The following is a 115,343-nucleotide window of genomic DNA, read 5'->3' as shown; positions in this document are numbered from 1 at the left end:
GCGTAGCGGCGGATATTGGCCGCCGATGGCGTGTTGGCCGCCAGCATGCCCAGATAGGCCAAGCCGCCCACGTAGGCCAGTTCGTTGGCATTATCCAGCGATTCGGCCACGGTGATCACGTCGGCCGGGCGGTTATGTTCGATCAGCTTGGCAATGTGCTGCCAGATGCGCCGATGGTCATCGCGGTAGAAATCCTGCTCGAACAGCACGTCGGCAACACGGTCGAATGCGCTGTTTTCCAGCAGCAGGCCACCCAGCACCGACTGCTCGGCTTCAACCGAGTGCGGCGGCAGGCGCAGGGACGCAAGTTGCGCCATATCATCAGCGGCGATAGGATGCTCCGTCATTTTCCGAACTGGCTTTGTATCAGGGAAGGCGCTCATTCTAGCGGTTTTTCCCTGGCGAGGTCCCCTTGCCTATCCCATGCAGTCCATCCGCAAGACCGTGCTGGTCACCCATTCCGCCGAACGCATGATGACCTTGGTCGATCGTGTCGAGGACTATCCCAAGTTCCTGCCATGGTGTGGTGGCGTGGAGATTCACGAGCGCACTGCAGACACGCTGGAAGCCACCGTGCGCATCGATTTCCTCAAGGTGAAATCGTACTTCCGCACGCGCAATACCAACAGCGAGAACCGCATCGACATGCGGCTGGTTGCCGGCCCGTTCCAGCATTTCGAAGGCACATGGCGCTTCACGCCATTGATGGATGACGCGTGCAAGGTGGAGTTCGACCTCGATTACCAGTTCCAGAGCCGCGCATTCGAAGCATTGATCGGCCCGGTATTCGGCAAAATTACCAATACCTTTGTCGATTGTTTCATCAAGGAAGCGGACCGTCGTCATGGCTGATGCACTAACAGCCGGCATCCCGCCCGGAGTCATCCAGATCGAAGTGGTCTACGCCACGCCAGCCCGCCAGCAGCTGGTTGCATTGGTGCTGCCGGTACCTGCCACGGCAGGCGCCGCTATCGACGCCTCGGGCCTGCTGGCGCAATACCCGGATATCGATCTGCAACGCAACCGCATCGGCATTTTCGGCAAGGTTGCGCAGCCCGGCACCCCGCTGCGGGACGGGGACCGGGTGGAAATCTACCGGCCGCTGATCGCCGACCCCAAGGAAGTACGCCGAGCGAGGGTGGCCGAAGGCAAGACCATGGGCGCTGGCCGCGAAGCCGCTGCAGTGGATGCTGCCGGCAAGGATGCGGACAATAAAAAACCGGCCTGAGCCGGTTTTCCACGAGGGGCAAAACAGCGCTGGCGCTTATTCGCAATTGTCTTCAATGCGCTTCTGGGCGGCAGCGATTTCTTCCTTTTTCTTCTCGGCAGGCAGGAATTCGGTCACGCCCTTTTCGTTGGTCATGCGCATCTGTGTCGCCCCTTGCAGGAAGCGCAGGCGAATTTGAGCCTCCTGGCATGCTTGCGGGTTCACTTTTTTGGGTGCGGACGCTGTCTCGGCCGCAGCGCTGGATGCCGTCGCGGTGCTGACAGGGTTGACCTTGGTACCAGGCATTGCACTGACCGGCTGATCCTTGGTCTTGACGACCGTGGCCTTGCCCTTGACGGCGGCCGGCGGCGGCTGATCCGAGTACTGCCAGTTGCCGCTGGCATCCTTCCATTTGTAAATTTCGGCGCTTGCTGCTGCGGAAACCAGCAGCAAAGCAAGGACATAGATCCGTTTCATGACGACTTCCATTAGGGTTATGCCTGCCAATCTAGGCAATCACGCGGTTCACGGCAAGCATGGCACCGTTATCGACGGTAAAATGGCGGCATGACCGCCACACCCGCTGCACTCGCCTGCTTTCATTGCGGTGAGCCCGTACCCGGCGCTGCAGCCTTCCCCATCCGCTATCGGCAGCTCGAGCACGCCACCTGCTGTGCCGGCTGCCAGGCCGTGGCGCAAAGCATCATCGATGCCGGGCTGGATGCCTATTACCGGCAGCGGCAACAACCCGCCGACCGCGCCGAAGCCATGCCGGATGAATTGCAGCAACAACTGCAACTCTACGACGATCACCGGCTGCAGCAAAGCTTTGTCCACATGGATAGCCCCACCAGCCGTGAAGCAGCCTTGCTGATTGAAGGCATCAATTGCGCTGCCTGCGTGTGGCTGAACGAGCGGCAAATCAGCCGGCTGCCGGGTGTGCTGGGCGTATCGATCAACTACACCACGCACCGCGCCCGCGTGCGCTGGGATGAAACGCGCATCCAGTTGTCCGCCATCCTGGCCGCCATCGCCGCCATCGGTTACCGCGCACAGCCCTACGATCAGGCTCGCCAGGAGCTGGCGCAACAGCAGGCGCGCAAGTCGGCCATGCTGCGGCTGTGGGTGGCAGGCCTGTCGATGATGCAGGTGATGATGTTCGCAGTGCCGGTCTATCTGGCGCCGGCAGGCGAAATCGATGCACAGTGGCTGAGCCTGCTTGAATGGGCCAGCTTCATCATGACGCTGCCGGTGGCGGTGTATTGCAGCTGGCCATTCTACCGTTCAGCCTGGCAGGACCTGCGGCGGGGCCGCACCGGCATGGATTTGCCAGTCAGCATCGGTGTGCTGTCGGCTTTTTTTGCCAGCGTGTACACGCTGCTGACCGGACATGGCGCGATCTACTTCGATTCGGTATCGATGTTCGTGTTTTTGCTGCTGGGCGGCCGTTATCTGGAACAGGGGGCAAGGCAACGCGCCGGCGCCGCGCTGGAGCAACTGGTCAGGCTCACGCCTGCTTTTGCGCACAAGCTGGCAGGCTGGCCGGCCAGCCACACCAGCCAGGAAATTCCAGCCGGGCAATTGCAGGCGGGTGACGTATTGCTGGTGAAGGCTGGCGAAACCTTTGCAGCAGATGCACGTGTACTGGAAGGCATCAGTAGCGCCAACGAAGCACTGCTGACTGGTGAGAGCGCCGCAGTGAACAAGCAAAGCGGCGATATCGTCATCGGCGGCAGCGTGAACGGGCACTCGCCGCTGATCGTGCGTGTAGAGGCCAGCGGTGAATCCACCCGCCTTGCCAGCATCGTGCGCTTGCTCGACCGTGCATTGGCCGAAAAACCCCGACTGGCCGAGCAGGCTGACCGCATTGCCGGCGTGTTCGTAGCCGCATTGCTGCTGGTGGCTGCCGCAGCGTGGTTGTATTGGCACTTTCATGATCCCGCGCATGCGCTACCGATTGCAGTGGCGGTGCTGGTGATTTCCTGCCCGTGTGCGCTGTCTCTGGCTACGCCGGTGGCGTTGACTGCGGCGACTGGGCGCCTGGCGCAACTGGGCCTGCTGGTATCGCGCGGCCATGCGCTGGAGGCCATGGCCGGCCTCACCGATGTGGTGTTCGACAAGACCGGTACACTGACTACCGGCAAACCGCAGCTGGTACAGGTGATGTCGCTGGCGGGCAATGCCGATGACGCGGTCTTGCTGGCTGCTGCGCTCGAGCACGCATCCGAGCACCCGCTGGCGCAGGCGTTCAGGTGCGCCACACCTTACCAGGCCAGCGATATACATGCCCAGCCTGGTGGCGGCCTGAGCGGCAGCATCAACGGTATATGCCATGCCATCGGTCATGCGGATTTCGTTGCACTGCATTGCACCGCCCCCCGGCCGGTGGATGCCGACCCTGCGCTGCTGTACCTGGTGAACGGGCATGCGTGGCTGGCCGCGTTCCGGCTGGAAGACACGCTGCGCGATGACGCGGCCAGCACGGTACGTACACTGCAGCAGATGGGTTTGAACGTGCACCTGCTCAGCGGCGACCGGAATACCAGTGCGGCGGCAGCAGCGCTGCAGGCCGGCATCACCACGGTGCGGGCGCAGGCCACGCCGCAACACAAGCTGGATTATCTGCAGCAGTTGCAAGCCGGCGGTGCGCGCGTGCTGATGGTGGGCGATGGCGTCAACGACGCGCCGGTGCTGGCGGCAGCCGATGTATCCATTGCCATGGGCGGCGGCGTGGATGTCGCGCAGGCCAGTGGCGACGCGGTTTTGCTGGAAAACCGCCTGGCGCGCATTCCGCAGGTGCTGCAGATCGCGGCTTCCACCCGTCGGGTGATCCGCCAAAATCTGGCTTGGGCTCTAGGCTACAACATGATTGCCTTGCCGCTGGCCGTCGCCGGACTGGTTACGCCGTGGCTGGCCAGCCTGGGCATGGCAACGAGTTCGCTGCTGGTGGTGCTCAACGCCTTGCGTCTGGTCAAAGCGGAGGCACGCTAGATGGAAAGTCTGTATTTGCTGATTCCGCTTTCAGTGGTACTTGTGTTCGTGATCGGCATCATATTCTGGTGGTCGGTGCGGGGCGGTCAGTTCGATGACCTCGAAGGGCCGGCTTACCGCATCCTGCACGACGATGACGCACCGCAAAAGGAACGGGCAGATGGGGCCGATATACAAAAAACCCGAGACGCTGACGGCGACGAACGGTAAAATGTGCGCCGAATATCGGTATAGCTTGATTTTTATCAAATGCATGCTTAGCAAGCCGTCATAAATTGACGGCACCATCGGACACCAGCCCCGCAATGGGGCGTCGCAGGCAACAAGTGCGGCACAGGTTCACATTTTTCCGTTTTGGAGATCGATCGGAGTTTTTCTATGGATAACCAAGCCACATACAATTACAAGGTGGTGCGGCAATTTGCTCTCATGACAGTCGTCTGGGGCATTGTCGGCATGCTGCTAGGGGTGCTGATTGCCTCGCAACTGGTCTGGCCCGACCTCAACTTCGGTCCTTATTTCCACTTTGGCCGCCTGCGCGCGCTGCACACCAGCGGCGTGATTTTCGCCTTTGGCGGTTGCGGCCTGATCGCTACGTCCTACTACGTGGTGCAACGTACCTGTAACGTGCGGCTGATCAGCGACAAGCTGGCCGCCTTCACCTTCTGGGGCTATCAGGCTGTCATCGTCGCCTGCGTGATCACCTACCCGCTCGGTATTACCTTCAACAAGGAATACGCCGAGATGGAGTGGCCGATCAAGATCCTGCTCGCCATCGTCTGGGTTGCCTACGCCATCGTGTTCTTCGGCACCATCGCCAAGCGCAAGGTCAAGCACATCTACGTGGCCAACTGGTTCTACGGCGCCTTCATCCTGGCGGTGACGCTGCTGCACGTGGTCAACAGCGCCTTCATCCCGGTCACCATGTGGAAGTCCTATTCCGCCTACGCCGGCGCTGTCGATGCCATGGTGCAATGGTGGTACGGCCACAATGCGGTAGGCTTCTTCCTGACCGCAGGCTTCCTCGGCATGATGTATTACTTCGTGCCCAAGCAGGCGGGCCGCCCGATCTATTCGTACCGGCTGTCCGTGGTGCACTTCTGGGCATTAAGCTTCACCTATATGTGGGCTGGCCCGCACCATCTGCACTACACCGCGCTGCCGGACTGGACCCAGTCACTGGGCATGGTGTTCTCGGTGATCCTGCTGGCGCCAAGCTGGGGCGGCATGATCAACGGCATCATGACGCTGTCTGGCGCGTGGCACAAACTGCGTACCGACCCGATCCTGAAGTTCCTGATCACCGCGCTGTCGTTCTATGGCATGTCAACCTTCGAAGGCCCGATGATGGCCATCAAGACCGTGAACGCACTCAGCCACTACACCGACTGGACCGTGGGCCACGTGCATTCCGGCGCGCTGGGCTGGGTGGCGATGATCACCATCGGCTCGATGTACTACCTGATCCCGCGCCTGTTCAACCGTGACCAGATGCATTCGGTCAAGCTGATCGAAGTGCATTTCTGGATGGCAACGCTGGGTACCGTGCTGTACATCTCCTCGATGTGGATTGCCGGCGTGACGCAAGGCCTGATGTGGCGTGCGGTCAATCCGGACGGCACGCTGACCTATGCGTTCATCGATGCGGTGAAAGCAACGCACCCGTACTACTTCGTCCGCGCCCTCGGCGGCCTGTGCTTCCTCGGCGGCATGGTGCTGATGCTCTACAACGTGCTGCGCACCGTGACGGAAGGCAAGGCGGTCGACGCCCGCATTCCGGCTGTTGCTGCCCACGCCTGAGATCAAACGGAAGAAAACAGAAATGGATAAGCTTCAGAAACTCATCGAAGAGAACGTGGCATGGCTGATCGTGCTGACCGTGCTCACGCTCAGCGTGGCCATGATGGTCGAAATCCTGCCGCTGATGTTCTCGAAATCGACCACGCAGCCGATTGCCGGCGTCAAGCCTTACCCGGCGCTGCAATTGGCTGGCCGTGACATCTACATCCGTGAAGGCTGTTACAACTGCCACTCGCAGATGATCCGCCCGTTCCGCGCGGAAACCGAGCGCTACGGTCATTATTCGGTGGCCGGCGAATCGGTTTACGACCACCCCTTCCTGTGGGGCTCCAAGCGTACCGGGCCAGACCTGGCACGCGTAGGTGGCCGCTATTCGGATGAATGGCATCGTGCCCACCTGATCCGCCCGCAGGATGTAGTGCCGGAATCGGTGATGCCGTCGTTCCGCTGGCTGGCTGCCAATCCGGTGGATTCTGCTGTGATGCCGGCCAAGATGGCCGCGCTGCGCAAAGTTGGCGTGCCGTATACCGATGCCGACATTGCTGCTGCCGTGAAGGACACCGAAGGCAAAACCGAAATGGATGCGCTGATCGCCTACCTGCAAGGCCTGGGCCTTGCATTGAAGAACAAGAGGTAAACACATGGAGATTCAGGACATCGCCCGCATTGCGGCTACCGTGGCCGGTTTTGTGTGCTTCCTCACCATCTGCGTGTGGGCATACAGCAAGCGCAGCCGCGCAGGGTTCGAGGAGGCTGCCAACGCGCTCATCCTTGACGAGGACACCCCCAAGGTCGGGTCGCGGCGGGAAGAAACCCTGAACATCCATGCGGAGAACAAGAGATGACAGATTTTTACAGCGGTTTCTGGGGCGTTTACATCGCGGTCATTGTGATCGCCTCGTTGATCTGGCTGGCCTATCTGCTGAAAAGCCAGACAGTGCTCAAGCTCAAGAAAGGCGAGACAGCCGAAGTCCTGCACCACAAGTGGGATGAAGACCTGCAGGAATTCAACAACCCGCTGCCGGCGTGGTGGGTAGGCCTGTTCATCCTCACCATTGTCTTTGCCGTGGGCTACCTGATTTTCTACCCAGGCCTCGTGGTATTCGGCAACGTCTGGAACTGGACGTCGACCGGCCAATACCAGAAGGAAGTGGCCAAGGCGGACGACAAGTACGGCCCGCTCTACAACAAGTTCATCAATCTGCCGATACCGGAAGTGGCCAAAAGCGCCGAAGCACGCGATATGGGCAAGCGCCTGTTCGGCACGTATTGCATCCAGTGCCATGGCGTGGACGCACGTGGTGCCAAGGGCTTCCCCAACCTGACCGATGCGGACTGGCTGTACGGTGGCGAACCCGCCAAGATCGAGAAGACCATCGCCGCTGGTCGTCACGGCGCAATGCCTGCTTTCGGCGCGGCATTCGGTGAAGAGAAGATCAAGGACGTTGCCAACTTCGTGATCAAGCTGTCGGGCCGCCCGCACAACGAGCTGCGTGCAGCGCGTGGCGAGGCCACCTTCAAGCAGGTTTGCGCGGCCTGTCACACCCCGGCCGGTACCGGCAACCAGGATGTGGGCGCACCGAACCTGACCGACAAGATCTGGCTGTATGGCGGCTCGGAAGCCACCATCATCGAAACCGTCACCAACGGTCGCAACAACGTGATGCCGGCGTGGAAGGAATTCCTCGGCGACGGCAAGGTTCATGTACTGGCCGGCTATGTATACAGCCTGTCGCACAGTGAAACCAAGTAAGGTTCTTGCTGTCTGGTAAAAGGCGGGCGGGATGCAATATCCCGCCCGTTTTTCCTGATCAAGCTGCTTGATGAGAGTGATTCGCAGCCACCGGATCATTGCCATCAATCAGTTCTGAAGCGAGCGCTGCCATGAGCAAAAAACTGGCCGACATCCCCGTCAAGGTGATCCCTGCAGACGGGCCGGATGAATACGAGGAGATCTCCCTCTACGCCAAGCACAAGAAAGTCTATCCACGCTGGATCACCGGTTACTGGAACAACTGGCGCATCTTCTTCGTTTTTGCCACCCAGCTGTTTTTCTACGGCATGCCCTGGCTGCAGATCAATGGCCGGCAGGCACTGCTGTTCGATCTGAGCCAGCAGAAGTTTTACATCCTGGGTCTCGTCTTCCTGCCGCAGGACTTCATCTACCTGACCGCGCTGTTGCTGATGTGCGCGCTCGGCCTGTTCGTGTGGACGGCGATCGGCGGACGGCTATGGTGTGGCTATTCCTGTCCGCAAACGGTGTATACCGAGATTTTCCTGTGGATGGAAAAATGGGTGGAGGGTGACCGCCCTGCCCGGCTCAAGCTCGACAACGGCCCCACCGATGCGCGCAAGATCCGCCTCAAGGTCACCAAGCATGCACTGTGGATCACCTTCGCGCTGTGGACAGGCTTCACCTTCGTTGGCTACTTCGTACCGATCCGCACACTGTGGACCGATACGCTGACCTGGACCATCGGCCCCTGGGAGGGCTTCTGGGTGCTGTTCTACGGCTTTGCCACCTATGGCAATGCCGGCTGGCTGCGCGAACAGGTATGCAAGTACATGTGTCCGTACGCGCGCTTCCAGAGTGCAATGTTCGACAACGACACGCTGATCATCAGCTACGACGCCGAGCGCGGTGAAACGCGTGGCCGTCGGCAGAAAGGCAGCGACTACAAGGCGGAAGGGCTGGGCGACTGCATCGATTGCACCATGTGCGTGCAGGTCTGCCCGGTCGGTATCGATATCCGCGATGGCCTGCAGTACGAGTGCATCGGCTGCGCCGCGTGTATCGACGCCTGTGATTCGGTGATGGACAAGATGAGCTATCCGCGTGGCCTGATCCGCTATACGTCGGAAAATGCGCTCAAGCACCAGTATGTGGAGCAGGACCTGGTCAAGCGCATCGCCCGCCCGCGCGTGCTGATGTATGGCGTGGTGCTGCTGGTGGCGCTTGGTGCCACTACGGCAGCGCTGATGTTGCGACAGCCGGTGAAAGTCAACGTGGCACGCGACCGCGTATCGCTGGTGCGCGAAACCGACGAAGGCTGGCTGGAAAACAGCTACCGGCTGCAGATCGAAAATGCCGATGAAAAGGCGCATGTCTACCGGATCAGCGCGGACGGCCTGCCCGGGATGAAATGGATAGTCGATGGCGGTAACCGTGTCAGCGTGCCATCCACGGGCATTGCCGACGTGGGTATCCGCCTGCAGGCGGACCCAGCCAATGTGGGGCTCGGCAGTCATGAAATCCGCTTCCTTATCCAGGCCGAAGACGATGCCAGCGTGCAGACCAGCGAGAAATCGAGCTTCATTGGTCGTTGATCGCCGCAGGCCGAAGCCCCCGAAGTAAACCCAGGCGCCCACTCCCGGTGGGCGCACACTGAACGAGTTTTCACATGCAGATGACATCCAACCCGCCCAAGCCCTGGTACAAATCATTCTGGCCCTGGTTCTTGTTCACCTTGCCCGCCATTGCCGTGGTCGCCAGCATCTACACCTTCGTACTGGCCGTGCGCAGCGATGATGGCGTGGTCGATGACGACTATTACAAGCAAGGCCAGGCCATCAACCAGGATCTGGGCCGTGATCAGGCTGCAGTGAAACTGGGTATCTCCGCACAGTTCATGCTGGGCGCGGATGGCCGCACCGTGCGCGTCGTGCTCGCCCGGCCGCTGGCGGCGACGCCAACGCTGCAGCTCGATGTACTGCACCCCACCCAAGCCGGGCTGGATCAGCATGTCAAGCTGCACGCGGACGGCCCGCAGATGTATTCCGGCCAGTTGGCCAAGGCGCTGGTGCAACCTCGCTGGGACATCGAACTGGGCGACGAGACCAACCAGTGGCGCCTGCGCGGCCTGTGGAAAACCGGCTCGGGCGAACCGCTGCAATTGCCAGCCAGGTAATCCCTTATCATCATCCGTGCTGCGGATGTGCTTGAATGACACTGGGCTGCGGCTTCAACACCATTTGCGGCTAGAATCCTGCCCAGGCATCCAATCGATCCATGCACACGGGGGCATACATGCAGGCATACCGGGCCGTTCTTGCCGTATTCGGCTTTTTCATCGCACTGGTGCTGGGGGTGGCTGCGCATGCAGCAGAAGCAACGGCCAGCGCGCCCGTGGCGGCCCCGGCCGAACTGACCTATCTGAACCGCCCCATCGTCACTTTCCGCAGTGACCTGGCCGGTGCCAGCCCGCGTATCCGCGTGCAGCGCGCGGCAGACGTGCTGGAGCGCTTGCCCGAACGCGAGCTTGATCAGCCTATTGATCACATGCAGGTGATTTTCGGCAACGAGCACGTGACCGTGTTCCGGCTGGGCGACAGGTTGCTGTTCTCGCTGCTGCCCACCGACCTCGACCCGGCCGACCCGCGCAAGTTCGAACAGCTGGTGAAAGACACCGAATCCCGGCTGCGCAGCGTGCTGGACGCACATAAGCGGCAGATCCACTGGCCCAACCTGATACGCGGGGTGCTGTATGCGGTCGTTGCCACCGCGCTGTTGCTGGCACTGGGCTGGGGGCTGAACCGGCTACGCAGCAGGATGCTGAGCCTGGTGCAACGCACGATAGAACAACACCTGCTCACCCGTACCAATAAGGGGTTCGACTGGACAGGCTCTGCATTCCAGCTGGCGCGCCGCATTGTCGAACTGAGCGCCGTGTTCGCGTTCCTGGCCTTGCTTTACCTGTGGTTCGTCTACGTACTGGAACGCTTTCCGGTCACGCAACCCCTGGGCGAGCGGTTGGGCGATTTCCTGCTGACCTTGTTGGGCCGCATCGGCCAGGGCTTTCTGGATGCCATTCCCGGCCTCGTGACCGTGGTGGTGATCGTGCTGATCACCCGCGCGGTGCAGGATCTCGTTACCAACCTGTTCGAAGCCGTGCAGCAGGACCGGGTCTCCATACCCGGCCTGCATCCGGATACCGCAGGTGCCACCCGCCGCATGGTATCGGTGCTGATCTGGGCACTGGGGCTGACCTTTGCCTACCCGTACATCCCGGGCTCGCAAAGCGATGTGTTCAAGGGCTTGTCGGTACTGTTCGGCATGATGCTGACGCTGGGCTCTGCCGGCATCGTCAACCAGTTGATGAGCGGCATGGTGCTGATCTACTCGCGGGCGCTGCGCAAGGGAGACCTGGTGCGCGTGGGCGATACCGTTGGCGTGGTGACCGAGCTCAACACGCTGTCGATCAAGCTGACCAACCTGCGCAAGGAGGAGATCACCCTGCCGAATGCGGTGGTGGTCGGCAACACCATCCGCAACTACACGCGCCAGGCGGGCCCTGGCGGGGCGATGCTCTCCACGACGGTGACCATCGGCTACGACACGCCATGGCGCCAGGTGCACGCGATGCTGGTGAATGCCGCGCTGAAGACCGATGGCCTCGTGAAGGAGCCGCAGCCCTACGTGCTGCAGCGCGCATTGTCGGATTTCTATGTGGAATACGAGCTGTTCGCGCAGATCCCCAATCCACTGGAACGCGCACCGGTCCTGTCCGAGCTGCATGCCCATATCCAGGATGAATTCAACGATGCCGGCGTCCAGATCATGTCGCCGCATTTCGAAGATCAGCCCAAGGAGGCCGTGCTGGTACCGAAGGACAAGTGGTTCACGCCACCTGCAAAGCCTTGACACAACGGGCCGGTGCTACTCCAGGTAGCGCCGGCCACCATAACCGGTTACGCTCATCATGAAGCGCACCAGCGCAAAGCAGCCCCATACCAGCGCCCGCAATGCCCAGCCGGCGCGTGATACCCGCTCTGCCTCGATGCGGCGCGAATATTTGTCCATCTTGCGGCGCAGATCAGCGCGCAACTCATCGGCCAGTTCTCCGTCCCGCACGAACAGGTTGGCCTCGCGCGCCAGCAGCAGGCTGAACGGATCCAGGTTGCTCGAGCCCACCGTCGCCCATTCGCCGTCGATAACCGCCACCTTGGCATGCATGAAACCGGCGCTGTATTCGTAGATCTGGATACCGGCAGTGATGAAACGCCGGTAATACGCGCGCGTGGCCCAGTGCAGCAGGAAGTGATCCACCTGCCCCTGCAGCAGCAGAACCACGTTCACACCCCGCTCTGCTGCCGCCCGCAGCTCCTGCCGGAAGCGGTAGCCTGGCAGGAAATAGGCGTTGGCAATGATGATTTCGCGCTTCGCGTAGCGGATGGCGCGGCGGTATTCCTTTTCGATGTCATGCCGGTGATTGAGGTTATCGCGGATCACGAAATGGGCTGAAGTCGGCCCGTAGAACCGCCCCGGTACCACCAGCGGTTCGGACTTCTCCACCCAGTCCTGTTCCAGCTGCACCAATGCGGTTTGCCGCCACATGCGTTGCACCGCGTTGCGTATGCGTGCCACAGCGGGGCCTTCCACACGCACCGCATAGTCGTAGCGCGGCGCCAGATTGAGGTGTCCGGGTTCGATATCGGTCAGGATATTGATGCCCCCGACAAAGCCCACGCGCCCGTCGAACACTGCCAGCTTGCGGTGCAGGCGACGCAGGCGCGCGCGGTTCAGTGACAGCCGCTTGATCTCGGGGCGGAAGAACAGCAGGCCGGCACCAGCGTCGGCCAGTTCCTGTTGCCAGTGGGAGGGAAAATAGCGCGCGCCAAATCCATCCAGATGCAGCCTGACCCGCACACCACGCCGGGCGGCCGCTGCCAGTGCTGCCACCACGCGCCGGCCGATATCGTCAGCCTCGAACAGATAGCTTTCCAGATAGATTTCGTGCCGGGCGGCCGCGATCTCTTCCAGCAACAGCGGAAAGTAATCGGTACCGTTGTAAAGCAGGCGCACCCGGTGCCCCGGCTGGAAGGTATTGCGCTGAAAGAAATGGGTCCGCAAGCGCCTGGCTGAATCACGCCATACCTGCATCAATGCGCCTCGTGCCGCGTCATCACCGTATACAGCGGCGCATGGTCGGACAGGCCAGCCCATGGTGCCCCGGTCAACACATTGGCGGTTTCGATCTGCATGCCGCGCACGTAAACACGATCCAGCGTCAGCAAGGGAAGCCGGGCCGGGAAACTGCGCGCGGGTGCGCCGTGCAATGTTTCAAACGCTTCGTTCAGGCCCAGCTCCCTGGACAGGAAAGGCGTTGCTTCGCGCCGCCAGTCGTTGAAATCGCCGGCCAGCACCAGCGGTGCATGCATCGGCACCTCGGCCTGTATGTATTCGGACAGCAGTGCCAGCTGCTTGCGGCGATCTGGTGCGCGCAGGTTCAGGTGCACCGACAATGCGTGCAGCGGCCGATCCCAACCGTTGACGTCCAGCACCGCGTGCAACAGCCCGCGCTGTTCCAGTTTGTGCAGCGTCAGATCGTGGTTATCCCAGCGCCGCACCGGAAAGCGCGACAACAGCGCATTGCCATGATGGCCGTGGCGATAATTGGCATTACGCCCGTAGATGGCGGTGAGTTCTTCACCTGCCAGGTATTCATATTGCGGATCCTGTGGCCAGTGCGCAAAACGTTGCGCGTGTCCATGGTGGGCGCCTTGCACTTCTTGCAGCAACACCAGGTCTGGCTCGAGCGCGCGCATCGCCTGGCGCACGTCGTGCACCACCAGCCGACGGTTGAACGTCGAAAGTCCCTTGTGCAGGTTATAGCTTGCAACACGCAAGGTCAGGCTCATGTGGGCAGCGGGCTCGGCCAGTAATGATCAACTTTCAGCTTAGCATGATGCGGGGCCGTTTCCGCGGCAACGGGTTGTCATGGCAATAATTGCACGCCACCGCCCCGGTGCCAGGTATTAGGCCATGCATGACGGCGCGCAGCACCTTCAGCTCAGTGGCATATCCGTTCAGCCAGCATGCGGATCGCCTCGGCATTGGAGGGCGAAAACACCATTTCGGCTGCGGCCTGCCAGCTCACCCACCTGAAGCGGGTGTGCTCACCGGGCGCCAGCGTGACCGGTTGCGCCGTTGCCACTTCTAGGCTGAATACATGCTCGGTATTGATCATCACACCGGGCGCATAGCGGTGACGCCATACCTCGTAGATCTCGTAATCACTGCTGTGCTGCCAGTCACGGAATGCATTGCTGTCCAGCACGATGCCGGTTTCCTCGGTCACCTCGCGCCTTGCGGTTTCCAGCAGGGTTTCTTCGCCTTCGCGGCTGCCCGTGACGGATTGCCATGCTTCGGGAAAATCGGCACGTTCGATCAACAGCACCTGCAAGTCGGGTGTATGTATAACGACCAGTACAGAAATCGGTTGTTTGTAAGCCATCGGCGCATTATACAATCGACCTACGCAACCCATATCGCTCCCGCCATGTCGCTTAATCCACTTGTGCTGCGCGCCGATTTCCCGCTGTTCGATCACTACCCGGACCTTGTCTACCTGGACAATGCGGCTACCACGCAGAAGCCGCGGCAGGTGCTGGATGCGGAGCGGCATTTCTACGAAACCGCCAATGCCAACGTGCACCGGTCTTCGTACCGGCTCTCGGGCCTTGCCACCGATGCATTCGAGGGCGCGCGCAATACGGTGGCGCGTTTCCTCAATGCAGGCAGCGCGGATGAAATCATCTTCACCCGAGGCGCCACCGAGGCGATCAACCTGGTGGCAAACAGCTGGGGCAGCGCCAACCTCAAGCCCGGCGACGAAATCCTTGTTTCCGGCTACGAGCATCACGCCAACATCGTGCCATGGCAGCTGATTGCCGCACAGACCGGCGCCATCGTCCGGGCGATTCCGGTCTTCCCCGATGGCACGCTGGATCGCACCTCTTTCCTGTCGCAGTTGCAGCCACAAGTCAAACTGGTGGCCATCACGCATGCATCCAATGCCATCGGCACACACCTGCCGGTACTGGAACTCGCGGCGGCCGCACACGTAGCAGGCGCCAGGGTGCTGATCGACGGCGCACAGGCAGTCGCGCACGAGAACGTGGATGTACAGGCGCTGGGTGCGGATTTCTATGTATTTTCCGGCCACAAGGTGTACGGCCCGACCGGTATCGGGGTGCTGTATGGCAAGGCCGAGCTGCTGGCCGACATGCCGCCCTGGCAGGGTGGTGGCGACATGATCGACAAGGTGAGTTTTGCTGGCACCACGTTTGCAGCGCCACCGGGCCGCTTCGAAGCCGGCACACCGCCCATTGCACAAGCTGTAGGCCTCGCTGCTGCGCTGGACTGGCTGAGCAAACTCGACCGCGCCGCGCTTAAACAACACGAAGCACATCTGTGTGCATTGCTCGATGCCGGGCTACGCAAGATTCCTGGCGTGCGGGTGCTGGGCGCCACCACCGAGCGTGCGCCGCTGCGCTCGCTCATCTTCGACAACGCACACCCCTACGACGTTGCGCAGTTCCTTGACGGGCGCGATATCGCGGTGCGTGTGGGCAAGCACTGCGCGGAGCCATTGCTGGATGCGCTGGGCGTCAACGGCACCTTGCGCGTGTCGTTTGCCGCATACAACACCACGGCAGACGTGGAGCGTTTCCTGCAGGCACTGGCAGAAACACTGGAAGAACTGGCATGAGTGGCGCGGCACAGCACGAGATCGAGCAGGCATACGCGCATCCTTTCGGCGCGCAGATTGACCGCGCGGCATTGTCGCAACGGCTGGATGCCGCGGGGGGCTGGGAAGCCAAAAGCCGCCTGCTGGTACAACTTGCGCGCGAGCTGCCAGGCCTGCCAGAACAGGAGAAAAACGATACCAACCGGGTCAGCGGCTGTGAAAGCACCGTGTGGTTGATTACCCGCTGGCAAGATGGTCGGCTGCAGGTAGCAGCAGATAGCGATTCACGCGTCATCAAGGGCCTGCTCACGCTGCTGCTCACCGCGTACCACAACCGCAGCGCGGATGAGATCCAGCGCTTCGATATCGAAGCATGGCTGGCCAGCCTGGGCCTCGTGCGATTCCTGTCCGCATCACGCGGTAACGGCATCCGTGCCATTGCCACGCGCATCATCGAAGCCAGCAGACAGCCTGCCGGCTGAATCCGCTGATCGTGCTCAGGCGATAGGCTGGCGCGCCTCGATCTCCTGGCACAGCTGGTACTGCTGCGGCAATTTCTCGCCCAGGAAATCCAGGAAGGTGCGCACCGCCGGCAGCAGCCCGCGCCGGCTTGGAAACACCGCGTGCACCAGCCCGGCAGGCGGGTTCCACTCCGGCAACACGCGCACCAGCCGCCCGGCCCAGACATCGGTGTGCACCATGAAGGCCGGCAGCACCGCCGCGCCGATGCCGCCCAGAACCGCTTCACGCAATACCTGCAGATCATCGATCACGAAGCGTGGCTGGTGATTCACCTCGGCTTTCTCGCCATCCGGCCCCAGCAAGGTCCAGCTGGCGCGCCCATCGGTGGCGGACATCGCTACCGTATCCAGCCAGCCCAGTTCGTCCAGGTTCTTCGGCGTGCCCTGGCGTAGCAGTTGCGCCGGGCTGGCCACCAGGTAACCCCCATTTTCGCCCAGCGTCTTCACCACCAGCGTGGCGCTGTCCTGCGGTGTGGGACGCACACGCAGTGCAATGTCGATGCCCTCCTCGATCAGATCCACCGGCCGGTTGGTGACAATGATCTGCAGCCGCACTTGCGGGTGTGCAGCCAGGTATTCCGGCAGCAGCGGCCCCACATTGAATTGCGCCAGTGTAACCGGGCAGCTGACACGCACGATGCCGCGTGGCTCTGCCTGCAAGGCTTCGATATCCTCGCGTGCGGCATTGGCTTCGTCGCGCACCACCACGCAGTGCCGGTAGTAGCGCTCGCCCAGGTCAGTGAGCGCCAGCTTGCGCGTGGTCCGCTGCAGCAGGCGTACGCCCAGCGCGGCCTCCAGCTCGGCAATGCGCCGCGACAATCGCGACTTGGGTATGCCCAGCGCCCGCCCGGCGGCGGCAAAGCCGCCATGGTCGATCACTTCGGCAAAAAACAGCATATCGTTGACGTCCTGCATCGTACCTATCCTTGTTGCGCAAGCCATGTTGCTGGTCATTGTCCTGCTGATGGAACAATTTATCGCATTTTTGCCAGCTTATCAGCATGCCGCGCTGCGGGCAGAATTCATTCCAACGCCGCATCAACCGCGACGACACCCACAAAGGAGCTTGAAAATGAAACTGCTGCACATCGATTCCAGCGTCATGGCCGGCAACTCGGTCTCCCGCCAACTGACCGCCCGCATCGCTGCCGAATGGCAGAAAAGCCAGCCCGGCCTCGTGACTGACTACTTGGACCTGGCCGAATCGGCCCCCAGCCATCTGTCCAGCGATTCACTCGGTTTCCGCCTGGGTGCAGATGCCACCAGCGAAGTGCAGCGCACCGAGAACGCGCTGTCTGAAGCACTGGTTACACAGTTCCTGGCCGCCGACGTGATCGTGATCGGCGCGCCGATGTACAACTTCTCGGTACCCAGCCAGCTAAAGGCGTGGATCGACCGCATTGCACAGGCTGGCCGCACCTTCAAATACACCGAAACCGGCCCGGTTGGCCTTGCCGGCGGCAAGACCGTGATCATTGCTTCCACCCGTGGCGGCGTGTACTCCACCTCTGAAGCGATGCGCGCGCTGGATCATCAGGAAAGCTATCTGAAGACCGTATTGGGCTTCCTGGGTGTGACCGACGTGCGTTTCGTGCGTGCCGAAGGCGTGGCAATGGGCGATGCCAGGAAGGCAGAAGCACTGCAGTCGGCTGAGAAGGAAATTGCTGCACTGGCTGCCTGATCGGCAGCCTGCAAAAGGAAAAACCGGCTCACAAGGCCGGTTTTTCATGCCGGGCGTATCGCGCTACGATCAGCCCGGCGCTGATGCGGCAGCCTTTGCGCTACCGCGCCGGCAATGCTGCGCCACCGGCGAGCCCTGCAGCAGCAAGGTGCTATCAGCCAGGCTGCCCTGCCAGCGATAGCCGCTGCCCTGCCAATCGAAAGTGGCTTCGGTGCTGCCGCGATCATTGAGCACATATGGTTTGCCCAGCCAGCGCAGGTAGATGGCCTGCCCTTCCACATTGGTGGTGATGCGGAAGGTCTTGTCCTCGTCGCAATGGAAAGAGCCAGTCCAGCGCAACGGGTGCGCTGCCAGTGCACTGCCGTGTATTGCCAGCAGCAACACCAGCGAGATTGTGTTTCTGCCCATGGTGGTTCTGTTCATGATCATCGCTCCTCCTTGCCTGATATCCAGATCGAAAACACCAGCCACAAGCTATTGGCAAATGCCACCAGGAAGCCCAGGAAACCCAGAGCCGGCATGCCGAACAGTGTGGGGCCCGCCTTGACGGTCATCACGATGCTGGAACCGATGATCAGGCAACCGGTGACGATGCCCATGGTTAGCCGGTTGGCGCTGCGGGTGATCTGCGCGCCAAAGCTCTCCAGCCGTTTCAGATCCAGATCGATCTTGATGTTGCCACGCCGCGCCTGCTTGATCAGCTTGCCGATATCGCGCGGCAAACCGGCCAGTACATTGAAGCCCTCGATTACGCTGTCCTTGCCCTTCTTGAACAACGCTTGCGGTTTGAAGCGGTTGATGATGACTTCCCGCACGAATGGTGTGAGGTGCTGCACCATCTGGAAATCCGGATCGAGCTGGCGTCCCAAGCCCTCCAGCGTGATCAGTGCCTTGAACAGCAGCGTCAGGTCCGCCGGCAAGGTGATTTCATGTTCGCGCATGATGGCTGCCACGTCATTGAGCAACATGCCGAACGAAATATCCTTGAGTGGCAGATTCTCATAATTGAACATGAAGTCCGCAATATCCGCGCCCAGCTTGTCTTCATCGACCACGGTATCGCCAGTCCATTCCATCAGCACTTCAAGAATGTCATGTTCATCGCGCTTGGCCAACGCCGCCAGCAGATCGACGATCTGATCGCGCCGCGGGTGCGGCAAACGCCCCACCATGCCGAAATCCAGGAAACCGATACGGTTGCCAGGCAGGAATTTCACGTTGCCAGGGTGCGGATCGGCATGGAAATAGCCGTCGATCAGGACCATTTTCAGCACCGCATCCGCACCGCGCGCGGCCAGCAACTTGCGATCCAGCCCGGCGGCATCCAGCGCAGCCATATCGTTGCCGATCATGCCGCCCATCCAGCTCTGCACGTTCAGCCGTTCCGAGGTGTAATCCCAATACACCTTGGGAATATCCACCTCTGCGTGTTCGGCAAAATTTTGCGCAAAACGTTCCTGATTACGCGCTTCCGACGACAGGTTCAGCTCGCGCTTGAGCGATTTGCCGAACTCCTCGACGATTTTCACCGGCTGGTAGCGCCGGGTTTCCGGAAACTCGAACTCCATCAGGCTGGCGATGTGATGCAGGATGCGCAGATCGGCATCGATCTTGATCGTGATACCCGGTCGGCGCAGCTTGAGTACCACATCTTCCCCACTGACCAGTTTCGCATGATGTACTTGCGCAATCGATGCGGACCCCACCGGATCCGGGTCGATTTCACTGAATAGCATGTGCGGGTCCATGCCCAGGATATCCACCAGCTCGGCATTGATCATGCTGTATGGCATGGCCGGTACATTGTTCTGCAGTTTCTCGAATTCGGTGATCCATTCCGGGCCGAATACGTCCACCCGGGTAGCCAGTACCTGACCCAGCTTGATGAAGGTAGGCCCCAGTTCCTCCATCGCCTTGCGCACCCGTACGGGTGGATCAAGCTGCTCCACTTCATGATTGCCCGGCAGGTGCAGCAGGTCTCCAGCACGCTCTATGCCCTTGGCCAGGCCCAGCCTGTTCACCAGATTGCCCAAACCATGCCGCATCAATACGGCAATGATTTCGCGCACGCGCGGCAGATCGCGCATGACGGTGAAGGTTTCCTTGAGCATGAGGCCTCGCTGAGCGGATTCGGGGTTGGGTTGCCAGTGTAAATCTGTTGCGGATTTTAGGCTTTACAGGCCATTAACACACCGTTACATTCGACCCCCTATGAAAAGTTTTTTGCACGCAGCCATCGTCTGCTGCGGGCTGGTATTGGGCTTGAGCGCGCCAATCGCGCTCGCCGACGATCCCCCCGCACTATCCTCCTCCAGCGAAGTCTCTGCAGGCACCTGGGGCAAAAAAGCCCCCGTTCCCGCACCCCAGGAAGCCGCGCAGGCTGATGGGCCGACCGCGGCCCAGCAACTGCTTTTGCAGGCCATGGGCCTGATCGGCGTCCGTTATAAATGGGGGGGCAACAACCCGGAAGACGGCCTCGATTGCAGCGGTTTTGTCCGCTACGTGTTCCAGAACTCGCTCAATATCGCGCTGCCGCACAACGCAATGGCAATGAGCCGTATTGGCGAAAGCGTCGATCGCCCCGACCTCAAGCCCGGTGACCTGGTGTTCTTCAATACGCTGGGCCGCACTTTTTCACACGTGGGCATCTATATGGGCGACAACCGCTTCATCCATTCGCCGCGTGCCGGCAAGAGCGTGGAAACCGCCAACCTGGGTGAAAACTACTGGCAGAAACGCTGGAATGGCGCACGGCGTATAGCCGATTCCGGTGGTCAGGGCATCAACCTGGCAGGCCTGCTGGCCGTCGCCGGCAACCCGGAAGCCGTACAGATCGCGCCCGAGCGCTCGCGCTGCAAAACCGTGGTACAGGGCAAGGGCAAGAAAAAGAAGGCCGTTACCGTGTGCGACCGAAATGCGCGGGCCGAGCCAGCGGCGAAGCAGGGCCACAAATCAGCCAAGCCGGCAAAGACTGCCAAAAGCAGCAAGGCCACCGCCAAAACCGGCACCAAGGCCAAGCTGGCGACGTCTACCAAGAAAAAGGCCAAGCACTGATCCCCATCACGTGCCGGCAGTGCCAGGTAACGCAAAGGGCAGCCCCAAGCTGCCCTTTGCGTATCTGCTCCCGATTAAATGGCGCAGACCACCATGCAAGATCGTACCGGATCAATGCCGGCTGTAGCTGCGCGACGGCACGATGATCAGCCCGGCGCGCTGCCCCACCGCCACATCCGGATTGGGAAAGATGATGCGGGCCTGCTCTTCGGTAATCGTCCAGCGTTTTTCGCCATCCTCGGCCAGCAGCATACCCTGTGGTAGCGGCATGAAATTGTCTGTTTTGGCATCGATATGCAGTTTGAAGGCGGGGCTTTCCTTGACGATTTCGCGTGCGACCCGGAAAACCTGCGTGCTTTCCGGCACCAGATCCGGTTGCGGCACTTCGCCTTCGATCAGGCGGGAAAGATAGCTTTCCATGCCGGACAGGTCTACCCCCTGGTTGTGCCCGAACGGCATGGCACGCCCCAATTCCACGGTGAACGCGGTGGCATCGCAATGGCGACTGGAGAAGAATGAAAACGTGGTGGAGGTTGTCGATTGCAGCAGCACGGCCTCGATCCCCGCCTCGGCCAATCGGGCAATTTCTGTTGGCTCGAATGACTTGCCGATGGGGGGCAGCGGATAAATAGCAAATTTCTCGATCAGGCTACCGTGTATGGCGGTATGCAGGTCGTAATGCAGGCGGGGCTTGTCATCCTGCATTGCGCGGGCAAAGAAGCGCATCAGTTGCATTTCCAGCATGGTGGCGCGGCGCGCTTCCTGATCGTCGGATACATCGGGTATGCGGCAGAAAAGCCGGTTCATGTCCTGGGCCATGTAGCGCGTGCCGCTACGCAACGCATCTACATTGCCGAAAACGAACAGCACGCGCGCTCTGGGACGCAGCTCGCCCGCATACAGCGCGGCGATCAGCCGGTCCACCAGTTCCACCGGGCCGGTTTCATTGCCATGCACGCCGCAGGAGATCACCAGATCCAGCCGGCGTGTATCGCCATCGTTGGGCTCGAAGCGGATCACCCCTTCATCCATCACCTGCACGCGTACGCCGCCCGGCAAGCTGTAGGGCAAGCCCAGTGTGGTTTTGCCGTCCAGGGTCTGCTGCAGGAATGAGGGGTGCGACATGGTGTCCTTTCGCTTCAGTTCAGCTGGAATGGGTAAATGCTACCTAGACCCAGCAGCGCTGTCAGCTCATCCAGTGCTGTTTGTACTTCCCGCGGCAGTTGCGGGTCGGCCAGATCGGCCTCGGCCAGGCGGTCGCGGTAGTGTTTTTCCACCCATGTACCCAGCATGGCAAACAATCGCTCGTTCATCCATACGCCCGGCACCACCGCAGCCGCTTCTGCATCGGTGAGCGCAACGCGCAGCCGCAGGCAGGCAGGCCCGCCACCGTTCTGCATGCTTTGCTTCAGATCGAATACCAGCAATTCGGAAATTGCCGCGCCCGGCTGCACATGCGCCTGCAGCCAGCGCCACACTGCGGCATGGTTGCGGCACTCTTCAGGCACCACCAGCCGCATGCTGCCATCGCCGCGGTCGAGCAACTGGCTGTTGAACAGATAGCTTTTCACCGCATCGGCCACGCTGACCTCGGAGAGCGGCACCTCGACCACGCGCAAGCCGCCCAGGCTGGCATCCAGCGCCCGGTAGGTAGCGTGGCGGTCAAGGAATGCCTGCTCATGGCAGAACAGCACATCCAGGTTGCCCACGGCGATCACATCGTTGTGGAATACGCCCGCATCGATCACCGCCGGGTTCTGCTGCGCATACACAACGTGCGCATCGCTCAGCCCGTGCAGGCGGGCCACCGCCTGGCTGGCTTCCAGCGTCTGCCTTGCCGGATACTTCTGCGGCTCTGTCTGCCCACCCCAGTGCTGGCGGCCATACACGAAGAACGCCACGCCAGGTTCATCGTAGCGTTTGGCAAAACGGGTGTGATTGGCGGCACCTTCATCGCCAAACGCCGGATGCATGGGCAGCGCGTCGTGCACGGCGAAGCGTGCGTCATCACGGAATATCGCCCGCAGCGTGCGGGCGGTCTGCTCATGCTCGATGGCGCGGTGAAACTTGTTCTGCAAATTGGCCACAGTAAAGTGCACGCGCGCGTCGCCGGTATCTGCGGACGGGCTGACCGTGCCGGCGTTGGCGGTCCACATGCTGGATGCGGAATAAACGCTGGCCAGCAATTGCGGTGCGTTGCGGGCAGCGCTGGCGATCACCGTCTCATCGCTGCCGGCGAAGCCAAGCTTGCGCAGCTCCCACACCGCCGGGCGCTGCTGCGGCGGCAATACACCCTGCCGGTAGCCCAGATCCGCCAGCGCCTTCATCTTGGCCAGCCCTTGCAGCGCGGCAGCGCGCGGGTTGGCCGCCTGCCCGGCGTTGCCGGTGGATGCCACGTTGCCGAACGAATGCCCACCGTAATGATGCGTAGGGCCGACCAGGCCATCAAAATTGGCTTCGAATGCCATCAGCCCCTCCTCAAAGGGTCATGCCGGGCGGCAACTGCGTTGGCAATGCCAGCGTTTCTGCCTCCAGCGAGGCCACCGGATACGCACAATAATCCGCGGCGTAATACGCGCTTGGTCGGTGGTTGCCCGATGCGCCGATGCCACCGAATGGTGCCGCGCTCGACGCCCCGGTTAGTGGCTTGTTCCAGTTGACGATGCCTGCGCGCACCTCACGCCAGAACTGCTGGTAGCTTGCGGCTGAATCGGACAATAACCCCGCTGCCAGCCCATAGCGCGTGGCGTTGGCCAGCTGCAACGCCTGTGCAAATGTCGTGTAGCGCTGGATTTGCAACAAGGGGCCGAAATACTCCTCATCCGGCAACTCGGCGATCGCGGTGACATCGATGATGCCAGGCGTGAGCAACGCGGTTTGCGGCCTGGCACGACGCATTTCCAGCACGCTGACCGCGCCCCAAGCAAGTAATTGCTGCTGGACCGCCAGCAGCGCGTCGGCAGCGGCAAGCGAGATCACGCTGCCCATGAAAGGCGGCGGTTCTTCATCCCAGGCACCTACGCGCAATGCGGCGCTGGCAGCAACAAGCCGCGCGATGAAGCCGTCGCCCCATTCGCCATGCGGCACCAGCAAACGCCTTGAGCAGGTGCAACGCTGGCCGGCAGAAATGAATGCGGATTGCAGCACGTGATGGATGGCGGCGGGGATATCGGCAAGGGCTTCCACCAGCAACGGATTGTTGCCACCCATTTCCAGCGCCAGGATCTTGTCCGGGCTACCGGCAAACGCCTTGTGCAGGTGGTAGCCGGTGGCGGCGCTGCCGGTGAAATAAAGGCCATCGAGCTGCGGATGTGCAGCCAGTGCCTGGCCTGTTTCCCGCCCGCCCTGCAGCAGGCCCAGTACACCGGCAGGCAGGCCCGCGGCCTGCCATAGCTCCGTGGTCTTCTGCGCGGTGAGCGGGGTGAGTTCGGACGGTTTGAATATCACCGTGTTGCCTGCCAGCAATGCCGGCACGATATGCCCATTGGGCAGATGGCCGGGGAAGTTGTATGGACCGAACACCGCCACCACGCCATGCGGACGATGCCGCAGCACTGCCGTGGCATCACCCTGCGTGGCTTCCTTCTGCCCGGTGCGCTCTTCCAGCGCCCGCACCGAAATATCGATCTTGTTGATCATGGTGGTGACTTCGGTGGCAGCCTCCCAGCGCGGCTTGCCGGTTTCGCGGCCGATGATGGCAGCCAGATCGGCCTGATTGGTACGCAGCAGGTCGGCAAAGCAGCGCACCACGGCAATGCGTGCTTCTTTTTCCAGATCACGCCAGCCGCCAAATGCGGCGCGCGCCGCAGCAACCGCGGTATCGACCTGCGCGGCAGCCGCGGCCTGCCCCTGCCAGACCGCTTCCTGCGTTACCGGATTGCGCGATTCGAAAGGCGCAGCAGCGCCCTCCAGCCAGTTTCCATTGATCAACAACATCGCTTACTCCCTGGCGGACAGCAATACGGCACGCACGCTGTCGCCGTCTTCGATTTCCAGCCGGTCGAGCACTGCCTTGGTCAGCGGCAACGCATCTTCCAGTGGCCTTGTTACTGCCAGCGTCGCGCAAAAGCCCGCCAGCTTGCGGTTCGATACCAGCCACAGCGCCCCGCCGCGGGTTTCCGCATTGACTGCCAGCGCATTGAAGGTGGCGCTGGCCTTGACTGCGCGGATGTCGTCCAGCGAGCATTCCAGCGTGGGGCCGGCATCAAAAATGTCGATGTAACCCTGATATCGGAAGCCCTCTGTCTCGAGCAGGCCCCGCGCGGGTTTGGTTGCCGGGTGCACTTCGCCGATCACCGCCTGCGCCTCTTCAGACAGCAGCGCGGTATAGATCGGGTACTTGGGCATCAGCTCGGCGATGAATGACTTGCTGCCCACGTAGGACAGGAAATCGGCGCGGGCAAAATCCATCCGGAAAAAATGCCGGCCCAGGCTTTCCCAGAACGGCGATTGCCCGCTTTCGTCGGATACCCCGCGCATTTCGGCAATCACCCGCTGCGAAAAACGCGCCGGAAATTCCGCCATGAACAAAAAACGGCTTTTCGAGAGCAAGCTGCCATTGCTGTCGCGCCGCCACTGCGGATGCAGGAACAGCGAGCACAGCTCGGACGCGCCCGTCAGATCCGAGGTCAGAAACAGCGTGGGCAGTTGCTTGTAGATGCCCAGCTCACGCGATGCGTGCACCGACAGGCCCACGCGGTAGTTGTACCAGGTGTCGGCCAGGCCCACCGCGGCCTCGATGGCTGCGGTGCCCGCCAGCTCCCCCGTACTTTCATCCTCCAGCGTAAAGAAATAACCGGCCTCGGCCAGCTCTTTCTCGTTAGCAGCCGAAGCCTCGCTGCTGGCGATGCGCAGCGCCAGGCGTTCCTCATCAGGCTGCAGCGTGGTGACGCCAATACCGGCAGCCCCCGCCAGCGCGATGACGGCCTGCAGGTCCGCAGATTTCAGAAGTCGGATTCTCATTGGCAACACTTTGCAGATATACCCCGGAAGCTTAGTTAGCTGGCGCCTGAACGGCCATTCGGTAAAGCACCAATCAGGGAAAAGCTTTATTGGTCGATCTGTACCTATAAATAAACACCATCGCCTGCCAGACTGAGTGCATGTCGACCAAAGTCCTGATCATCGATCATTCGCCAATTGCCCGCCTTGCCATGAGTGATGCACTCAAGGCAGCACCGGGTTTCGAGGTGGTCGGGCTGGCGGGCGATCCGCATTCGGCACGCAGCCTGTTCAGAAGCATGCGCCCGGATGTGGTGGTAATCGATGTGGATATTCCCGGCACCGACAGCGTGGTGCTGCTGCGCGCGCTGCAGACCGAGCGCAAGGTGCCTGCGGTAGCCATTGCGTCCAGCACCGAACGCAGCAACAAACTGGCACTGCAGACCATGGAACATGGTGCGGTTGCGGTGGTCAGCCGCAGCTCGCTGATGATGCGGCAGATCCAGGATAGCTCTGCCAACCTGGTGCAGGCCGTACGCGCCGCCGGCATGAGCCGCGGGGCCCGCCAGCCACCGCCACGTATCGGCGCGATGCAGCCCGCCGCAGCGCCACCCCCGCGCCCGATCACCACGCGGGCGACGACCCCGCTGACTGCAGCGGCGCCATCCGCTTTCCGCACCGCACCCCCTTCCGCCCCCACGCCTACACAGCGGGCACCCGCGACGACCTCCTCTGCGGTATCGGTGATCAACGAGCGCATGTCCGGCCCGAAATTGTCGCCCGACATGCTGTTGCCTGCCCCCCGGGCCGGCGCGGTGCAACCCACTGCCCCGCTGATTGCCATCGGCGCATCGACAGGTGGCGTGCAGGCGCTGGAAGCGATCCTGCCGGGCCTGCCAGCCAATAGCCCGCCCATCGTCATCGTCCAGCACATGCCGGAGAACTTCACCGCCAACTTTGCCGCGCGGCTCAACAGCTTGTCCAAGATCGAAGTCCGCCAGGCAGTCAACGGCGACAAGCTGCGCACCGGGCTGGCGCTGATTGCACCGGGCGGCAAGCACATCATCGTCAAGCGCAATGGTCAGCAGTATTACGTGGATATCGTCGATGGGCCGCTGATCACCCGGCACCGCCCCTCCGTGGACGTACTGTTCCGCTCCACCGCCAGCGCCGCCGGCCAGAATGGCGTGGGCTTCCTGCTGACCGGCATGGGGGACGACGGCGCGCGCTGCCTGCGGGAAATGCGCGAATCGGGTGCCATGACCTACGCGCAGGACGAAAAAACCTGCACGGTATTCGGCATGCCGCGCGAGGCCATCCGCATGGGCGGCGCCGTGGAGATCGTGCCGCTGCAGCAGATCGCCGGGTTGATCGGGCGCTACGCCGGCCGCTAGGCTCGCCGGTTCCAGTACATCACGCATGAAAAAGCCCGGGGCTAGCCCGGGCTTTTTCACACTTTCAGCCGTGCTTCGGCTATTTAGCCGACAAAACGCCTCAGCGCCTTGGCAAACCGCGCCATGCCTTCGTCGATATCCGCATCGTCGATCACCAGCGATGGTGCGAAGCGGATCACGTTCGGGCCGGCCATCAGCACCATCAGGCCCTCTTCGGCAGCCAGGCCAAGAATGTCCTTGGCACGGCCTGCGTATTCGCTCTTGAGTTCCGCACCGATCAGCAGGCCCAAGCCGCGAACTTCGGCAAATACGCCGACTTCTCCGTTGATGCGGGCCAGTGCGGCCTCGTAACGCGTACGTTTGGTGTTCACGCCAGCCAGCACTTCGGGCGTGTTCACCACGCCGAATACCGCACCAGCCACCGCACACGCCAGCGGGTTGCCGCCATAGGTGGTGCCATGCGTGCCGACAGCCAGATGCTTGGCAACGTCACTGGTGGTCAACATGGCGCCGATCGGAAAACCGCCACCCAGGCTCTTGGCGGAAGACAGGATATCCGGCGTTACGCCATAGGCCTGGTATGCATACAGGTGGCCGGTACGGCCCATGCCGCTTTGTACTTCATCGAAAATCAGCAGTGCATTGTGCTTGGTGCACAGCGCCCGCACGCCTTCCAGGAATGCCTGTGTGGCCGGCGTCACGCCGCCTTCACCCTGGATGGGTTCGACGATCACGCAGGCGGTCTCGTCATCGATCAGCGCTTCCAGGCTGGCCAGGTTGTTGTATTCGAAATAGGCAATGCCCTCGGGCTTGGGACCGAAGCCATCCGAATACTTGGGCTGCCCACCCACGCACACGGTAAAGAAAGTGCGACCATGAAAGCTGTTCAGTGCAGACAGGACCTTGTGCTTTTTCTCGCCGAAACGCTCGATGGATGCACGGCGCGCCAGCTTGAGTGCCGCTTCGTTCGCTTCCGCGCCCGAATTGCAGAAAAACACCTTGTCGGCAAATGTGGCTTCTACCAGCTTTTCCGCCAGCGCCAGTGCCGGCTCATTGGTGAATACATTGGAAACATGCCACAGCTTGCTGCCCTGTTCGGTCAGCGCGGCAACCGCCGCCGGATGGCAATGGCCCAGCGCATTGACGGCAATACCGCCAGAAAAGTCGAGATATTCTTTCCCGGCCTGATCCCACACGCGGCTGCCGGCGCCACGCACGGGCACAAAGGCGGCGGGTGCATAGTTGGGCACCATGTATTGATCGAAATCGGGGCGGCTCGGTTGTGACATGGCTATTCCTCTTCAGTGCATATCCGGTTGATCGTCGGCAGCGGGAGCCCGGGCGGGGCATGCGCGCAGGGATGTTCTAGCCCGCAAGAATACCTGTAGCGGTTGCTGTCTGTCAGTTGCAATACGTGATGGAATGGCCGCTTCGCAAGTGCTTTCGCCCATGCCATCGTTGAATCGCAGCTTGTGTTGCACGCCGCTTATGCATCGCAATCCGGGCACCTGTGCTCATGAGTGCAGCAACAGCTCGGGATAGCAGTAGCCGGTCATCGGCAAGTAGTGGCCACGGAGATGGAAGCCGCCCGGTTACCGGAAGGCGCAGCAACGGGATCAACGCACCGGCTCATCCATCCCGGGGTACCCGCTTTACGCTGCGACATCACTGCTGCATCACCGGGTAAAGCAAGGCAGCTGTGCAGGCTCTGTGTGCGTGCACTGCACCCCGCCTTTCGGCTCAACCCGCTGTCTTTTTCCCCGCCTCTTCGGCCAGATAAAGCCAGGTTTCCACCACGGTATCCGGATTGAGCGAGATGGTTTCTATCCCCTGCCCGACCAGCCACTGCGCAAAATCGGGGTGATCCGACGGGCCCTGCCCGCAGATGCCCACATACTTGCCGAGCTTGCGGCAGGCAGCAATCGACATCGCCAGCATCGCCTTCACCGCATCGTTGCGCTCATCGAAGCTCAGCGATACCGGGCCGCCGGAATCGCGGTCTATGCCCAGCGTGAGCTGCGTCATGTCGTTGGAGCCGATCGAGAAGCCGTCGAAATACTGCAAGAACTGCTCAGCCAGCACCGCGTTGGCAGGGATCTCGCACATCATGATCACGCGTAGCGGCGCATTGCCGTCCGGGCCGCCTGCACCACGCTTGAGGCCATTGGCTTCCAGCAGCTCGATCACCTTGGCGGCTTCGGCCAAGGTCCGCACGAAGGGAATCATCACCTCCACATTGGTCAACCCCATCACGTCGCGCACCTTTTTCACCGCGCGGCATTCCAGCTCGAAGCAATCGCGAAAGCCCGGGTCCACATAGCGCGCTGCACCACGGAAACCGATCATCGGGTTTTCCTCGTGCGGCTCGTATTCCGGGCCGCCGATCAGGTTGGCGTACTCGTTGGATTTGAAGTCGGACAGCCGCACGATCACTTTCTTGGGCCAGAATGCCGCGCCCAGCGTGGCAATGCCCTCGGCAAGTTTATCCACGTAGAAATCCACCGCGGAACGGTAGCCGGCGATGCGCTCCTCCACCTTACCCTTGAGTTCAGGCGCCAGGTTCGGGTAGGCAAGCAGTGCCTTGGGGTGCACACCGATCATGCGGTTGATGATGAATTCCAGCCGCGCCAGGCCCACGCCCTCGTTCGGCAACTGGGCAAACTCGAATGCCAGCTCCGGATTGCCGACATTCATCATCAGCTTGACCGGCGACGGCGGCATGGTGGCCAGCGCGACTTCCATTTTCTCGAACTTGAGGATGCCAGCATAGATATTGCCGGTATCGCCCTCGGCACACGATACGGTGACGGCCATGCCGTCTTCCAGCACCCGGGTGGCATCGCCGGTGCCTACCACCGCAGGAATACCCAGTTCGCGCGCAATGATGGCCGCATGGCAGGTGCGCCCGCCACGGTTGGTGACGATGGCGGCGGCACGCTTCATCACCGGCTCCCAGTCCGGATCAGTCATGTCGGATACCAGCACGTCGCCTGGCTGTACCAGATCCATCTCGGATACATCGCGGATCACCCGCACCGTGCCGGCGCCGATTTTCTGGCCTACAGCCCGGCCCTCGCTCAGCAACTGACCTTTCTCCAGCATGCGGAATTTGCTGAGCTTGTCTGCGGCGGCTTCCTGCGACTTCACCGTTTCCGGGCGCGCCTGCAGGATGTAGAGCTTGCCGTCGACGCCATCGCGGCCCCATTCGATGTCCATCGCGCCCTCGTAGTGCTGTTCGATGATCAGTGCGTAGCGCGCCAGCTCTTCCACTTCGGCATCGCTGATCGAAAACTGTCGGCGCTCGGCATCGCCAACCGGCACGGTGCGGACCGATTTGCCTGCAGACGCTTGCAAATCGAACTCCATCCTGATGGCCTTGCTTCCCAGGTGCTTGCGCACCACCGCCGGGCGGCCAGCCTGCAGCGTAGGCTTGTGCACATAGAATTCATCCGGGTTAACCGCACCCTGCACCACGGTTTCGCCCAGGCCGTAGCTCGCAGTCACGAACACCACTTGGTCGAAACCCGTTTCGGTATCGATGCTGAACATCACACCGGCAGCGCCCAGATCGGAGCGCACCATGCGCTGCACGCCGGCCGATAACGCCACCAGCTTGTGATCGAAGCCCTTGTGCACGCGGTAGGAAATGGCGCGGTCGTTATACAGCGATGCAAATACATGCTTGATGGCTTCCAGCACGTTATCCGCGCCCACGATGTTCAGATAGGTTTCCTGCTGGCCGGCGAACGATGCATCCGGCAAATCCTCGGCCGTTGCCGACGAACGCACCGCCACGGTCACGTTCTCACCCAAGGCTGCGTAGTGGCTACGCACTTCGGCCTCCAGCGCGGCCGGGAATGGCGTGCCCAGTATCTGCTCGCGAATCAGCTTGCCGGCCTGCGCCAGCGCTTTCACGTCATCGACATCCAGCGTGGCCAGTACATCATCGATGCGCTGCGCCAGATTGTTGTGCGCCAGGAAAATGCGATAGGCATTGGCCGTAGTGGCATAGCCACCGGGTACGCGTACCCCTTTGGCGGCGAGCTGGGAAATCATTTCGCCCAGCGAAGCATTCTTGCCGCCAACGGATTCGACATCGCTCATGCGCAGTTCAACGAAGTCGATCACATTCCGGGCGGCGTTCACGGTGCTGTCGAGATGGGATGTGGGCATGGGCAGGAACCTTGCAAAGGAAGATGGGGCGGCACAGCCATGTTGCGCCGCGATAAGCCATTCTAGGCAAGCAAAGGCCACACGCTTAATCGGGACAATCGCGTAGCCGCTTTCCCGCATGATGCAACTTCAATCCGGCGTGGGCGCTGTTCAAGTCTGATCGCCGCGCTGCGCGCCACTCTTTGGGCTAAAACGAATGGATACTGGATTTCCCGCAGCGTGCTGGCCCCACAGGCTGGATATGCTGGGCAATTATTGCAAGCGCACAATCAGGAGGCCCCGTGCCGCGCACCGCCTTTTTCATTTCCGATCGTACCGGCATTACTGCCGAAATGCTCGGCCATAGCCTGATCACGCAGTTTGAGGACGTGAATTTCCGGCGCGTAACGCTGCCGTATGTCGATACGCCGGAAAAAGCCCTGAAGGTAGCCGAACAAATCCGTCGCCAGGCGGCGGAAGACCAATGCCAGCCGCTGGTTTTTTCCACCATCGTGGGTGAAGAACTGCGCAAGCTGATTGCGGTGGAAGAAGCGCTGACGCTGGATTTCTTCGAGATATTCATCGGCCCGCTGGAAAAGGCACTGGGGCGTGAATCCAGCCATACCGTGGGCAAATCGCATGGCATCGTTAATTTCGAGGAATACAAAACCCGTATCGATGCGGTAAATTTTGCATTGGCGCACGACGATGGCGTGATGCCGCGGGATCTGAACGACGCAGACATCATCCTGGTCGGTGTATCGCGCTCGGCCAAAACGCCGACCTGCCTGTACCTGGCGCTGCAGTACGGCATCAAGGCTGCCAACTATCCGCTCACGCCGGAAGACTTCGGCAACCACACCTTGCCCAAGCTGCTGCTGCCTTACCGCAACAAGCTGTTCGGCCTGACCATCGATCCGGTGCGCCTGAACCAGATCCGCGAGGAACGGAAACCGGGCAGTCGATACGCCGCGCTGGACAACTGCGAATACGAAGTGGCCGAGGCCGAGGTACTGATGCGCCAGGTGGGCGTGCCGCACTTGAGCTCGACTACCCGCTCCATCGAGGAGCTCGCCACCTCCATCATGCATACGGCCGGGCTGACCCGCCGTACCTATTAGGCCGGCCATGCCCCGCACCGCCTTTTTCGTTTCCGCCCGTACCGCCATCACCGCAGAGATGCTGGGCCACAGCCTGACTGTGCAGTTCGAGGGGGTGGATTTCCGCCGCATCACCCTGCCCTACATCGATACCCGTGAAAAAGCACATGCTGCCGTTGCGCAGATCCGCGAGCAAGCACGCATTGACGGCTGCCGGCCCATGGTGTTTTCCACACTGATCGACGAGGATCTGCGCAGCCTGTTCCAGATTGACGAAGCACTGGTGCTGGATTTCTTCGGTCATTTCATCGGCCCGATGGAACAGGAATTGGGGCTGGGTTCAACGCATCTGGCCGGCAAGGTGCATGGCATTGCCAGTTTCGAGGAATACAAGAACCGCATCGATGCCATCCAGTATGCGATGAGTCATGATGACGGCAGCATGGCAAAGAACCTGGCCGAGGCCGATATCATTCTGGTAGGCGTATCCCGCGCGGGTAAAACGCCCGCCTGCCTGTATCTGGCGCTGCAATACGGCATCAAGGCTGCCAATTACCCGTTGGCACCGGAGGACTTCGATCGTCACACCTTGCCCAAACCGCTGCATCCGCATCGCACCAAGCTGTTCGGACTGACCATCGAGCCTGAACGGCTGACCGTGATCCGCGAATCACGCAAGCCCGGCAGCCAGTACGCCACGCTGGCCGCGTGCCAGCACGAAGTGACGGAGGCGGAAAACCTGATGCGCCAGCTGGGCATTGTTTTTCTCAATACCACCAAATTGTCGATCGAAGAGCTGGCCACCAATATCCTGCTCAATGCCGGATTGAAGCGGCGCATCCACTGACAGTGCGTTTTGGCGCTGCTTTGCCGGCATGAATAAATCGGCTTTCACCCACAGGACCGACACGGTAAACTCGCGGGCAATAAATTGTTTCCGGCTACTATGTCCCAGCGTTTCCCCGATCCCGCTTCTGCTTTTGAATTCCGCAGCGTTGGCCTGAAGCTGCTGACCTTTGTTCCCGCCACGCTGGACCCGGTGAAGCTGGAAAGCGCGCTGCGCGAGCAATTGGGCAGTGGCGAGCACATGTTGTCCGGCGAGCAGCTTGCCATCGATTTCGATAGCCTGCCTGACCTGCCTGCCGCAGTGGAAGTGGCCGCACTGGTGCAGATGCTGCGCCAGTATCAGCTCAAACCCGTGGCAGCACGCGGCGGCAACCCGGATCAGCGTGCAGCCGCGCGCGAAGCCGGGTTGATCATCCTGCATGAAGACGGCGTGACGCCGCCCGCCCCCGTCAGCAAGGCTGCAGAAGTGCGGGTGCCCGCCATGGTGGTCACCCGACCGGTGCGTACCGGCCAGCAGGTGTACGCCAAGGGCGGCGATCTGGTGGTGCTGGCGCTGGTTTCGGCCGGCGCGGAAGTGATCGCGGACGGCAATATCCATGTTTATGCGCCACTACGCGGGCGAGCCCTGGCCGGCGCACGCGGCGATACCACCGCGCGTGTCTATACCACCTGCATGGAAGCCGAGCTCGTTTCGGTGGCGGGCATCTATCGCTCGCTGGACGAAACGCTGCCGGTGGCGATCCGCGAGCGCGCAGCGCAGGTTTACCTGGACCAAGACAAGCTGGTGATCGAGGCGCTCAGCGGCTAGGCCGCGCACCACCCCATATCAGCTGCCATGCCGGCGTGCTGCGCATGGTGGTGATTGCCGCACTGGCGTGCAATCGACACGAAAACTGAATAACGCTATTCGACGAAGGACATCAAACGTGGCAAAAATTATCGTCGTTACCTCCGGCAAGGGCGGTGTGGGCAAAACCACCACCAGCGCCAGTTTTGCATCCGGTCTGGCTTTGCGCGGCTTCAAGACCGCCGTCATCGATTTTGACGTGGGCCTGCGCAACCTGGATCTCATCATGGGCTGCGAGCGCCGCGTGGTATACGACCTGATCAACGTGATCCAGGGCGAAGCCAGCCTGCGCCAGGCACTGATCAAGGACAAGAACTGCGACAACCTGTTCATCGTGCCAGCATCGCAAACGCGCGACAAGGATGCGCTGACGCGCGAAGGCGTAGAAAAGGTGCTCAAGGAACTGGCTGACGATGGCTTTGACTACATCGTGTGCGACAGCCCGGCCGGCATCGAAAGTGGTGCACTGATGGCCGCTTATTTTGCCGAGGAAGCGCTGATCGTCACCAACCCGGAAGTGAGCTCGGTACGCGATTCCGACCGCATCATCGGCATCCTGGATGCCAAATCGCGCAAGGCCGAAGAAGGTCTGGCGGTGAAGACGCACCTGCTGATCACCCGCTACAGCCCCAAACGGGTGGATTCGGGTGAGATGCTGTCGCTGGATGACGTACAGCACCTGCTGCGCATCCCGCTGATCGGCGTGATACCGGAATCGGAAACCGTGCTGCAGGCGTCCAATGCGGGCACACCGGCCATCCACCTGGCCAGCACCGATGTATCCGAAGCCTACAAGGACGTCGTTGCCCGCTTTCTGGGTGAAGAAAAGCCGCTGCGCTTCATCGAAGCGGAGAAGGCCCCGTTCTGGAAACGGCTATTCGGAGCTTAAGCCATGTCGATACTGAGCTACTTCTTCGGCGAGAAGAAAAAAACCGCCAGCGTTGCCCGCGAGCGCCTGCAGATCATTCTGGCGCACGAACGCGCCGGCCGCGATGCGCCCGACTACCTGCCGCAACTCCAGCGTGAACTGATCGAAGTCATTTCCAAGTACGTGGCCATCAATCCGGACGACATCAAGGTACAGCTGGAAAAAAAGGACGACTTCGAGGTACTCGAAGTGAACATCGTGCTGCCCGAGGCTGCCAAGCGCTGAGCCTTCACGCAGTGCCCGGTATGCCAATGCATTTGACGATGGTAAAAAAAAGGTCGCTTGCGACCTTTTTTTGTTCATGCGATAGCATGCGAAGGTTCGTGATAAGCTTGATGTAATGAATTTCTTCTATGCTCGGAACCAGCGCTATTCAAACGCAAACCGCAAAACCAGATGAATTGCGGCAGCGTTGAACCATCCGTCATTCTGAAACTCGCACTTCAACCGCCGAGATATCCAATGAGAAACAGCAATGTATTTTGATAAGAATCCGCAGCGATTACATTGGGTTCTATTACTCGCCGTCACCATTTTCTCGCTGTACATGAACGCCACGGCAGTCGGTACTACATTGATCGATGGTTTGATACGGGGTGATGCACGGGACTATCTTGCCTACGCCTTCAATCTGAAAACGCATGGCGTTTACTCAAATGCGATGCCTTTAGCGCAAAGCGTGATACCTCACCCCGATGCATTGCGTGCGCCCGGCTACGCGTTTTTCATTGCGCCCTTCGTGGATGCCGGCCGCAATGATCTGGGGCTGACTGCGGTGCTTTATCTGCAGGCGCTACTTGGTGCGTTGACCACCCTCTTTTCCATGTTGATTTTCCGCAAAATCATGCCTTTCTGGGCAGCCATTGCCTGCGGCTTGCTGACGGCAATCAGTCCCCATCTGATCAACATTTCCGTTTACATCCTGACCGAATCGCTTTTTACTTTCCTGCTCATAACCCATGTATATACGCTTGTTCTTGCCAGAGAACGAGCCAATACATTGCTGTTCATTCTGAGTGGCCTGCTATTGGCAGCAAGCTGGCTAGTACGGCCTACTACCATGCTGCTGGTTGCTGTCTATATATTGGTATTTGCATGGGCTGTTTATAGAAAGCAGATAGGCTGGCGTGCACTTGCCTGCCTGATCCTGCCTTTTTTCATCGCGTTTTCCGGTTGGAGCATACGCAACGAACTAGCCATTGGCCGCATGAGCGATCCACAACTTTCGGTTAATTTCATTCATCACGGTTCCTATATCAACATGATGTATCAGGACAAGCCGGAAACCTATGGCTATCCTTACCGGTTTGAAACTAGGAAAATCAATTCTGTCGGGGATGCAATAACGCTTACCATCGATCACTTCAAAGCGGAGCCTGCACGGTATATGGGCTGGATCTTGTTTGGCAAGCCTGTCCAATTCCTGAGCTGGGATCTGACTGAAAGCATAGGTGATGCAGTCATTTACGCGCAACCAAAAACACCTTACGCTGATAACGGTCTTTTCATTCAGACGCACAGACTGGCCAAGCTAGCGCATCTGCCGATGATGTTGTTGGCAGCAGCTGCATGTATTTATTTCCTGTTCAAACGCGATACGGCCAATTTTGCATTGCAAATCACGGGTATCGTCGTGCTCTACTTCATTGCATTCCACGCGATTGGCTCGCCTTTTCCCCGCTACAGTATTCCAATCCGCCCTTTATGCTATGGATTGGCTTTCTGGCTACTCATCCAGTTATGTCCACTATTGCTGAAGAAACAACAAGACGGTGTGCAGACTGATGCAGATAACGGGAAAGCACCTGCAAACAGCGCTCCCGAAGGCGGCAAAAGCCAATGATCTTTGCAAATTGGCGTTCGTCACCTTGCCCGGCAGATGCGGACTTGATCAAAACCGGCAGCGCCGCTGGCTGAATACCCGTTACGGAAATATGCGTGATAGACCCGATACCAATCCTGTACTCATTCCGCCGCTGCCCCTACGCAATGCGCGCCAGGCTGGCCATCATGCACAGCGGTGTGCGGGTGGTGTTGCGCGAAGTGGTGTTGCGCAGCAAGCCAGCCGCTTTGCTGCAAGCGTCCCCCAAGGGTACGGTGCCGATATTGATCACCCCCGCGGGACAGGTACTGGAACAAAGCGCCGATATCATGCGCTGGGCGCTGCAACAGCATGACCCCGGCGACTGGCTGGCGGCAACGGATGCCCACTGCGCTGTGGATATCGAGGTGCTGCTTGCGCTGAACGATCAGGACTTCAAGCCACTGCTGGACCGCTACAAATACCCGGAGCGCCATGCGGAACAAAGCCAGGTGCAATACCGGCAGGCTGCAGAGCACATACTGGCCGGGCTGAATGCACGCATACAGCGCCACGGCGCATTGTGCCGGGATACGCTTTGCCTGGCGGATATCGCCATTGCACCCTTCATCCGCCAGTTTGCCCAAGTCGATGCAGCATGGTTTGCCGCCTCCCCCTATCCCGCATTGCGCGCGTGGCTGGCCGGCATCGTGAACGACCCGTGGTTCGAACCGGCCATGCAGAAATACCCGCAATGGCAGCCCGGCGATGCCCCGGTTGTTTTTCCTGACTGAGCACTGCGGAACCCGCAGCGCCGCCGGGACTCCTATCCCGATACGCATACCGCAACCATAAAACCCGGCAATGAAACGAATCCTGCTATTTGCAGCAGCACTGGGCCTCACCGCCTGCGATCAGGCGCTCGATAGTCGGGTCTGAACAATTCATATCCGACTGATTTATATGAAAAATCCAGCCACACCCCACTCATGAATTTGCAAGTTTTCATTAAAATGGCTGCGATTCCTTGCAAATTTCCGAGGCCAGCATGGGTCCCAAGCCACTGATACCCAAGTCCAACGATCTGTTTCGCCAGCGTCTGGATGAGCTGGTCAATCTTCGCCATCCGCTGGTCAAACTGGCGGAGCACATCGACTGGGCGGTGTTCGAGCGGGAGTGGGCGGGCCTGTTTCCTTCTCAGCGTGGCCGGCCAGCGCTACCCCCAAGGCTGATTGCTGGCCTGCTTTATCTGCAGCACACCTTTGACCTGTCGGATGAGGATGTGGTCTGGGGCTGGGTGGAGAATCCCTACTGGCAACTGTTCTGCGGCGAAACCTGGTTCCAGCACCAGCCGCCGATTGATCCCAGTTCGCTGACCCGCTGGCGCCAGCGGATTGGTGAAGAAGGCTTGGAATGGCTGCTCACACAAACGATCCGCGCCGCGGAATCCACCGGTATCGTCAAACGTCAGAGTTTCGACAAAGTGATTGTCGACAGCACCGTGCAGGAAAAAGCCATTGCGCATCCGACTGACAGCCGCCTGCTCAATTGCGGGCGCGAGCAGCTGGTGAAGCTGGCGACGGAAGCCGGATTGACGCTGCGACAGAATTACAACCGCGAAGCCCCGAAGCTGGCCGGCCAGATTGGTCGCTACGCGCACGCCAAACAGTACAAGCGGATGCGCAGCAGCCTGAAGAAGCTGAAAACCCTGGTCGGCCGAGTGTGGCGCGATGTCTCACGCCAGGTGGAGCGCATTCCTGCCGCACTGCATGACAAGAGTCGCGAACTGCTGCACAAGGTCGAGCGCTTGCTCACCCAGCAGAAGAAGGACAAGAACAAGCTGTACAGCCTGCATGCCCCCGAAGTGGAATGCATCAGCAAAGGCAAGGCCCGCCAGCCCTATGAATTTGGCGTCAAAGTCTCGGTGGCCACCACCCACAAGGAAGGACCGGTGGTCGGCATGCGCAGTCTGCCAGGCGATCCGTATGACGGTCATACGCTGCACGAAGCACTGGAGCAGCTGGAAATTCTGACCAGTCGCCGGCCGAAGGAAGTGTTTGTGGATCTGGGTTATCGCGGTCATTCGGCACCGAACGACATCAAGGTTTATCACCGGAATCTGAAGCGGGGCATCACCACCCGCTTGAAACGGGACATCAAGAGGCGCAGCGCCATCGAACCCGTCATCGGCCACATGAAAAACGACGGCAGGCTGCGGCGGAACTGGCTGAAAGGCGCGGAAGGCGATGCCTTCCACGCCCTGCTGTGCGGTTGCGGACACAACCTACGGTTGATTCTGAAGAAGCTGCGGCTTCTTTGCGCCCTGATCGGGTTGGCTTATTACCAGTTGCTGGATGATGCTCAGGCCCCTTACCGGCCTTCAGCCAACATGGTGGTGTGAAAAACGAATTATTCAGACCCGACTCGATAGCGTCAAGCAGCACACCGCATCAACCGTTGCGCAGGAGGCACGTGCTGCAGTGGATAGCCTCAAGCAGCAGGCCAGCGCCGCACTCGACAGCACCGGCCTCGATGCCAGCAAGGTACAACGCGAGCTTGCCGAGCACGGCAAGGCACTCAAGGAGAGCGCGGTGCGCCTGGCCGGCAACGACTGGCAAGTGCTGGAACAGCATGTGGGCCAGTACCCGGCCGATCTGGGCCTGTTTACCTATTTGAGCCCGATCGCACCCGAGCTGAAAAAACTGCTGGGCGACAAGATCGCGGTGCTGCGCGCCAATACCGCCACGCAAGGGCCGCTATCGCAGGATCGCGTGCTGTATGTAACCGGCAACAAGGCGCATCAGGGCGGCATGGAAGCCGGCTACGTATTGATCGATACGCAGAATCGCAAGCTGGAAGTGGGCTTGGTCGAGAAGGGCAAGCTCACCGTTTATGCCAGCCCCGGCGAGGTGCTTTACCGCCCCATGGAAGTGCAGGCATTCATCGGCAATATCGACGGCAAATAAGGCCGCAAATCCACATGGATTGGCATCAGGCAGGTACAACCGCCATTGCGCCATTGCAAAGCCGCGCACGCTACACCATCTATATGGCAAGAATATCGTGTTACTGACAGGCGCAAGGCGGTAAAATCAGCCTGACCCTAACAAATTGCATGGCAGCGCCAAGCTGGACGCATGCCATTCAGGAAAGCCCATGTCCATTATCATCAAGACAGCGGAAGACATTGCCGGCATGCGCATTGCCGGCCGTCTGGCCAGTGAAGTGCTCGATTACATCACCCCGTTCGTGCAGCCCGGTGTCACCACCGGCGAGCTTGATCGGCTGTGCCATGAATACATGACCAATGTGCAGGGCACCATCCCTGCACCGCTCAATTATTGCCCGCCCGGCTATACGCCCTACCCGAAAGCCATCTGCACCTCGGTCAACCAGGTGATCTGCCACGGCATTCCGGGCGAGAAACCGCTAAAAGACGGCGACATCGTCAACCTCGACATCACCGTGATCAAGGATGGCTACCACGGCGATACCAGCCGCAGCTTCTTGGTGGGCGAGCATGTGGCGCAGCACGCCAAGCGGCTGTCGCAAGTCACCTATGACTGCATGTGGCTGGGCATCGAAAAAGTGCGGGCCGGTGCACACCTGGGCGATATCGGCGAAGCGATCCAGAAATACGCGGAGAAAGCCGGCTATTCGGTAGTACGTGAATTCTGTGGTCACGGCATCGGCAAGGTCTTCCATGAAGACCCGCAGGTGCTGCATTACGGCCGCGCCGGTACCGGCGTCGAGCTCAAAGCCGGCATGATCTTCACCATTGAGCCAATGATCAACGCCGGCAAGCGCGAAATCAAATCGATGCCGGATGGGTGGACCATTGTCACCAAGGACCGCAGCCTGTCCGCACAGTGGGAACACACCATCCTGGTTACGGAAACAGGCTACGAAGTGCTGACCACTTCGGCCGGTGCCCCCACCAAGCCAGAACGTTACCTGCTCGCCTAAGGAGCCCCCATGCCGGATGCGCGCGTCATCGATCCACCTGCAGCGCCCGGCATGCTGGCCCCTCCACGACCTGTTACGGCCTTGCGACAAGACTACCTTGCCGGCAAGGCTGCACTGCAAGCGCGTTTTTCCACGCCTGCCGCCAGTGTCCCGCTATTGCGCAAGCTGGCCCGGCTGACCGACCGCACGCTGGCCGAACTGTGGAACCGCCACCGCTTCCCCGATGAAGCACTGTTGATCGCCGTGGGCGGCTATGGGCGCGGCGAGCTGTTTCCGCACTCCGATATCGACTTGCTGATCCTGCTGCCGGATCAGCCCGCGCCGGCCATGCTCGAAGAGCTGGAAATCTTCGTCGGCGAGCTGTGGGATGTGGGGCTGGAAGTCGGCCATGCGGTACGCACGCTGGCCGATTGCCTTAATGAAGCGGAAAAAGACATCACCGTGCAGACGGCACTGCTCGAGTGCCGGCGCCTGACCGGCGATGCCGCGCGCTTTGCGCTGTTCCGCGATACCGTGCACCGCTATATCGATCCGAAGGAATTCTTCGAAGCCAAGCTGCTGGAGCAACAAGCCCGCTACGGGCGCTTCCTCAATGCCACCTACAAGCTGGAACCCAATCTCAAGGAGGCGCCGGGTGGCCTGCGTGATCTGCACCTGGTGGGCTGGATTGCCGCCAGCCTGGGGCTGGGGCGCGACTGGCGTGCACTGGCGGCACTGGGCATGCTCACGCGCGAGGAAAGCCAGAAGCTGCGCCGCGCAGAGCGCACGCTACGCGTGATCCGCATCCAGCTGCACTGGTTGGCCAAACGCCGCGAAGACCGCATCCTGTTCGATTACCAGAATGCACTGGCGCGTGATTTCGGCTTTGAAGACGACCTCGTCAACCGTGGCAGCGAGCGCCTGATGGCGCACTACTACCGTGCGGCGCGCATCGTCAGCCAGCTCACGCCGTTGCTGGTGCATGCGCTGCGCGGGCGGATCTTCTCGCAGATCGGCATCAAGGTGGTACCACTGAATGCGCGCTTCCAGCTGCGCGGCAGCGTGCTGGAAATCACCGCGCCGGATATCTTCCAGCGCGAGCCGTCAGCCATCATCGAGCTATTCCTGCTGCACGAGCAGCAGCGCGAGATCACCGACATTTCCCCGGAAACACTGCGCGCGCTGTGGCATGCGCGCGGGCAGATCGACGAGCAGTTCCGCGCCAATCCGCTCAACAAGCTACTGTTCATCCAGTTGTTCCGCGAGCCACGCGGCCTTACCCGCGTATTGCGGCGCATGAACCAGTACGGCGTACTGGGCCGCTATATCCCCAAGTTTGGCGATCTGGTGGGCCGCATGCAGCACGACCTGTTCCACGTATACACGGTGGACGAACACACGCTGATGGTGTTGCGCAACATGCGCCGCTTTGCCGTGCCGGCGTTCACGCATGAATATCCGCTGTGCTCGCGCCTGATCGAAGAATTCGATCGGCCGGAAGTACTCTATCTTGCGGCGCTGTTCCACGATATCGGCAAGGGACGTGGCGGCGATCACTCGGTCATCGGCCGGGATATTGCCGCGGATTTCGTCAACAGCCATCCGCTACCCGATGAAGACCGCGCGCTGATCCCGTGGCTGGTAGAACACCACCTGACCATGTCCCACGTGGCGCAGAAGCAGGATGTCTACGACCCGGAAGTGGTGCAGGAATTCGCTACGCTGGTGGGCGACCAGCGCCGGCTGAACGCACTCTACCTGCTGACCGTTGCAGACATACGCGGCACCAGCCCCAAGGTGTGGAACGCGTGGAAAGCCAAGCTGCTGGAAGACCTGTTCAAGGCCACGCAGCGTTACCTTGCCCAGGATCAACTGCCACCGGCAAGCTGGCTGGAAGAGCGCCAGGAAGAAGCACTGCGACTGGTACGGCTGTACGGGCTGCGTGAAGATGCGCACCAGGCCTTCTGGGATGAGCTCGATACCGTGTACTTCCTGCGCCACGACGCACGGGAGATCGCTTGGCATACGCGCATGCTGTTCAACCGCATTGCCACCAAAGAACCCATCGTGCGGGCGCGGCTGTCCGAATCCGGCGAAGGCTTGCAGGTGCTGGTCTACACACCGGATACGCCGGATCTGTTTGCCCGTACCTGTGCTTTTTTCGAGCGCGCCGGCTACAGCATCTTCGATGCACAGGTGCATACCACGCGCAGCCGCTATGCGCTGGACAGTTTCTATGTGTTCATTCCCGAGCACCGCGGCGAGAACTACCGCGACCTGATCGGCTATGTGGAATACGAACTGGGCAAGCAGTTGCAGGAAGCGCAAGCGCTACCCGCGCCCCCCAAGGCGCGCATCTCGCGCCAGCAGAAGCACTTTCCGGTACAGCCACACGTGCTGATCCGCCCCGACGAACGCGGCAAATACAACGTGCTGGCCATCACCGCCGGTGACCGTACCGGTTTGCTTTCGACCATTGCGCGCGTACTGGCCACACACCGTATCGACATCCAGAGCGCCAAGATCATGACGCTGGGCGAGCGAGCGGAAGACCATTTCCTCATTTCCGGCCCCATCCTTGGCGATGAACTGGCGGTGCGCCGGCTGGAAGGCGAATTGCTGCAGGCAGTGCAGGTCAATTGAAGCCGCACATGAAGCAAGCATGAAAAGTGGCGTGGCGGATTGGCGGCAGGCCGGTTAGCCTGCAAGCTGTCCATTTCCATTGAGCATCATGCGCCCCTCCCAACCATTCATTGCCGGTACCCTGCTGATGTCCGGGCTTTGCCTGCCTGCTTTGGCTGCCGAAACCGTCTTTCTGCCTGCCGGAGAAGATGCCAGCGTGGTTGATGTGCTGTTCGTGAACCGCGGCCAGAAGGTGGAAGCCTTTACGCCACCGGCCAGCCTGGTCTGCCCCACTGACAAAGCCTGTGTAACCAGCAGCACCGGAACCCGGCAGATCCAGCCGGAATCGGCCAGCATGGTGCGCTATACCGTCGTGAAGCCGGCCGATGGCGATGCGACAACTGCCGCCGCGCAGCCAGCCAACACCACGGTGGCGCTGCAGGATCAGCAACTGCGCAATACCACGCTGTCCGGTTATGCCGCTTACCGGTTCTCCGGTTACGAGCCGATGTATTTCCTCATCAATCCCAATGGCAAGGACGCCCGCTTCCAATTCAGCTTCAAATACCAGTTTGTCGATCCGGAAAGTGACATTGCCGCGCGTTACCCGTGGCTGGCCGGCATGCGTTTTGCCTATACGCAAAGCTCGCTGTGGAATATCGGCGAGAAATCCAGCGCGTTTTACGATACCAGCTACCGGCCCGAGCTTTACTATGAATACGCCAATGTGGCGAAGCTGCCCGGCGTCAGCCGTTTTGATATCGCAACCGGCTACCGGCATGAATCCAACGGCAAGGAAGAAGGTGATTCGCGCAGCTTCAATCAATTGTTTGTGCGACCCACCTTCATCTGGGGCGATCCGCAGCGCTTGAATTTCGTGTTTTCGCCCTCAATCAATGCCTACATCGGCGATCTGAGCGATAACCCCGATATCAAGGACTACCGCGGCTATGTGGACTGGCGCTTCCGTGCCGGCGAGCAGCAAGGCTGGCAGGCAGGCCTGATGGCGCGCACCGGCAAGAGCGGCAAAGGTGCATTCCAGCTGGACCTGAGCTACCCGCTCAATACGCTGCTGGGGCTGGACTTGTATGGCTATCTGCAATACTGGAACGGCTATGGCGAAACGCTGCGCACCTATGATCGCCGGACCGAAAGTGTGCGTGTGGGCATTTCGCTGGTACGCTGAACCCCATCACTGGAGCAATTGAATGGCTGTCCGCACCGTACTGAAAATGGGTGAACCGCTGCTGCTGGAAACCGCCGCGCAGATCACCGCATTCGATACCCCCGAGCTGCATGCCCTCGTGGCCGATCTGTTTGAAACCATGCATGCATACAACGGCGTAGGCATTGCCGCACCGCAGATCGGTGTCAGCCAGCAGGTGGTGATATTCGGCTTCCAGCGCAACCCGCGCTACCCGGATGCAGAAGCGGTACCGGAAACCGTGCTGATCAACCCGGTGCTGACGCCACTGGCCGATGATGAAGAGCTGGGTTGGGAAGGTTGTTTGTCCGTTCCCGGCCTGCGCGGCGAGGTGCCGCGCTACACACAACTGCGCTACCAGGGCTTTGATCAGTTCGGCAATGCCATCGATCGCACGGTGGCCGGGTTTCATGCACGCGTGGTGCAGCATGAATGCGATCACCTCGCGGGTATACTCTACCCGCGCCGTATCCGTGATCTGACCCGGTTCGGCTTCAACGAAGTGCTGTTTCCCGATCTGCAGGATCGGGGCGACGACTGAAACCGGGCTGGCCTGCTGCCAATACAGCGGTCAGCAAGCAATCCGGCCAAGATCAGGCTGCGCGGCGCTCGGCAAAATGCTTGTCCAGCAGCACGCACTGGATGGCATTGCGCATCAGGTGAGATTGAAACAGCGAAAAGGCACCCGGGCGGCGGCTGATCAGGTCACACAGCCCCTGATCCAGCAACTCCAGATCAAGGCGGCTGAGTTCACGCAACCACGGGTAAGATGGTGCGCCAAACGAAGGTGGCTTCATGGCTGGCTCCTTGGTGGTCCCACGCAGGAACCTCCATGCTAGGACTTGATTGCCATATTGCCCGTCAAATATTACAGATATGTGCAAAATAGCGGGATGAACGGCATGCATGCCTCCGTCCATCCCCGAGGATCATGGTGTGGGGCTGATTGCCAGCAAAGTGCCGTTGCGGTCTTCCGTCACCCACAGCACGCCGTTGGCAGCGGCCTTGATATCGGTTGGCGCACCCATCGGTTGCTTGCCATCGATATTCTTCCAGCCGGCCACCAACTCCTTGAAATTGCCCGTGGGCTCACCCTTGGCATCGAACGGCTGGAATACCAGCCGGTAGCCGTTGCTGCGGTAGCCGTGGAATGCCACCATCAGGCCATTGCGCCACGCAGCAGGGGCCTCTTTGGCATCGTAGAACGTCATGCCCAGCGGTGCCGCATGGCCCGGCCATAACCGCACCGGCTTGGTCATGGCCTTGCAATCCGCAGCGGGGAATTCCGGTGCGGCCACATTGTTGTCGTAGCAATACGGCCAGCCATAACGCCCGCCCTGCACCAGCTTGTTCAGTTCTTCGTGGGGCAGGTTGTCGTCATTCTTCAGGCCGGGGATTTTCTTGTTGATATAGTCGCGGCTGTTTTCACCTTGCCACAGCACGCCGGTTTTCGGGTGCACGGCCAGCGCCATGCTGTTGCGCAGGCCGCTGGAAAACACCGCGAAGGTCCATTTGCCATCCTGCTGCACGTATTTGCGTACCACGCCGTGCTCGATATCACCCGTGACATCGCTGCACGATTGCATCACCGGTTTGTCGGCGTCGATATGCCCATCGCAATTGTCGGTGGGGCCGCCGACATTCACGTACAGCTCACCCTGCTTGCCGAATACGAAGCTGTTGAGCGGATGACGGCCTTCCGTTGGGTGATCGTCGATCACCACCTGCGGGCTCGGGTTTGCCGCCTTCGGGTCGATGCGGATGATACGGTCATCCTCACCGATGTACACCTGCCCGCCCGGCCCCAGCTGCAGCCCGTGCGGGCGGTTCAGATTGCTCAGCACCACGCTGCTGGCGTATTGCTTGCCATCGTGGGTGAGCTTGAGCAAACGCCCCTTGCCGCGCGCCCAGCCGCCCATGTCGATCACCAGCACGCTGCCATCGCCCAGCGGCAGCACGCCACGTGGCATGCCCAGCCCGGTGGCGGCCAAGCCCACGCAAAAGCCTTTGGCTACCTTGAGGTTCAGCCGCGGCAAGCCGGCACATTCGCCCGCAGGCTGATATGGATCAGCCGCCTGGGCAGAAACAGACATCAGGGACAGTGCCAGCCCGGTCAGGCCGACTGCACACAGACTGCGCATCGCATTCACTCCGGTACGTAAAAAGGCGAGTGTAATGCGCGGTGCCTGTGACGGCCAGCAGGCAGGCGCATATCGGTTATGCAGTGGCCATCCGCTATTGCCCGTGGCGTTTCTCCAGCCGGCATTCATAGCTGAGTATGGTCTTGCCACCTGCATCCACGCTTTCGAGCTTCACGGTAAAGCCCCACAGTCGTGCCACGTGCTTGAGCACCTCGTGCACGCTGTTGGCCAGCGGGCGCCGGTTGTGCTGGAAGTGCCGCAAGGTCAGCATGCGGTCCCCACGAGTATTCACGTCATACACCTGGATATTGGGCTCGCGCGAGGCCAGATCGTACTGTGCGGACAGCATATGGCGGATTTCGCGGTAGCCGGTATCGTTATGGATGGCAGAGATCTTCAGCCGCGACTGGTAGTCGTCATCCAGAATCGAGAAAAAGCGGAAATCGCGGATCAGCTTGGGCGACAGGTACTGATTGATAAAGCTCTCGTCCTTGAAATTGCGCATCGCAAAATCCAGCGATTTGCGCCAGTCCTGCCCCACCAGCTCGGGGAACCAGATTTCGTCTTCTCTGGTGGGCTCGGTGCAGATGCGCTGGATATCGCGATACATGGCAAACCCCAGCGCATACGGGTTGATGCCATTGTAATACGGGCTATCGATACCCGGCTGCGCCACCACATTGGTGTGGCTATGCAGGAACTCCATCACCGCCGCATCGGTGATCAGGCCTTCGTCGTACATCTGGTTCATCAGCGTGTAGTGCCAGAAGGTGGCCCAACCTTCGTTCATCACCTGCGTTTGCCGTTGCGGATAGAAGTATTGCGCCACCTTGCGGATGATGCGCACCACCTCGCGCTGCCATGGCTCCAGCAGCGGCGCGTATTTCTCGATGAAGTACAGCAGGTTCTCCTGCGGTTCGGCCGGAAAACGCTGCGCTTCGCTCAGTTGCTCGCGTTCGTCCATCAGCTTGGGGATGGTGCGCCACAGCGTGTTCACCTGCGATTGCAGATACGCCTCGCGCTCGGCCTGGCGCGCGTGCTCCTTGTCCAGCGACAGCCGTTGCGGGCGCTTGTAGCGGTCCACGCCGTAGTTCATCAGCGCATGGCAGGAATCGAGCAACTCTTCAACGCGCTCTTCACCATAGCGGGCTTCGCATTCGGCAATATAGCCGCGTGCGAACACCAGGTAATCGATGATGGCATCGGCCTCGGTCCAGCTGCGGAACAGATAATTGCCCTTGAAGAAACTGTTATGCCCGAACGCTGCATGCGCAATCACCAGCGCCTGCATCGTCATGGTGTTTTCTTCCATCAGGTAGCTGATGCAGGGATTGGAGTTGATGACGATCTCGTACGCCAGCCCCATCGCCCCACGCTGATAGTTTTTCTGCGTGGACAGGAAGTGCTTGCCGTAGCTCCAGTGGTGGTACATCACCGGCATGCCGACCGATGCATACGCATCCATCATCTGCTCGGCAGAGATGATCTCCAGCTGGTTCGGGTAGGTATCGAGGCCATTCTCGGCCGCGATGCGGGCGATTTCATCGTAATAGCGCTGGATCAGGTCGAACGTCCATTCCGATCCGGTGGACAGTGGCGTACGCAACGGTGCGCCCGCAGCCGCATCCTTGCGTGTTTTCTCTCTGGTCTTCATTCACGCCCCCGCTCGTTCTTTTTTGAACAGATCCCGGAAAATCGGCCAGATGCTGCCGGCTTCCTTGATGCGCCGCATCGCAAAATGCTTGTGTTGCGCCGCCACCGTTTCATACTCGTACCAGAGGTTTTGCGGATCGCCCTGGGTGATCTCCACATAGGCGTAGTACTGCAGCAAGGGCAGCAGCTCGTTGCTGAGCAGATCGCGGCAGATGGGGGAATCCGAATCCCAATTATCGCCATCGCTGGCCTGCGCCACGTAGATGTTCCAGTCGCTGCTGGCATAGCGCTCGGTAATCACCTGCTTCACCAGCTTGAGCGCGCTCGATACCACGGTGCCGCCGGTATCGCGGGCGTGGAAGAACTCATCCTCGTTCACCTCGAATGCCTGCGTATGGTGGCGGATGAACACCAATTCGATCTTGTCGTACGCGCGGGTCAGAAACAGATAGAGCAGGATGAAAAAGCGCTTGGCGATGTCCTTTTTCTCTTCATCCATCGAACCGCTGACATCCATCACGCAAAACATCACTGCCTGCGTGGTCGGCATGGGGATGCGCACGCGGTTGGTGTACTTGAGGTCGAACGGATCCAGAAACGGAATGCTGGCCAGCCTGGCTTTCAGGTGGCGAATTTCCGCCTGCAGTGTGGCGACCTCGGGTGAATGCTCGTCCCGGCTTTCCAGCAGCTCGTCGAGCTGATCCTGCAAGGTATTGAGTGCCTCCATCGGCTGCGCAGACAACGCGATGCGCCGTCCCAGCGCCGAGCGCAGACTGCGCACCACGTGGATATTGGTAGGCGTGCCATCGCTGGTATAACCCGCGCGCACCTGCTTCATCAGCACGGTTTGCTGCAACTGGGTCTTGATCAGGTGCGGCAGTTCCAGGTCGTCGAAGAAGAAGTTGAGGAATTCCTCGCGGGACAGCTCGAATGCGAAGTCGTCCTCGCCATCCCCCCCGTTGCCCGCGCCGCCGTTGCCGCCACCGCCGCCGCCATCGGGCCGGTCGATTTCGTCACCACGCAGGTACTCGCGGTTGCCAGGATAAACCCGTTCGCTCACGCCGCCCTGCGCATGGCCGAATGTCGGCTCGTTCACATCCTTGACCGGGATGGAAACCTTTTCGCCCTTTTCGATATCGGTGATCGATCTATCTTTCACCGCGCGCGCAACCGCTTCCTTGATCTGCCCCTTGAAGCGGCGCAGGAAGCGTTCACGGTTGACTGCGGATTTGTTCTTGCCGTTCAGACGCCGGTCTATCAAATGGAACATGTCGCCCCCGTGCGGTTGCAGACGCAAGCTGCCGGGCAGTCTGCACACTGCCCCGGCATTACTTGCCCCTCACGCATTACGATGACTTGCGTACCCGCAGATACCATTCGCACAACAAGCGGACCTGTTTGGCCGTATAGCCCTTGGTGACCATGCGGTTGACGAAGTCCTCGTGCTTTTTCAGCTCATCCGCGCTGGCCTTGGCGTTGAAGGAAATCACTGGCAGCAGCTCTTCGGTATTCGAGAACATCTTCTTCTCGATCACCATGCGCAGCTTTTCGTAACTGGTCCAGGCCGGGTTCTTGCCGCTGTTGCTGGCCCGCGCGCGCAACACGAAATTGACGATTTCGTTGCGGAAATCCTTGGGGTTGGAAATCCCCGCCGGTTTCTCGATTTTTTCCAGCTCGTTGTTGAGCGCATTGCGATCAAAACTCTCGCCGGTATCCGGATCGCGGTATTCCGAATCCTGTATCCAGTAATCGGCAAAGGTCACATAGCGATCAAAAATGTTCTGGCCATATTCGGAATAGCTTTCCAGGTAGGCCGTCTGGATTTCCTTGCCGATGAACTCCACATACTTGGGCGCCAGGTATTCTTTCAGGTACGCGATGTAGCGCTGCTCGGTTTCCGGCGGGAACTGTTCGCGCTCTACCTGCTGTTCCAGCACGTACAGCAAGTGCACCGGGTTGGCAGCCACTTCCTGATGATCGAAGTTGAACACCTTGGAGAGTATCTTGAACGCAAAGCGGGTCGACAGCCCGCTCATGCCCTCGTCCACGCCGGCAAAGTCGCGGTATTCCTGCATCGACTTGGCCTTGGGGTCCACGTCCTTGAGGTTTTCACCGTCGTACACCTGCATCTTCGAATACAGGCTGGAGTTTTCCGGGTCTTTCAGCCGCGATAGCGTCGCAAACTGCGCCATCATCTTCAGCGTGCCGGGTGCGCATGGCGCACTGTTCAGCGAAGAATTGCGCAGCAGCTTGTCGTAGATGCGGGTTTCCTCGGTTACGCGCAGGCAATACGGCACCTTCACGATATAGATACGGTCGAGGAAGGCTTCGTTGTTCTTGTTGTTGCGGAACTGCTTCCATTCCGATTCGTTGCTGTGGGCCAGGATGATGCCTTCGAACGGAATCGCCCCGAAGCCCTCGGTACCCTTGTAATTGCCTTCCTGCGTGGCAGTCAGCAACGGGTGCAGCACCTTGATCGGCGCCTTGAACATTTCCACGAATTCCAGCAAGCCCTGGTTGGCCAGGCACAACCCGCCGGAATAGCTGTATGCATCCGGGTCATCCTGTGCGTATTTCTCCAACTTGCGGATATCCACCTTGCCCACCAGAGAGCTGATGTCCTGGTTGTTTTCATCCCCCGGCTCGGTCTTGGCAATGGCGATCTGCCGTAAAACCGACGGATAGCGCTTCACCACGCGGAACTGGTTGATATCGCCGCCAAACTCATGCAACCGCTTCACAGCCCATGGGCTGGGGATGGATTTGAGGTAGCGGCGGGCAATGCCGTACTCCTCCTCAAGGATGGGGCCGTCTTCTTCTTCGTTGAAGAGACCCAGCGGCGATTCGTGCACCGGGCTGCCCTTGATGCAATAGAACGGCACCCGTTCCATCAGCTCCTTGAGCTTTTCGGCAATCGACGATTTGCCACCGCCCACCGGGCCCAGCAAATAGAGGATCTGCTTCTTTTCTTCCAGCCCCTGTGCAGCATGGCGGAAGTAGGAAACCACCTGCTCGATCACCTCCTCCATGCCGTAAAACTCGCGGAAGGCGGGATAGATGCGGATGATCTTGTTCTGGAAAATGCGTGAAGCGCGCGAATCGAGCCGGGTGTCGATCGACTCCGGCTCGCCGATCGCCGTCAACATCCGCTCGGAGGCAGTTGCGTACGCCCCCGGATCCTGTTTGCACAGCGCAAGGTATTCCTTGAGCGTGAGTTCCTCCTCCCGGGTACGTTCGTACCGTGAAGCGAAGTTATCGAAGATGTCCATGAACGGCCTCCCCAGAACGCTGCCTGTCGGTTAGGCAAAAGGAAACGGAAAAGTTCGATTGCCTGCTCTTGTTATAGCGCTATCTGGATGAGTCTCGCCGTGCCGATTGCAATCAGTAACACACCGCTTGCCCGCCGCACCCACAGCTGGCGCAGCCACCCCAACAGCCAGCCGGACGCAGCGCCGATCAGCAGCAGATTGGGTAAGGTCCCGATTCCAAACAATAAAAGGATGGCAGCCCCTTTCACGGGCGATGCACTAGCCAGTGCGGACAGGCTCGCGGTATAGACCAGGCCGCACGGCAGCCAACCCCAAAAAATACCGACCGCCACGCTTTGCGGCCAGTTGCGTATCGGCAACAACCTGCGCATCAGCGGCTGCACCCGTCGCCACACCGGCACGCCGATTTTCTCGATCCGGGCAAGCAGCCGCGACCAGCCGGCAACATACAAACCCATCACGATGAGCAGCAGCTGTGCCAGCACATACAGCACCATCTTCAATGACTGCAGCGACAGCAGCGTGGCCAGCGACCCCAGGCCACCCACGATGGCGCCCACCAGCATGTAGCCGAGCAGGCGGCCCAGGTTGAAGCCCAACAGGTAGCGCCAGCGGGGGCCGGGCGGCAGTTGCATGGAAAACGCCGTCACCACGCCGCCACACATGCCAAGGCAATGCCCGCCGCCCAGCAGGCCGGCCAGAAACAGTGCGGTCAGATCGAATTCAAACAAGGCAGGTCCGTTCAAAGCGCCAGAGGCGGATCAATGCAGGCGAATAAGCCGGAGAGGTTACCAGAAGGGTACTGCGCCGGCAGCCAGCCAGCGGTAACGTGCTATGGCTATGCCGCATTGTCGCACCGCGAAATGGGGGTAATGACAAATCGGCATTACCATGCCGCCACGGGTACGCTGAACAGCCGGCCCACCATGGCCCGTGGTGCAGTGTGCCGGGCATGGTTCACCGCGGGCATGCACGGCGTAAAGGCAATAAATCCGCTGTACGAGAACCCCGCCGCCGGAGCAGAGCTTGTATGATGGATCAATGATCGGATATCGGGCATGCGGCAACCGCCATGCACCGATTGTGCACATTGCAGTATGGCCCAGCCCTGAAACAGACGTGAATTGACATGCTCTCCCCCATTCCAGTCCATGACATCAGCCTTCCCCACCTGCGCCACGCGTGCTCCAACTGCAGCCTGCGCGAACTCTGCCTGCCGGCCGGGTTGACGGCAGAAGACATGCATGCGGTTGAAAAGCTGGTTACGCAAGGCCGGCCGGTAAAACGGGGCGAAGCGCTGTATCGCGCTGGCGAGCCCTTCAAGGCACTCTACGCGGTGCGGCTGGGCTTTCTCAAAACCAGCGTGATCTCGCCCGACGGGCGTGAACAGGTTACCGGCTTCCACATGAGTGGCGACTTGATGGGCATGGATGCCATCAGCGCCGATCTGCATGCCTGCGATGCCATTGCGCTGGAAGACAGCGAAGTATGCGAATTGCCGTTTACCGAAATGGAAACGCTGTCGCGGCAGATACCCGCTTTACAGCACCATTTCTACAAGGTGATGAGCCGCGAGATCGTGCGCGATCATGGCGTGATGCTGCTATTGGGCAACATGAAGGCGGAAGAACGCGTGGCGGCGTTTCTGCTCAGCCTGTCCACGCGCTTCCAACTGCGCGGCTACTCCAGCACCGGCTTCAACCTGCGCATGACGCGGGAGGAAATCGGCAGCTACTTGGGCCTGAAACTGGAAACCGTCAGCCGTACCCTGTCGAAATTCCAGGAGCAGGGTTTGATCAAGGTACATAACCGGCTCATCGAATTGCTGGACCTTGCTGCACTGCGGCAAATCATCAGCAACGAGCAGGGTGGCTGATGACGCCCCCGGCCATCGTCGTTGTTGCCCCTGCCGAGCTGGTGCCGGCGTTGCAGCACAGCCTGGCCAGGTTCCACGACTGGCCTCTGGTGTGGGAATCCGCGACCACCATACAGCCGGCCGACATCGACGATGCACTTTACCTGTGGATCAACCCCGGTCTGGATGATTTCTTTGCGCGCGATGCGCAAGGCCTGCAAGGCGTTGACCTGATGCTGGCGGGAGAGCCCGCGCTGGCATCGCAACTGGGCTGGATCATTGCCGCAGGCGGCACGCTGTCCAACCTCAACACCCTGGCACCGCTGATCGACGCGCTATCCCCGTCAGCGCCGTGGGCATGGCTGCACGCTGGCGGCCCGGGTGCGGGCGCATTTGCCGCCACGCTGTACCAGCGCTGGCAGCGGCAGCAACAGGCGGTGCTGGAATGGCTGGCCAGCGATGGCCAGCTGCCGCAGATGCCTCAGGCAATGCAGCACTTCAATCCCGCCAGTTGGCTGGCACTCGCGCAAACGCAGTTGATGGGCATACAGGCCGATGCACAAAGCTACGCCGATTGGGCAGATGCACGCGAGTTCACCAGCTACCACGCCAGCAAACCTGATTGGCCTGCGGTGTTTCCCGGCCTTGCCACACTGACCTCGCATGCAGAACCTGCATTGCAACTGGCCAGATTGTTGCTGGCACTGCCCCTGCTGCCGAACGCAGGCCAGACTGACCCGTTGTAGCCATCTGCAAGCATGTGGCGCGGCATGGATGCCGGACGAACTGCACCACGTAAAAACGGCCTCTTGCGAGGCCGTTTCTTCAAACTTCTTCAGCGCAGTGCTTCCAGCCGGGCGTTGCCCGGCCGGCACACTGGCAATCAGGCAGCAGTCTGGCTGCGCGATGCGGCCTTGGCGGTCTGCTCGACGGTGTTCACTGCAGCATCGGTGAAGTCGGTAACGATTTTCTTGGTCGACTTGCTGGCGGCATCGTAGGCATTGGTAGCCGATTCAACCGCATTGCGCAGCACGGTCACTGCAGCGCCGGCACCTGTCGGGGCCGAAGCAACAGCCTTGTCCAGAGCGGCAACCACGTTCTGGTTGAACGATAGCACCTGTTCTTCCACCAACTGGTTCAGCTCGTGCTGGGTGGCGCTGGCGGTATCGAATACATTGCGGGCAACAACCAGCGACTTTTCAACCGCTGGCTGGGCCAGTTGGCGTTGCAGTGCAACCAGACCGTTCACGTCCTTGACTTGCGACAACGCACGGGCGGTCTCTGCATTTTCGCTCAGCAGATCACGGGCAATACTCAGTTGCAGATTGACCAGACGTTCCACGCCGCCCAGCGCGATATTGGTCAGGCGGAGCGACTTTTCGAGATTAGCTTGCTGAATTTCGGCAAATTGGGCGAACTGATTCGTGAAAGACATGGGTGGTTCTCCTTTTGTGCATTGCACCAATAGAGCCATTTTCTGCATCACCCACTGTGCTGTCAAGGCATTTTTGTTGCGTCGCACAAAAACAACGCCTACCCTGCAACAACCCATCCGGCGGGCAACAAAAAAGGCGACCGAAGCCGCCTTTCAATGCGTGTTGCCAGCCAGGCGTTAATTACGCCTTCACATCCACATTCCTGCCCAGGTTGGCCGGATTGTTGTACTGCGGCTGTGGTACCGACTGCAACAGCGTGGCAGCAGTCTGCGCTTGCAGGTCAAGCGACTTGCGCAGCACGGCAGTGCTTGCGGTTGCCTGAACGCCTGTTGCGCTGCTGGCTGCGTTGACGAGCGAGGTAGTTGCATCCATAAGTAGCTCCTGAATTACACCTTGAGCTTACGCCCTCCGCACACGAAGAACAAGTGCAGAACCGACACGCGGCCCCTGCCCGCGCGCCGATGGTAAAATGACCGGATGAAACAGCCTGCCTTCGTACATCTCCGCCTGCATTCCGAATTCTCCGTGACCGATGGCATCGTCCGCCTTGACGATGCGGTCAAACACGCAAAAAAACTGGCCATGCCTGCCATTGCCACCACCGACCTGATGAACCTGTTCGGCATGGTCAAGCTCTACAAGGCTTGCCGCAGCAACGGCATCAAGCCCATCGTGGGCATCGATGCGTGGATAGAAAACGAGGAAGACCGCGACAAGCCCTTCCGCATCCTGTTGCTGGCGAAAAACCGCGGCGGCTACGGCCGGCTGTGCGAGCTGCTGACGCTGGCATTCCGCACCAACCAGTATCGTGACCGGGCCGAAATCAAGAAGGAATGGATCGCCAGCGGCGACAATAGCGGGCTGATCTGCCTGTCCGGCGCACATCTGGGTGAACCCGGCCTTGCCATACTCAACGGCAACTACGAGGCAGCGCTGGCTGCGGCCCGCTGGTGGTCCGATCAGTTTGCCGGCAATTTCTACCTGGAACTGCAACGCGCCGGCAAGCCCGAGCATGAAACATCGGTACAGGGGCACCTGGATCTCGCATCCGATCTGGACCTGCCGGCAGTGGCCACGCACCCGATCCAGTTCATGGCACCGGATGACTTCAAGGCGCACGAAGCGCGCGTCTGCATTGCCGAAGGCTACGTAGTCAGCGACAAGCGCCGGCCGCGCACGTTTACCGAAGAACAATACTTCAAGACGCCGGATGACATGGCGGCGTTGTTCCACGATCTGCCGCAGGCGCTGGAAAACAGCGTGCACATTGCCGAGCGCTGCAATCTCTCGGTGGTGCTGGGCAAGAACTACCTGCCGGATTTCCCCACGCCGGACGGCATGACGCTGGACGACTACCTGGTGCACCTGGCCAAGGAAGGGCTGGAACAGCGGCTGGCGCTGCTGTACCCGGATCAGGAACAGCGCGATGCCGAACGCCCGCGCTATCTGGACCGGCTCAAGTTCGAGACCGACACCATCATCCAGATGGGCTTTCCAGGTTACTTCCTGATCGTGGCGGACTTCATCGTCTGGGCCAAGCACAATGGCTGCCCGGTAGGGCCGGGCCGGGGTTCCGGCGCCGGCTCGCTGGTGGCATACAGCTTGGGCATTACCGATATCGACCCCACCGCGTATGCCTTGCTGTTCGAGCGTTTCCTGAACCCGGAACGGGTATCGATGCCCGACTTCGATATCGACTTCTGCCAGGACAACCGCTGGCGCGTGATCGAATACGTGCGCGAGAAGTATGGCGCGGAGGCGGTCAGCCAGATTGCCACCTTCGGTACCATGGCCGCCAAGGCGGTGGTACGGGACGTCGGCCGCGTGCTCGATCTGCCCTATATGTTCTGCGATGGCGTATCCAAGCTGATCCCGGCCGCACCGGGCAAGCAATACTCGCTCGACGATGCGGTGGAAATGGTACCGGAACTGGCCGAACGGCTGGAGCGGGAAGACGAATTGAAAGAGCTGTGGGAGCTGGCCCTCAAGCTGGAGGGCCTGACCCGCAACATCGGCATGCACGCGGGGGGCGTGTTGATCGCCCCTGGCCAGATTACCGACTTCTGCCCGGTGTACCAGGCCAGCGGCGCCGAGTCCAGCCCGGTATCCATGCTGGACAAGGATGACGTCGAGCAGATCGGCCTGGTGAAGTTCGACTTTCTGGGCCTGCGCAACCTGACCATCATCGAGCTGGCACTGCAGTACATCGAGAAGCAGACCGGCCAGAAGCTTGATCTGATGAGCCTGGGTTTCGAAGACCAGGCGGCGTACCAGGTATTCCGCGATGCCAACACGACTGCGGTATTCCAGGTTGAATCGGACGGCATGAAACGGCTGCTGGAAAAACTGCAGCCCGACCGTTTCGAAGACATCATTGCGGTGCTGGCGTTGTACCGCCCGGGGCCGCTGGGCTCGGGCATGGTGGATTCGTTCATCAACCGCAAAAAGGGTATCGAGCAGCCCGATTACTTCCACCCCGACCTGGAAGCCTGCCTGGAGCCGACCTACGGCGTGATCGTGTACCAGGAACAGGTGATGCAGATTTCGCAGATCATCGGCGGTTACACGCTGGGTGGTGCGGACATGCTGCGCCGTGCGATGGGCAAGAAAAAGGCCGAGGAAATGGCCGAGCACCGCGGCAAGATTGCCGAAGGTGCGGCCGCCAAGGGTTACGACCCCAAGCTGGCGGAAATGCTGTTCGACCTGATGGCCAAGTTTGCCGAGTACGGCTTCAACAAATCGCACACCGCTGCGTACGCGGTGGTGTCCTACCACACCGCATGGCTGAAGGCGCACTACCCGGCTGCGTTCATGGCCGCCACCATGTCGTCTGAACTGGACAACACCGACCAGCTCAAGGTGTTCTACGACGACTGCGTGGAAAAGAACAAACTCAAGATGCTGCCGCCGGACGTCAACGAAGGCTTCTACCGCTTCGTACCGGTGGGCACGCGGGAAATCCGCTATGCGCTGGGTGCGGTGAAAGGCGTGGGCGAAGGCGCGGTAGACATGATCGTACGCGAGCGCACCGAAAACGGCCCGTTCCGCGACATTTTCGATTTCTGCCGCCGCACCGACAAGAAGGAAGTGAACAAGCGCGTGATCGAAGCGCTGATCCGTGCCGGTGCGTTCGACAGCATCAGCGATCACCGCGCGCAACTGCTGGCCAACGTAGGCCAGGCGATGCAACTGGCGGAAACCGAAGCGGCCAATGCCGACCAGGGCTCGCTGTTCGACGTATTCGAAGCCACCGCGATGCCCAGCATTGCCGAAATTGCCGTGCCGCGCTGGGATGACAAGGTGAAACTGGCGGAAGAGAAAACCGCCGTCGGCTATTACCTGTCCGGCCACCCGTTCGACGCACACGCCAAGGGCATCCGCAATTTCATCAAGACACGGCTCGATCAGTTGCAGCCGAAGAAAGAACTGCAATACATCGCCGGCATCGTCGGCATGATGCGGGTGAAAAACGGCGAGCGGGGCCGCATGGCGTTCGTGCAGCTTGACGATGGTCGCGGCAAGCTCGAAGTCACCATGTACAGCGAAGTGTTCGAGGCCAACCGCGGCAAGCTCAAAGACGATGCGCTGCTGGTGATCGCCGGCAAGGTATCGGAAGACCGCTTCAATGGCGGCGTGCGCGTGATTGCCGATGCGGTGATGGACGTGGCAGAGGCACGCAGCCAGTTTGCCCGGGCGCTTACCCTGCAGATCAACGGCAATGCCGATGCCGACAAGCTAAGGCAACTACTGACGCCGCACAGTGGCGGCGTGTGTGCGGTGGAAATCGCTTACCAGCGCGACGGCGCCGCCTGCCAGCTGCAGTTGGGGCTGGACTGGCGGGTGACGCTGGACGAGGACATGGTCGCCGGCTTGCGTGGCTGGCTGGGTGACGAGGCAGTCAGCGTGCGTTTCTAGCCCTTCAGCAAGGCCGCCTCCGGGCGGCCTTGTGCATTTTTGCGGTGCAGCAACCTTCTTTCCACTATGGTATCCAATACGATGTTGCGCTTACAGCGCTTGAAACATCGCCTCTAGGCGTTTCTCTCATCGGGCAAATCCCTGACTTGCTTCCCCCCTGAGCCGGGTCCAGCATGAATCAGGCACCAGCGCAGCACGCACCGAATTCCATCCGCAATCAAGGCCCAAGCACCGCCATGGACGAAGAACTTAAAAAGAAAGCCCTCGACTACCACCGCTATCCACGCCCCGGCAAAATCCAGGTATCACCAACCAAAGGACTATCGAGCCAGCGCGAACTGGCGCTCGCCTATTCGCCGGGCGTTGCCTATGCATGCATGGCCATCGTTGAAGACCCGGCCGAAGCACGCAACATGACCGCACGCGGCAATCTGGTGGCAGTCATCACTAACGGCACCGCAGTGTTGGGCCTGGGTGATATCGGCCCGCTGGCCGGCAAGCCGGTGATGGAAGGCAAAGGCGTGCTGTTCAAGAAATTTGCCGGTATCGACGTTTTCGATATCGAACTGGAACAGAAAGATCCGGACAAGCTGGTGGAGGCCATCGCGGCGATGGAGCCGACTTTCGGCGGCATCAACCTGGAAGACATCAAGGCGCCCGAATGCTTCTACGTGGAAAAGAAGCTGCGCGAGCGGATGAAGATCCCGGTATTCCATGATGACCAGCATGGCACTGCAATCATCGTCGGTGCGGCAATCAAGAATGGTTTACGCCTGGTTCACAAAGACATCAAGCAGGTCAAGCTGGTAGCCAGCGGCGCGGGTGCTGCAGCCATTGCCTGCCTGGATCTGCTCGTGTCGCTCGGCGTGCAGCCCGAAAACATCATCGTCTGTGATTCCAAGGGCGTCATTCACAGCGAGCGCACCAATCTGGATGAAACCAAGCAACGTTATGCGCGCGACACGCCGCTGCGCAGCCTGAACGAAGCGCTATTGAACGCGGATGTGTTCCTGGGCTTGTCTGGCGCGGGGCTGGTATCACCCAAGATGGTGCAAAGCATGGCCAGCAAGCCGCTGATCCTGGCACTGGCCAACCCGGATCCGGAAATCACCCCGCCGGATGCCAAGGCGGCGCGGCCGGATGCCATCGTCTGTACCGGGCGTTCGGACTTTCCCAACCAGGTGAACAACGTGCTGTGTTTTCCGTTCATGTTCCGCGGCGCGCTGGATGTGGGTGCAACCACAATCACGGAAAGCATGAAGCATGCAGCCGTGGACGCCATTGCCGAGCTTGCCCACGCCGAGCAATCGGACGTGGTAGCCGATACCTATGTGGGCCAGGAGTTGACCTTTGGCCCCGACTACCTGATACCCAAGCCATTTGATCCGCGGCTGATCATCAAGATCGCCCCGGCCGTGGCGCGCGCAGCGATGGAAGCCGGTGTGGCCAGCCGCCCGATCGAGGACTTCGGAGCCTATATCGAGGACCTGACGCAGTTTGTTTACAAATCCAACCTGTTCATGCGCCCGGTGTTTTCCGCCGCGCGCAAAGCCAGGAAGCGCGTGGTGTTCTGCGAAGGCGAAGAATTCCGTGTACTGCACGCAGCGCAGGAGGTGGTCGACTTGGGGCTGTGCTTCCCCATCCTGATCGGCCGGCCCAAGGTGATCCAGAGCCGCATTGCCAAGCTGGGCCTGCGTATCAAGCCAGGCCAGGATTTCGAGGTCTGCAACCCGGAAAGTGATCCACGCTACCGCGAATACTGGATGCAGTACCACCAGTTGATGATGCGCCGCGGCGTCTCTGAGGAGCTGGCGCGTACCGAACTGCGTACCAAGATGACGCTGATCGGCGCCATCATGGTCAAGCGTGGTGAAGCAGACGCATTGATCTGCGGCACGCACGGCCAGTATCACCGCCATCACTGGTATATCCAGAACGTGCTGGGCGAGCCGGGCAAGACCACGGCAGCGATGAACGCGCTGCTGCTGCCCACCGGCAACATCTTCATTACCGATACCTATGTGAACCAGGATCCATGCCCGGAGCAACTGGCCGAGATCACGCTGATGGCGGCGGAAACCGTGCGCAAGTTCGGTATCCAGCCCAAGGTGGCGCTGCTTTCACACTCCAGTTTCGGCAGTGTGGACAGTCCGTCTGCACGCAAGATGCAGGCCACGCTGGCCATGGTGCGCAAGCTGGCACCGGATCTGGAAGTCGACGGTGAAATGCATGGTGACTCCGCACTTTCGGCTGAAATACGCCAGCAGGTGTTCCCGGAATCCACGCTCAAGGGTGAAGCCAACCTGCTGATCATGCCCAATCTGGATGCGGCCAACATTTCGTTCAACTTGCTGAAGATGACCTCCGGGGACGGGCTGACCATCGGCCCCATCCTGCTGGGTATTAGCGCACCCGCGCATATCCTCACACCCACCGCATCGGTAAGGCGGCTGGTGAACATGGCCGCATTGGCCGCAGTGGAAGCAGCCACGCAGCAGCGCTGACGCAACCTGCGCTTGCTTCGTGCACGTCAAGCGCAATACTGAAGACGGCCGGGCTTGCCCGGCTGTTTCATTTGCGCTGCTACAATCAGCCCAACTCACGGAGAACCATCATGGCCGATGCCCCCACCGATCCGTTCGCTTTTTTCGCCCAGTTCATGAAGCCGGGCAGCGGCACACCCAACCCGTTCATGCCGCCGCTGACCGCAGAAGAAATCGATCGCAAGATCGCCGAGCTGAGAACTGTCGAGCAATGGCTACAAATGCAGGTAGGCATGCTGCAGATGACGGTGCAGACGCTGGAACTGCAGAAGGCCGGGCTGGCTGCGTTCAAACAGGGGCTGGACCCCAAGCAAGGCGGTGGTGAATGAAGCGGCTTGTTGTTGCGGTAGCGGCACTGCTGGCATTAACAGCGTGTACCACCCCGCCAGCGCAGGTGGTGGGGAAGCCGGGTGAGCCCAAAACCGTGCCCCGCTATACGCAAACGGACTGGAATGCGCTACCCATGGTCAGCGATGCAGACTGGCTGGCCGGCTTCAACGCCTGGCTAAAAGGTTGCGGTGTGCTGGGCAAGCAGCCGCGCTGGGCCAGCGTGTGCACGGATGCAAAAAAACTGCCGCAAGATACCGCCAGCGCGCGCGCCTTCATGCAGCAGCGGCTGGTACCGCTAACGCTGCGCAACCCGGATGGTACCGATCAAGGCTTGATCACCGGTTATTACGAACCGGTCTATCCGGGCTCCCTCACCCGCACGGCCAGCGCCACGGTGCCGGTGTATGGCGTGCCGCCGGACCTGATTACCGTCGAGCTGGGCAGCCTCTACCCGGAGCTGCAGGGCAAGCGCGTGCGCGGCCGGCTGGAAGGGAAAAAACTGCTGCCCTACCCCAGCGCGGCAGAGATCGGCAACGCTGGCCTGAATGCACCGATGCTGGCCTGGCTGGAAAGCCCGATGGATCTGCAATTCCTGCAAATACAAGGTTCGGGCCGCGTCAAACTGGCGGACGGCAGCGAATTGCGGCTGGGTTACGCGGATCAGAACGGCCATCCATACAGTGCGATCGGCAAATGGCTGATCGCGCAGAACGAACTCAAGGCTGCCGAGGTGAGCATGCAAAGCATCCGTGCGTGGGCCGAGGCCCACCCGGCTCGCATGCCGGAGCTGCTGGCCAGCAACCCCAGCTACGTGTTTTTCCGCACCCTGCCGGCCAGCAATGATGGCCCGCCGGGCTCCATGGGCGTGCCGCTCACGCCCGGCTACAGCCTGGCGGTGGACTTGAAGCATGTGCCCGCCGGCAGCCCGGTATTGATCGGCACCACCACACCGGACGGCGCAACGCTCAACCGGCTGGCCGCAGCGCAGGATACCGGTGGCGCCATCACCGGCCAGGTGCGCGCCGACTTCTTCTTCGGCAAGGGCAATGCCGCCGGCGAACTTGCCGGCAAGATGAAGCAGCGCGGCAAGCTGTGGCTGTTGTGGCCCAAGGGCGAAGCACTGCCAGGTGCACAATAAGCATCAATTGACTGCCAAATTGGCGGGGCTGGTTGACCTGGCTTCGCCAATTCGGCAAAAATAGCCGTTACTTCCCCAATCAAAAGCGTTTTCTGACCATCATGGCGTTTCACTCCAAAGAAATCTGGCTCGAATGGCGATGGCGTCGCTGGTAACCCATACCGCAGCCTGACCTTTTCGCATTGACCACGTTTTTGGAGTCACCATGATCTCGCGCGACGAATTCGCCGCCCTGGCACAGCAGGGCTATAACCGCGTTCCGCTCATTCTCGAGCTGTTTGCGGACCTCGATACCCCCCTTTCCGTTTACCTGAAGCTGGCCAACCGCCCGTATTCCTATCTGCTGGAATCGGTCGTCGGTGGCGAGCGCTTCGGTCGCTACTCGTTCATCGGCCTGCCGGCCCGCACCCGTCTCAAGGTGGTTGGCCAGCACACCGAAGTGATCCACGACGATCAGGTGATCGAGCGCAGCGATGCCAACCCGCTCGACTTCATCGCCGCGTTCCAGGCCCGTTACAAGGCACCGCCCAATACCGGCCTGCCGCGCTTCCTGGGCGGTCTGGTCGGCTATTTCGGCTATGAAACCATCGGCTATATCGAGAAAAAGCTGGCTGGCAGCCACAAGCCGGACCCGATCGGCGCACCGGATATCCAGTTGCTGCTGTCCGAGGAAATCGTTGTCGTCGACAACCTGTCCGGCAAGCTTTACCTGGTGGTGTATGCCGACCCGACCGCAGACAATGCCTATGGCCAGGCGGAAGAGCGGCTGTTTGCATTGCGCATGAAGCTGCGCGAGCCGGCGGCGCTGCCGTTGCAGGGGCCAGCCGAAACGGTCGGCACGCCGACATCCGAATTTGGCGAGCAGGCATTCAAGGAAGCAGTGCTCAAATCCAAGGATTACATCCGCGATGGCGATGTGATGCAGGTGGTGCTGTCGCAACGCATGTCGGCACCGTTCACCGAATCGCCGTTGTCGTTGTACCGCGCGCTGCGCAGCATCAATCCGTCGCCGTACATGTTCTTCTATCATTTCGGCGATATGCATATCGTCGGCGCCTCGCCGGAAATCCTGGTGCGGCTGGAAGGCGAAACCGTGACGGTGCGGCCGATTGCCGGCACCCGCCCGCGCGGCAAGACGCGCGAGCTGGATGAAGCATTGGCAGTGGAATTGCTGGCCGATGAAAAAGAAATTGCCGAGCACGTGATGCTGATCGATCTGGGCCGCAATGATGCGGGCCGTGTGTCCACCACCGGCTCGGTCAAGCTGGTCGACCGCATGACCATCGAGCGCTATTCGCATGTGATGCACATCGTTTCCAGCGTGGAAGGGCAGTTGCGCCCGGGGCAAAGCGCCATCGACGTGCTGAAGGCCACCTTCCCGGCCGGAACGGTATCGGGCGCGCCCAAAGTGCGCGCGATGGAAATCATCGACGAGCTGGAGCCGACCAAGCGCGGCGTGTATTCCGGCGCGGTGGGCTACCTGGGCTTCAATGGCGACATGGACGTGGCCATTGCACTGCGCACCGCAGTGGTGAAGAACAACACTTTATATATGCAAGCAGGTGCCGGCATCGTTGCCGATTCGGTACCGGAAAGCGAATGGCAGGAAACCCTGAACAAAGCCCGCGCCGTGCTGCGCGCCGCCGAACTGGTTCAAGCCGGTCTGGATTGAGCGGCCACAGGCCCGCCCTTTCAGACAGACACAAGGAAAACTGCCATGCTTTTGATGATCGACAATTTCGACTCCTTTACTTATAACCTCGTCCAGTATTTCGGTGAGCTGGGCCAGGACGTGCACGTGTATCGCAACGACGAGATCACGCTGGAGCAGATCGGGGCACTCAAGCCCAAGTATCTGGTGGTGTCCCCCGGCCCGTGTTCGCCCAACGAAGCGGGTATTTCGGTTGCGGCCATCCAGCACTTTGCCGGCAAGCTGCCGATTCTTGGCGTTTGCCTTGGCCACCAGGCCATTGGCCAGGCATTCGGCGGCAAGATCGTGCATGCGCAGACGCTGATGCATGGCAAGGTATCGCCGATCGAGCATACCGGCGTGGGCGTATTCAAGGATCTGCCCTCCCCGTTCACGGTGACCCGCTATCACTCGCTGGCGATCGAGCGCGCCAGCAAGCCCGATGGCCTGGAAGTCACCGCGTGGACGGCGGATGGCGAGATCATGGGCGTGCGCCACAAGACGCTGCCGATCGAGGGCGTGCAATTCCACCCCGAATCGATCCTGACCGAGCACGGCCACCAGATGCTCGACAATTTCCTCAAAGAATTCGCCTGATTGCTGCAAAGCGCCGGTTCGCCCGGCGCTTTTGTTTGGAGCTAGCCCATGATTACCATCCAGACAGCCCTTAACCGGCTGATCGACAACAACGAATTGTTCTACGACGAAATGCTGCACCTGATGCGGCAGATCATGTCCGGCGAAATGACGCCGGTGCAGACCGCGGCACTGCTGATGGGCCTGCGCACCAAGGTGGAAAGCGTATCGGAAATTGCTGCATCGGCGACGGTGATGCGCGAGTTTTCCACCAAGGTGCATGTGCAGGATCGCAGCTATCTGGTGGACACCTGCGGTACCGGCGGCGATGGCGCGCATACCTTCAATATCTCCACCTGTTCAGCCTTCGTGGCGGCAGCGGCCGGCGTGAAGGTGGCCAAGCATGGCGGCCGCTCGGTATCGTCCAGCTCCGGCAGCGCGGATGTACTGGAAGCACTGGGCGTGAACCTCAACCTCAGCCCGGAGCAGGCTGGTGCATGCATCGATGAAATCGGCCTCGGCTTCATGTTTGCGGTGAATCACCACCCGGCAATGAAATACGTAGCCCCCATCCGCCGCGAACTGGGCGTGCGTACCATCTTCAATATCCTCGGCCCGCTGACCAACCCGGCCAGCGCGGAAAACCAGGTGATGGGCGTGTTCCACCCTGATCTGGTGGGCATCCAGGCCCGCGTGCTGCGCCAGTTGGGCAGCAAGCATGTGCTGATCGTGCACGGCAAGGATGGCCTGGATGAAATCAGCCTGATGGACAAAACCCTGGTGGCCGAGCTCAAGGACGGCGAGATCAACGAATACGAGATCGACCCGCGCGATCTGGGCTTCGAGTTCTGCGATATCAAGGCATTGCATGCCGGCAGTGCCGCAGAATCGAAAGCCATCATCGAAGCCGTGCTGGCGGGCGCCGCCGGCCCGTGCCGCGATATCGTGCTGCTCAATGCCGGTGCGGCCATCTATGCCGCCAACAAGGCCGTGAGCCTGGAAGACGGCATCAATGCCGCGCACGAAGCGCTGGCCAGCGGTGCCGCGCGCGCCAAGCTGGATGCGCTGGTCCGATTCACCCAACAGTTTGCGAAATGACCATGTCCGACATCCTCAAGAAAATCTGGGCCACCAAGCGTGAAGAAGTAGCAGTAGCGAAAAAGGCACTGCCGCTGGCCGAAGTACGCGCCCAGGCAGAAGCCAATAGCGATCTGCGTGATTTTGTTGGCGCCATCCGCGCCAGGCACGCAGCACAGCAAGCAGGCGTGATTGCCGAGATCAAGAAAGCCAGCCCCTCCAAGGGCGTGATCCGCGCGGATTTCAACCCGGCCGAGCATGCAGCTGACTATGCGGCGCATGGCGCAGCCTGCCTCTCCGTCCTGACCGATGTACAGTATTTCCAGGGCCACGAGGCCTACCTGAAAGCCGCCCGCGCAGCGTGCGCGCTGCCGGTACTGCGCAAGGACTTCATGGTTGATGAGTACCAGCTGTTTGAAGCACGCGCCTGGGGGGCAGATTGCATCTTGCTGATCGCCGCCGAATTGGGCGTGGCGGAGATGAAGGATTTCGAAGCCATTGCACACGGTCTTGGCATGGCGGTGCTGGTGGAAGTGCACAACGGCGAAGAACTGGATGCGGCGTTGCAACTGACCACGCCGCTGGTCGGCATCAACAACCGCAACCTGCGGACCTTCGAAGTAACGCTCGATACCACGCTGGCATTGCTGCCAAGCATCCCCGCCGATCGCATTACAGTCACCGAAAGCGGCATCCTCGCCGCTAGCGATGTTGCGTTAATGCAACAAAGTAATGTGCATACCTATCTGGTTGGCGAGGCATTCATGCGCCAAAAAGCACCGGGAGAGGCACTTTCTGCACTATTTTCAACAATTTACCCAAAGTAAAATAACCAAAGACGTTATTTAGATAATTTAATATTCCTAGCGGAGATTAGCCCGGAATCTGTAATATTTCCGTCACCACAGCTGCTTACACTACCGTTCGTGATGTAGATGAATGGTTGCCACATTTCAGTACGTGCGCAGCTCAGCTGTTTTGCCAATCCGGTCACCCTGGATGGTAAGGCTGTTGGTAGGAAACCATCAGCAGATTAAATCAGGTGGTTACATCCCCTGAAATTCCGACGCTTAGGAGAATTAAATGAAGAAGTTGATCGCCGCTGCCGTGGCAGCCGCTTTTGTAGCGCCAGTGGCACTGGCCGATGTCACGATCACCGGTAGCATCCGTACCGCGCTCGACTACATCGATATCACTGATGCAACTGCAAAAGCAGATGCCAGCAAGAACGTCGACAAGTTCCGTATCGCCGACCAATCGTCGCGTATCACCTTCAAGGGTGAAGACAAGCTGGATGACGGTGGCACCCTGGTGTGGCAGATCGAAAACGGCTTCAACATCGGCGTTGGTGGCAGCACCGGCCTGTGGGGCACTCGCAACACCTTCATCGGCTACAAGTCCGATTCGCTGGGCCTGCTGCGCTTCGGCAAGAACGACAACGCCTACAAGCTGGCTTCGGCTGACTACATCCAGGCGCTGGACGGCGAGCTGAACGACGACTCCGGTTACCTTGGTGGCAAACGCATCATCCGTCGCCTGGGTGATCGTCAAGACCAGATCATTTCGTACGACAGCCCGAACTGGGGCGGTTTCCGCGTTCGCGCCAGCTATGACCTGGATTCCGGCAAGGATGATTCGGTCAATGCAACCACCGGCGCAATCACTGCGTCGTACAGCAATGACACATTCAGCGTTGGTGGTGCTTACGCCAACGCCAGCGATCGCAAGATCAGCTTCGGTTCGGTCTCGCTGAGCAAGGACCACGCTTCGGCAACCGCTACAGGCACCACCACCCAGGGTACACAACTGGGCGGTACCGTGAAGTTCTCGGGCGTGACCCTGTCCGCAGCGTGGGAACACGTTGAATGGGATACCGGCAAGCTGAGCCGCGACCAGGACAGCTTCGCGCTGGGCGCACTGTACAAGGTTGGCAAGTTCACCGTGCACGGCGCTTACCTGAACGCAGGTGACGTGGATGGCCTGAGCGACACCGGCGCTTCGCAATACGTGATCGGCGGCCAGTACAGCCTGAGCAAGCAATCGCGTATCTACCTGACCTATGCACAGCTGGAAAACGACAAGAACGCCAAGTTCACCACCGAAGGCCCGGAGCTTTCGCTGGTTAACGGCCAGGATCTGAAGATTCTGTCCCTAGGCGTACGTAGCGACTTCTAAGCTTACCGCTTGGTAGTGCTGCAACAGGAAACCCCGGCGCAAGCCGGGGTTTTTCTGTTTGCTGCGAAGTGATCTGCGCCCGGTGCGCGAAGGCTCCATCACAACGCATCACACATGAGGCGAGCCCTTCATCCATGAAAGCAGGCATTTGATTCATCATTGAATGCCATTCAACGAGCGCTACAAGCATGCCTTCCGTTGCTGTAGAAATTCCGCACTTTGTTGACCCGCATCAGCCGGGGTTCGTCGCATGCGTGCTGATTGACGCGACGGGACGACGCGACGGGACAACAGCATGTTTTCGTCGAAAAGATACCTGTCGTCACCGGAATCCATCTCTGGTCAGATAGCCACTACCCCCAGCCGGGCGCCATTGCTTGCGAAATCGAGTCAGAATGGCTGACTGAGGATGGTCGTGCATTGGTGCGCATCAGCACTGATCGTCCCTTTGGTATCGAATCAAACACCGGCCACGCGCGCTCTATCGTACTAAGATCGCAGCTGCAGCCATAAGGACGTCACCAAGACGGCCTTGCCTGGCACTTTGATAGGAGAACCGAAACCCACGTAGCAGTGGTTTCTGGTTGAATCCGGAACCCGCAAATGGATCAACCGCTGTATTACATGCCGGCAATCCGGGCGACGGTCTGACGCTCTGATCCAAGTTCCGAAATCCGGATTTGCAAAAATGCGTCCTGTTCAGGCGTCGAATGGCCCGGGCATTGTGCGAACAATGCACTGGGCCCGCTTCGGGCAGCTGATTCAAATCGGACTTCTGCTGATTTGCCCATTTCGGCTGTCATCCGCATCAATCAGCTACAAGGGGGCTGAGCGCCGGAAAAACCGGTGCGCACAGCACGATGTGTGAGCCGAATCAGCGCAGCAGCGGCTACCTGCGGCAACAACACTACGCATTTTTTACTGCGACTCTGCCTTGCCACCAATCTTGCTTTCTTTCCCTGCAAACAGCCCACGGATATTCTGGTGGTGGCGTGCAATCAGCAAGACCGCAATGATAATCACCACATACAAGTAAACCGGCTGCGGCAGCAGATACCAGGTCAGGATCGGTGCGGCCAGCGCAGCCAGCAATGCGGCCAGCGAGGATATCTTGAAGCCCTTGGCCAGCACCAGCCAGATGGCCAGCAAGCCAAGGCCCAGCCGCCAATCCAGCGCCAGCAGGATCCCTGCGGCGGTGGCGACGCCCTTGCCGCCCTTGAAACCGAAAAACACCGGCCACATGTGGCCCAGCGTGACAGCCAGTGCGGCACCGGCGATCACCTCATGCCCCAACCCGAGCTGCCGCGCAATGCATTGCGCCAGGAACACCGCCAGCCAGCCCTTGATGGCATCGCCAGCCAGCGTCAGCGCCGCAGCCTTGCGGTTGCCGGTGCGCAGCACGTTGGTGGCGCCCGGGTTGCCCGAACCATAGCCACGTGGATCCTCCATGCCCATCCAGCGCGATACGATTACGGCGAACGATAATGACCCAAGCAGGTATGCCCCGATGAAAACCATTACGCCAGCGCTTGTAAACAGCATGGGTGTATCCCGTAAAATGATCAGCCTAGCATTCTAAGGCAAAGCGCCCGCGCATGGAGCGATCCACCGGCGCATCCCACTATGGACCTCATCTATCTGCACGGCGTTCGCGCCAAAACCCTGATCGGCTGGTATGACTGGGAGCGCCTTGCGCCACAGGTGGTCGAGCTCGATCTGGAAATCGGCTTGCCCTCCAACCGTGCCGGCGTATCGGACAACCTCACCGATACCATCGACTACGACCGCGTGGTCAATACGCTGCGCGCCAGCATGGCCGAACAGCACTTCCTGCTGCTGGAAGCACTGGCGGAGCATATCGCGCACATCATCATCGATGACTTCGCTGCGCCGTGGGCCAAGGTCTCCGTCACCAAGCTGGGTATCCTGCACGAGGTGGGCCGCGTTGGCGTCACCATCGAGCGCGGCGTACGCAGCTGAGTTTTATGCCGTTGCGTTGAACTTCTGCACGGTTGCCACCACTAATACCGTGTACCCGATCCACCGCTGCGCTTTTGCGCGTGGGGGAAGCGGGCTTGCATGGCCGGACTGATGTCCGGCTCATTACATCAAAGGAAGATCACGAATGTCCGTCCGCATGGCTGCCACCGGCAACCGCTTGCTTGCCGTCCTGATTACCACCACGCTGATCCTCAGCCCGCTGGCAGAAGCCAAACGGCTGGGCGGCGGCCGTTCCACCGGCTCGCAGCGCTCAATGCCCCGCAACGCAGCACCGGCACAACAACAAGCCGCGCCCGCACCGCAGCAGGCACCCGCCCAGCAGCCACAAAAAAGTGGCGTGGGTACCGCATTGGCCGGCGCAGCTGCCGGTGCTGCCGTGGGCGGTGTTGCCGGATACATGATGGGCAAATCGGCCAACGCATCCGGCGCCGCACAAGGTGAATCGAGCTTCCCGTGGGGCTGGATGCTGCTGCTGGGCGCGCTGACCATTGGCGGTGTGATGTGGATGCGCCGCCGCAACGCACAACAGCCGCAGGCTGGTGGCTATGCACATGCGGTCCCTGCTGGCGCTGCCAACTGGCAAAGCAACCAGCCGCCGCAAGCCAACCGGGTGTTCCGCATGGGCGAAGGCGCCACCAGCGCTGCAGCCCCGGTGGCAGTGAGCAATGGCCGCCTGCCGGATGGTACCGAATCGGCCGCCTTCCTGCGCCAGGCCCGTGCCAGCTTCCTGCACATGCAGGCCATGAACAGCCCGGAGCAACTGGAGGAGCTGCGCAAGTACCTGACCCCGGCACTGTTCGAAGAACTGAAGGCGGATATCGGCGGCAACCAGGATCTGGCCGAATTCCCCGAGCTGAATGTGGAGCTGGCTGATACAGGCACCGATAACGGCCAGCTGTATGCCAGCGCACGCTTCCGCGGCCGCGTGAGCGAATCGCTGAATGCGCCGGCAGTACCGTTTGAAGAAGTGTGGCACTTCGTCAAACCACGTGCCGATGACCCGCGCTGGTTGCTGGCAGGCATCCAGCAATCCTGATCATACTGTTTGAAACAATACGGCCCGTACGCAATACGCGACGGGCCGTTTTTTCGCTTACAATCCAAACACTGACAATTTACATTGACGCCAAGGCCATGCAGAAAGCACCAGCACTTTTATTCCGCTGTATTGCCCCCATATTGGCTGTGTTCGTACTCAGTGGCTGTGATCAGGTCATGGAGATCATGAACAAGCAGAAAGCCAATGGCAAAGCCATCGGCGCTGCCTGCCGCCATAGCGGCCGCGCGCTGGAAGATTGCTATCGGCGCAACCCGCGCATAGCCAAGGCGGATATTTTTGCTGGCTGGAAGGAAATGAACGAATACATGCTGCAGAAAAAGATCGATGTGGTGCCGCCACCCGCAGATCAGCCTGCAGATGCAAGCAATAACAAACAACCGGCTGCCAATATTGCCTCGGCGGCGGACAACGCCGACGAAGGCACGGACGATGCATCCACGGCGCCGGAAAAAACAGACAAGCCCGCGCACGGCACGGAATAACAACATCTAAAGGACACATGCTGCATGGAAGCACAAGCAACCAAAACCTTCCTTACCGGCCTGCCGGTATTCGAAGACTTCTCTTCCGAAGACTTGGACGTCATCCTTGAAGCGGCCATCCGCCGCCAGTTGCCCAAGGGCTCTTTCCTGTTTCGCGAAAGCGATCCGGGCGAAGCCATGTACCTGTTGCTGGAAGGACGCACACGCTCTTTCGCCAGTGACAACCAGGGCAAGGAATTCGTTTTCCTGATCGGCGAGCCGGGTGATGTATTCGGCGAACTGTCGCTGATCGACGATGAGCCACGTGGCTGGTCGGTGCAGGTGGACGAAGACTCTACCTTCCTGATGTTCAACAAGGCTGATTTCCACACTGCGATGAACGCCTACCCTGCCCTCAAGGACAAGGTCATCCTCAACCTGGCGCGCATGGTGCGGCAATTGTCGCTGACAGTGAAAAACCTGGCGCTGCTGGATGTATACGGCCGCGTGCGTGCGTTGTTCGAGAGCATCTGCGTGGAGCATGAAGATCACTGGATCATCAGCGAATCGCTCACCCAGCAAGCCATTGCCGACCGCGTGGGTTCCTCGCGCGAGATGATTGCCCGCATCCTGAAGGAACTGGTATTCGGCGGCTATGTAAAGCTGGAAAACAAGCAGATCATCATCCTGCAGAAGCTGCCTGAACGTTTCTGATTTCAGGCAAGCGGCACGACCATTCCCGCCCCGGCCTGTCAGCCTGGGCGGGATTTTCACACCTGGATCACCTCAAGATCACGACGCAATGGCGGCTATACCGCCCATTTCGTAAGTTAGTCATTCCAGCACTGGCCGCCCGCGCGCTATACTCCTGTTTTACCAGCAATATTTCTTTACAATGCCCGCGCCCCTAGACCAAGCACTCGCCCTGCTCACCGCCGGCGAGCTTGTCGGCATCCCCACCGAAACCGTTTACGGCCTGGCCGCAGATGCCAGCAACCCTGCGGCAGTGGCGAAAATTTTCGCCCTGAAAGGCCGGCCCGCTGACCACCCGGTGATCGTGCACATTGCCGGCAGCGCCCAGCTCAGCGCATGGGCCATGGATATCCCCGCTGCCGCGTGGCAATTGGCCGAAGCGTTCTGGCCTGGCCCGCTCACGCTGATCCTGAAACGCCTGCCACACGTACCGGATGCCGTAACCGGCGGGCAGAATACCGTGGGCTTGCGCGCGCCGGCACATCCGCTCACCCAAGAACTGCTGCAACGTTTTGGCGGCGGCCTGGCCGCACCATCAGCCAACCGCTTTGGCCATGTCAGCCCCACTACGGCGCAACATGTGATCGACGAATTCGGTGACGGCCTGGCGCTGGTGCTGGACGGCGGGCCATGCGATGTGGGTGTCGAATCCACCATCGTCAGCCTGATCGATGGCACCCCCAAGCTGCTGCGGCCGGGCGGCATAGCGCGCGAAGAGATCGAAGCGCTGTTGGGTATCAAGCTGGAGCATCACAGCAAGGCCAGCACTGCGGGTGTAAGGGCATCCGGTTTACTGGATAGCCATTACTCCCCACGTACGCCGCTGATTACCGGAAAACTGCCGGATTTGCTGACAGCCATGCTGGAAAAACAGCAGAACGGTAAGAAAGTGGTATTACTGTTTCACGGCATCTGGCCCGATCATTACCCGGATCTGCCACGCCAACAACTGCCTGATGACCCGGTTGACTACGCCCGACAGCTGTACGCTACCTTGCGTCGGTTTGACCGCCTGGGTTTTGATGAATTGTTGCTGGAAGCCGCACCGCAGGCTGCGGAGTGGCTGGCGATCCAGGACCGCGTAACGCGCGCCGCGCATGGAAAAATTGCAGACTAGCCGGTATGCAACACCGGCTTACCGGCTGTCCGGCGGTTTCTACCGTTCCTCGAAACCCGGCTAACTGGTATTGCCCAACCCCGCCAAGCCCCCTACCATCAGCCCGTCCAGAGAGGTTACAGCATGTATAAGCATTCACTGAATAACAAGAAAGTGGCCGGGTTTACGTTGATTGAGCTGCTGATCACGGTGGCAATCGTGGGAATTCTGGCAGCCATCGCTATTCCGGCCTACCAGAGCTATGTGAAGAAAAGCAGGCGGAGTGACGCGTTTGTCTTGCTGAACCAGATCCAGCAAGCGCAAGAAAAACTTCGTGCCAATGCAACCAGCTATACCGCTACGGTTGCCGACTTGGGTCTCACCGGAAATTGCAACAGCAATGCGGGGGTAAAATCTTCCAATGGCTATTATTGTGTGACGCTGTCTGGGCAGACAGCGACTGCATACGTGGCAACCGCGGTAGCGCTTGACTCCCAAGACAAAGATGTTAGTGCATGCCGGACATTACGTCTGGTTGTCAGCAACGCAAATAGCAATATCTATGACGATGCGTCTGGCACGAACAAAACATGCGTGAGCAAATGATGGAATACAAGAATAATCTTGCGGGTTTCACGCTTGTGGAACTCATGATTACGGTTGCAATAATTTCGATTGCGATCGCAATTGCAGCGCCAAACCTGTTGAGCTTTGTTTCCGCCACTCGTACAAAAGGCGTTGCAGAAAACCTCGCTCAAGACTTGATTCTGGCACGCAACGAGGCTATCCGCCTAAACCAAACAGTCAGACTCGATGTACGTAGCAGTTGCTATGGATTCTCGAACAAGGCAACCAGTTGTAATTGCACCGTAACAGATACAAGTGCAAGTAATTATTGCGATTTAAAACGGGTCGGCGATTGGCCAGGAATCACTTTATTGGCAGACACCGGTCAATTCAACGCCATCATGTTTGATGCCTCACGCGGGTTGCCGCTTAATACGTCGGGCACGCTGACGTCAGCGCAGAATCTGAGCATTAGTAATGCAAACAATAAAGCCATTTTGAAAATGAATATCATTGGCAATGTATGCATTAGCTCACCTGCCGGCAGCACAAAAATGCGAGGCTATCCGGATGCTTGCTAAAATATCACGACCCCGATCAGGTCCAATTCGCCAAGCAGGCGTTTCTCTGATAGAAATAATGATCGCCCTGGCCTTGGGCTTGCTTATTATCGGAGCAGCTTTTTCGTATTTTCTAAGCACACTGACAACCAGCAAATCCATGCTCGCGCAAAGCAAGTTGCAACAGGATATCAGAAGCACCGCGGTATTGATCCAGCGCGATTTGCGCCGGGCGGGATATGCGCCCCCTGGAAACTCCAATCAAGCGGTGGTGAGTACGCTATGGATAGGCAAAGCAACTGCCTCAGCAACCAATAATAACTGCGTAATTTATCGCTACGTCAATGAACAAGGCAATTTGCGAAACAGCGGATTTATCTTGAACGCCGATGGAAAGCTGTATATGAAAACAGCCGGGGCAGACAATACATGTCAGGTTAGTGCCAATTGGACTGAAGTTACATCGGCAACGAATGTGCAAGTGACCAATTTTTCAGTTGTAGAAACAACGGGGAACAGACCCAGTCTATCAATCAGCATAACGGGGCAACTCAAAAATGACCCCACTGTTTCGCTCCCCTTGAACTTACGTATTGTGTTGCAAAACGCGCCAATCGTAAGCGCTGCCACCACCGGGACATGAGTATGGCTAAAAATTTCAGTGCCACACCAGCACAACAGCAAGGCGCAGTCACTATATTCATAGCGGTGATCATGCTTGTCATACTTGGCCTGATGACGCTGTATACCAATAGATCCGTTATTACAGAACAACGATCCACTGCCAATGAATACAAGCAGGCCTTGGCGATGGAAGCAGCACAATCCGGGCTTTCCCAGTTCATGGGACAAATCAATACAGCGACCAACTGGCAGACATTTTTTACTGTGAGTGGCACCACATGGACGCTAAAAAGCAGCTATCAAAACACCCTGAACAACAAGGGGTATTTGAATTCAACAGATAATATTTATGCGAATGATTTCTCTCAACCCTGGAAATCAGCAATCGATGAAAATCTAGCTGCACCGGTCAATGCTGCGGCAACACCTGTACCGGGCATAGCGCAAAGTTACAATGTGTATCTTGCAACAACCAGTTCTCCAAATACCTTTGCAATCGTATCCAAAGGATGTGCTGACAATTGCAATTATGCGCAAGCTTTTGTAATTTCCAATTTCACTATTGGTCAGGGAGCCATTTGCCCACTCGATATTAATGGTAGTTTGACTGCTGTAAACAATACAAGTATTACAGCACAAACAGTTGGTGTTCCTGGCTATACATGTGGGATATCTGTCGGATCGGCATCCGGTACATTGGGGCATGTAATTGGTTGTGTAAGCAGCGGATGTTCGCCCGGTGCAAGCGACAATTACGACCCACCCTATCTTGAAACAGGCACGATAGGCAAGGCAGCTCATTTTCAGAAATACTTTGGCACCACACAAACAAATATCATGAATCAAATGGAAGCCGGAAGTAAGGCAAGCACGAAAACGGCTTGCTTTATCAATGGCAATGCAACTCAGGTCGAATTGGCTGCCTGCACTGCCGCCGGTCTGAGTCAGATATATGTAACAGGCAATGTAAACATCACTGCAGCCACGGCAAACTTTGGCTTCGGATTCCCAAATGGTGTCACTTTGGTGATAGGAGGGGATCTGAACTTAGCGAATAATACGTTTATGATGTATGGTTTTTCCTACATTGTAGGAAATGCGACCAGTAGCTTTGGCGGCAGTTTCAATGTGCAAGGTACCATTGCGTTTGGCGGCAATGTTGGAGCCAATGTTTCGCTGGGGGTTTACTCAAGCGTTCAATATTCACGCGTTCCTACTGGCGCGGGTGTTAGCTCCAACCTAACCGTTGGAACCTGGAGAGATTTTTGATGCAGCCATTTGTCCAACAGAAACAAGAAGGATTTTCACTTCTTGAGGTGCTGATTGCGGTTGTTATTCTATCTGTCGGGCTTCTTGCATTGGCCGGATTCAATGGAAACCTCTACAGAAATGTGAGATATAGTTCCGATCGTGCCAAAGCGATGGCAAGCGCTCAGCAATTTATTGACAATGCTCGTGCACAGGACATCAGCACCTTGACCACTGGTGCTGACTCCGGCAATTGCACTAGCACAGGCCCGCATAGAGAGTGGACGGTTAGTCCTGTTACGGGAGCAGATAACACCAGACTTTTATCCATGTATGTGTGCTGGACCGATTCTACAAATCAGCTTCAACAGTTGGCGTTGACCACAAAAATAGTCAATGCCCAGTTAGCCGGTGCCGCCACACCTACTGCGGTGCCCACAAGTGCCCCTAGCCCTACACCTGTACCTGTATGTACCGCCCCACAGTACGTAAAAGGCAGCGCTTATTCCGATGGCGATACTGTAAAAAATGGGGGCAGGCAATATGTGTGCAAAGTGGGTGTGTGGTGCAAGATGAACGAGAGCCAATACTACACACCTGGGACTGGTTCTGCGTGGCAGCAAGCCTGGACGGACATAGGCAGTTGTTGATCATACAAAGTTCATCCCTGCGCGTTTTGAATGCGCTAAGATAAGCGGCACAAAAAACAAGAGGGCATAGTGCCCTCTTGTTTTTCTTTTACTCGCTGTTCTGATCGAGATCTGCCATGCGCTTTTACTTCCCCATCGTCATCATCGATGAAGACTTCCGCTCCGAGAACACCAGTGGTTCCGGCATCCGTGAACTGGCCGCGGCGATCGAGGCCGAGGGCATGGATGTCATCGGTTACACCAGCTACGGTGATCTGACCTCGTTTGCGCAACAGCAAAGCCGTGCGGCGGGGTTCATCCTGTCGATCGACGATGAAGAGTTCGGTGGCGGTTCGCCGGCGGAAACCAAGGATGCGCTGACCAGCTTGCGCACCTTCGTGGCGGAAATCCGCCGCCGTAATCCGGACATCCCCATCTACCTGTATGGTGAAACGCGTACCGCGCGCCATATCCCCAATGATGTGCTGCGCGAGCTGCATGGCTTCATCCACATGCATGAAGACACGCCCGAATTCGTGGCGCGCCACATCATCCGTGAATCCAAGAGCTACCTCGATACCCTGGCGCCGCCGTTCTTCCGTGCGCTGGTGAACTACGCGCAGGATGGTTCGTACTCGTGGCACTGCCCGGGGCATTCGGGTGGCGTGGCCTTCCTGAAATCGCCAGTCGGCCAGATGTTCCATCAGTTTTTTGGCGAGAACATGCTGCGCGCCGACGTCTGCAACTCGGTGGACGAACTGGGCCAGTTGCTGGACCACACCGGCCCGGTGGCAGCCAGCGAGCGCAATGCGGCACGCATTTTCAATGCCGATCACCTGTATTTCGTCACCAATGGTACCTCTACCTCGAACAAGATCGTCTGGCACTCCACCGTGGCGCCGGGCGATATCGTGGTGGTGGACCGCAATTGCCACAAATCCATCCTGCACGCGATCATGATGACCGGCGCGGTACCGATTTTCCTGTCACCCACGCGCAACCACTACGGCATTATCGGGCCGATTCCGCGCAGCGAGTTCGAGCCGGAGAGCATCCGCAGGAAGATGCTGGCCAACCCGTTCTGCCGCGAAAAGCTGGAAGCCAATCCGGATGTGAAGCCGCGCGTGCTGACCATCACGCAGTCCACCTACGACGGCATCATGTATAACGTCGAGGAAATCAAGAACCTGCTCGACGGCAAGATCGAAACGCTGCATTTCGATGAAGCCTGGCTACCGCATGCGGCCTTCCACGACTTCTATGGTGATTACCACGCCATTGGCGAAGGCCGCGCTCGCTGCCAGGAATCGATGGTGTTCTCCACCCAGTCCACGCACAAATTGCTGGCCGGCCTGTCGCAGGCGTCGCAGATCCTGGTGCAGGATGCGGAAGAGAACAAGCTCGACCGCGATATCTTCAACGAAGCGTATCTGATGCATACGTCCACCAGCCCGCAGTACGCCATCATCGCCAGTTGCGATGTGGCTGCAGCCATGATGGAAGCGCCGGGCGGCACCGCACTGGTGGAAGAATCCCTGACCGAAGCGCTGGATTTCCGCCGCGCCATGCGCAAGGTGGATGAAGAATACGGTAACGACTGGTGGTTCAAGGTATGGGGCCCGGATGACCTGACCGATGAAGGCCTGGATCACCGCGATGCCTGGATGCTGAAGGCCGGCGAAAACTGGCATGGCTTCGGCGACATTGCCGAAGGCTTCAACCTGCTGGACCCGATCAAGGCCACCATCCTTACCCCGGGCCTGAACGTGCAGGGTGAATTCGATGCCACCGGCATCCCTGCGGCCATCGTCTCGAAGTACCTGGCCGAGCATGGCGTGGTGATCGAAAAAACCGGCCTGTATTCGTTCTTCATCATGTTCACCATCGGCATCACCAAGGGCCGCTGGAACACCATGCTGACTGCGCTGCAGCAGTTCAAGGATGATTACGACAAGAATGCGCCGCTGTGGCGCATCCTGCCGGAATTCATTGCACAATTCCCGCAGTACGAGCGCATCGGCCTGGCCGACCTGTGCCGGCAGATCCACGACATCTACAAGCGCAACAACGTGGCGCGCCTGACCACGGAAATGTATCTGTCCGATCTGGTGCCGGCCATGAAGCCCGCCAAGGCGTTTGCCAAGATGGCGCACCGCGAGATCGAACGTGTGCCGCTGGACGAGCTGGAAGGCCGTGTCACCGCGGTGATGCTGACGCCCTACCCGCCCGGCATTCCGTTGCTGATCCCGGGCGAGGTCTTCAACAAGACCATCGTGGATTACCTGAAGTTTGCACGCGAATTCAACCGCAGCTTCCCTGGCTTCGAGACCTATATCCATGGTCTGGTGGCAGAGAAGGAAGATCGCGAAACGCGTTACTTCGTTGATTGCGTAAACGAATAAGCGTTTAACCCTACGCCAGGAACGGCCGCCTTGTGCGGCCGTTTTTTATTAGCGTGCCCTTATTTTAGGCGTTATGATGGCATTCTTACCAACGCCGTCGAAAGCATGAAGCTTACAACGTGAGCAACTGGGAATCCGCGCTGCAGCATGCGCAGGCCACTGATAGCGCCAACAGGAAGAATGCCCGCAGCGCGCTGGCTGCCGCGCGCGAACGGCGCCTGTCCGCGCAACAGGCCGGCGACGAGCTGGCAGAAGCACGGGCGCTGCTGGACGAGGCGCGCAGCCATTGGGAAATCAATCAGTTCGAGCAATCGCTGCGCCGTGCGCGCAGCGCATTGCGTCTGCTGGAAAGCCACGGCCACAGCGTGGACACCGCACGCGCCTGGCAACAGATTGCCACCGCGTTACTGGCGCAAGGAAAGCTGACAAAATCCTTGCAGGCATGGTTGAAAAGCTTGGCTATCGCCGGGGAGCAGAACCTGTTCCCGCAACTGTGCGAGAGTTACCTGGGCATCGGCAACATGTTCCTGATCGAAGGTGCCCCGGTCAGGGCCGAACTGGCGTTCCGCTATGCCTATGACCTGAGCGAAGACGCCGCGCACGATGAATACATCTGCAAGAGCGGCCTTTACCTGTTATCCGCGCTCACCGCACTGGGCTGGCATGAACAGGCCTGGCGCATCCTGCACCGGCTGCAACCGCTGCTGCAGGCCCACCCGGCCTGGAGTTCCTCCAGCCATTGCGATTACCGGCTATACCTTGCCACCTGCCAGATTGCCGGGCAACAGCTGGATGAAGCCGAAGCCACGCTGGCAGACGCAGTACGCATCTGCCGCAAAGGCGGGCTGCTGTGGGGGCACACCCGTGCCTGCGAGCTGCAGGGCCGCTTGCGCATCGCCCAGGAACGCCATGCCGCAGCCGTTGCGCCGCTGGCCGAGGCCATCAGCATGGCCAGCTATTTCGACAACGGCTACTTGCTGCAGAATCTTTACCTCAGCCTCAGCGACGTCAAGGCGGTGCTGGGTGACCATGCCGGCGCGCTAGCGGCGCACGAGCTGTTTCACGAAGCACGCCTGCGCCTGCTACGCGATGCACAGGAGCGCAGCCGGATTCTGGATTCCACGCTGGCACGCCGTGTGGAAATGGAATTGCACCTGCACAAGATGCGTCAGGAACGCAGCAAACTGGTGCTGCCCGATCAGGCCAGTGAAACCTGTGACCCGCTGACGGGTTTCAGCTGGCATCGCCAGCATGGCAAGCCCTGGCCGCTGCGTGGCGCCAGGTTATCGGCCATGGTGCTGGTGGTGGTACGCAACCTGTGGGAAATCAACCTGCAGCTGCAACCCATGGAAGGAGACCGGCTGCTGCAAATGCTGGGCAAGCTGCTACAGCAGCATTTTTCCGCTGCAGAGGGCATCCGCTTTGGCGGTTCGGTACTGGCGGTCTTGATGGATGACGCTGCGCTCGCGCATGCGCCAGCCTTTGCAGCTGCGGCACAGCAGGCACCGGCCATGCTGGGCTGGCCGGACAGCGCACCGCCTGCGGTGCTCACGCTGGCATGGGGCAGCGCGCAGGCCGGTGAAGGCCCGGAAGCGCAATTGCGCCGCCTGCTGATCGAAGCCAGGGAGCCGCGCGCATGAGCCTCGACATCCTCAGCGCGCTGCTCAACCGGGAGGAACTGGCCACAGCGCGCGAATGCGCGTTGATCGAGGCCAGAACCGCCAATGCACTGGGCAAGCTGGCGCTGGCGAACGAGGCCTTGCTGGTCGCCGCCATCTCGCTGGGCCGGCAGGGGCAGATTGCCGAATCGCTGGGCGAACTGGAGCGCCTGATTCCGCGGGCACGACGCCTCAAGCAGCACGATGTCCTGCTGCAGGCGCTGAATGAGGCTGGCGGCCACCATTTGCTGCTGGGCCGCATCAACGCCGCGATGCGGCGCTGGATCAGCTGCCTGGAAGTGGCGCTGGATAACGGCGATGATGGCATGCTGGTCAAAGCGCACCTGGGCATCGGCAAGGTGTACTTTGGCGCGCAGGATTATGCCAATGCACTGCAATACCACCTGCGCTCGCTCGATTACGCACAGGCAGTGCAGGCATCGGCAACGCTGGGGGCCATTTACGTGTGCCTGGCCAACGACTACCTGAACCTGGATCTGCCGAACGAGGCATTGGCCAGCCTGCATCTGGGGCAACGCAATCTGGCCAATCAGGGCCACACGCAACTGGAAGCCGAATGCCGGCTGTACCAGGCCACCGCGCAGATCCGCCTGGGCAACCTGGACGATGCACAGCAATCACTGACCGAAGCGCGGCAACTGATCCGCGAGAGCCGCCATCACTGGAGCGAATTCCATACCGCGCTGACGCAGGCAGCGCTGGATCACGCCATGCAGTTGCCGCAATCGGGCCTGCGCCAGCTGGAAATCGCCCGGAAACTTGCCTACGAGCTGCAATCTGGCGCGCTGATCGAAAAAGCCGAGTACGCGCTTTACCTGCACCACAAGCAGGAAGGCCATTTCGACAAGGCGCTCGACAGCCATCGCAGCTACCACGCCGCCGTGGAGCGCAACCTGCGCAGCCTGCAGGAAACGCAACTGCTCGGCTCCACGCTGCGCCAGGCCAAACGGCTGGAAACCCGCTTGCACCTGCGGCAAAGCGATCAGGAAAACCTGGCGCTGCAGGCGCGCCTGCGCCATCACCAGGCAGTGCTGTCCACGCTCAGCCGCGAGGTGGAAACCGATGCGCTCACCGGCGTGGCCAACCGCCGTGCGCTGGAATCGCAGCTTGACCAGCTTGCCGCGCAAGCCGGCATCGGCTTTTCAGTGCTGATGCTCGATATCGATCATTTCAAGGCCATCAACGACAGCCACGGCCACGCGGTGGGGGACCGGGTGCTGGCACAGATCGGCCAATTGCTGCGTGAAAGCTGCCGCAACGGTGAGACCATCGCCCGCTACGGTGGCGAGGAGTTCTGCGTGCTGCTGCCGGGTATCGAAGGGGCTGCAGCCACCGCGATTGCCGAGCGGATACGCCGCCGCGTGGCCGGTCATGGCTGGGCGGAAGTCGCCCCGCGCCTGGCGGTTACCACCAGTGTGGGCTGCGCATCCGCACATGGCGATGAAGGCGCGCGCGGGGTATTGGCCCGCGCCGATGCACTGCTCTACCGGGCCAAGAAGCAGGGGCGTAACCGTGTATGCGATGACCCCGGTGGCGATTTCCTGCTGATCTGATACTCAGCTTGGGTGCGCCAGCGGCTGGCAGATGGCATCAGTTCACCCAAGTGGCCGCCAGCTCCTTACAATGATGGGTCCAGTACTGATTCCGGTTGTGCACGCCGTATGGATTACTTTCCGCTTTTCCTCAAACTGCAAGGCCAGCGCTGCTTGCTGGCAGGCGGCGGTGAAATCGCCGCCCGCAAGGCACGGCTGCTGTTGCAGGCCGGTGCCAGCATGACCGTGGTTGCGCCGGAGCTCAATGCCGAACTGGCCGTCTGGCGGGATGCAGGGCAGCTGCAACACCTGGCTGCGCACTATGCAGCCAGCCAGCTTGATGGCCAGCGGCTGGTGATCGCGGCCACCGATGATGCCGGCGTGAACGCACAGATCTTCGCCGATTGCGAAGCCCGCAACATTCTCGTCAACGCGGTGGATAGCCCGGAGCATTGCCGCTTCATCGTGCCTGCCATTGTCGACCGCTCGCCCGTGGTGGTGGCGATTTCCAGCGGCGGCAATGCGCCGGTGCTGGCGCGTATCCTCAAGGCGCGGCTGGAAACGCTGCTGCCCAGCGGGCTGGGGGCGCTGGCCAGCCTGGCCGGCAAACTGCGGGCAACCGTGAAAGCCCGCCTTGCCGACGAAGCCGCCCGCCGCCGCTTCTGGGAAACCGCGCTGGATGGCCCGGCCGCCGAGCAGGCCATGGCGGGCGACATTACCAGCGCCGAAGCCATGCTGCACACGCAACTGGCGCAGGCCGATGCGGCGGCCAGCACCGGCGCGGTCTATCTGGTGGGTGCTGGGCCAGGCAACCCGGACCTGCTGACCTTCCGCGCGCTGCACCTGATGCAGAAAAGCGACGTGGTGCTGTACGACAACCTGGTATCGCCGCAGATACTGGCGCTGGTACGGCGCGATGCGGAGCGCATCTACGTGGGCAAGAAAGCCAATAACCATGCGCTGCCGCAGGAAGACATCAACCGGCTGCTGGTGCGGCTGGCGCAAGAAGGTAAACGGGTATTGCGGCTGAAAGGCGGTGATCCGTTCATCTTTGGCCGGGGTGGCGAGGAAATCGAAGAACTGGCTTCAGCCGGGATCATTTTCGAAGTGGTACCCGGCATCACCTCGGCTTCGGGCGCGTCATGCTACGCAGGCATCCCGCTTACGCACCGCGACTATGCACAATCGGTCACTTTCGTGACCGGGCATCGCCGTGCAGACCAGATCGAACTCGATTGGCCGCGCCTCGTCAGCCCGTCCGAAACCGTGGTGATCTACATGGGCGTGGCGCAGGCACCTTCCATCTGCGCACAGCTGATCGCGCACGGCCGTGCCGCCACCACGCCGGTAGCGATTGTCGAGCGTGCCACCTGGCCAGACCAACGCACCTTGCTGGGCACGCTGGAGACGCTACCCGGCCTGATCGCGCAGCACACCATCAAGCCGCCGGCACTGATCATCGTCGGGGAAGTGGTACAGCTGCATGAGCGGCTGGCCTGGCGGTAACACGCGTTCCTGGCGCAAGCCCGGCCACCCACAGCAAAAGAAAAAACGCCCTGACGGGCGTTTTTTCTTGCACGGGGTATGCCTCAGTAAGACAACACGCCCGGCCAGGTACTGCTGTTTACCGTCTTGGGATAACCGGCATCGGCTTTATCACTGCTGATGTTGTAGCGGATATAGCTGCCATCGTTCAGGAAGAAGTATGCCTTGGTGTCGTTCCACTTCACTGCGGCACGGATTTTCGTTGCGTAGTTGCCCACGCCCGGCCAGCTGCTGTTGTTCACCGCCTTGGGGTAACCGGCATCGGCATGATCCGCAGTCAGGCTGTAGCGGATATAACGGCCATCACGCAGGAAGAACTGCACCTTGTCGCCGGTCCAGCGCAGCGTGGCAACGATCTGCGTGGCATAGCTACCCAGGCCCGGCCACGTGCTGTCGTTGATGGGCTTGGGGTAACCCGCCTCCACCTTGTCGTTGGTCTTGTCGTAGCGCAGGTAGGTACCGTCGGCCAGGAACAGGTAGGCAGTGGATGCATCCTTGCTGAAACCACCCACCAGCTTGCTGGCATACGGGGTAAGGCCCGGCCAGTTGCCTTCGGTCACCGCTTGCGGGTAACCACTCTCTGCCCTGTCCAGCACGTTGTTGTAACGCACATAGCTGCCGTCGGTCAGGAAGAAATACGAGCGGGTGGTGTCCCAGTCCAGCGTGCTCTGGATCTCGTTGCGGTTAAGGCGCAGCGAAACCGGCGTGCCGTTGACAGAGAGTGTGTAGTCAACCACCCCCTTCGGCGCTGCGCTATCCAGGAAGCCCTGCTGCAATGCCGGCACGCTGGCCAGCGGCTCGCCGTTGCGGCTGATGTCGATCATGCCAACGGCATCGGCAAACCAGTTGAAACTGTACTGGCCGCCCTGCGCCGGCAACAGCTTGCGCACCGCTACCGCGCCGGTCAACGGCGCCCCATCCAGCTTCCAGTCCGCCCGGGGCTCGATGCCCAGGTGGCGCAACACCGTCGGCGCAATCCAGGTTTGTGCCGCATAGCCATACAGGCCGGAGAAATCCTGGTTGCTGACGTTGACGATACGCTGGCTGAACTCGGCATTCATCGCCTTGCTGCTGGCAATGAAAGTGGTTTTTTCCGATTGCGTCTGGTTGCCATGGTTGTAGCCCAGCAGCGGGTCACGGCCATGATCGGTGGTCACCAGCACCAGCCAGTCGTCGCCATTGGCAGCCTGCCGTGCCTGCACCGCGTTGAGCATCTGCCCAAGGCGGGCATCCGCGGCACGCAGCGCGCTGTCGTAGGCGGAACCGAAGCCGCTGGCATGGCCTGCTTCATCGACATCATCGAGGTGGGCAAAGACAAAGTCGGCTGGCGTGGTGTTCACCAGTTCGACCACCTTGTCTGCCACGGCCTGGTCTGCAAGGTTGCTGGCGTTGAAATTGTTGCCGGCCACGTCATTGGTGAAAAACTGGTTATTGATGCTGCCCCAGTGCGTGACGCTGGCGATATAGGCATTGGGCCGTGCATCGCGGATGCGCTTGAACAGGCTGGGATAACGCGCATCGGCCAGGCCGGAATCATTGCTGGTTACCGTGTGCTTGCTGGTCCATACCCCCGTGAGGATGGTGGCCCAGCCCGGCCCGCTGACAGTAGCCTGCTGCGATGCGGCGCCGTTGATCCCGCCGGTATATGAACGGGTGATCTGCAGCCGGTTGATATTGGGCAGGCTCAGTGCCTGCATTTTTTCGTACTGCGCGCCGTCCATGCCGACGAGCAATACCTTGGGTGCTGCCATTGCCAGAACGCTCGTACCGAGCAGTTGCAGAGCAAGCAGTCCTTTGGACAACATCGATCTCATTTCCCTACTCCCGGGTGGTCTAAACATTCGCATCTATTGATGCAGCGCGGAGGTTAGCAGCGGGAAATTGCCGGCCGGTGATGCTTTTATGGCACTTTGGCGAGTTGCGGATGACAGCAGGTAACACAGGATCCCGGGAACGCAGGCAATGCTCACCTTCGGAATCCACATTGCAGCGCACCCTGCAGTAAATGATGATGGATGTGACGACGCTGACAGGCACGGGGATTGCAACGGTCTATAACGGTACGGCGTTACAGCATGTAGGCAAGCCGCTTTGTGGTTAAAACCGTACATGCCCCGCATACAAGACAATTTGATGACCGCCCCCGGAAGCTTTCAGCCTATAGTTAGGCTGTAAGTTATTGAGACCGCCATGTCCTTCCCGCGCCTGCTCCGTTTTTCGACGCTGTTCCTGACCCTGCTCACGGTCACGTTGCTCGTCTGGCACCAGTACGGCATGAATCGCGTGCTGCGCATTGATGGCAGTAGCCCGTACAAGATGGAAGCGGTGGATGACCGGCTGACCGGTGGCGGTTCCAGGGCCTCGCTCAAGCGGGTCGGCACCCGGTTGCACGTGGAATGCCAGCTCAGCGACAAGTATGAATGGCCATTCTGCGAGCTGGGCATCCCGCTGACCAAGCCGCAGAACGGGCTGGATTTCTCCGATTTCGATCACGTCACCCTCAAGGTGGCTTATCAGGGGCCAGGCAGCCGCCAATTGCGCTTCTTCATCCGCAACTTTGATCCGGCATACTCCAAGCCGGCGGCGAATGAGACCTGGAAAATCAACGAAGTCACATTCAGTCCCAAGCCGGGCGGCGAAGTGATCGAAATACCGCTCAAGAGCTTTACCGTCACCAGTTGGTGGATCGCCAACAACCATATTCCGCTGGCGCATATCGCGGTGGACATGCGCCACGTGCCGCTGATCCAGTTTTCTACCTCCGGTTTCAAGGAGCCGGGCCTGCATGTGATCGATATCGATTACATCGAATTCCACGGCAAATGGCTGAGCCGAGAAATGCTGGCGCTGATCCTGGTGGGGCTGTGGGTATCGTTTGCGATCCTGGCATTGCTGCTCGATCTGCAATTGCTGCAACGCAAACTGCAGCGCAGCCGGCTGCGCGAGAACACGCTGCACGCGCTGACCGAGGCACTGCAGCTGGAAAACCGCAAGATCGGCGACATGGCACGGCGCGATCCGCTGACCGGCGTGCGCAATCGCGCCGGCGTGCTGGACGAACTGTTCCGCGAATCGGAACTCGCGCGCAACAGCGAGCGGCAACTGGCGATGGTGTACGCGGATATCGACCACTTCAAGCGCGTCAACGACGAACACGGCCATGACGTGGGCGACGACGTGCTCAAGCAGTTTGCGCAAGAGCTGGGCAGCCATATCCGCACCGGTGATTACCTGGTGCGCTGGGGCGGCGAGGAATTCGTGATGTTCTTCCCCAATACCGCGCTGCTCGCCGCCAGCCAACTGGCGGAAAAAATGCGCCGCCACGTAGAGACGGTTACCTGGCCGTCGGGGCTGCGTATCACCTGCAGTTTTGGCGTTACCGTGCTGGGTAACGAGCCGGTGGCCGATTTCATCAAGCGCGCGGACGAGGCGTTGTATGAAGCCAAGGGCAATGGCCGCAACTGCGTGGTAACGCGCGAAGCTCCGCTACCGGCAAGGGCAGCCGTCAAGGCCTGATGCATGGGCCGCCGTGCCCACTGACACAATGGCTTGCATTGCTTGAAATGCCATGAAAAACACCCATTTACAGTGCAAAGCAACTGTTTATGGAGTGTTCCAAACCATGCGTTTCGACAAGCTCACCACCAAATTCCAAGCGGCCCTTGCCGATGCCCAAAGCTTGGCCATTGCCAACGATGCCGGCTTCATCGAACCCACGCACCTGCTGCTGGCGCTGCTGAACGACAGCGATTCGGGCACCGGCTCGCTGCTGGCGCGTGCCGGCGTGCACGTAGACCGGCTGAAAACCGCGCTGGCACAGAAAATCGAGCACTCGCCCAAGGTAGCCGGCAACGAAGGCGACGTTTCCGTCGGCAAGGATCTGGCCAAGCTGCTGAACCTGACCGACAAGGCTGCCATGCAGCGGGGCGACCAGTTCATTTCCACCGATCTTTTCCTGCTGGCGCTGGCTGATGACAAATCGGATGCCGGCCGCCTGCTCAAGGAGTACGGCGGCAACAAGACGGCCATCACCGCCGCCATCGATGCGGTACGTGGCAGTGATACCGTCAACGATGCCAACGCCGAGCAACAGCGCGAAGCGTTGAGCAAGTACACCATCGACCTGACCGAGCGCGCACGCGCCGGCAAGCTGGACCCGGTGATTGGCCGCGACGATGAAATCCGCCGCGCCATCCAGGTACTGCAGCGCCGCACCAAGAACAACCCGGTGCTGATCGGCGAGCCCGGTGTGGGCAAGACCGCCATCGTGGAAGGGCTGGCGCAGCGCATCATCAATGGCGAAGTGCCCGAATCGCTCAAGCACAAACGTGTGCTGACGCTGGATCTGGCCGCCTTGCTGGCCGGCGCCAAATACCGCGGCGAATTCGAAGAACGCCTGAAAGCCGTACTGAACGACATTGCCAAGGATGAAGGCAATACCATCATCTTCATCGATGAAATCCACACCATGGTGGGCGCGGGCAAGGCCGAAGGCGCAATGGATGCCGGCAATATGCTCAAGCCGGCACTATCGCGCGGCGAGCTGCATTGCATCGGCGCCACCACGCTGGACGAGTACCGCAAGTACATCGAGAAGGATGCCGCGCTGGAGCGCCGCTTCCAGAAAGTGCTGGTAGATGAGCCATCGGTGGAAAGCACCATTGCCATCCTGCGCGGGCTGCAGGAAAAGTATGAAATCCACCACGGCGTGGAGATCACCGACCCGGCCATCGTGGCCGCGGCCGAGCTGTCGCACCGCTATATCACCGACCGCTTCCTGCCGGACAAGGCCATCGACCTGATCGACGAAGCCGCAGCCAAGATCAAGATGGAAATCGATTCCAAGCCGGAATCGATGGACAAGCTCGAGCGGCGGCTGATCCAGCTCAAGATCGAACGTGAGGCGGTCAAGCGCGAGAAAGACCCGGCATCCAAAAAGCGCTTCGGCCTGATTGAAGACGAAATCGCCGTGCTGGAGAAGGAATACAATGACCTTGAGGAAGTGTGGAAGGCCGAGAAAGCCGCCGTGCTGGGTAGCCAGGCCATCCGCGAGGAAATCGAGCAGGTGAAGCAGGCGATGGAAGCGGCGCAGCGGCGCGGCGAATGGGACAAGGCCAGCGAGCTGCAATATGGCCAGTTGCCCGACCTGGAAGCCAAGCTGAAAGCAGCTGAAGCCTCCGAGGCGGGCAGCAATGCCAAGCCACGGCTGCTGCGCACGCATGTGGGCGCAGAGGAAATTGCCGAGGTGGTCAGCCGTTCCACAGGCATTCCGGTTGCCAGGATGATGCAGGGCGAGCGCGAAAAACTGCTGCACATGGAAGAGGCGCTGCATCAACGCGTGGTGGGGCAGGATGAAGCGATCCGGCTGGTTTCGGACGCGATCCGCCGTTCGCGTTCCGGTCTGGGTGACCCGAACCGGCCGTATGGTTCCTTCCTTTTCCTGGGGCCGACCGGCGTGGGTAAAACCGAGCTGACCAAGACCTTGGCGCAGTTCCTGTTCGATTCGGACGAGCACCTGATCCGCATCGACATGAGCGAATTCATGGAAAAACACTCGGTGGCGCGGCTGATTGGCGCCCCGCCCGGCTACGTGGGCTACGAAGAAGGGGGTTACCTGACCGAGGCAGTGCGCCGCAAGCCGTATAGCGTGATCCTGCTGGATGAAGTGGAGAAAGCGCACCCGGACGTGTTCAACGTGCTGCTGCAGGTGCTGGACGATGGCCGCCTGACCGATGGCCAAGGGCGCACGGTGGATTTCAAGAACACCGTGGTGGTGATGACGTCCAACCTGGGTTCGCAGCAGATCCAGGCGATGGCGGACAGCGATTACCAGTTGGTGAAGCTGGCGGTGCTGGCCGAGGTGAAAACCCACTTCCGGCCCGAATTCGTCAACCGCATCGACGAGATCGTGGTGTTCCACGCGCTGGCGCAAGACCAGATCCGCGGTATTGCGCGTATCCAGTTGCAGCGACTGCAGCAACGGTTGGCGCAGATGGAAATCACGCTGAACGTCAGCGATGCTGCGCTGGACCTGATCTCCGAAGCGGGTTTCGATCCGGTGTATGGCGCGCGACCATTGAAGCGAGCGATCCAGAGCGAGATCGAAAACCCGCTGGCCAAGCGGTTGCTGGCTGGCGAATTCGGCCCCAAGGATGTGCTGGGCGTGGATGCCACCAACGGGCACCTGGTGTTCAACGCACTGGGCAAGCAGCCCGAAGCGGCAAGCTGAACATCGACAGCCGGTTGATTGGCAGCAAAGAAACGGCCCGGTTCAAACCGGGCCGTTTTTTCATGCCTGCTATGCCTTACCCTTTACCACCGGACATTTACCACTGGCGATCAGGCCCTTGGTGAACGCACTTCCCAAGTCTGGATCTTGTCATCGCTGAAACCACAGTGGAAAACCTGTGCTTCGGCGCTTTTGCCCTTGCTGCTGACTTCACCGTCGAAAGAAACCTTGGTGGCCACCTTTTTGCTGATGCGGTCGCTGAATGCCTTGTCCCAGCTTTCGACCTTGGCGGCCTTCAACTGATCATCGCTGGCCGAGATGGCGGTGTAATGGGTGCGCTTGGGAACACGCTGCTGCAGCTTTTCATAGCAACGCGCCACCAGCGGATCGACTGTACCGGCAGGCGCTGCGGCATCTTCAGCCCATGCAGATGTAGTGAGGGATACAAAAGCCAGGCACAGTGCAAATCGAATCATAAGGATATCCTCATAAGGTACCTTACAAGAATTAGCCATGCCATGCGCAATATCAAGTCGACTTTGCGGCCCCAAGTAGCCAGGCCGCATGCACAGGCAGAAAAAACAACAGTTCCGCCATCAAGCGCACCACCGTTGTCAGCATCAAGCTTGCTGCGAGCAACACCTGCACCACCGGCGACATCCAGGCGCTATAGTAGCGATCATCTCCCCCTCGCCATCTGCCCATGACCCTGCCGCTGCTTGCCATCGATACGCTGAGCGTGTTTTACCCCGGCCAGCCACGGGCTGCGGTAGAAGCCATTTCGTTGCAGCTCCAGGCGGGTGAAACGCTGGCACTGGTGGGGGCGTCAGGCTCCGGCAAAAGCGTGACCGCGCGGGCCATCCTGCAGCTGGATACGGATGCACGCTATACCGGCGCCATCATACTGGAAGGCAAGGATTTGCTGCAAATGGGCGAGCGGCAAATGCGTGCGGTACGGGGCGCGCAGGTTGGCATGGTGTTCCAGGAGCCGCTGTCTGCACTGAACCCGGTACTGAACATCCGCGCGCAGATCGCCGAGGTATTGCAGCAGCACCGCAGCCTGGCAGGCCAGGCAATACAGGATGAACTGCAGGCGCTGCTGGTGCAGGTGGGGCTGGGTGACAGCGAGCGCGTGCTGGGCGCGTTTCCGCATCAATTGTCGGGCGGCCAGCGGCAGCGGGTACTGATTGCAATGGCACTGGCTGGCCGGCCGCGGCTGCTGATCGCCGATGAACCCACCACCGCGCTGGATGCCCATCTGCGCCGGCAAATTCTCGACCTGCTGAAGAAGCTGGCTGCAGACGCCGGCATGGGTTTGCTGCTGATTTCGCATGATCTGAATCTGGTACGTGGTTTTGCCGACCGGGTGGCGGTGATGGAAGCGGGCCGCATCGTGGAAACCGGCAACACTGCAGCGCTGTTTGCAACACCGCAACACCCATACACGCAGGCATTGCTGGCGGCGCGGCAATTGCGTGTTGCTGCTGCGGCGCCACCGGGCGATACGCCGCTGGCCCTCGCTGCCACCGGCATGCAGTGCAGCTATCAGCGCAATCATGGCTGGTTCAAGCCCAGCACACGCTTTACCGCGCTGGCGCCGCTGGATATACAGCTGCGGCGTGGTGAAACCGTGGGGGTGGTCGGCGAATCAGGCTCGGGCAAAACCACGCTGGGCATGACGCTGCTGCGCTTGCAGCGCGAAGCCAGCGGGCAGATCACCCTTGGTGCAGACACGCCTGCCGCCGCATTGCGGCTGGATACGCTGAGCGGCAAGGCGCTGCGTCGTGCACGCCGGCGCATGCAGATCGTGCTGCAAGACCCGTTTGCATCACTGTCACCACGCATGACGGTGGAAGAAATCGTTGGCGAGGGTTTGCAAATCCATGCGCCGGAGCTTGATGCCGCCGCGCGCCGGCAGGCGGTACTGGCCGCGCTGGCAGAAGTAGGACTGGACGAACAGGTGTTGCACCGCTACCCGCACACGTTCTCTGGCGGGCAGCGCCAGCGCATCGCCATTGCCCGGGCGCTGGTACTCAAGCCCGATGTGCTGGTGCTGGACGAACCCACCTCGGCGCTGGATGCCCATATCGGTGCGCAGATCCTGGCCTTGCTGGCGCGCTTGCAGCGTGAACATGGCATCGCCTACCTGCTGATCACGCATGACCTGAGCGTGATCCGGGCGCTGGCGCACCGCGTGCTGGTGCTCAAGGATGGCCAACTGATGGAGAGCGCAGAGGTGACCGAGCTGTTTGCCAAGCCGCAGCATGCTTATACGCAGGCATTGCTCGCTGCCGATTAGGGGCGCAACAGCATAGCGCTCTCCTGAACACTGGTCTTGATCCGGATCAATGTATGAAAGGAAAGACTGCTTGGCAGTATCCCCAGTAGAGCGGGCCGCCGGGGTAGCGCGACAATATCTCGCTACACTGGAGTAGCCCATGCGCCGCAACGAGCCCATCAGCCAGCGTGAGGTCGCCGTCGACCCCGAGCGCCCCATCGTCAGCAAGACCAATCTCAAGGGCCAGTTGGTGTATGCCAACCCGGCCTTTGTTGCCATCAGCGGCTTTACCCGCAGCGAGCTGGAGGGCCAGCCGCACAATATCGTCCGCCACCCCGATATGCCGGCAGCAGCGTTCGAAGACCTGTGGCGCACCATCAAGGCCGGCCAACCATGGCGCGGGCTGGTAAAGAACCGCTGCAAGAACGGTGATCACTACTGGGTGGAAGCGTTTGTGACACCGCTGAGCGAAAACGGCCAGCACAGTGGCTACATGTCGGTACGCAATACCCCTGCGCGCCAGCAGGTCAGCGATGCCGAAACGCTGTACAAGGCAATCAGTGCCGGGCAGGCCAGCTTTCCCGCCACCCGCTGGCCCAGCCAGTTGGCACTGCAATGGCGGCTGGCCCTGCTGGTGGGGTCGCTGGTATTGCTCAGCGTGCTGTCATCCGCCCTGCCCGGCCCGCTGGCCTGGGCAGCCAGCGGCGTAGCCGCATTGCTGGCGCTGGCGGGCTGGCAATGGGTACGCGCCAGCTGGACCGCACCGTTGCAGGAGGCAGGCAATGCGTTTGCCAAGCTGGCGGAAGGCAATTTCCGCTTCAGCGTGCAGACCAATGCCCCGGCGGAATTTGCCAAACTGTTGCTGCAACTGGAAAGCATGCGCATCAACCTGCGGGCGGTGATTGCCGATGTGGTTTCGGCCGCCGATCAGGTGGGGGAGCGCGCCAATGAACTGGCCAGCAAATCGGGCACGCTGTCCGATCGTGCACATGTGCAATCGGATGGCGTAGCCAGCATGGCCGCCGCACTGAAAGAGCTGACGGTATCGGTACGGGAAATCCACGATTCGACGCGCCAGAGCGTGCGCCATGCCGACAATGCCAAGGTGCTTACCAAGCGCGGCAATACCGAAATGGCCGCCGCGCAGACCGCAACGCACGATGTGCTGGCCGTCGTCGACAGCGCCCGGGATACGCTGCAGCAGCTGGAAAGCGCGGTAGGCGAAATCAACAGCGTCACGCTGACCATCAAGGAAATTGCCGAGCAGACCAACCTGCTGGCGCTCAATGCCGCCATCGAGGCAGCACGTGCCGGAGAGACCGGCCGTGGCTTCGCCGTAGTGGCCGATGAGGTACGCAAGCTGGCAGAGCGCACGCGCATCAGCACCGGCACCATCACGACCACCATCGCCGCCGTTTCCAGCCGCACGCATGCGGCGCTTGCCAGCATGCAGCACGCGGTCAGCGCGGTGGAACATGGCACCGGCCTGATCGACCACTGCAACAGCACGCTGCAGGAGATCAACCAGGCAAGCATTGGCGTGAACCAGGCAGCACGGGATATTTCCGCGATGCTGGATCAGCAATCGCATGCCGCCAACGATGTGGCATCCAGCATGGAACGCATGAGCGTGCTGACCGAACAGAATGCCGGCACGATCAGCGAAGTGGGCGGCGCAGCCGCCGATCTGGCGGAGGTATCGCGTGATCTGCACCAGCTGGTGCGGCAGTTCGAGAAATCCATCTAGCCCCATCGCCGTGCCGTGCATTCCGTCGCCGCTGCAAGCAGCCCGTCGCACCACGCTGCGCGCTTGCCGCGGCAACACCATACTGGCTGACAAGCGCTTGCTGCCCTGATGGCAGCATGGCACGCTCCCGGTATATGGACCCCTCGTTGATGCACAAAACTGCCCTGCAAATCCTGCCTTGCGGCCGTACCCTGAAAGACTTGGGCCTGCTGCTGCTGGTCAACAACCTGATCGCGCTCATCCTGACCGCATCAGATGGCCGCATGCCGCTGTGGCAATACCTGATCATCTGCAATGCGGTGGGCTTCTCCATCGATCTGATCGGGCATGGGCTCAAATGGCTGGCGCGTGGGCGGCTGCCCAACTATGTGCATTTCCTGGTGGCCACCCCGCTGGGCATGCTGTGTGGTTTCAAGTTTGCTACCTTGCTGGGTACGGCCGATGTGGTCAGCTTTGGTCTGACCAACTTTTCCACCTCCGGGCGCTGGGTATTGTTGAGCGTGGTGTTGCTGGCTTTTGCAGCATCCGGTTTCTTCTACGTGTATCACCGCGGGGTTGAAGCACGCATCGCGCTGGAAACCGAACGCCGCCAGCGCGCCGAGGCCGAAGAGGCGCAGGCCACTGCCCAGCTGGGTTTGCTGCAGGCGCAAATCGAGCCGCATTTCCTGTTCAACACGCTGGCCAATGTGCAAAGCCTGATCGAGCGCAACCCGACCGCCGCGCGCGCCATGCTGGAGCAACTGAACCGCTATCTGCGCGCCAGCCTTACCCGTACCCGCCAGCCTACCAATACACTGGCCGAGGAGCTGCAACTGGTGAGCGCCTTGCTGGAAATTGCCCGCATGCGCCTGGGCGAACGGCTGAGCTACCGCATCGATCTGCCGCAATCGCTGCATACCGTATTGCTGCCACCGCTGTTGCTGCAACCGCTGGTGGAAAACGCACTGGAACACGGCATCGAGCCGGCAGTGGCCGGCGGTGAAATCCTCATCGAAGGGCACGAGCAAGACGGCATGCTGGTCCTGCGCGTGCACGATAGCGGCTTGGGGCTGTGCGAGAACGCCAGTGGCGATGGCGTGGGCCTTGCCAATATCCGCGCGCGGCTGCACCGGCTCTACGGCGCAGCCGGGCGACTGGCACTGTACGCGAATGCACCGTCCGGCGTGATTGCCGAACTGATCCTGCCCTGCCGCAGCCATTGAGAGAACGCATGCCTACCGCCTTGATCGCCGATGACGAACCGCTGCTGCTGGAAGAAATCGGCAGCCAGCTTGGCATGCTGTGGCCGGAACTCGAAATCATCTGCCGGGCCAGGCATGGCGCCGAAGCGCTTGCAGCGCTGAACCGCGAGCAACCTGATTACGCCTTTCTGGATATCCGCATGCCGGGCCTGACCGGGCTGGACGTGGCCAAAAATGCCCCCGCACATACCCGCATCGTGTTCGTGACCGCCTACGATGCCTATGCGCTGGCCGCGTTCGACGCCGCCGCAGTCGACTACCTGCTCAAGCCGCTGGAACCTGGCAGGCTGGCTGCCTGCATCGCCAAGCTGCAGCGCAACAGCACAAGCCAGCCCAACTGGCAGACAGCGCTGCAGCAGGCAGAGCAACCCGCAACAGGCAAAACGCTGGACTGGCTGACCGTGGGCCTTGCCGATACCACACGGCTGGTTGCCATCGACGAGGTGATCTACTTCGAAGCCAGCGACAAATACACCGAAGTGGTGACCTTGCACGAACGCCATCTGATGCGCACGTCGCTCAAGACCCTGCTGCCACAGTTACCGGCTGGCCGGTTTGCACAGATCCACCGCAGCGTGATCGTGAGCCTGCCCGCCGTTGATCGCATCGAGCGCGACCTGCTGGGCCGGCTGCGGCTATACCTGCGTGTGCGCGATGAAGCCTTCGTGATCAGCCGCAGCTACGCCGGGCAGTTCAAGCAGATGTGACGAAGGTTATGGCGCCGCAGTTGCCGGGGGCCGTCGCAACGTTTTACAGACCCGCTTTTGCCACCGGATTGGCACGCGGGTCCAGCGCGGCGCGGAGGCCCTCACCCACGAATACCAGCAACAGCAGCATGCCCACCAGCACGGCAAAGGTGGGCAGCGAGATCCACCACGCATCCAGGTTGGCCTTGCCTTGCGCCAGCAACTCGCCCAGTGACGGCACTTCTTGCGGCACGCCGAGGCCAAGAAAGTCGAAGCTCGTCAGCGCCAGCACCGCGCCGCTCATGCGGAACGGCAGGAAGGCGATCACCGAGGTCAGCGAGTTAGGCAGCAGGTGACGACGGATAATCTGCCAGTCGCTCAGCCCGAGCGCACGCGCAGCAGTCACGTATTCGAGGTTGCGGTTACGCAGGAACTCGCCGCGCACGTAATCGGACAAGCCCATCCAGCCGAACACCGACAGGATGACGAACAGCACCAGCAGGCTGGGCTCGAACATCGATGCCAGGATCAGCAGCAGGTACAGCTCGGGCACGGAAGCCCATACCTCGATCAGCCGCTGCATGGTGAGATCCACCTTGCCGGCAAAATAGCCCTGCAACGCCCCGAAGAAAATGCCCACCACGCAGCCCACCACGGTCAGCGCCAGGCCAAACAGCAGCGACACGCGAAAGCCATACAGCAGGCGCGCCAGGATATCGCGGCCCCGGTCATCGGTTCCCAGCCAGTTGACTGCGGATGGCGGCGCCGGATTGGGGCTGGGCGAAAAATAGTTGAGTGTATTGGGGCCGTAGTGGTTAGGCGCGAACAGCGCCCAGTTGCCACCTTCTGCAATACGCTGCTGGATGAAGGGATCGAGAAAATCGGCCGGGCTGGGGAAATCACCGCCGAACACCGTTTCCGGATAATCCTTGAACAGCGGGTAATAGGTCTGGCCCTGATAGCGCACCACCAGTGGCTTGTCGTTGGATAGCAGCTCGGCGCCGCAGCTCAGCACCAGCAGGATCGCCAGCAGCCACAGGCTGACATAGGCAAGGCGCTGTGCCCTGAAACGCAGCCAGGCACGCCGCCACGGGCCGGCATTGATCACGACTGCGCTCATGCCGGTGCCCCTTCGAAACGCAGCCGCGGGTCTGCCAGCGCATAGCACAGGTCGGACAGCAGCCTGGTAAACAGGCCGATCAGCGAGAACAGGAACAAGGCACCCAGCACCACCGGGTAATCACGGCGGATCACCGATTCATACGACAGCAAACCCAGGCCATCGAGCGAGAACAGCGTTTCGATCAGCAGCGCGCCGGTGAAGAACGCACCGATGAAGGCCTCCGGGAAGCCGGTAACCAGCGGAATCAGCGCATTGCGGAATACATGGCGGTAACGGATGGCGGTTTCACTCAGGCCCTTGGCGCGGGCGGTCAGCACGTATTGCTTGCGGATTTCCTCCAGCATGCTGTTCTTGGTCAGCACGGTGATGGTGGCAAAGCTGCCCACTACCATCGCCGTTACCGGCAGCACCAGGTGCCACAGGTAATCGGCGACTTTGCCCAGCAGGGAGAGTTGCGCCCAGTTATCCGAGGTCAAGCCGCGCAGCGGGAAAATCTGCCAGAAGCTGCCGCCGCCAAACAGCACCAGCAACACCACACCCAGCACGAAGCCGGGAATGGCGTAGCCCGCCATCAGTACCAGCGTGGTAACCGCATCGAAGCGGCTACCGTGACGCACCGCCTTGGCCACCCCCAGCGGCACTGCAATCAGATAGGTCAGGCAGAACGTCCACAACCCCAGCGAGATCGATACCGGCAGCTTGGAAACAATCAGCGACCATACCGACTGGTGATGGTAATAGCTCTCGCCCAAATCGAAGGTGGCATAGCGCTTGAGCATCAGGCCGAAACGCACCCACGCTGGCCGGTCAAAACCGTAATCGGCCTTGATCTGCGCCAGCCGCTCCGGGTCCAGCCCCTTGTTGCCCTGGTAGAGCACGCCGCCCCCACCGCCACCGGCGGCCTCCCCGCCACCGCCGCGTGCCTTCATCTGGTATGTGAGCTGTTCGATCGGGCCACCCGGCACGAACTGGATCACGGCAAAGCTCAGCAACAGGATACCCAGCAGGGTGGGCACCATCAGTGCCAAGCGTTTGAGCAGGTAGCGGATCATTGTGGCTTCCACCAGGTTGCGACGATCCAGCTGGCGGGGCTGTAGTACAGCGGCAGCGTGGCGGGAAACTGCAGCGTTTTCTGGTAGGCAACCCGGTGCGTGCGGCTGTACCAGTGCGGAATGGTGTAATAGCCGTGGCGCAATACGCGATCCAGCGCCCGCACGGCCGTCACGCGCTCGGCGCGCAGCTCGCTGCGCACAACGTCGTCGATCAGCGCATCCACCGCGGGGTCATGCACACCGGCCACGTTGCTGGAGCCATTGGTACGCGATGCCTTGCTGGAGAAATAATCGTACAGCTCGTTGCCGGGGCTTTGCGTATCCGAGTAATGCAGCGTGGTCACGTCGAAGTCGTAGCCATCCAGCCGTTTCTGGTACAGCGCGTAATCGGTACTGCGGATACGCACGCCGATGCCCAGCTTCTGCAGATTGCGTATCCATGGCGTCACCACGCGCTGCATGGCGGGGCTGTCATCCAGGTATTCGAATACGAACGGCTCACCGCGCTGGTTGCGCAGTGCGCCGTCGCGGTACACCCAGCCTGCCTGCGCGAGCAGATCACGCGCGGCCAGCAAGTTGGCGCGCAGGGAGCGGGGTGGCGAGGTCGATGCCGGCATGGGCACCGGGCCGAATACCGCAGGGTCCAGCTGCTTGCGCAGCGGGGCCAACAGTTTCAGCTCCGCCTCACCCGGAGTGCCGGTGGCAGCCAGATCGCTGTTGGAATAAAAGCTGTCGGTACGCACGTACTGGTTGTAGAAAAGCTGCCGGTTCAACCAGTCGAAATCCAGTGCCAGCCCCAGCGCGCGCCGCACCCGCACATCGGCAAACAGCGGGTGCCGGGTATTGAGCATGAAGCCCTGGAAACCGGCGGTGTTGTGATGGATGAAATCGCGCTTGATGATCTGGCCGCTGGCAAACTTGGGGCCGTGGTACAGGCGCACCCAGCTGCGCGAGATATTTTCAACATTGAAGTCGAACTGGCCGGCCTTGAAGCCCTCCAGCCGCGCCAGATCATCCTTGTAGAAGCGCCAGGTCAGGCGGTCGAAATTGAACATGCCGCGGCGCACCGGGAGCTCGCGCCCCCAGTAGCCGCCATCACGCAGCAGCGTGAGCTGGCGACCCACGTCATACGGGCCGATGCGATACGGGCCACTGCCGACGGGGGCTTGCAGGCCGATCTTGTCGAACGGCGTGCCATCGCCCCACTTCGGGGAAAACACCGGCAGCGCGCCAACCAGTTGCGGCAGCTCGGGGTTCTTGCGCTTGAACACGAAGCGGATGGTCTGTTTATCCACCACTTCCGATCTGGTGACATCCACCAGCGCAGCTGCATACTGCGGCGCAGCCAGCTTGCCATTGAGCGTTTCGAAGCTGTATTTCACATCCGCAGCGGTCACGGCATCACCGTTATGGAAGCGCGCTTTCGGGTTGATATGGAACACCACCGAAAGGCCATCCGCCGCCACCCGGATATCGTCCGCCAGCAAACCATACGAGGTTGCGGGTTCGTCCAGGCTGGCGGTGGTCAGGCTCTCGAAAATCAGGTCTGCCACGCCAGCAGGCGCGGTACCCTTGAGGATGAACGGATTGAAGGTATCGAAACTGGTGCGCCGGTCCGGGTTGGCCATCAGCAGCTCACCGCCCTTGCGCGCTGCCGGGTTCACATAATCGAAATGGCTGAAACCCGCCGGATACTTTGGCGTATAGCCCAGCGCGATTGCATGTTCGGCAATGGCAGACGGGCTGGCAAAAAGGCTGGCAAGCAGCAACAGGAAGAAGAGCACGCGCATGGCCGGATCATAGCCGAGGCTGGCGCGCGTGGCGTGTTAGAATCGCCGGGTTGTTTCATCCGCGTCACCCATGACTTTTCTTGCCCTCGATACCTCGACCGAACACCTGTCCCTGGCGCTATCCACCCCGGACGGCGTGATCGCGCGCGACTGGCATGCCGGCCAGCGCCATGCCGAACACACACTGCCCTACCTGGAAACCTTTCTGGCCGAAGCCGGTGTTGCACGCAGCCAGATCAAGGGCATTGCCTACGGCATGGGCCCCGGCTCGTTCACCGGCCTGCGCATCGCATGTGGCATCGCGCAAGGGCTGGCGTTCGGCCTGGGCGTGCCGCTGCTGGGTGTTTCCACGCTGGAAGCGCTGGCAGCCCAATGCCCACAGGCGCAGCAACTGGCGTATGCCTGCCTGGATGCGCGGATGAACCAGGTGTATTGCGCAGCCTACCGCCGTAGCGCTACCGGCTGGGTAGAAGTGATCGCCCCCACACTGGCGGACCCCGATGCAGTACCGGTGCCCGATACGGATGGCTGGATCGGGCTGGGCAGCGGTTTTGCCGCCTATGGCGAGGCGCTGACCGCGCGCCTGGGTACGCAGGTCAGCGATACCTTGCCGGCATTGTTTCCGCGTGCGGCGGAAATCCTTGCGCTGGCGTTGCCGCGTTTTGCCGCCGGTGAAGCCGTGCCGCCCCATGATGCGCCGCTGGTTTACCTGCGTGACAAGGTGGCACTCAAAACCCACGAGCGGGTGAAGAAATGAAGCTGGAAGCGCTGAGCCTGGCCGATGTGGATGCACTGGTTGCGCTCGATGCGGCCACCAATATCCATCCGTGGACGGCACCACTGTGGCGCGACACGTTGAACCAGCAGCACACGGTGGGCTTTCGCGATGCCGGCGGGCAACTGGGCGGCGCAGCGGTGTTCAGCCGCGTACTCGATGAAGCCGAGCTATTGATGATCGCCATCGCCCCCGCACAGCAGGGCAAGGGGCTGGGCCGCGCGCTGCTGGATGGCGTGCTGCGGCAACTGGCTGCTGAAGGCGTGCGGGAAATGTTTCTGGAAGTGCGTGCCAGCAACCAGCGTGCGCAAGCGCTGTACCAGTCTGCCGGTGCCAACGAGATCGGCCAGCGCCGCAATTATTATCCGTGTGCAGGCGGGCGTGAAGATGCGCACCTGTATGCGTTCTACCTGAGCGCAGCGGCATGAGCCGTACCGCCAGAGTGCTCGATGCGCTGGGCCTGGGCACCGTATGGATACGGCGCGACAGGTTGGCGGAAATCGAAGCGGCCAATGCCGCGCTGGCTGCAGAACAAATGCACGACCATGCCGCAACAGCGGCCAGTCCAGCACCAGCACAAATTGCCGCTGAAGCGGTTGCGCCACCTGCGCCGGTCAAGCGCTCGCCGGCACCCGTGGTGGTCATTCCCAATCCGGCGGCCAAACCCGTCAGTAGCCTGAAGATCGAGGTGGTCAACGATGCGCGCACCGAGCGCATCGCCGGTCTGGACTGGGCGGCGCTGCAGCAGGAAGTGGCTGCCTGTACTGCGTGTGCGCTGTGCCATAGCCGCACGCAGACGGTGTTTGGCGTGGGCACGCTGGAAGCCGATATCCTAGTGGTGGGCGAAGCACCGGGTGCAGAGGAAGACAAGCGTGGCGAGCCCTTCGTCGGTGCTGCCGGCAAGCTGCTGGACAATATGCTGGCAGCAGTGGGCGAAAAACGCGGCAAGCAGGTGTTCATTACCAACGTGCTGAAGTGCCGCCCGCCGGGCAATCGCAACCCCGGCGTGGAAGAAGTAGCCAAATGCGCGCCGCTGCTGCGCCGCCAGATCGAGCTGCTGCAGCCGCAGGTGATTTTTGCCAGCGGCCGCTTCGCGATCCAGACGCTGCTGGAGAACGACGCGCCGGTCGGCGCCTTGCGCGGCAAGGTGCACAGCTACCGGCATATTCCGGTGGTGGTCAGCTACCACCCGGCTTATCTGCTGCGCAATCTGCCCGATAAAGCCAAGGCCTGGCGTGACCTGTTGCTGTTGCAGCAGGCCATTGCCAGCGCACGCGCCAACGTAAGCTGAAAACGCGCTGATCCGGCTGCCTTTGGAGGGGTACGCAGCTATGCTGAGTGAATAAAGCACAGCATAGCGAAACGGGTGAACCATGCCGGCAGCCACAGCAAGAATGCAGCACAGCTTTCCGTTACGGCTGCATATCGCCACACTTTTCACCGCGCTTATCCTGGCAACCGGCCTGGGAATCTGCTTTTACGTCTATCACCAGAGCCAGAGTGCCGCACTCAAGCAGGCACAGGACGACTTTGCCCGTACCGCGCGTGAAATGGCCGCCAGCCTGGAACGGCTGTACCGCCCTACCGGCGCGATGGTGAATCTGCTGTCCCGGCAACCGCTGGTGAGCGCCGGCACCCTGGCCACCCGGCTGCAGGGGCTGGAGATGATGCGTGAAATCCTCAACGCCAACCCGCAATCGGTGAGCCTGTACGTGGGGCGTGCGGACGGGGATTTCTTCCTGTTCCGCCCGCTGGATGACGATCTCACCCGCCACAGTGTCGATGCCCCGCCCGGTGCCGCCTACGTGGTGCAATCGGTAGACCACACTGCCGGCAAGGAAGCAGACCGGCGCTACCTGTTCTACACCGCCGGGCTGCAACTGCTGAAAAACCAGCCGCGCCCCGACTATGGCTACGATCCGCGCGTGCGTCCTTGGTACAAGCTGGCACAAGCGCAGGATGGACTGATCCGTACTGATCCGTTTGCCACCTTCACCACTGGCGAGCTAGGCCTGGCTTTCGTACGGCGCAGCGGCGATGGCCAGGCTATCGTGGCGGCCACACTGACACTGACGCGCCTGTCCGCCACGCTGGCTGATGGCAAACCCACGGTATCGGCCGAACTGGCGCTGTTTGACGACCAGCGGCGGCTGCTGGCCTACCCGGACAGCCACAAGCTGCTGGTTGCCGAGCCCGACGCCGATGGTGGCCAGCGGCCTGCCAGCCTGGATGATCTCGGCGCGCCCATCCTCAAGCAGCTGTTGCCTGCCGGTAAAGCGGTCATTTCGGCAACCAGGCAATACCGCGATGGGGGTGGGCGTGAATGGCTGACCACCTTGCTGCCAGTCGGCAGCGCCAATGGTTCGTTCACCTGGCTGGCGATTGCCGCGCCAACTGACGAGCTGTTTGCCGAGGCGCGCGCGGTGCGCAACAAGACGCTGCTGGCCACGCTGCTGATCGTGGCGCTGTCCTTGCCGCTGATCTGGATGCTGTCGGCGCATATCGCCGGGCAACTGCGCAACCTCACGCGGGAAGCGCAACGCATCCACCGCTTCGAGTTCGATGGCGACATGCCCGCGCATTCGCGCGTGAAGGAAGTGGCCGAGCTTGCTGATGCGGTGAGCAAGCTCAAGCGCACGATCCGGCGCTTTCTGGACATCAGCCAGAACCTGGCGGCAGAGACGCGCTTCGAGCGGCTGATGGACCGTGTACTGGCGGAGACACTGGGCGCAGCCGGCGCCGAAGGGGGCGCCATTTACCTGCTTGACGAGCAAGGCGCCTGCCTCGTGCCTGCTGCAATGCGCTGGCAAGACGAAGCAACCGGCGTGGACGGACTGGCGAGCATTCCGCTCAGCGATACCGCCGATCCGCTGGTGCAGGCGGTGCAGGAGCGACGCACGGAGAATCTGGTGCTGACCTCACCACGTTCGCCGGCACTGCAATATATCGATACGCACTTCGGCACCACGCACGTGCAGCTGATCGCTCCGCCACTGACCAACCGCGCTGGCGAACTGATCGGCGTGCTGTGCCTGTTCCTGCCCAGCGGGCACAATGCGGTTTCAGCCGAGCAGGTTGCATTTGTGGAGGCGCTGTCCGGCACCGCCGCAGTGGCTATCGACAACCAGCGCCTGCTGCAGGGGCAGAAAGCGTTGCTCGATTGCTTCATCACCCTGATCGCAGGTGCCATCGACGCCAAGAGCCCCTACACCGGCGGCCACTGCCAGCGCGTGCCCGAACTGACCAAGGCGCTGGCGGAAGCTGCGCACGAGGTGGCACACGGCCCGTTCAAGGACTACCGGCTGGATGAGGAAGATCGCGAGGTGTTGCACATTGCCTGCTGGCTACATGATTGCGGCAAGGTCACCACGCCAGAATATGTGGTCGACAAGGCCACCAAGCTGGAAACCATGTACGACCGCATCCACGAAATCCGCACACGCTTCGAGGTACTCAAGCGCGATGCGGATGTCGCGTACTGGCAGGGGGTGGCGAATGGCGGCGATGCTGCTGCGCTGGCGGCAAGCCGGAACGCCGCCATCCAGGCGCTGGATGACGACTTTGCCTTCGTGGCAGAGTGCAATACGGGCGGCGAATTCATGGCTGCGGACAAATTGGCGCGGTTGCAGCAGATCGCGCAGCGGCGCTGGCTGCGCACGCTGGACGATACGCTGGGATTGTCGTGGTCGGAAAAGCAGCGCAAGCCGGCTGCAGCGGATACCACATTACCGGTGGAAGAGCCCTTGCTGGCCGACAAGCCCGAGCACCTGATTGCACGCAATGCCAATGAAATCATGCCCGAACCCAATCCCTGGGGCTTCAAGCTGAAAACCCCCGAGCACAAGTTCAACCGTGGCGAGCTGTACAACCTGTCGATCACGCGTGGCACGCTGACTGCGGAAGAGCGCTACACCATCAACGATCACATCGTGCAGACCATCATCATGCTCAACAGCCTGCCGCTGCCACGGCATTTGCGCCGGGTGCCTGAAGTGGCCGGCGGCCATCATGAAAAAATGGATGGCACCGGCTACCCCAAGCGCTTGCGCCGCGAGGACATGAGCGTGGAAGCGCGCATGATGGCCATTGCCGACATCTTCGAAGCGCTGACCGCGATAGACCGCCCATACAAGGTAGGCAAGACGCTGACCGAGTCGCTGACCATCATGGACCGCATGCAGCGTGAGGGGCATATCGACCCCGAGCTGTTCACGCTGTTTCTGGAAAGCGGCATCTTCATGCAATACGCCAGCCGCTATCTTAAACCGGAGCAGATCGACGCAGTACACATCAACGACTACATCTGGCGCGATGCCGCGTGAACGGCAGCCGTTTCCAAGCCGTGCGGGCTTTGCGTGCATAGGATGCTGTTGCGTTTTAGCAAAAATGATGTTGCAACGCACAATAGATCAAGAAACGGGCCTAGGATAAGGGGCGTGATTCCCGCAAGGAGTACGCCATGGACGCCATCACCACCGCCGCTACGTTCGAGATCAAGCTCAATGATCACCCGCAACGCCGGGTCATCAGCGACGAAGCGCATGCCAGGCCCTATGCGCTGATCCCCACACCCAGCCGCATTACCTATATTGCCTACCTGCACCGCAACCTCAGCCCCACGCAGGAATTGTGGCTGTATGGCGAGCTGGCGCTACGCTTCGGCCAGGTACCGCCCAAACCCGGCGACAACCATTTCAGCGTGGACTTGGGGCCATGCCGGCTGCGCTGGACGCGCCACAGCGAGTTCTCTGCGCTGACGCTGATTGCCTCCGGGCTGGAAGCCGATCCGTTCCGCGATCCGTTTGCAAGACCCGCACTGGCAGAATTGCCCGCCGAGTGGCTGGCACAATTGCCGGGCAATCTGCTGGTGGCTGCGCATGCGCTGCTGGTGCCGCACAGCGCATTGCCGATTGGCGCGCCTGCCATCGCTGCCCGCTATTTCCGGGGCAACGACCTGATCGGTGCAGAGATCGGCGAGGGATCGGGCAGCGCGTATACCGACTTCCTGATCCATGCAGATGGTTTTTCGCGCTACCTGGTAGCAGATCGCTACATGGGCCGCCGCCAGGGCGGGCGCATGCTGCTGCGCCTGTTCGAGCTTGATACCTACCGGATGATGGCGTTTCTGGCACTGCCGCTGGCCAAATCGATTTCACCGGAACTGACCGAGGCCGACCGGGAACTGGCCGAGCTGACCAGCGCCATGTCGCACGCCAAGCAGACGGACGAACCGGTGCTGCTGGACCGGCTGACGCAACTGGCCGCGCGCATCGAGAGCGCGCTGTCCCGCACCGATTTCCGTTTTTCTGCCACGCATGCGTATTACGAGATCGTGCAAAGCCGCATTGCCGAGCTGCGCGAGTACCGCATCCAGGGGCTGCAGCCATTCCAGCAATTCATGGAACGGCGGCTGACACCTGCCATGGATACCTGTGTAACGGTAGCGCGCCGGCAGCGCGAACTGGCGGCGCGGGTCAGCCGGGCAACGGCGCTGCTGCGCACCCGCGTGGACATCACGCACGAGCAGCAAAATCAGGCGCTGCTGACCTCGATGGAACGCCGCGCCACACTGCAACTGCGGCTTCAGGAAACCGTAGAGGGCCTGTCCATCGCCGCCATCACCTATTACACCGTGGGCCTGCTGGGATATGGCTTCAAGGGCCTGAAGGCCGCCGGCATGCATCTGAACGTGGAGCTGGCAACCGCACTGGCGATACCGGTGGTGGCACTGCTGATCGCGCTGGGTTTGCGCCGCATGCGTAACGCATTACTGGCCGAACACGGCTGATGCGCTGTCAGCAACACCAGCATGCCGGCGCAATGCGCGGCAATACGGCAAGAGTTGCCTACCGGCATGGCGCCGGCCATGGCATGCTGCAAGCATTCAATCAGCGTGGAGCAGCATCATGGCGAAAGCAGGTCTTCCCCGTATCGTGATTGTCGGCGGTGGCGCCGGTGGGCTCGAACTGGCAACAACGCTGGGCCGGCGCCTGGGTGCGAAAAAACGCGCCGAGATCGTGCTGGTCGATGGTGCATCCACGCATATCTGGAAACCGCTGCTGCATGAAGTGGCCACCGGCGCGCTCAATACCGGCGAAGACGAAGTCAATTACTTCGGCCACGCGCACCGCAACGGCTACCGCTTCGAATTCGGCTGGATGAGCGGGCTGGACCGTGAACGCAAGGTGGTGCGCATTGCCGATGTGATCGGCCCCGATGGCGAAGTGCTGGCGCAAGCACGCGAGGTCCCCTACGACACGCTGGTGCTGGCGCTGGGCGCCATTGCCAATGACTTCGGCACCATGGGCGCACATACGCACTGCATGTTCCTCAATACGCCGGATGATGCCGAGAAACTGCGCCGCAAGATCCTTGCGCAATCGTTTGCCGTGGGCGCTTCGGGCAACCCGGTGCAGAAGCTGAATATCGGCATCGTCGGGGGTGGCCCCACCGGCGTGGAGCTGGCAGCAGAAATCGACCATACCATCCGCGAGATGCATCAATACGGCGCGGAGCTGACGCCTGCGCAGCTGGAAATCACCATCATCGAGGGGGCCGAGCGCATTCTGGCCACCGCGCCGGAATCGCTGTCGCAGTATGCAACGGACGCCCTGTCCGAACGCGGCATCCTGGTGGCGTGCAATAGCCGCGTGGCCGAAGTGAACGAAAGCGGTTTCGTGCTGGCGGACGGGCGCACCATCGCATCGGATATCCGGGTGTGGGCTGCCGGCGTGAAAGGCGCCGACTGGCTCAACACGCTAGGGCTCAACACCAACAAGCTCAACCAGATCGAAGTCACCAGCACGCTGCAGACGCTGACCGACAAGCACATCTTTGCGCTGGGCGATTGTGCCAGCACGCCGGATGGCGATGGCGGCAAGCCGCTGCCTGCCACCGCGCAGGTTGCACATCAGCAAGCAAGCTGGCTGGCGGGCACGCTGGCAGCGCTGCAGGCAGGCAAGCCGGTAAAGCCATTCCAGTTCCGCCCCCAGGGCGTGATCGTTTCCATCGGCAAGCATACCGCAGTGGCCAGCCTGGCATCGGTGGTCGGCCCCAAGCGCGATTACTACGTGGAAGGGCGCGGCGCCAAGCTGATCTATGCATCGCTGTACCGGCTGCACCAGGCGGCAGTGCACGGCTGGATACTGGCGGTATTGCTGTGGATAGGCGACAAATTGCGCCGCGCAGCCCAGCCCACGCTCAAGCTGCACTGATCCAGCACCGCCCGCAGCGACTGCGGTACCAGCCTGCCCCGCCGCTGCCGGCCTGCCGGTAGGCCGACGGCTGTTATCCAGGCTTCGTGCGCCCTTGGTACAGCCCGTGCCAGCCTCGGGCAGCCATCCTTTGCCCGTTGCCGGGCCAGCTGTGCCCGGCACGACTGCCCTGCAAGCGCGGCAGTAAATATTTCCCGGCCCATCTGCTGAGCCCTGGGAGGTTTTCTTACCGTGTACAAGCCGCCCTGCTGCTCGTTTCCCCGCTTGGCAATACATTTGCGGCATAAGGCGGTGCTTTTTCATCAGCAAGCTCTTCTTGCTCATCCCTCCGCCGGGGTTTATCAAGTAATTACACACTCCTTTCCGTTCATTCCGGTATTTCCTACACGAACAGGCCATGCCACATCGCAGTTACCGTCATTTTCTGTTGCGTTGCTTGACTGTGCTGGTTGCCGCGCTGGCGATCGGCCTGTGCCTGTACGCGGCCGATCACGTTGAAAAAACCGCCGACGAGAACCTGCTCAAGCTGGCCCGGCAGGATACGGGCCGTGTACGCCAGACGCTGTCCGACTGGGTGGAGCTGCGCCGGCAAACGCTGCGCGGCTTGGCTGCGCTATTCGCCGGTTCCAGCGGTGTAGAGCACGACGAGTTCGACCGTGCCGCCACCGTGCTGCGCAAACAGGGTGACAGCACGGTGCAGATTCCGCTTGCCTATGCACTGGTATCGGCCGACAACAGCTCGTTGAAAATTGTCTACAGCACCGAAACGGCCGGGCCGCTGGCACTGGGGCGTGAACTCGCCAGCGTGCCCGAGGCAGCCACGCTGATGCATACGGCGTTTCCATCCGCCAATCGCACCATCTCCAGCCCGGTGCTATTCGACGCTGCACACAGGCCCTACGCCTACATGAGCTACCCGCTGGAGCACGTCAACGGCCGGCGGGCATTGATGCTGACCATCATCAGGTACACCGAGCTGTTCCGCATCGTGGCCGGCCCGCAGGAAGGCATCGTGCTGCGCGTGCAGGTCACCCCCCCAGGCGGCAAACCCACCTTCGTCAACGGCAGCGAAGCGGCTACACCCGGCACGCTGTTCACCATCCCCTACAGCGGCGAGCTGTATGGTTCGCGGTTCCATCATTACGGCGACATTCTTGGCAACTATCCCGGACGCCAGAGCAGCGCGCAGCGGCTTGCCACTACGCTGCGTTATGGCGGCAGCCTGCTGACGCTGATCGTGATGCTGATGATCTGGAAAATGCTCAACCTGTACCGGCAAAGCCTGCAGCGCGCCACAGCGCTGGAAGAGGCGCACAGCCATATGCAGGAAAGCGAGCAGCATTACCGCACGCTGGTCGACCAGGTACCCGGCGTGGTGTTCCGCGCGGTGATGGCGCCCGAGCGGCGCAAGGTCTATTTCAGCCCCGCCGTCGAGGCGCTGACCGGCTACCGTGCCGAAGAGCTGCTGGGCAGTCACCGCTTCCGCGAGCTGATTGCAGCCGAAGATGCCGAGCGGGTGCAGGCGGTGTTGAACCAGGAACAGAACGCCGAAGGCCGCTATGAGGTGGAATATCGCATCCACGACCGCGACGGCAAGCAGCACTGGGTATCCGAGCGCAACCAGGTGTTTGTCGATGCGCATGGCGTGCGCATGATCGATGGCGTGCTGATCGATATCAGCGAGCACAAGGCCATCGAAGTATCGCTGCAGAGCAAGGTGAACCTGCTGCGCGGCATTTTCGACAACGCGCCGGATGTACTGATCCACGGGCTGACACTGGACGGTGATTTCAGCTTCTGCAACAAGGCCAGTGAAAGCATCCTGGGGTGGCAGGAGCATGAACTGCTGGGCAAGCCGTTCAAGTCGTTCAACATGGTGTCGTCCGAGGCTGCCGATCATGCGCTGTCATTGTTCAGCCAGATGGCGCAAAGCATGCAGCCACTGCCGCCGGGCGAGTGGCTGGTGACCCGGCGCAACGGCAAGCCTTGCGTGATCCTGGCCACGCTGTTTCCCATCCTGGATGAACACGACGACATCATCATCGTAACCATCGGGCTCGATATCACCGAGCGCAAGCGCATCGAGGAATCGCTGCGCACCACGCGCGATCATCTGGAAGACCTGGTGACCGAGCGCACCGATGCATTGCAACGCAGCAACCGCGAGCTCAAGCAGGCAATGGGGCAACTGGTGCAATCGGAAAAACTGGCCTCGCTGGGCAGCCTGGTGGCCGGCATTGCCCATGAGCTGAACACGCCGCTGGGCAACAGTGTGACCGTAGCCTCCACGTTGCGGCAGAAGGTGCACGAATTCCGCCACCTGCTGGACGAAAACCAGCTGCGCCGCTCCGAACTGGAGCACTTTACAGAAGCGTGCGAGGAAGCGGCCACGCTGATCGAAAAAAGCAGCCAGCGCGCCGGCGACCTGATCAACAACTTCAAGCAGGTGGCGGTGGATACTGCCAGCACGCGGCGGCGTGTGTTCGATCTCAAGCAGACCATGGAAGAAGTGGTATCCACATTGCTGCCGCTGCTCAAGCACACGCCACATCGCATCGAGATCGATATCCCGCCAGGCACGCACATGACCAGCTACCCGGGGCCGCTGGAACAGATCATCACCAACCTGGTCACCAACTCGCTCAAGCATGCATTCGACCAGCGCGATGACGGCATGATCCGCATTGCGGCCAGTGCATCGGCAAGCGAGATCGAGCTCATTTACGAGGACAACGGCAACGGTATCCCCGAAGCGCTGAAGCGGCGGGTATTCGATCCGTTCTTCACCACCAAGCTGGGCCAGGGCGGCAGCGGCCTTGGACTGTATATCGTTTTCAACCTGATACATGGCGTGCTGGGTGGCCAGTTGAAGCTGAGCGATGCCGAGCACGGTGGCACCCGCTTTGCCATCACCCTGCCCAAACAGGCGCCCCTACCCCAGGAATCCGCAAGCGATGAGCAACCTGCCCCACAATAATGATGCGCTGGTCAGCCTGATTGAAGATGATCATCTGCCGCCACCGGTACGGAGTGGCCGGCCATGGGTGGTACTGATCGTCGACGACGACGAGGAAGTCCACGCCGCGACACGCTACACGCTGACCGACCAGCTCATCCTCGGGCGTCCGCTCGAGCTCGTACACACCATGTCTGGCGCACAAACCCGCGAGTTGCTGGCCACGCGCACGGATTTTGCAGTGATCCTGCTTGATGTGGTGATGGAAACCGATGATGCCGGCCTGCGCCTGGTCGATTACATCCGCAATCATCTGGGCCTGCGCGAAACGCGCATCATCCTGCGCACCGGCCAGCCGGGTTATGCGCCCGAGCTGACGGTATTTACCGACTACGACATCAACGATTACCGCACCAAGAACGAGCTGACGCGCACGCGGCTGATCACCGCGCTGACCGCCGCGCTACGCTCGTATGACCAGATCCGTACCATCGCAGAAAACCGCCGCGGGCTGGAGCTGATCGTCAGCGCAGTGGCCAGCCTGATGGAAACACACGCAATCAGCCAATTTGCCGAAGGCGTGCTCACCCAAGTCACGGCGCTGCTGAAACTGCCACTGGATGGCATCGTCTGTGCGCAGCGTGGCTCACCCGGTGGCGACGATACCGAGCAACTGTATGTGGTGGGTGCAGCCGGCCGGCTGGCCCGCTTCATTGCCGCGCCGCTGGAAAAACTGGACGACCACAATATCCGCGATGCCATCCAGCTGACCATGGATGCGGGACATCACCAGTTCAGCAGCCACTACACCACGCTGTTCCTGACCGGGGCCGGCCAGGATGCCGCGGTGTTCATTGAAACCGGCCACGCGCTGGATGAGAACGACCGTCAGTTGCTGGAAGTCTTTGCCGCCAATATCTCGGCCTGCTTCAGCAATGTGCGCCATGTGGAACAGCTCAACTTCGCTGCCTACCACGATTCGCTGACGCAACTGTCCAACCGCAGCCACTTCATCCTGCAACTGGATGCCGCGATGCGCCAAGGGCGCGATGACTATGTGGTGATGTTGATCGACCTCGACCATTTTGCCGATATCAACGATGGCCTGGGCCATGATGTGGGCAACGCGCTACTGGTGGCAGTAGCCACCAGGCTGGAAAGCGACGGGTTGGGCGAATGCAAGCTGGCCCGCATCGGTGCCGACGTCTTTGGCCTGTTGGGGCCCGGCAGCAGCCTCAATGCATCGGCGCTGTTCACGTTGATGGCACGCCCGTTTGAAGTGGGCGAACACCTGCTGCCCATTACCGTCACCCTGGGCGAATGCCCGATCAGCCGCGATGAAAGCGGCTTCGGCCTGCTCAAACGCGCCACCATCGCGCTCAACCTGGCCAAGCGCAACCTGCATGGCAAGCACGCGCGCTTCTCGCGCGAGATGGAAGCGGACACGCGCTGGCGGCAGGATGTGATCCGCCACCTGCGCCGGGATTTCCACGAAGGCAAGCTCAGCGTGTGGTATCAGCCGCAAATCGAGCTGGCCAGCAGCCGCATTGTCGGCGTGGAGGCGCTGTTGCGCTGGCCGGATGGCAGCGGTTTTGTACAACCACCGTCGGTATTCATTCCGCTGGCCGAATATTCGGGCCTGATCGTGGAAATCGGCGACTGGGTGATGCGCGAGGCATGTGCTGCGTATCACCAGTTGGCCAATATCGAGCATGCGCCCAAGCGTATTTCAGTCAATGTGAGCATGCCGCAGTTCCGCGCGGGTGGGCTGACCGAGCGCGTGGCATCGTTGCTGGGCAGCCTGCGGGTGCCAGCCAATGCGCTGGAGCTGGAAATCACCGAAAGCATTGCCATGGATGAACCCAAGGTGGTGATTTCCAGCCTGGCGGCGCTGCGTGCCATCGGCGTGCGCATTGCCATCGATGATTTCGGCACCGGCTATTCATCGCTGTCGCAGCTGAAAGACCTGCCTATCGATTGCCTGAAAATCGATCGCGCCTTCATCAGCGAAATTGCCGATGGCCGCGGTGGCATGTTTGCGGAAACCATCGTTGCACTGGGAAGGCGCATGGGGCTGACCACCATTGCGGAAGGGGTGGAAACCGCCGAACAGGCTGGCTTCCTGCGCGCATTGGGCTGTAGCGAGGCGCAGGGCTTTCATTACGCCAGGCCCATGCCGCTGGATGAGCTACTACGGTGGGTTGGCAATGGCGGTACGCAGGCTACGGGTTCAAGCAGTTGATCTGGCGGGCAAGGCGCTTGTGCGATGGCCGGACCCCTGCCAATAAGATCAGGTTCCCGCAGCAGGTGCCAATGCAGGCTGCCCTGCGGTAGCGCCGGGATTACGGTTGATGCGCAGCACCAGCAACGCGCCGACAATGCACAGGCCACCGGAAATCCACGTCGCCACCGTGTAGGAGCCCAAGCTGCTGCGCAGCATTCCGGCGCCCAGCGCGGCAAATGCAGCGCCCAGCTGATGCCCGGCCACCACCCAGCCGAAGATCACCGGGCCATCCTGCGTGCCGAAGCGATCTGTGGTCAGGCGTACCGTTGGCGGCACCGTGGCCACCCAATCGAGGCCGTAGAACATGGTGAACAGCGGCAGGCCAAACAGGCCGAAACCGAATGCATACGGCAGGTACAGCAGCGCCAGCCCGCGCAGACCGTAATACCAGAACAGCAGGATGCGCGCGTTGTAGCGGTCAGACAGCCAGCCGGAGAACGTGGTGCCCGCCAGATCGAACAGTCCCATCGCCGCCAGGATGCTGGCGCCCTTGACCGGCGTGAGATTGTAATCACCGCACATGGCAATGAAATGCGTGCCGATATAGCCGTTGGTACTGGCACCGCAAATGAAGAAACTGGCAAACAGCAGCCAGAAGTCGCGCGTTTTTGCCGCACGCTGTAATGCGCCAAAGGCAATGGCAATCGGGTTCTGGCGCGTTTGCGCGGCGGGTACGGCATCGTCATCCGCACCATAGGCGCCAACGCCCACCGTGGCCGGGCGCTCCGGCAGCAGGAAGAACACCAGCGGGATGATCAGCGCAGCGGCAGCCGCCACCACCAGCACCACCGGGCGCCAGCCCTGTTGCTCGGTCAGCGCGGCCAGCAGCGGCAGGAACACCAGTTGCCCGGTGGCCGAGCTGGCAGTGAGGATGCCCATGGCCAGCCCGCGCCGCTTGACGAACCAGCGGTTGACGACGGTAGCGCCCAGCGTCATCGCGGTGGCGCCGGTAGCGCAACCGACGATCAAGCCCCACACCAGCTGCAGTTGCCAGGTGGTTTGCATCTGGCTGGACAGGCCGATGGCCACCGACAGCACCGCCAGTGCCAGCAGCACCGTGCGCCGCAAGCCAAAACGCAGCATCGCCGCTGCGGCAAATGGCCCCATCAGGCCGAACAGCGCCAGATTGATCGATAGCGCCAGCGAAATGGTGGCGCGGCTCCAGCCGAATTCGTGCTCCAGCGGCACCATCATCACGCTGGGGGTGGCACGCGTGCCGGCAGTCACCAGCATGATCAGAAAGGTAATGGCGATGACTACCCAGCCATAGTGGACGCGGCCCTCGGCCCAGTGTGCGATGCGCTTCATGCTTTGCTCCGTGCAGCATTCATTTTTTACGTGTTACAGGTCGGTAACATTGCTTGCGACATTACGTACCGATCGGTAACATGTCAACTGTCCTGAACCCTGATCTGCGGGCAAACCATGAATGCCGTTGCCAAACCCGGCCGCGTCGTCGTCGATGCGGCGGCTGCCTCTGTCCGCATCCTCGATGCGGCTGAAACGCTG

97 protein-coding genes (1 of these 97 running past the window's edge) are annotated in these 115,343 nt (G+C 60.5%); 68 read left to right on the top strand and 29 right to left on the bottom strand.

The genetic code is table 11. The features are described from left to right. Positions 1-347: the 5' portion of a replicative DNA helicase gene (dnaB, locus tag IGB42_RS10960; RefSeq protein WP_159671432.1), read on the bottom strand. It extends 1,072 nt beyond the left edge of the window; the window shows 347 of its 1,419 coding nt (coding positions 1-347); its start codon is at positions 345-347; its stop codon lies off the left edge, out of view. A 76-nt stretch (positions 348-423) separates the two neighbouring features. Here dnaB and IGB42_RS10955 point away from each other — a divergent pair, with 76 nt between their 5' ends. Next, on the top strand, positions 424-852 hold the full coding sequence (locus tag IGB42_RS10955) for a type II toxin-antitoxin system RatA family toxin (RefSeq protein ID WP_159671430.1): 429 nt from the start codon (positions 424-426) through the stop codon (positions 850-852). After that, positions 845-1,228, top strand: coding sequence for an RnfH family protein (locus IGB42_RS10950; protein WP_159671428.1), 384 nt, complete (start codon positions 845-847; stop codon positions 1,226-1,228). The genes IGB42_RS10955 and IGB42_RS10950 overlap by 8 nt, the downstream gene beginning before the upstream one ends. A gap of 36 nt (positions 1,229-1,264) precedes the next feature. Here IGB42_RS10950 and IGB42_RS10945 read toward each other — a convergent pair whose 3' ends face one another. Continuing rightward, positions 1,265-1,714: a DUF4124 domain-containing protein gene (locus tag IGB42_RS10945; RefSeq protein ID WP_159671426.1), complete on the bottom strand. Its 450-nt coding sequence runs from the start codon at positions 1,712-1,714 to the stop codon at positions 1,265-1,267. 60 nt (positions 1,715-1,774) lie between these two features. Between IGB42_RS10945 and IGB42_RS10940 the strand changes: the two genes are divergently transcribed. From IGB42_RS10940 to IGB42_RS10900, 9 genes are all read left to right on the top strand, one after another. Next, complete coding sequence (locus IGB42_RS10940) at positions 1,775-4,198, top strand: heavy metal translocating P-type ATPase (protein WP_159671424.1); 2,424 nt, start codon at positions 1,775-1,777, stop codon at positions 4,196-4,198. After that, on the top strand, positions 4,199-4,408 hold the full coding sequence (ccoS, locus tag IGB42_RS10935; RefSeq protein ID WP_159671422.1) for a cbb3-type cytochrome oxidase assembly protein CcoS: 210 nt from the start codon (positions 4,199-4,201) through the stop codon (positions 4,406-4,408). A 168-nt stretch (positions 4,409-4,576) separates the two neighbouring features. Then, on the top strand, positions 4,577-5,998 hold the full coding sequence (ccoN, locus tag IGB42_RS10930; protein ID WP_159671420.1) for a cytochrome-c oxidase, cbb3-type subunit I: 1,422 nt from the start codon (positions 4,577-4,579) through the stop codon (positions 5,996-5,998). Positions 5,999-6,020: 22 nt separating this feature from the next. Then, positions 6,021-6,635: a cytochrome-c oxidase, cbb3-type subunit II gene (ccoO, locus tag IGB42_RS10925; RefSeq protein ID WP_159671418.1), complete on the top strand. Its 615-nt coding sequence runs from the start codon at positions 6,021-6,023 to the stop codon at positions 6,633-6,635. Positions 6,636-6,639: 4 nt separating this feature from the next. Beyond that, complete coding sequence (locus tag IGB42_RS10920) at positions 6,640-6,843, top strand: cbb3-type cytochrome c oxidase subunit 3 (RefSeq protein WP_159671416.1); 204 nt, start codon at positions 6,640-6,642, stop codon at positions 6,841-6,843. Beyond that, positions 6,840-7,751: a cytochrome-c oxidase, cbb3-type subunit III gene (gene ccoP / locus IGB42_RS10915; protein ID WP_159671414.1), complete on the top strand. Its 912-nt coding sequence runs from the start codon at positions 6,840-6,842 to the stop codon at positions 7,749-7,751. The genes IGB42_RS10920 and ccoP overlap by 4 nt, the downstream gene beginning before the upstream one ends. Positions 7,752-7,882: 131 nt before the next feature. Next, on the top strand, positions 7,883-9,325 hold the full coding sequence (ccoG, locus tag IGB42_RS10910) for a cytochrome c oxidase accessory protein CcoG (protein ID WP_159671411.1): 1,443 nt from the start codon (positions 7,883-7,885) through the stop codon (positions 9,323-9,325). A 74-nt stretch (positions 9,326-9,399) separates the two neighbouring features. Continuing rightward, positions 9,400-9,906 (top strand): FixH family protein, encoded by a 507-nt coding sequence (locus IGB42_RS10905; RefSeq protein ID WP_159671409.1) that lies wholly within the window; start codon positions 9,400-9,402, stop codon positions 9,904-9,906. 119 nt (positions 9,907-10,025) lie between these two features. Further along, positions 10,026-11,639 (top strand): mechanosensitive ion channel family protein, encoded by a 1,614-nt coding sequence (locus IGB42_RS10900; RefSeq protein ID WP_159671407.1) that lies wholly within the window; start codon positions 10,026-10,028, stop codon positions 11,637-11,639. 15 nt (positions 11,640-11,654) lie between these two features. Here the strand turns inward: IGB42_RS10900 and clsB are convergent, their stop codons facing one another. The 3 genes from clsB to nudB form a co-directional block, all read right to left on the bottom strand. Beyond that, entirely contained in the window at positions 11,655-12,878 is a 1,224-nt protein-coding gene (gene clsB, locus IGB42_RS10895; protein WP_159671405.1) for a cardiolipin synthase ClsB, read from the bottom strand. Beyond that, entirely contained in the window at positions 12,878-13,636 is a 759-nt protein-coding gene (locus IGB42_RS10890; RefSeq protein ID WP_159671403.1) for an endonuclease/exonuclease/phosphatase family protein, read from the bottom strand. Before IGB42_RS10890 ends, clsB begins: the two co-directional genes overlap by 1 nt. 152 nt (positions 13,637-13,788) lie before the next feature. Continuing rightward, positions 13,789-14,232, bottom strand: a complete 444-nt coding sequence (gene nudB, locus IGB42_RS10885; RefSeq protein WP_159671401.1) for a dihydroneopterin triphosphate diphosphatase — start codon at positions 14,230-14,232, stop codon at positions 13,789-13,791. Positions 14,233-14,277: 45 nt separating this feature from the next. On the opposite strand from nudB, the gene IGB42_RS10880 reads away from it, so the two are divergent. After that, positions 14,278-15,489: an aminotransferase class V-fold PLP-dependent enzyme gene (locus IGB42_RS10880; RefSeq protein WP_159671398.1), complete on the top strand. Its 1,212-nt coding sequence runs from the start codon at positions 14,278-14,280 to the stop codon at positions 15,487-15,489. Further along, complete coding sequence (locus tag IGB42_RS10875) at positions 15,486-15,950, top strand: SufE family protein (RefSeq protein WP_159671395.1); 465 nt, start codon at positions 15,486-15,488, stop codon at positions 15,948-15,950. The genes IGB42_RS10880 and IGB42_RS10875 overlap by 4 nt, the downstream gene beginning before the upstream one ends. 15 nt (positions 15,951-15,965) lie before the next feature. Here IGB42_RS10875 and IGB42_RS10870 read toward each other — a convergent pair whose 3' ends face one another. Continuing rightward, positions 15,966-16,904, bottom strand: a complete 939-nt coding sequence (locus IGB42_RS10870) for a LysR substrate-binding domain-containing protein (RefSeq protein ID WP_159671392.1) — start codon at positions 16,902-16,904, stop codon at positions 15,966-15,968. Between the two features lie 157 nt (positions 16,905-17,061). Between IGB42_RS10870 and IGB42_RS10865 the strand changes: the two genes are divergently transcribed. After that, positions 17,062-17,670 (top strand): FMN-dependent NADH-azoreductase, encoded by a 609-nt coding sequence (locus IGB42_RS10865; protein WP_159671389.1) that lies wholly within the window; start codon positions 17,062-17,064, stop codon positions 17,668-17,670. A 69-nt stretch (positions 17,671-17,739) separates the two neighbouring features. Here IGB42_RS10865 and IGB42_RS10860 read toward each other — a convergent pair whose 3' ends face one another. Together IGB42_RS10860 and IGB42_RS10855 are read right to left on the bottom strand one after the other, a co-directional pair. Continuing rightward, positions 17,740-18,093, bottom strand: coding sequence for a hypothetical protein (locus tag IGB42_RS10860; RefSeq protein WP_159671386.1), 354 nt, complete (start codon positions 18,091-18,093; stop codon positions 17,740-17,742). Positions 18,094-18,095: 2 nt separating this feature from the next. Then, positions 18,096-19,781: an AarF/ABC1/UbiB kinase family protein gene (locus IGB42_RS10855; RefSeq protein WP_159671383.1), complete on the bottom strand. Its 1,686-nt coding sequence runs from the start codon at positions 19,779-19,781 to the stop codon at positions 18,096-18,098. A 151-nt stretch (positions 19,782-19,932) separates the two neighbouring features. On the opposite strand from IGB42_RS10855, the gene IGB42_RS10850 reads away from it, so the two are divergent. After that, on the top strand, positions 19,933-20,724 hold the full coding sequence (locus IGB42_RS10850) for a C40 family peptidase (protein WP_201799903.1): 792 nt from the start codon (positions 19,933-19,935) through the stop codon (positions 20,722-20,724). 111 nt (positions 20,725-20,835) lie between these two features. Here the strand turns inward: IGB42_RS10850 and astE are convergent, their stop codons facing one another. The 4 genes from astE to astA are packed head-to-tail and all read right to left on the bottom strand — an operon-like array spanning position 20,836 to position 25,686. Then, a complete protein-coding gene (gene astE, locus IGB42_RS10845) occupies positions 20,836-21,849 on the bottom strand; it encodes a succinylglutamate desuccinylase (RefSeq protein WP_159671377.1) in 1,014 nt (337 codons plus the stop codon). Between the two features lie 14 nt (positions 21,850-21,863). After that, positions 21,864-23,192, bottom strand: coding sequence for an N-succinylarginine dihydrolase (gene astB, locus IGB42_RS10840; RefSeq protein WP_236822549.1), 1,329 nt, complete (start codon positions 23,190-23,192; stop codon positions 21,864-21,866). A gap of 10 nt (positions 23,193-23,202) precedes the next feature. Further along, the gene (astD, locus tag IGB42_RS10835; RefSeq protein ID WP_159671374.1) at positions 23,203-24,660 is read right to left on the bottom strand and encodes a succinylglutamate-semialdehyde dehydrogenase; all 1,458 of its coding nucleotides are present in this window, start codon (positions 24,658-24,660) and stop codon (positions 23,203-23,205) included. A 3-nt stretch (positions 24,661-24,663) separates the two neighbouring features. Beyond that, entirely contained in the window at positions 24,664-25,686 is a 1,023-nt protein-coding gene (gene astA, locus IGB42_RS10830) for an arginine N-succinyltransferase (RefSeq protein WP_159671371.1), read from the bottom strand. A gap of 140 nt (positions 25,687-25,826) precedes the next feature. On the opposite strand from astA, the gene cheB reads away from it, so the two are divergent. Beyond that, positions 25,827-27,059, top strand: coding sequence for a chemotaxis-specific protein-glutamate methyltransferase CheB (cheB, locus tag IGB42_RS10825; protein WP_159671368.1), 1,233 nt, complete (start codon positions 25,827-25,829; stop codon positions 27,057-27,059). A gap of 83 nt (positions 27,060-27,142) precedes the next feature. On the opposite strand, the gene IGB42_RS10820 is transcribed toward cheB, so the two are convergent. Next, the gene (locus IGB42_RS10820; protein WP_159671365.1) at positions 27,143-28,348 is read right to left on the bottom strand and encodes an aspartate aminotransferase family protein; all 1,206 of its coding nucleotides are present in this window, start codon (positions 28,346-28,348) and stop codon (positions 27,143-27,145) included. Positions 28,349-28,799: 451 nt separating this feature from the next. Continuing rightward, a complete protein-coding gene (gene ppsA, locus IGB42_RS10815) occupies positions 28,800-31,232 on the bottom strand; it encodes a phosphoenolpyruvate synthase (protein ID WP_159671361.1) in 2,433 nt (810 codons plus the stop codon). A 281-nt stretch (positions 31,233-31,513) separates the two neighbouring features. Between ppsA and IGB42_RS10810 the strand changes: the two genes are divergently transcribed. The 13 genes from IGB42_RS10810 (at position 31,514) to def (ending at position 45,045) form a co-directional block, all read left to right on the top strand. Next, entirely contained in the window at positions 31,514-32,332 is an 819-nt protein-coding gene (locus IGB42_RS10810; protein ID WP_159671358.1) for a pyruvate, water dikinase regulatory protein, read from the top strand. A gap of 7 nt (positions 32,333-32,339) precedes the next feature. Next, positions 32,340-33,158 carry a pyruvate, water dikinase regulatory protein gene (locus tag IGB42_RS10805; RefSeq protein WP_159671355.1) on the top strand — a complete coding sequence of 273 codons (819 nt, stop codon included), beginning with the start codon at positions 32,340-32,342 and terminating at the stop codon, positions 33,156-33,158. Positions 33,159-33,257: 99 nt separating this feature from the next. Further along, positions 33,258-33,965, top strand: a complete 708-nt coding sequence (minC, locus tag IGB42_RS10800) for a septum site-determining protein MinC (RefSeq protein ID WP_159671352.1) — start codon at positions 33,258-33,260, stop codon at positions 33,963-33,965. Positions 33,966-34,083: 118 nt separating this feature from the next. Then, a complete protein-coding gene (minD, locus tag IGB42_RS10795) occupies positions 34,084-34,893 on the top strand; it encodes a septum site-determining protein MinD (protein WP_159671349.1) in 810 nt (269 codons plus the stop codon). 3 nt (positions 34,894-34,896) lie between these two features. Continuing rightward, entirely contained in the window at positions 34,897-35,157 is a 261-nt protein-coding gene (minE, locus tag IGB42_RS10790) for a cell division topological specificity factor MinE (RefSeq protein ID WP_159671346.1), read from the top strand. Positions 35,158-35,407: 250 nt separating this feature from the next. After that, positions 35,408-36,775, top strand: a complete 1,368-nt coding sequence (locus IGB42_RS10785) for a glycosyltransferase family 39 protein (RefSeq protein ID WP_159671343.1) — start codon at positions 35,408-35,410, stop codon at positions 36,773-36,775. Positions 36,776-36,870: 95 nt separating this feature from the next. Beyond that, a complete protein-coding gene (locus IGB42_RS10780; protein ID WP_236822548.1) occupies positions 36,871-37,527 on the top strand; it encodes a glutathione S-transferase in 657 nt (218 codons plus the stop codon). Positions 37,528-37,781: 254 nt separating this feature from the next. After that, positions 37,782-39,134 carry an IS5 family transposase gene (locus IGB42_RS10775; RefSeq protein ID WP_159671757.1) on the top strand — a complete coding sequence of 451 codons (1,353 nt, stop codon included), beginning with the start codon at positions 37,782-37,784 and terminating at the stop codon, positions 39,132-39,134. A gap of 79 nt (positions 39,135-39,213) precedes the next feature. Then, a complete protein-coding gene (locus tag IGB42_RS10770; RefSeq protein WP_159671340.1) occupies positions 39,214-39,699 on the top strand; it encodes a hypothetical protein in 486 nt (161 codons plus the stop codon). A 190-nt stretch (positions 39,700-39,889) separates the two neighbouring features. Beyond that, on the top strand, positions 39,890-40,699 hold the full coding sequence (gene map / locus IGB42_RS10765) for a type I methionyl aminopeptidase (RefSeq protein ID WP_159671337.1): 810 nt from the start codon (positions 39,890-39,892) through the stop codon (positions 40,697-40,699). Between the two features lie 9 nt (positions 40,700-40,708). Next, positions 40,709-43,321 (top strand): [protein-PII] uridylyltransferase, encoded by a 2,613-nt coding sequence (locus IGB42_RS10760; protein WP_236822547.1) that lies wholly within the window; start codon positions 40,709-40,711, stop codon positions 43,319-43,321. A gap of 88 nt (positions 43,322-43,409) precedes the next feature. Further along, positions 43,410-44,486: a phospholipase A gene (locus tag IGB42_RS10755; RefSeq protein ID WP_159671334.1), complete on the top strand. Its 1,077-nt coding sequence runs from the start codon at positions 43,410-43,412 to the stop codon at positions 44,484-44,486. Positions 44,487-44,508: 22 nt separating this feature from the next. Then, on the top strand, positions 44,509-45,045 hold the full coding sequence (gene def / locus IGB42_RS10750) for a peptide deformylase (RefSeq protein WP_159671331.1): 537 nt from the start codon (positions 44,509-44,511) through the stop codon (positions 45,043-45,045). 52 nt (positions 45,046-45,097) lie between these two features. Here the strand turns inward: def and IGB42_RS10745 are convergent, their stop codons facing one another. The 6 genes from IGB42_RS10745 to IGB42_RS10720 all read right to left on the bottom strand — a co-directional run bounded on the left by IGB42_RS10745 (position 45,098) and on the right by IGB42_RS10720 (position 52,298). Then, complete coding sequence (locus IGB42_RS10745; RefSeq protein ID WP_159671328.1) at positions 45,098-45,301, bottom strand: hypothetical protein; 204 nt, start codon at positions 45,299-45,301, stop codon at positions 45,098-45,100. A gap of 132 nt (positions 45,302-45,433) precedes the next feature. Then, entirely contained in the window at positions 45,434-46,645 is a 1,212-nt protein-coding gene (locus IGB42_RS10740) for a sorbosone dehydrogenase family protein (protein ID WP_159671325.1), read from the bottom strand. A gap of 94 nt (positions 46,646-46,739) precedes the next feature. Then, positions 46,740-48,299 (bottom strand): SpoVR family protein, encoded by a 1,560-nt coding sequence (locus tag IGB42_RS10735; protein ID WP_159671322.1) that lies wholly within the window; start codon positions 48,297-48,299, stop codon positions 46,740-46,742. Further along, positions 48,300-49,568, bottom strand: coding sequence for a YeaH/YhbH family protein (locus IGB42_RS10730; RefSeq protein WP_159671318.1), 1,269 nt, complete (start codon positions 49,566-49,568; stop codon positions 48,300-48,302). Positions 49,569-49,644: 76 nt separating this feature from the next. Further along, entirely contained in the window at positions 49,645-51,567 is a 1,923-nt protein-coding gene (locus tag IGB42_RS10725) for a PrkA family serine protein kinase (RefSeq protein ID WP_159671315.1), read from the bottom strand. A 71-nt stretch (positions 51,568-51,638) separates the two neighbouring features. After that, positions 51,639-52,298 (bottom strand): sulfite exporter TauE/SafE family protein, encoded by a 660-nt coding sequence (locus tag IGB42_RS10720; protein WP_159671312.1) that lies wholly within the window; start codon positions 52,296-52,298, stop codon positions 51,639-51,641. A 398-nt stretch (positions 52,299-52,696) separates the two neighbouring features. On the opposite strand from IGB42_RS10720, the gene fnr reads away from it, so the two are divergent. Beyond that, on the top strand, positions 52,697-53,443 hold the full coding sequence (gene fnr, locus IGB42_RS10715; protein ID WP_159671309.1) for a fumarate/nitrate reduction transcriptional regulator Fnr: 747 nt from the start codon (positions 52,697-52,699) through the stop codon (positions 53,441-53,443). Next, complete coding sequence (locus IGB42_RS10710) at positions 53,443-54,168, top strand: hypothetical protein (protein ID WP_159671306.1); 726 nt, start codon at positions 53,443-53,445, stop codon at positions 54,166-54,168. The genes fnr and IGB42_RS10710 overlap by 1 nt, the downstream gene beginning before the upstream one ends. Before the next feature lie 137 nt (positions 54,169-54,305). Here IGB42_RS10710 and IGB42_RS10705 read toward each other — a convergent pair whose 3' ends face one another. Both IGB42_RS10705 and IGB42_RS10700 read right to left on the bottom strand, forming a co-directional pair. Then, positions 54,306-54,857 (bottom strand): phasin family protein, encoded by a 552-nt coding sequence (locus IGB42_RS10705; RefSeq protein WP_159671303.1) that lies wholly within the window; start codon positions 54,855-54,857, stop codon positions 54,306-54,308. A 181-nt stretch (positions 54,858-55,038) separates the two neighbouring features. Beyond that, positions 55,039-55,230, bottom strand: a complete 192-nt coding sequence (locus IGB42_RS10700; protein ID WP_159671300.1) for a YjfB family protein — start codon at positions 55,228-55,230, stop codon at positions 55,039-55,041. A 105-nt stretch (positions 55,231-55,335) separates the two neighbouring features. On the opposite strand from IGB42_RS10700, the gene dnaE reads away from it, so the two are divergent. The 9 genes from dnaE to IGB42_RS10655 all read left to right on the top strand — a co-directional run bounded on the left by dnaE (position 55,336) and on the right by IGB42_RS10655 (position 68,302). Beyond that, positions 55,336-58,773: a DNA polymerase III subunit alpha gene (dnaE, locus tag IGB42_RS10695; RefSeq protein WP_159671297.1), complete on the top strand. Its 3,438-nt coding sequence runs from the start codon at positions 55,336-55,338 to the stop codon at positions 58,771-58,773. Positions 58,774-59,009: 236 nt separating this feature from the next. Further along, a complete protein-coding gene (locus IGB42_RS10690) occupies positions 59,010-61,277 on the top strand; it encodes an NADP-dependent malic enzyme (RefSeq protein ID WP_159671294.1) in 2,268 nt (755 codons plus the stop codon). A 110-nt stretch (positions 61,278-61,387) separates the two neighbouring features. Then, complete coding sequence (locus IGB42_RS10685; protein ID WP_201799902.1) at positions 61,388-61,645, top strand: PhaM family polyhydroxyalkanoate granule multifunctional regulatory protein; 258 nt, start codon at positions 61,388-61,390, stop codon at positions 61,643-61,645. After that, positions 61,642-62,784: a murein transglycosylase A gene (locus IGB42_RS10680; protein WP_159671291.1), complete on the top strand. Its 1,143-nt coding sequence runs from the start codon at positions 61,642-61,644 to the stop codon at positions 62,782-62,784. The genes IGB42_RS10685 and IGB42_RS10680 overlap by 4 nt, the downstream gene beginning before the upstream one ends. Positions 62,785-62,989: 205 nt before the next feature. Beyond that, positions 62,990-64,456 carry an anthranilate synthase component I gene (gene trpE, locus IGB42_RS10675; protein WP_159671288.1) on the top strand — a complete coding sequence of 489 codons (1,467 nt, stop codon included), beginning with the start codon at positions 62,990-62,992 and terminating at the stop codon, positions 64,454-64,456. A gap of 45 nt (positions 64,457-64,501) precedes the next feature. Further along, positions 64,502-65,071, top strand: a complete 570-nt coding sequence (locus IGB42_RS10670) for an aminodeoxychorismate/anthranilate synthase component II (RefSeq protein ID WP_159671285.1) — start codon at positions 64,502-64,504, stop codon at positions 65,069-65,071. 48 nt (positions 65,072-65,119) lie between these two features. Further along, entirely contained in the window at positions 65,120-66,148 is a 1,029-nt protein-coding gene (gene trpD, locus IGB42_RS10665) for an anthranilate phosphoribosyltransferase (RefSeq protein WP_159671282.1), read from the top strand. Between the two features lie 2 nt (positions 66,149-66,150). Further along, entirely contained in the window at positions 66,151-66,954 is an 804-nt protein-coding gene (trpC, locus tag IGB42_RS10660; protein WP_159671751.1) for an indole-3-glycerol phosphate synthase TrpC, read from the top strand. A 256-nt stretch (positions 66,955-67,210) separates the two neighbouring features. Beyond that, complete coding sequence (locus IGB42_RS10655) at positions 67,211-68,302, top strand: porin (protein WP_159671279.1); 1,092 nt, start codon at positions 67,211-67,213, stop codon at positions 68,300-68,302. A gap of 918 nt (positions 68,303-69,220) precedes the next feature. Here the strand turns inward: IGB42_RS10655 and plsY are convergent. Continuing rightward, a complete protein-coding gene (plsY, locus tag IGB42_RS10650; RefSeq protein ID WP_374705050.1) occupies positions 69,221-69,841 on the bottom strand; it encodes a glycerol-3-phosphate 1-O-acyltransferase PlsY in 621 nt (206 codons plus the stop codon). An 84-nt stretch (positions 69,842-69,925) separates the two neighbouring features. On the opposite strand from plsY, the gene IGB42_RS10645 reads away from it, so the two are divergent. From IGB42_RS10645 to cysG, 14 genes are all read left to right on the top strand, one after another. Then, positions 69,926-70,282 carry a dihydroneopterin aldolase gene (locus tag IGB42_RS10645; RefSeq protein WP_159671276.1) on the top strand — a complete coding sequence of 119 codons (357 nt, stop codon included), beginning with the start codon at positions 69,926-69,928 and terminating at the stop codon, positions 70,280-70,282. Between the two features lie 145 nt (positions 70,283-70,427). Continuing rightward, positions 70,428-71,339 (top strand): Tim44 domain-containing protein, encoded by a 912-nt coding sequence (locus tag IGB42_RS10640; protein WP_236822545.1) that lies wholly within the window; start codon positions 70,428-70,430, stop codon positions 71,337-71,339. Between the two features lie 188 nt (positions 71,340-71,527). Continuing rightward, positions 71,528-71,845, top strand: a complete 318-nt coding sequence (locus tag IGB42_RS10635; protein WP_201799901.1) for a hypothetical protein — start codon at positions 71,528-71,530, stop codon at positions 71,843-71,845. Positions 71,846-71,869: 24 nt separating this feature from the next. Beyond that, positions 71,870-72,538 carry a Crp/Fnr family transcriptional regulator gene (locus IGB42_RS10630; RefSeq protein WP_159671270.1) on the top strand — a complete coding sequence of 223 codons (669 nt, stop codon included), beginning with the start codon at positions 71,870-71,872 and terminating at the stop codon, positions 72,536-72,538. A 181-nt stretch (positions 72,539-72,719) separates the two neighbouring features. Further along, entirely contained in the window at positions 72,720-73,694 is a 975-nt protein-coding gene (locus IGB42_RS10625; protein ID WP_159671267.1) for an L-threonylcarbamoyladenylate synthase, read from the top strand. Positions 73,695-73,817: 123 nt separating this feature from the next. Then, complete coding sequence (locus tag IGB42_RS10620; protein WP_159671264.1) at positions 73,818-74,279, top strand: type IV pilin protein; 462 nt, start codon at positions 73,818-73,820, stop codon at positions 74,277-74,279. After that, on the top strand, positions 74,264-74,821 hold the full coding sequence (locus IGB42_RS10615; RefSeq protein ID WP_159671744.1) for a GspH/FimT family pseudopilin: 558 nt from the start codon (positions 74,264-74,266) through the stop codon (positions 74,819-74,821). Before IGB42_RS10620 ends, IGB42_RS10615 begins: the two co-directional genes overlap by 16 nt. Beyond that, positions 74,760-75,443 carry a PilW family protein gene (locus IGB42_RS10610; RefSeq protein WP_374705049.1) on the top strand — a complete coding sequence of 228 codons (684 nt, stop codon included), beginning with the start codon at positions 74,760-74,762 and terminating at the stop codon, positions 75,441-75,443. Before IGB42_RS10615 ends, IGB42_RS10610 begins: the two co-directional genes overlap by 62 nt. A gap of 2 nt (positions 75,444-75,445) precedes the next feature. Then, positions 75,446-76,693 carry a hypothetical protein gene (locus IGB42_RS10605; protein WP_159671258.1) on the top strand — a complete coding sequence of 416 codons (1,248 nt, stop codon included), beginning with the start codon at positions 75,446-75,448 and terminating at the stop codon, positions 76,691-76,693. Next, the gene (locus tag IGB42_RS10600) at positions 76,693-77,322 is read left to right on the top strand and encodes a prepilin-type N-terminal cleavage/methylation domain-containing protein (RefSeq protein WP_159671255.1); all 630 of its coding nucleotides are present in this window, start codon (positions 76,693-76,695) and stop codon (positions 77,320-77,322) included. The genes IGB42_RS10605 and IGB42_RS10600 overlap by 1 nt, the downstream gene beginning before the upstream one ends. A 116-nt stretch (positions 77,323-77,438) precedes the next feature. Next, positions 77,439-79,703, top strand: coding sequence for an arginine/lysine/ornithine decarboxylase (locus IGB42_RS10595; protein ID WP_159671252.1), 2,265 nt, complete (start codon positions 77,439-77,441; stop codon positions 79,701-79,703). A gap of 119 nt (positions 79,704-79,822) precedes the next feature. Further along, positions 79,823-81,343, top strand: a complete 1,521-nt coding sequence (locus tag IGB42_RS10590) for a hypothetical protein (protein ID WP_159671249.1) — start codon at positions 79,823-79,825, stop codon at positions 81,341-81,343. Further along, a complete protein-coding gene (locus IGB42_RS10585) occupies positions 81,340-82,935 on the top strand; it encodes a diguanylate cyclase (RefSeq protein WP_159671246.1) in 1,596 nt (531 codons plus the stop codon). Before IGB42_RS10590 ends, IGB42_RS10585 begins: the two co-directional genes overlap by 4 nt. A gap of 108 nt (positions 82,936-83,043) precedes the next feature. Continuing rightward, entirely contained in the window at positions 83,044-84,420 is a 1,377-nt protein-coding gene (gene cysG / locus IGB42_RS10580; RefSeq protein WP_159671243.1) for a siroheme synthase CysG, read from the top strand. Positions 84,421-84,503: 83 nt separating this feature from the next. Here the strand turns inward: cysG and IGB42_RS10575 are convergent, their stop codons facing one another. After that, the gene (locus IGB42_RS10575; RefSeq protein ID WP_201799900.1) at positions 84,504-86,210 is read right to left on the bottom strand and encodes an alkaline phosphatase family protein; all 1,707 of its coding nucleotides are present in this window, start codon (positions 86,208-86,210) and stop codon (positions 84,504-84,506) included. A gap of 439 nt (positions 86,211-86,649) precedes the next feature. On the opposite strand from IGB42_RS10575, the gene IGB42_RS10570 reads away from it, so the two are divergent. Beyond that, on the top strand, positions 86,650-87,975 hold the full coding sequence (locus IGB42_RS10570; RefSeq protein ID WP_159671237.1) for a GGDEF domain-containing protein: 1,326 nt from the start codon (positions 86,650-86,652) through the stop codon (positions 87,973-87,975). Between the two features lie 106 nt (positions 87,976-88,081). Further along, a complete protein-coding gene (gene clpB, locus IGB42_RS10565) occupies positions 88,082-90,688 on the top strand; it encodes an ATP-dependent chaperone ClpB (protein ID WP_159671234.1) in 2,607 nt (868 codons plus the stop codon). Positions 90,689-90,798: 110 nt separating this feature from the next. Here the strand turns inward: clpB and IGB42_RS10560 are convergent, their stop codons facing one another. Beyond that, a complete protein-coding gene (locus IGB42_RS10560) occupies positions 90,799-91,164 on the bottom strand; it encodes a BspC domain-containing protein (RefSeq protein WP_159671231.1) in 366 nt (121 codons plus the stop codon). Positions 91,165-91,391: 227 nt separating this feature from the next. Here IGB42_RS10560 and IGB42_RS10555 point away from each other — a divergent pair, with 227 nt between their 5' ends. The 4 genes from IGB42_RS10555 to IGB42_RS10540 all read left to right on the top strand — a co-directional run bounded on the left by IGB42_RS10555 (position 91,392) and on the right by IGB42_RS10540 (position 96,661). Next, positions 91,392-92,987, top strand: a complete 1,596-nt coding sequence (locus IGB42_RS10555) for an ABC transporter ATP-binding protein (protein WP_159671227.1) — start codon at positions 91,392-91,394, stop codon at positions 92,985-92,987. Positions 92,988-93,126: 139 nt separating this feature from the next. Continuing rightward, complete coding sequence (locus tag IGB42_RS10550; RefSeq protein WP_159671223.1) at positions 93,127-94,713, top strand: PAS domain-containing methyl-accepting chemotaxis protein; 1,587 nt, start codon at positions 93,127-93,129, stop codon at positions 94,711-94,713. Positions 94,714-94,862: 149 nt separating this feature from the next. Beyond that, positions 94,863-95,915 (top strand): sensor histidine kinase, encoded by a 1,053-nt coding sequence (locus IGB42_RS10545; RefSeq protein WP_159671220.1) that lies wholly within the window; start codon positions 94,863-94,865, stop codon positions 95,913-95,915. Positions 95,916-95,923: 8 nt separating this feature from the next. Continuing rightward, complete coding sequence (locus tag IGB42_RS10540) at positions 95,924-96,661, top strand: LytTR family DNA-binding domain-containing protein (RefSeq protein WP_159671217.1); 738 nt, start codon at positions 95,924-95,926, stop codon at positions 96,659-96,661. Positions 96,662-96,704: 43 nt separating this feature from the next. On the opposite strand, the gene IGB42_RS10535 is transcribed toward IGB42_RS10540, so the two are convergent. From IGB42_RS10535 to IGB42_RS10525, 3 genes are read right to left on the bottom strand one after another with little or no spacing between them, the layout of a single operon-like run. Beyond that, on the bottom strand, positions 96,705-97,760 hold the full coding sequence (locus IGB42_RS10535) for an ABC transporter permease (protein ID WP_159671214.1): 1,056 nt from the start codon (positions 97,758-97,760) through the stop codon (positions 96,705-96,707). After that, a complete protein-coding gene (locus IGB42_RS10530; protein ID WP_159671211.1) occupies positions 97,757-98,815 on the bottom strand; it encodes an ABC transporter permease subunit in 1,059 nt (352 codons plus the stop codon). Before IGB42_RS10530 ends, IGB42_RS10535 begins: the two co-directional genes overlap by 4 nt. After that, positions 98,812-100,605 (bottom strand): extracellular solute-binding protein, encoded by a 1,794-nt coding sequence (locus IGB42_RS10525; RefSeq protein WP_159671208.1) that lies wholly within the window; start codon positions 100,603-100,605, stop codon positions 98,812-98,814. Before IGB42_RS10525 ends, IGB42_RS10530 begins: the two co-directional genes overlap by 4 nt. A gap of 70 nt (positions 100,606-100,675) precedes the next feature. Here IGB42_RS10525 and tsaB point away from each other — a divergent pair, with 70 nt between their 5' ends. The 8 genes from tsaB to IGB42_RS10485 all read left to right on the top strand — a co-directional run bounded on the left by tsaB (position 100,676) and on the right by IGB42_RS10485 (position 113,792). Beyond that, entirely contained in the window at positions 100,676-101,362 is a 687-nt protein-coding gene (tsaB, locus tag IGB42_RS10520) for a tRNA (adenosine(37)-N6)-threonylcarbamoyltransferase complex dimerization subunit type 1 TsaB (RefSeq protein ID WP_159671205.1), read from the top strand. Beyond that, the gene (gene rimI, locus IGB42_RS10515) at positions 101,359-101,808 is read left to right on the top strand and encodes a ribosomal protein S18-alanine N-acetyltransferase (RefSeq protein WP_159671202.1); all 450 of its coding nucleotides are present in this window, start codon (positions 101,359-101,361) and stop codon (positions 101,806-101,808) included. The genes tsaB and rimI overlap by 4 nt, the downstream gene beginning before the upstream one ends. Further along, on the top strand, positions 101,805-102,671 hold the full coding sequence (locus tag IGB42_RS10510; RefSeq protein ID WP_159671199.1) for a uracil-DNA glycosylase: 867 nt from the start codon (positions 101,805-101,807) through the stop codon (positions 102,669-102,671). Before rimI ends, IGB42_RS10510 begins: the two co-directional genes overlap by 4 nt. 103 nt (positions 102,672-102,774) lie before the next feature. Then, complete coding sequence (locus IGB42_RS10505) at positions 102,775-105,702, top strand: HD domain-containing phosphohydrolase (RefSeq protein ID WP_159671196.1); 2,928 nt, start codon at positions 102,775-102,777, stop codon at positions 105,700-105,702. A 137-nt stretch (positions 105,703-105,839) separates the two neighbouring features. After that, the gene (locus tag IGB42_RS10500) at positions 105,840-107,168 is read left to right on the top strand and encodes a DUF3422 family protein (RefSeq protein ID WP_159671193.1); all 1,329 of its coding nucleotides are present in this window, start codon (positions 105,840-105,842) and stop codon (positions 107,166-107,168) included. A 118-nt stretch (positions 107,169-107,286) separates the two neighbouring features. Next, a complete protein-coding gene (locus IGB42_RS10495) occupies positions 107,287-108,594 on the top strand; it encodes an NAD(P)/FAD-dependent oxidoreductase (RefSeq protein WP_159671190.1) in 1,308 nt (435 codons plus the stop codon). A 397-nt stretch (positions 108,595-108,991) separates the two neighbouring features. Continuing rightward, positions 108,992-111,571 (top strand): PAS domain-containing sensor histidine kinase, encoded by a 2,580-nt coding sequence (locus IGB42_RS10490; RefSeq protein ID WP_159671187.1) that lies wholly within the window; start codon positions 108,992-108,994, stop codon positions 111,569-111,571. Continuing rightward, on the top strand, positions 111,549-113,792 hold the full coding sequence (locus tag IGB42_RS10485) for a bifunctional diguanylate cyclase/phosphodiesterase (RefSeq protein WP_159671184.1): 2,244 nt from the start codon (positions 111,549-111,551) through the stop codon (positions 113,790-113,792). The genes IGB42_RS10490 and IGB42_RS10485 overlap by 23 nt, the downstream gene beginning before the upstream one ends. Positions 113,793-113,840: 48 nt before the next feature. Here IGB42_RS10485 and IGB42_RS10480 read toward each other — a convergent pair whose 3' ends face one another. Continuing rightward, positions 113,841-115,142 (bottom strand): MFS transporter, encoded by a 1,302-nt coding sequence (locus tag IGB42_RS10480; protein ID WP_159671181.1) that lies wholly within the window; start codon positions 115,140-115,142, stop codon positions 113,841-113,843. Positions 115,143-115,343 lie beyond the last annotated feature (201 nt).

It is taken from the genome of Andreprevotia sp. IGB-42, from assembly GCF_009848685.1.
Lineage (GTDB): Bacteria > Pseudomonadota > Gammaproteobacteria > Burkholderiales > Chitinibacteraceae > Andreprevotia.
This window is presented reverse-complemented; position numbering and strand designations above follow the sequence as displayed.

What these genes read in the sequence shown, in the direction of transcription:
- IGB42_RS10775 (WP_159671757.1), top strand. Translation starts at nt 37,782, where the DNA reads ATGGGTCCCAAGCCACTGATACCCAAGTCCAACGATCTGTTTCGCCAG.
- IGB42_RS10805 (WP_159671355.1), top strand. Translation starts at nt 32,340, where the DNA reads ATGCCCCGCACCGCCTTTTTCGTTTCCGCCCGTACCGCCATCACCGCA.
- IGB42_RS10890 (WP_159671403.1), bottom strand. Translation starts at nt 13,636, where the DNA reads ATGAGCCTGACCTTGCGTGTTGCAAGCTATAACCTGCACAAGGGACTT.
- IGB42_RS10745 (WP_159671328.1), bottom strand. Translation starts at nt 45,301, where the DNA reads ATGAAGCCACCTTCGTTTGGCGCACCATCTTACCCGTGGTTGCGTGAA.
- IGB42_RS10670 (WP_159671285.1), top strand. Translation starts at nt 64,502, where the DNA reads ATGCTTTTGATGATCGACAATTTCGACTCCTTTACTTATAACCTCGTC.
- IGB42_RS10485 (WP_159671184.1), top strand. Translation starts at nt 111,549, where the DNA reads ATGAGCAACCTGCCCCACAATAATGATGCGCTGGTCAGCCTGATTGAA.
- IGB42_RS10480 (WP_159671181.1), bottom strand. Translation starts at nt 115,142, where the DNA reads ATGAAGCGCATCGCACACTGGGCCGAGGGCCGCGTCCACTATGGCTGG.
- ccoN (WP_159671420.1), top strand. Translation starts at nt 4,577, where the DNA reads ATGGATAACCAAGCCACATACAATTACAAGGTGGTGCGGCAATTTGCT.
- IGB42_RS10610 (WP_374705049.1), top strand. Translation starts at nt 74,760, where the DNA reads ATGTATGCATTAGCTCACCTGCCGGCAGCACAAAAATGCGAGGCTATC.
- IGB42_RS10855 (WP_159671383.1), bottom strand. Translation starts at nt 19,781, where the DNA reads ATGCTCAAGGAAACCTTCACCGTCATGCGCGATCTGCCGCGCGTGCGC.
- IGB42_RS10950 (WP_159671428.1), top strand. Translation starts at nt 845, where the DNA reads ATGGCTGATGCACTAACAGCCGGCATCCCGCCCGGAGTCATCCAGATC.
- clpB (WP_159671234.1), top strand. Translation starts at nt 88,082, where the DNA reads ATGCGTTTCGACAAGCTCACCACCAAATTCCAAGCGGCCCTTGCCGAT.
- IGB42_RS10655 (WP_159671279.1), top strand. Translation starts at nt 67,211, where the DNA reads ATGAAGAAGTTGATCGCCGCTGCCGTGGCAGCCGCTTTTGTAGCGCCA.
- ccoO (WP_159671418.1), top strand. Translation starts at nt 6,021, where the DNA reads ATGGATAAGCTTCAGAAACTCATCGAAGAGAACGTGGCATGGCTGATC.
- IGB42_RS10500 (WP_159671193.1), top strand. Translation starts at nt 105,840, where the DNA reads ATGGACGCCATCACCACCGCCGCTACGTTCGAGATCAAGCTCAATGAT.
- IGB42_RS10585 (WP_159671246.1), top strand. Translation starts at nt 81,340, where the DNA reads ATGAGCCTCGACATCCTCAGCGCGCTGCTCAACCGGGAGGAACTGGCC.
- astE (WP_159671377.1), bottom strand. Translation starts at nt 21,849, where the DNA reads ATGTCGCACCCCTCATTCCTGCAGCAGACCCTGGACGGCAAAACCACA.
- trpE (WP_159671288.1), top strand. Translation starts at nt 62,990, where the DNA reads ATGATCTCGCGCGACGAATTCGCCGCCCTGGCACAGCAGGGCTATAAC.
- dnaE (WP_159671297.1), top strand. Translation starts at nt 55,336, where the DNA reads ATGAAACAGCCTGCCTTCGTACATCTCCGCCTGCATTCCGAATTCTCC.
- IGB42_RS10600 (WP_159671255.1), top strand. Translation starts at nt 76,693, where the DNA reads ATGCAGCCATTTGTCCAACAGAAACAAGAAGGATTTTCACTTCTTGAG.
- IGB42_RS10570 (WP_159671237.1), top strand. Translation starts at nt 86,650, where the DNA reads ATGTCCTTCCCGCGCCTGCTCCGTTTTTCGACGCTGTTCCTGACCCTG.
- IGB42_RS10545 (WP_159671220.1), top strand. Translation starts at nt 94,863, where the DNA reads ATGCACAAAACTGCCCTGCAAATCCTGCCTTGCGGCCGTACCCTGAAA.
- IGB42_RS10530 (WP_159671211.1), bottom strand. Translation starts at nt 98,815, where the DNA reads ATGATCCGCTACCTGCTCAAACGCTTGGCACTGATGGTGCCCACCCTG.
- IGB42_RS10625 (WP_159671267.1), top strand. Translation starts at nt 72,720, where the DNA reads ATGCCCGCGCCCCTAGACCAAGCACTCGCCCTGCTCACCGCCGGCGAG.
- IGB42_RS10490 (WP_159671187.1), top strand. Translation starts at nt 108,992, where the DNA reads ATGCCACATCGCAGTTACCGTCATTTTCTGTTGCGTTGCTTGACTGTG.
- cysG (WP_159671243.1), top strand. Translation starts at nt 83,044, where the DNA reads ATGGATTACTTTCCGCTTTTCCTCAAACTGCAAGGCCAGCGCTGCTTG.
- IGB42_RS10620 (WP_159671264.1), top strand. Translation starts at nt 73,818, where the DNA reads ATGTATAAGCATTCACTGAATAACAAGAAAGTGGCCGGGTTTACGTTG.
- ccoP (WP_159671414.1), top strand. Translation starts at nt 6,840, where the DNA reads ATGACAGATTTTTACAGCGGTTTCTGGGGCGTTTACATCGCGGTCATT.
- IGB42_RS10615 (WP_159671744.1), top strand. Translation starts at nt 74,264, where the DNA reads ATGCGTGAGCAAATGATGGAATACAAGAATAATCTTGCGGGTTTCACG.
- rimI (WP_159671202.1), top strand. Translation starts at nt 101,359, where the DNA reads ATGAAGCTGGAAGCGCTGAGCCTGGCCGATGTGGATGCACTGGTTGCG.
- IGB42_RS10540 (WP_159671217.1), top strand. Translation starts at nt 95,924, where the DNA reads ATGCCTACCGCCTTGATCGCCGATGACGAACCGCTGCTGCTGGAAGAA.
- astA (WP_159671371.1), bottom strand. Translation starts at nt 25,686, where the DNA reads ATGAGAATCCGACTTCTGAAATCTGCGGACCTGCAGGCCGTCATCGCG.
- IGB42_RS10870 (WP_159671392.1), bottom strand. Translation starts at nt 16,904, where the DNA reads ATGCAGGACGTCAACGATATGCTGTTTTTTGCCGAAGTGATCGACCAT.
- IGB42_RS10755 (WP_159671334.1), top strand. Translation starts at nt 43,410, where the DNA reads ATGCGCCCCTCCCAACCATTCATTGCCGGTACCCTGCTGATGTCCGGG.
- IGB42_RS10690 (WP_159671294.1), top strand. Translation starts at nt 59,010, where the DNA reads ATGGACGAAGAACTTAAAAAGAAAGCCCTCGACTACCACCGCTATCCA.
- IGB42_RS10700 (WP_159671300.1), bottom strand. Translation starts at nt 55,230, where the DNA reads ATGGATGCAACTACCTCGCTCGTCAACGCAGCCAGCAGCGCAACAGGC.
- IGB42_RS10940 (WP_159671424.1), top strand. Translation starts at nt 1,775, where the DNA reads ATGACCGCCACACCCGCTGCACTCGCCTGCTTTCATTGCGGTGAGCCC.
- IGB42_RS10710 (WP_159671306.1), top strand. Translation starts at nt 53,443, where the DNA reads ATGACGCCCCCGGCCATCGTCGTTGTTGCCCCTGCCGAGCTGGTGCCG.
- IGB42_RS10860 (WP_159671386.1), bottom strand. Translation starts at nt 18,093, where the DNA reads ATGAACAGAACCACCATGGGCAGAAACACAATCTCGCTGGTGTTGCTG.
- IGB42_RS10735 (WP_159671322.1), bottom strand. Translation starts at nt 48,299, where the DNA reads ATGAAGACCAGAGAGAAAACACGCAAGGATGCGGCTGCGGGCGCACCG.
- IGB42_RS10605 (WP_159671258.1), top strand. Translation starts at nt 75,446, where the DNA reads ATGGCTAAAAATTTCAGTGCCACACCAGCACAACAGCAAGGCGCAGTC.
- IGB42_RS10760 (WP_236822547.1), top strand. Translation starts at nt 40,709, where the DNA reads ATGCCGGATGCGCGCGTCATCGATCCACCTGCAGCGCCCGGCATGCTG.
- astB (WP_236822549.1), bottom strand. Translation starts at nt 23,192, where the DNA reads ATGGCATTCGAAGCCAATTTTGATGGCCTGGTCGGCCCTACGCATCAT.
- IGB42_RS10865 (WP_159671389.1), top strand. Translation starts at nt 17,062, where the DNA reads ATGAAACTGCTGCACATCGATTCCAGCGTCATGGCCGGCAACTCGGTC.
- IGB42_RS10920 (WP_159671416.1), top strand. Translation starts at nt 6,640, where the DNA reads ATGGAGATTCAGGACATCGCCCGCATTGCGGCTACCGTGGCCGGTTTT.
- ppsA (WP_159671361.1), bottom strand. Translation starts at nt 31,232, where the DNA reads ATGCCCACATCCCATCTCGACAGCACCGTGAACGCCGCCCGGAATGTG.
- IGB42_RS10740 (WP_159671325.1), bottom strand. Translation starts at nt 46,645, where the DNA reads ATGCGCAGTCTGTGTGCAGTCGGCCTGACCGGGCTGGCACTGTCCCTG.
- IGB42_RS10560 (WP_159671231.1), bottom strand. Translation starts at nt 91,164, where the DNA reads ATGATTCGATTTGCACTGTGCCTGGCTTTTGTATCCCTCACTACATCT.
- IGB42_RS10900 (WP_159671407.1), top strand. Translation starts at nt 10,026, where the DNA reads ATGCAGGCATACCGGGCCGTTCTTGCCGTATTCGGCTTTTTCATCGCA.
- IGB42_RS10505 (WP_159671196.1), top strand. Translation starts at nt 102,775, where the DNA reads ATGCAGCACAGCTTTCCGTTACGGCTGCATATCGCCACACTTTTCACC.
- IGB42_RS10705 (WP_159671303.1), bottom strand. Translation starts at nt 54,857, where the DNA reads ATGTCTTTCACGAATCAGTTCGCCCAATTTGCCGAAATTCAGCAAGCT.
- def (WP_159671331.1), top strand. Translation starts at nt 44,509, where the DNA reads ATGGCTGTCCGCACCGTACTGAAAATGGGTGAACCGCTGCTGCTGGAA.
- trpD (WP_159671282.1), top strand. Translation starts at nt 65,120, where the DNA reads ATGATTACCATCCAGACAGCCCTTAACCGGCTGATCGACAACAACGAA.
- IGB42_RS10575 (WP_201799900.1), bottom strand. Translation starts at nt 86,210, where the DNA reads ATGGCAGCACCCAAGGTATTGCTCGTCGGCATGGACGGCGCGCAGTAC.
- clsB (WP_159671405.1), bottom strand. Translation starts at nt 12,878, where the DNA reads ATGCAGGTATGGCGTGATTCAGCCAGGCGCTTGCGGACCCATTTCTTT.
- nudB (WP_159671401.1), bottom strand. Translation starts at nt 14,232, where the DNA reads ATGGCTTACAAACAACCGATTTCTGTACTGGTCGTTATACATACACCC.
- trpC (WP_159671751.1), top strand. Translation starts at nt 66,151, where the DNA reads ATGTCCGACATCCTCAAGAAAATCTGGGCCACCAAGCGTGAAGAAGTA.
- IGB42_RS10820 (WP_159671365.1), bottom strand. Translation starts at nt 28,348, where the DNA reads ATGTCACAACCGAGCCGCCCCGATTTCGATCAATACATGGTGCCCAAC.
- map (WP_159671337.1), top strand. Translation starts at nt 39,890, where the DNA reads ATGTCCATTATCATCAAGACAGCGGAAGACATTGCCGGCATGCGCATT.
- fnr (WP_159671309.1), top strand. Translation starts at nt 52,697, where the DNA reads ATGCTCTCCCCCATTCCAGTCCATGACATCAGCCTTCCCCACCTGCGC.
- IGB42_RS10725 (WP_159671315.1), bottom strand. Translation starts at nt 51,567, where the DNA reads ATGGACATCTTCGATAACTTCGCTTCACGGTACGAACGTACCCGGGAG.
- IGB42_RS10905 (WP_159671409.1), top strand. Translation starts at nt 9,400, where the DNA reads ATGCAGATGACATCCAACCCGCCCAAGCCCTGGTACAAATCATTCTGG.
- IGB42_RS10630 (WP_159671270.1), top strand. Translation starts at nt 71,870, where the DNA reads ATGGAAGCACAAGCAACCAAAACCTTCCTTACCGGCCTGCCGGTATTC.
- IGB42_RS10595 (WP_159671252.1), top strand. Translation starts at nt 77,439, where the DNA reads ATGCGCTTTTACTTCCCCATCGTCATCATCGATGAAGACTTCCGCTCC.
- ccoS (WP_159671422.1), top strand. Translation starts at nt 4,199, where the DNA reads ATGGAAAGTCTGTATTTGCTGATTCCGCTTTCAGTGGTACTTGTGTTC.
- minC (WP_159671352.1), top strand. Translation starts at nt 33,258, where the DNA reads ATGTCCCAGCGTTTCCCCGATCCCGCTTCTGCTTTTGAATTCCGCAGC.
- IGB42_RS10635 (WP_201799901.1), top strand. Translation starts at nt 71,528, where the DNA reads ATGAACAAGCAGAAAGCCAATGGCAAAGCCATCGGCGCTGCCTGCCGC.
- IGB42_RS10730 (WP_159671318.1), bottom strand. Translation starts at nt 49,568, where the DNA reads ATGTTCCATTTGATAGACCGGCGTCTGAACGGCAAGAACAAATCCGCA.
- IGB42_RS10495 (WP_159671190.1), top strand. Translation starts at nt 107,287, where the DNA reads ATGGCGAAAGCAGGTCTTCCCCGTATCGTGATTGTCGGCGGTGGCGCC.
- IGB42_RS10955 (WP_159671430.1), top strand. Translation starts at nt 424, where the DNA reads ATGCAGTCCATCCGCAAGACCGTGCTGGTCACCCATTCCGCCGAACGC.
- astD (WP_159671374.1), bottom strand. Translation starts at nt 24,660, where the DNA reads ATGTTGTTGATCAATGGAAACTGGCTGGAGGGCGCTGCTGCGCCTTTC.
- IGB42_RS10535 (WP_159671214.1), bottom strand. Translation starts at nt 97,760, where the DNA reads ATGAGCGCAGTCGTGATCAATGCCGGCCCGTGGCGGCGTGCCTGGCTG.
- IGB42_RS10550 (WP_159671223.1), top strand. Translation starts at nt 93,127, where the DNA reads ATGCGCCGCAACGAGCCCATCAGCCAGCGTGAGGTCGCCGTCGACCCC.
- IGB42_RS10510 (WP_159671199.1), top strand. Translation starts at nt 101,805, where the DNA reads ATGAGCCGTACCGCCAGAGTGCTCGATGCGCTGGGCCTGGGCACCGTA.
- tsaB (WP_159671205.1), top strand. Translation starts at nt 100,676, where the DNA reads ATGACTTTTCTTGCCCTCGATACCTCGACCGAACACCTGTCCCTGGCG.
- IGB42_RS10685 (WP_201799902.1), top strand. Translation starts at nt 61,388, where the DNA reads ATGGCCGATGCCCCCACCGATCCGTTCGCTTTTTTCGCCCAGTTCATG.
- IGB42_RS10680 (WP_159671291.1), top strand. Translation starts at nt 61,642, where the DNA reads ATGAAGCGGCTTGTTGTTGCGGTAGCGGCACTGCTGGCATTAACAGCG.
- IGB42_RS10875 (WP_159671395.1), top strand. Translation starts at nt 15,486, where the DNA reads ATGAGTGGCGCGGCACAGCACGAGATCGAGCAGGCATACGCGCATCCT.
- cheB (WP_159671368.1), top strand. Translation starts at nt 25,827, where the DNA reads ATGTCGACCAAAGTCCTGATCATCGATCATTCGCCAATTGCCCGCCTT.
- IGB42_RS10640 (WP_236822545.1), top strand. Translation starts at nt 70,428, where the DNA reads ATGTCCGTCCGCATGGCTGCCACCGGCAACCGCTTGCTTGCCGTCCTG.
- IGB42_RS10785 (WP_159671343.1), top strand. Translation starts at nt 35,408, where the DNA reads ATGTATTTTGATAAGAATCCGCAGCGATTACATTGGGTTCTATTACTC.
- IGB42_RS10880 (WP_159671398.1), top strand. Translation starts at nt 14,278, where the DNA reads ATGTCGCTTAATCCACTTGTGCTGCGCGCCGATTTCCCGCTGTTCGAT.
- minE (WP_159671346.1), top strand. Translation starts at nt 34,897, where the DNA reads ATGTCGATACTGAGCTACTTCTTCGGCGAGAAGAAAAAAACCGCCAGC.
- ccoG (WP_159671411.1), top strand. Translation starts at nt 7,883, where the DNA reads ATGAGCAAAAAACTGGCCGACATCCCCGTCAAGGTGATCCCTGCAGAC.
- IGB42_RS10645 (WP_159671276.1), top strand. Translation starts at nt 69,926, where the DNA reads ATGGACCTCATCTATCTGCACGGCGTTCGCGCCAAAACCCTGATCGGC.
- IGB42_RS10555 (WP_159671227.1), top strand. Translation starts at nt 91,392, where the DNA reads ATGACCCTGCCGCTGCTTGCCATCGATACGCTGAGCGTGTTTTACCCC.
- IGB42_RS10525 (WP_159671208.1), bottom strand. Translation starts at nt 100,605, where the DNA reads ATGCGCGTGCTCTTCTTCCTGTTGCTGCTTGCCAGCCTTTTTGCCAGC.